77 protein-coding genes, 1 tRNA gene and 5 pseudogenes (2 of these 83 only partly in view) are annotated in these 115,343 nt (G+C 59.9%); 43 read left to right on the forward strand and 40 right to left on the reverse strand.

Annotated elements, in window-relative coordinates; genetic code table 11:
- On the forward strand, positions 1-2,209 hold the 3' portion of the coding sequence (locus ABNG04_RS08325; protein WP_371161679.1) for a TIM-barrel domain-containing protein. 167 nt of this gene lie to the left of the window's left edge; only the last 2,209 of its 2,376 coding nucleotides appear in the window; its start codon lies beyond the left edge, outside the window; its stop codon occupies positions 2,207-2,209.
- A gap of 101 nt (positions 2,210-2,310) precedes the next feature.
- Here the strand turns inward: ABNG04_RS08325 and ABNG04_RS08330 are convergent.
- Positions 2,311-2,727: pseudogene (locus tag ABNG04_RS08330) on the reverse strand (phosphoadenosine phosphosulfate reductase family protein); the annotation flags it as partial.
- A 69-nt stretch (positions 2,728-2,796) separates the two neighbouring features.
- A complete protein-coding gene (locus ABNG04_RS08335) occupies positions 2,797-3,315 on the reverse strand; it encodes a metal-dependent hydrolase (RefSeq protein ID WP_371161681.1) in 519 nt (172 codons plus the stop codon).
- A gap of 550 nt (positions 3,316-3,865) precedes the next feature.
- On the opposite strand from ABNG04_RS08335, the gene tnpA (ABNG04_RS08340) reads away from it, so the two are divergent.
- Positions 3,866-4,255 carry an IS200/IS605 family transposase gene (gene tnpA / locus ABNG04_RS08340; RefSeq protein ID WP_371161683.1) on the forward strand — a complete coding sequence of 130 codons (390 nt, stop codon included), beginning with the start codon at positions 3,866-3,868 and terminating at the stop codon, positions 4,253-4,255.
- The gene (locus ABNG04_RS08345; protein WP_371161685.1) at positions 4,252-5,490 is read left to right on the forward strand and encodes an RNA-guided endonuclease InsQ/TnpB family protein; all 1,239 of its coding nucleotides are present in this window, start codon (positions 4,252-4,254) and stop codon (positions 5,488-5,490) included. The genes tnpA (ABNG04_RS08340) and ABNG04_RS08345 overlap by 4 nt, the downstream gene beginning before the upstream one ends.
- 51 nt (positions 5,491-5,541) lie before the next feature.
- Here the strand turns inward: ABNG04_RS08345 and ABNG04_RS08350 are convergent, their stop codons facing one another.
- The 3 genes from ABNG04_RS08350 to ABNG04_RS08360 form a co-directional block, all read right to left on the reverse strand.
- Positions 5,542-5,697 carry a hypothetical protein gene (locus tag ABNG04_RS08350; protein ID WP_371161687.1) on the reverse strand — a complete coding sequence of 52 codons (156 nt, stop codon included), beginning with the start codon at positions 5,695-5,697 and terminating at the stop codon, positions 5,542-5,544.
- Positions 5,697-5,966, reverse strand: a complete 270-nt coding sequence (locus tag ABNG04_RS08355) for an AbrB/MazE/SpoVT family DNA-binding domain-containing protein (RefSeq protein ID WP_371161689.1) — start codon at positions 5,964-5,966, stop codon at positions 5,697-5,699. The genes ABNG04_RS08350 and ABNG04_RS08355 overlap by 1 nt, the downstream gene beginning before the upstream one ends.
- Positions 5,967-6,212: 246 nt before the next feature.
- On the reverse strand, positions 6,213-7,469 hold the full coding sequence (locus ABNG04_RS08360) for an RNA-guided endonuclease InsQ/TnpB family protein (RefSeq protein ID WP_371161690.1): 1,257 nt from the start codon (positions 7,467-7,469) through the stop codon (positions 6,213-6,215).
- 208 nt (positions 7,470-7,677) lie between these two features.
- Here ABNG04_RS08360 and ABNG04_RS08365 point away from each other — a divergent pair, with 208 nt between their 5' ends.
- Together ABNG04_RS08365 and ABNG04_RS08370 are read left to right on the forward strand one after the other, a co-directional pair.
- Entirely contained in the window at positions 7,678-8,268 is a 591-nt protein-coding gene (locus ABNG04_RS08365; protein WP_371161692.1) for a DUF7342 family protein, read from the forward strand.
- Between the two features lie 3 nt (positions 8,269-8,271).
- Positions 8,272-8,754 carry a toxin-antitoxin system TumE family protein gene (locus tag ABNG04_RS08370; protein ID WP_371161694.1) on the forward strand — a complete coding sequence of 161 codons (483 nt, stop codon included), beginning with the start codon at positions 8,272-8,274 and terminating at the stop codon, positions 8,752-8,754.
- A 147-nt stretch (positions 8,755-8,901) separates the two neighbouring features.
- On the opposite strand, the pseudogene ABNG04_RS08375 reads toward ABNG04_RS08370, so the two are convergent.
- From ABNG04_RS08375 to ABNG04_RS08385, 3 pseudogenes are all read right to left on the reverse strand, one after another.
- Positions 8,902-9,072: pseudogene (locus tag ABNG04_RS08375) on the reverse strand (DUF8137 family protein); the annotation flags it as partial.
- A gap of 57 nt (positions 9,073-9,129) precedes the next feature.
- Positions 9,130-9,681, reverse strand: a pseudogene (locus ABNG04_RS08380) (zinc ribbon domain-containing protein); the annotation flags it as partial.
- Positions 9,682-11,358: 1,677 nt separating this feature from the next.
- A pseudogene (locus ABNG04_RS08385) lies at positions 11,359-11,516 on the reverse strand (phosphoadenosine phosphosulfate reductase family protein); the annotation flags it as partial.
- An 81-nt stretch (positions 11,517-11,597) separates the two neighbouring features.
- On the opposite strand from ABNG04_RS08385, the gene ABNG04_RS08390 reads away from it, so the two are divergent.
- Positions 11,598-11,882 (forward strand): AbrB/MazE/SpoVT family DNA-binding domain-containing protein, encoded by a 285-nt coding sequence (locus ABNG04_RS08390; protein ID WP_371161698.1) that lies wholly within the window; start codon positions 11,598-11,600, stop codon positions 11,880-11,882.
- Between the two features lie 348 nt (positions 11,883-12,230).
- Here ABNG04_RS08390 and ABNG04_RS08395 read toward each other — a convergent pair whose 3' ends face one another.
- Positions 12,231-12,410 carry a DUF8015 family protein gene (locus ABNG04_RS08395; RefSeq protein WP_371161700.1) on the reverse strand — a complete coding sequence of 60 codons (180 nt, stop codon included), beginning with the start codon at positions 12,408-12,410 and terminating at the stop codon, positions 12,231-12,233.
- A 415-nt stretch (positions 12,411-12,825) separates the two neighbouring features.
- Between ABNG04_RS08395 and ABNG04_RS08400 the strand changes: the two genes are divergently transcribed.
- On the forward strand, positions 12,826-14,169 hold the full coding sequence (locus tag ABNG04_RS08400; RefSeq protein ID WP_371161702.1) for an alkaline phosphatase family protein: 1,344 nt from the start codon (positions 12,826-12,828) through the stop codon (positions 14,167-14,169).
- Between the two features lie 241 nt (positions 14,170-14,410).
- Here ABNG04_RS08400 and ABNG04_RS08405 read toward each other — a convergent pair whose 3' ends face one another.
- The 3 genes from ABNG04_RS08405 to ABNG04_RS08415 all read right to left on the reverse strand — a co-directional run bounded on the left by ABNG04_RS08405 (position 14,411) and on the right by ABNG04_RS08415 (position 17,679).
- Positions 14,411-14,665 carry a hypothetical protein gene (locus ABNG04_RS08405; RefSeq protein ID WP_371161704.1) on the reverse strand — a complete coding sequence of 85 codons (255 nt, stop codon included), beginning with the start codon at positions 14,663-14,665 and terminating at the stop codon, positions 14,411-14,413.
- A complete protein-coding gene (locus ABNG04_RS08410; RefSeq protein WP_371161705.1) occupies positions 14,665-16,362 on the reverse strand; it encodes a sugar-transfer associated ATP-grasp domain-containing protein in 1,698 nt (565 codons plus the stop codon). Before ABNG04_RS08410 ends, ABNG04_RS08405 begins: the two co-directional genes overlap by 1 nt.
- A 612-nt stretch (positions 16,363-16,974) precedes the next feature.
- The gene (locus tag ABNG04_RS08415) at positions 16,975-17,679 is read right to left on the reverse strand and encodes a hypothetical protein (RefSeq protein WP_371161965.1); all 705 of its coding nucleotides are present in this window, start codon (positions 17,677-17,679) and stop codon (positions 16,975-16,977) included.
- Between the two features lie 436 nt (positions 17,680-18,115).
- Here ABNG04_RS08415 and ABNG04_RS08420 point away from each other — a divergent pair, with 436 nt between their 5' ends.
- On the forward strand, positions 18,116-19,129 hold the full coding sequence (locus ABNG04_RS08420; RefSeq protein WP_371161707.1) for a CARDB domain-containing protein: 1,014 nt from the start codon (positions 18,116-18,118) through the stop codon (positions 19,127-19,129).
- Positions 19,130-19,267: 138 nt separating this feature from the next.
- Here the strand turns inward: ABNG04_RS08420 and ABNG04_RS08425 are convergent, their stop codons facing one another.
- Entirely contained in the window at positions 19,268-20,284 is a 1,017-nt protein-coding gene (locus tag ABNG04_RS08425) for a glycoside hydrolase family 26 protein (protein ID WP_371161709.1), read from the reverse strand.
- Between the two features lie 677 nt (positions 20,285-20,961).
- Between ABNG04_RS08425 and ABNG04_RS08430 the strand changes: the two genes are divergently transcribed.
- The 3 genes from ABNG04_RS08430 (at position 20,962) to ABNG04_RS08440 (ending at position 23,072) form a co-directional block, all read left to right on the forward strand.
- Positions 20,962-21,459, forward strand: a complete 498-nt coding sequence (locus ABNG04_RS08430) for a hypothetical protein (RefSeq protein WP_371161711.1) — start codon at positions 20,962-20,964, stop codon at positions 21,457-21,459.
- A 75-nt stretch (positions 21,460-21,534) separates the two neighbouring features.
- A complete protein-coding gene (locus ABNG04_RS08435) occupies positions 21,535-22,560 on the forward strand; it encodes a glycosyltransferase family 2 protein (RefSeq protein ID WP_371161713.1) in 1,026 nt (341 codons plus the stop codon).
- A 173-nt stretch (positions 22,561-22,733) separates the two neighbouring features.
- Positions 22,734-23,072: a DUF2334 domain-containing protein gene (locus ABNG04_RS08440; protein WP_371161715.1), complete on the forward strand. Its 339-nt coding sequence runs from the start codon at positions 22,734-22,736 to the stop codon at positions 23,070-23,072.
- Here the strand turns inward: ABNG04_RS08440 and ABNG04_RS08445 are convergent.
- Positions 22,954-23,205: pseudogene (locus ABNG04_RS08445) on the reverse strand (transposase); the annotation flags it as partial. The gene ABNG04_RS08440 and the pseudogene ABNG04_RS08445 sit on opposite strands and share 119 nt — an antisense overlap.
- Positions 23,206-23,799: 594 nt before the next feature.
- Here ABNG04_RS08445 and ABNG04_RS08450 point away from each other — a divergent pair.
- Positions 23,800-27,858: a DUF4350 domain-containing protein gene (locus ABNG04_RS08450; protein ID WP_371161716.1), complete on the forward strand. Its 4,059-nt coding sequence runs from the start codon at positions 23,800-23,802 to the stop codon at positions 27,856-27,858.
- 400 nt (positions 27,859-28,258) lie between these two features.
- Here the strand turns inward: ABNG04_RS08450 and ABNG04_RS08455 are convergent, their stop codons facing one another.
- A complete protein-coding gene (locus ABNG04_RS08455) occupies positions 28,259-29,443 on the reverse strand; it encodes an orc1/cdc6 family replication initiation protein (RefSeq protein WP_371161718.1) in 1,185 nt (394 codons plus the stop codon).
- Between the two features lie 558 nt (positions 29,444-30,001).
- Here ABNG04_RS08455 and ABNG04_RS08460 point away from each other — a divergent pair.
- The gene (locus tag ABNG04_RS08460; protein WP_371161719.1) at positions 30,002-30,937 is read left to right on the forward strand and encodes an NAD-dependent epimerase/dehydratase family protein; all 936 of its coding nucleotides are present in this window, start codon (positions 30,002-30,004) and stop codon (positions 30,935-30,937) included.
- A gap of 208 nt (positions 30,938-31,145) precedes the next feature.
- On the opposite strand, the gene ABNG04_RS08465 is transcribed toward ABNG04_RS08460, so the two are convergent.
- Entirely contained in the window at positions 31,146-31,514 is a 369-nt protein-coding gene (locus tag ABNG04_RS08465) for a response regulator transcription factor (protein ID WP_371161721.1), read from the reverse strand.
- A 430-nt stretch (positions 31,515-31,944) separates the two neighbouring features.
- On the opposite strand from ABNG04_RS08465, the gene ABNG04_RS08470 reads away from it, so the two are divergent.
- From ABNG04_RS08470 to ABNG04_RS08495, 6 genes are all read left to right on the forward strand, one after another.
- Positions 31,945-32,856, forward strand: a complete 912-nt coding sequence (locus tag ABNG04_RS08470) for an NAD-dependent epimerase/dehydratase family protein (RefSeq protein ID WP_371161722.1) — start codon at positions 31,945-31,947, stop codon at positions 32,854-32,856.
- A 53-nt stretch (positions 32,857-32,909) separates the two neighbouring features.
- Positions 32,910-33,461 carry a metal-dependent hydrolase gene (locus ABNG04_RS08475; protein WP_371161724.1) on the forward strand — a complete coding sequence of 184 codons (552 nt, stop codon included), beginning with the start codon at positions 32,910-32,912 and terminating at the stop codon, positions 33,459-33,461.
- 130 nt (positions 33,462-33,591) lie between these two features.
- Positions 33,592-34,848, forward strand: coding sequence for a DUF8073 domain-containing protein (locus ABNG04_RS08480; protein ID WP_371161726.1), 1,257 nt, complete (start codon positions 33,592-33,594; stop codon positions 34,846-34,848).
- A gap of 123 nt (positions 34,849-34,971) precedes the next feature.
- Positions 34,972-36,831 carry a response regulator gene (locus ABNG04_RS08485; RefSeq protein WP_371161728.1) on the forward strand — a complete coding sequence of 620 codons (1,860 nt, stop codon included), beginning with the start codon at positions 34,972-34,974 and terminating at the stop codon, positions 36,829-36,831.
- A gap of 288 nt (positions 36,832-37,119) precedes the next feature.
- A complete protein-coding gene (locus tag ABNG04_RS08490; RefSeq protein ID WP_371161730.1) occupies positions 37,120-37,419 on the forward strand; it encodes a hypothetical protein in 300 nt (99 codons plus the stop codon).
- Positions 37,420-37,957: 538 nt separating this feature from the next.
- Positions 37,958-38,659, forward strand: a complete 702-nt coding sequence (locus ABNG04_RS08495) for a sensor histidine kinase (protein WP_371161731.1) — start codon at positions 37,958-37,960, stop codon at positions 38,657-38,659.
- Positions 38,660-38,784: 125 nt separating this feature from the next.
- Here ABNG04_RS08495 and ABNG04_RS08500 read toward each other — a convergent pair whose 3' ends face one another.
- Positions 38,785-40,026, reverse strand: a complete 1,242-nt coding sequence (locus ABNG04_RS08500; protein WP_371161733.1) for an RNA-guided endonuclease InsQ/TnpB family protein — start codon at positions 40,024-40,026, stop codon at positions 38,785-38,787.
- Entirely contained in the window at positions 40,026-40,433 is a 408-nt protein-coding gene (gene tnpA / locus ABNG04_RS08505) for an IS200/IS605 family transposase (RefSeq protein WP_371161734.1), read from the reverse strand. Before tnpA (ABNG04_RS08505) ends, ABNG04_RS08500 begins: the two co-directional genes overlap by 1 nt.
- 464 nt (positions 40,434-40,897) lie before the next feature.
- Between tnpA (ABNG04_RS08505) and ABNG04_RS08510 the strand changes: the two genes are divergently transcribed.
- Positions 40,898-41,275 carry a CBS domain-containing protein gene (locus tag ABNG04_RS08510; RefSeq protein ID WP_371161736.1) on the forward strand — a complete coding sequence of 126 codons (378 nt, stop codon included), beginning with the start codon at positions 40,898-40,900 and terminating at the stop codon, positions 41,273-41,275.
- A gap of 194 nt (positions 41,276-41,469) precedes the next feature.
- Here the strand turns inward: ABNG04_RS08510 and ABNG04_RS08515 are convergent, their stop codons facing one another.
- Positions 41,470-43,161, reverse strand: a complete 1,692-nt coding sequence (locus ABNG04_RS08515; protein ID WP_371161738.1) for an NAD+ synthase — start codon at positions 43,159-43,161, stop codon at positions 41,470-41,472.
- A gap of 808 nt (positions 43,162-43,969) precedes the next feature.
- Here ABNG04_RS08515 and ABNG04_RS08520 point away from each other — a divergent pair.
- Positions 43,970-45,016, forward strand: coding sequence for an RNA-guided endonuclease TnpB family protein (locus ABNG04_RS08520; RefSeq protein WP_371161739.1), 1,047 nt, complete (start codon positions 43,970-43,972; stop codon positions 45,014-45,016).
- Positions 45,017-45,536: 520 nt separating this feature from the next.
- On the opposite strand, the gene ABNG04_RS08525 is transcribed toward ABNG04_RS08520, so the two are convergent.
- Positions 45,537-45,734 (reverse strand): hypothetical protein, encoded by a 198-nt coding sequence (locus tag ABNG04_RS08525; RefSeq protein WP_371161741.1) that lies wholly within the window; start codon positions 45,732-45,734, stop codon positions 45,537-45,539.
- Positions 45,735-46,456: 722 nt separating this feature from the next.
- Entirely contained in the window at positions 46,457-47,008 is a 552-nt protein-coding gene (locus tag ABNG04_RS08530) for a metal-dependent hydrolase (protein WP_371161742.1), read from the reverse strand.
- 100 nt (positions 47,009-47,108) lie between these two features.
- On the opposite strand from ABNG04_RS08530, the gene ABNG04_RS08535 reads away from it, so the two are divergent.
- Positions 47,109-47,963 carry a hypothetical protein gene (locus tag ABNG04_RS08535; protein WP_371161744.1) on the forward strand — a complete coding sequence of 285 codons (855 nt, stop codon included), beginning with the start codon at positions 47,109-47,111 and terminating at the stop codon, positions 47,961-47,963.
- A 133-nt stretch (positions 47,964-48,096) separates the two neighbouring features.
- On the opposite strand, the gene ABNG04_RS08540 is transcribed toward ABNG04_RS08535, so the two are convergent.
- Positions 48,097-49,068 (reverse strand): phosphoadenosine phosphosulfate reductase family protein, encoded by a 972-nt coding sequence (locus ABNG04_RS08540; RefSeq protein WP_371161746.1) that lies wholly within the window; start codon positions 49,066-49,068, stop codon positions 48,097-48,099.
- A gap of 264 nt (positions 49,069-49,332) precedes the next feature.
- Between ABNG04_RS08540 and ABNG04_RS08545 the strand changes: the two genes are divergently transcribed.
- Complete coding sequence (locus ABNG04_RS08545; protein WP_371161748.1) at positions 49,333-49,770, forward strand: NUDIX domain-containing protein; 438 nt, start codon at positions 49,333-49,335, stop codon at positions 49,768-49,770.
- On the opposite strand, the gene ABNG04_RS08550 is transcribed toward ABNG04_RS08545, so the two are convergent.
- Positions 49,767-50,084 (reverse strand): hypothetical protein, encoded by a 318-nt coding sequence (locus ABNG04_RS08550; protein ID WP_371161750.1) that lies wholly within the window; start codon positions 50,082-50,084, stop codon positions 49,767-49,769. The two genes, ABNG04_RS08545 and ABNG04_RS08550, sit on opposite strands and share 4 nt — an antisense overlap.
- Before the next feature lie 129 nt (positions 50,085-50,213).
- A complete protein-coding gene (locus ABNG04_RS08555; RefSeq protein ID WP_371161752.1) occupies positions 50,214-52,385 on the reverse strand; it encodes an AAA family ATPase in 2,172 nt (723 codons plus the stop codon).
- Positions 52,386-52,488: 103 nt separating this feature from the next.
- On the opposite strand from ABNG04_RS08555, the gene ABNG04_RS08560 reads away from it, so the two are divergent.
- From ABNG04_RS08560 to ABNG04_RS08570, 3 genes are read left to right on the forward strand one after another with little or no spacing between them, the layout of a single operon-like run.
- Positions 52,489-53,916: a DUF58 domain-containing protein gene (locus ABNG04_RS08560; RefSeq protein ID WP_371161754.1), complete on the forward strand. Its 1,428-nt coding sequence runs from the start codon at positions 52,489-52,491 to the stop codon at positions 53,914-53,916.
- Entirely contained in the window at positions 53,913-54,500 is a 588-nt protein-coding gene (locus ABNG04_RS08565) for a DUF8163 family membrane protein (RefSeq protein ID WP_371161756.1), read from the forward strand. The genes ABNG04_RS08560 and ABNG04_RS08565 overlap by 4 nt, the downstream gene beginning before the upstream one ends.
- Positions 54,497-55,495 carry a DUF7982 domain-containing protein gene (locus ABNG04_RS08570; protein WP_371161757.1) on the forward strand — a complete coding sequence of 333 codons (999 nt, stop codon included), beginning with the start codon at positions 54,497-54,499 and terminating at the stop codon, positions 55,493-55,495. The genes ABNG04_RS08565 and ABNG04_RS08570 overlap by 4 nt, the downstream gene beginning before the upstream one ends.
- Before the next feature lie 129 nt (positions 55,496-55,624).
- On the opposite strand, the gene ABNG04_RS08575 is transcribed toward ABNG04_RS08570, so the two are convergent.
- Genes ABNG04_RS08575 through ABNG04_RS08585 form a run of 3 tightly spaced genes read right to left on the reverse strand, consistent with a single transcriptional unit; the run spans position 55,625 to position 58,022 of the window.
- Positions 55,625-56,644, reverse strand: coding sequence for an AAA family ATPase (locus ABNG04_RS08575; RefSeq protein ID WP_371161758.1), 1,020 nt, complete (start codon positions 56,642-56,644; stop codon positions 55,625-55,627).
- Positions 56,637-57,746 carry a DUF4350 domain-containing protein gene (locus ABNG04_RS08580; protein WP_371161760.1) on the reverse strand — a complete coding sequence of 370 codons (1,110 nt, stop codon included), beginning with the start codon at positions 57,744-57,746 and terminating at the stop codon, positions 56,637-56,639. Before ABNG04_RS08580 ends, ABNG04_RS08575 begins: the two co-directional genes overlap by 8 nt.
- The gene (locus ABNG04_RS08585; RefSeq protein WP_371161762.1) at positions 57,747-58,022 is read right to left on the reverse strand and encodes a DUF8044 family membrane protein; all 276 of its coding nucleotides are present in this window, start codon (positions 58,020-58,022) and stop codon (positions 57,747-57,749) included.
- A 113-nt stretch (positions 58,023-58,135) separates the two neighbouring features.
- Between ABNG04_RS08585 and ABNG04_RS08590 the strand changes: the two genes are divergently transcribed.
- The 5 genes from ABNG04_RS08590 to ABNG04_RS08610 all read left to right on the forward strand — a co-directional run bounded on the left by ABNG04_RS08590 (position 58,136) and on the right by ABNG04_RS08610 (position 78,448).
- Positions 58,136-59,260 (forward strand): DUF8471 domain-containing protein, encoded by a 1,125-nt coding sequence (locus ABNG04_RS08590; protein ID WP_371161764.1) that lies wholly within the window; start codon positions 58,136-58,138, stop codon positions 59,258-59,260.
- 390 nt (positions 59,261-59,650) lie between these two features.
- Complete coding sequence (locus tag ABNG04_RS08595) at positions 59,651-68,368, forward strand: outer membrane protein assembly factor BamB family protein (RefSeq protein WP_371161765.1); 8,718 nt, start codon at positions 59,651-59,653, stop codon at positions 68,366-68,368.
- 204 nt (positions 68,369-68,572) lie between these two features.
- On the forward strand, positions 68,573-69,871 hold the full coding sequence (locus ABNG04_RS08600; protein ID WP_371161766.1) for a cohesin domain-containing protein: 1,299 nt from the start codon (positions 68,573-68,575) through the stop codon (positions 69,869-69,871).
- A gap of 132 nt (positions 69,872-70,003) precedes the next feature.
- The gene (locus ABNG04_RS08605; RefSeq protein ID WP_371161768.1) at positions 70,004-70,639 is read left to right on the forward strand and encodes an IS6 family transposase; all 636 of its coding nucleotides are present in this window, start codon (positions 70,004-70,006) and stop codon (positions 70,637-70,639) included.
- A gap of 477 nt (positions 70,640-71,116) precedes the next feature.
- Positions 71,117-78,448: a S8 family serine peptidase gene (locus ABNG04_RS08610; RefSeq protein ID WP_371161770.1), complete on the forward strand. Its 7,332-nt coding sequence runs from the start codon at positions 71,117-71,119 to the stop codon at positions 78,446-78,448.
- A 703-nt stretch (positions 78,449-79,151) separates the two neighbouring features.
- Here the strand turns inward: ABNG04_RS08610 and ABNG04_RS08615 are convergent.
- Both ABNG04_RS08615 and ABNG04_RS08620 read right to left on the reverse strand, forming a co-directional pair.
- On the reverse strand, positions 79,152-80,633 hold the full coding sequence (locus tag ABNG04_RS08615; protein ID WP_371161772.1) for a hypothetical protein: 1,482 nt from the start codon (positions 80,631-80,633) through the stop codon (positions 79,152-79,154).
- A 1,703-nt stretch (positions 80,634-82,336) separates the two neighbouring features.
- A complete protein-coding gene (locus tag ABNG04_RS08620) occupies positions 82,337-82,570 on the reverse strand; it encodes a hypothetical protein (RefSeq protein ID WP_371161774.1) in 234 nt (77 codons plus the stop codon).
- Positions 82,571-82,828: 258 nt separating this feature from the next.
- Here ABNG04_RS08620 and ABNG04_RS08625 point away from each other — a divergent pair, with 258 nt between their 5' ends.
- The gene (locus ABNG04_RS08625) at positions 82,829-94,249 is read left to right on the forward strand and encodes a choice-of-anchor D domain-containing protein (RefSeq protein ID WP_371161776.1); all 11,421 of its coding nucleotides are present in this window, start codon (positions 82,829-82,831) and stop codon (positions 94,247-94,249) included.
- An 11-nt stretch (positions 94,250-94,260) separates the two neighbouring features.
- Here ABNG04_RS08625 and ABNG04_RS08630 read toward each other — a convergent pair whose 3' ends face one another.
- Complete coding sequence (locus ABNG04_RS08630; RefSeq protein WP_371161778.1) at positions 94,261-95,121, reverse strand: hypothetical protein; 861 nt, start codon at positions 95,119-95,121, stop codon at positions 94,261-94,263.
- 174 nt (positions 95,122-95,295) lie between these two features.
- Between ABNG04_RS08630 and ABNG04_RS08635 the strand changes: the two genes are divergently transcribed.
- The 4 genes from ABNG04_RS08635 to ABNG04_RS08650 all read left to right on the forward strand — a co-directional run bounded on the left by ABNG04_RS08635 (position 95,296) and on the right by ABNG04_RS08650 (position 100,103).
- Complete coding sequence (locus ABNG04_RS08635; protein ID WP_371161780.1) at positions 95,296-96,057, forward strand: ABC transporter ATP-binding protein; 762 nt, start codon at positions 95,296-95,298, stop codon at positions 96,055-96,057.
- 41 nt (positions 96,058-96,098) lie between these two features.
- A complete protein-coding gene (locus tag ABNG04_RS08640; protein WP_371161782.1) occupies positions 96,099-97,283 on the forward strand; it encodes an FtsX-like permease family protein in 1,185 nt (394 codons plus the stop codon).
- Positions 97,283-98,518: an ABC transporter permease gene (locus ABNG04_RS08645; protein ID WP_371161784.1), complete on the forward strand. Its 1,236-nt coding sequence runs from the start codon at positions 97,283-97,285 to the stop codon at positions 98,516-98,518. Before ABNG04_RS08640 ends, ABNG04_RS08645 begins: the two co-directional genes overlap by 1 nt.
- A gap of 403 nt (positions 98,519-98,921) precedes the next feature.
- On the forward strand, positions 98,922-100,103 hold the full coding sequence (locus ABNG04_RS08650) for a S24/S26 family peptidase (RefSeq protein ID WP_371161786.1): 1,182 nt from the start codon (positions 98,922-98,924) through the stop codon (positions 100,101-100,103).
- 36 nt (positions 100,104-100,139) lie between these two features.
- Here the strand turns inward: ABNG04_RS08650 and ABNG04_RS08655 are convergent, their stop codons facing one another.
- The 3 genes from ABNG04_RS08655 to ABNG04_RS08665 form a co-directional block, all read right to left on the reverse strand.
- Entirely contained in the window at positions 100,140-101,090 is a 951-nt protein-coding gene (locus tag ABNG04_RS08655; protein WP_371161788.1) for a DUF5658 family protein, read from the reverse strand.
- A 456-nt stretch (positions 101,091-101,546) separates the two neighbouring features.
- Positions 101,547-102,998 carry a translocation/assembly module TamB domain-containing protein gene (locus tag ABNG04_RS08660; protein WP_371161790.1) on the reverse strand — a complete coding sequence of 484 codons (1,452 nt, stop codon included), beginning with the start codon at positions 102,996-102,998 and terminating at the stop codon, positions 101,547-101,549.
- Between the two features lie 307 nt (positions 102,999-103,305).
- Positions 103,306-103,944, reverse strand: a complete 639-nt coding sequence (locus tag ABNG04_RS08665; protein WP_371161791.1) for a hypothetical protein — start codon at positions 103,942-103,944, stop codon at positions 103,306-103,308.
- A gap of 207 nt (positions 103,945-104,151) precedes the next feature.
- On the opposite strand from ABNG04_RS08665, the gene ABNG04_RS08670 reads away from it, so the two are divergent.
- From ABNG04_RS08670 to ABNG04_RS08680, 3 genes are all read left to right on the forward strand, one after another.
- Positions 104,152-104,712 (forward strand): hypothetical protein, encoded by a 561-nt coding sequence (locus ABNG04_RS08670; RefSeq protein ID WP_371161793.1) that lies wholly within the window; start codon positions 104,152-104,154, stop codon positions 104,710-104,712.
- A 157-nt stretch (positions 104,713-104,869) separates the two neighbouring features.
- Positions 104,870-105,673, forward strand: a complete 804-nt coding sequence (locus ABNG04_RS08675) for a hypothetical protein (protein WP_371161795.1) — start codon at positions 104,870-104,872, stop codon at positions 105,671-105,673.
- A 908-nt stretch (positions 105,674-106,581) separates the two neighbouring features.
- Positions 106,582-107,127, forward strand: coding sequence for a DUF7344 domain-containing protein (locus ABNG04_RS08680; protein WP_371161797.1), 546 nt, complete (start codon positions 106,582-106,584; stop codon positions 107,125-107,127).
- 106 nt (positions 107,128-107,233) lie between these two features.
- Here the strand turns inward: ABNG04_RS08680 and ABNG04_RS08685 are convergent, their stop codons facing one another.
- Both ABNG04_RS08685 and ABNG04_RS08690 read right to left on the reverse strand, forming a co-directional pair.
- A complete protein-coding gene (locus tag ABNG04_RS08685) occupies positions 107,234-108,352 on the reverse strand; it encodes a DUF5305 domain-containing protein (RefSeq protein ID WP_371161799.1) in 1,119 nt (372 codons plus the stop codon).
- Positions 108,353-108,405: 53 nt separating this feature from the next.
- Complete coding sequence (locus tag ABNG04_RS08690) at positions 108,406-109,713, reverse strand: DUF7504 family protein (RefSeq protein ID WP_371161801.1); 1,308 nt, start codon at positions 109,711-109,713, stop codon at positions 108,406-108,408.
- A 330-nt stretch (positions 109,714-110,043) separates the two neighbouring features.
- Here ABNG04_RS08690 and ABNG04_RS08695 point away from each other — a divergent pair, with 330 nt between their 5' ends.
- Positions 110,044-111,012, forward strand: a complete 969-nt coding sequence (locus tag ABNG04_RS08695; RefSeq protein WP_371161803.1) for a hypothetical protein — start codon at positions 110,044-110,046, stop codon at positions 111,010-111,012.
- Between the two features lie 40 nt (positions 111,013-111,052).
- Here the strand turns inward: ABNG04_RS08695 and ABNG04_RS08700 are convergent, their stop codons facing one another.
- The 3 genes from ABNG04_RS08700 to ABNG04_RS08710 all read right to left on the reverse strand — a co-directional run bounded on the left by ABNG04_RS08700 (position 111,053) and on the right by ABNG04_RS08710 (position 112,865).
- Positions 111,053-111,571 carry a hypothetical protein gene (locus tag ABNG04_RS08700; protein ID WP_371161805.1) on the reverse strand — a complete coding sequence of 173 codons (519 nt, stop codon included), beginning with the start codon at positions 111,569-111,571 and terminating at the stop codon, positions 111,053-111,055.
- Positions 111,572-111,674: 103 nt separating this feature from the next.
- Positions 111,675-112,580, reverse strand: a complete 906-nt coding sequence (locus ABNG04_RS08705; protein ID WP_371161806.1) for an NAD-dependent epimerase/dehydratase family protein — start codon at positions 112,578-112,580, stop codon at positions 111,675-111,677.
- 90 nt (positions 112,581-112,670) lie between these two features.
- A complete protein-coding gene (locus ABNG04_RS08710; RefSeq protein WP_371161808.1) occupies positions 112,671-112,865 on the reverse strand; it encodes a heavy-metal-associated domain-containing protein in 195 nt (64 codons plus the stop codon).
- Positions 112,866-112,982: 117 nt separating this feature from the next.
- On the opposite strand from ABNG04_RS08710, the gene ABNG04_RS08715 reads away from it, so the two are divergent.
- Together ABNG04_RS08715 and ABNG04_RS08720 are read left to right on the forward strand one after the other, a co-directional pair.
- Positions 112,983-113,573 carry a winged helix-turn-helix transcriptional regulator gene (locus tag ABNG04_RS08715; RefSeq protein ID WP_371161810.1) on the forward strand — a complete coding sequence of 197 codons (591 nt, stop codon included), beginning with the start codon at positions 112,983-112,985 and terminating at the stop codon, positions 113,571-113,573.
- A gap of 69 nt (positions 113,574-113,642) precedes the next feature.
- Positions 113,643-113,792, forward strand: a tRNA-Gln gene (locus tag ABNG04_RS08720).
- Positions 113,793-113,839: 47 nt separating this feature from the next.
- Here the strand turns inward: ABNG04_RS08720 and ABNG04_RS08725 are convergent.
- Entirely contained in the window at positions 113,840-114,262 is a 423-nt protein-coding gene (locus tag ABNG04_RS08725) for a low molecular weight phosphatase family protein (RefSeq protein WP_371161812.1), read from the reverse strand.
- A gap of 82 nt (positions 114,263-114,344) precedes the next feature.
- Positions 114,345-115,028 (reverse strand): hypothetical protein, encoded by a 684-nt coding sequence (locus tag ABNG04_RS08730; RefSeq protein ID WP_371161814.1) that lies wholly within the window; start codon positions 115,026-115,028, stop codon positions 114,345-114,347.
- 98 nt (positions 115,029-115,126) lie between these two features.
- Here ABNG04_RS08730 and ABNG04_RS08735 point away from each other — a divergent pair, with 98 nt between their 5' ends.
- A protein-coding gene (locus tag ABNG04_RS08735; protein WP_371161815.1) for a hypothetical protein crosses the window boundary here: on the forward strand, positions 115,127-115,343 show its 5' end (the start). 272 nt of this gene lie beyond the right edge of the window; only the first 217 of its 489 coding nucleotides appear in the window; the start codon lies at positions 115,127-115,129; the stop codon falls past the right edge of the window.

Below are 115,343 nucleotides of genomic sequence, written 5' to 3' on the forward strand. Positions count from 1 at the left end.
GGACGTGTTCCAATTTGAGCTCACCGCCACCCCTGAAACTCCAACGCTGGGGAACGACCATGTCGACACTGCTGCTGTCACGACCGCGGTGGATCTGACCGTGACACAGGGCGACGACGAGCTCGTGCTCGAAACCAGCGCCCTCACGGTGCGGATCGGCACCACAGCCTGGTCATTCAGCGTCACTGATGCTACTGGCCGTACCATCTTCGCCGAGCACCGGCCACTCGCAGCCACGAAAAACGATCCAGCGGTCTGGCCACTTGGGTTTGAAGAGGCCCAAACAAGTGAGTGGCTGTACGCAGTCGAGAAAACGGGGATCGGGTTTGACATCCGGCCCGATGAACACTACTACGGGCTTGGCGAGCAGTTCACCGCGCTCGATAAGCGGGGCCAAGCAACTGCCGCCTGGGTGTCACAGCCACACAGCACTGACAACGATCGGAGTTACAAGAGCGTCCCGTTCTACCTGTCGTCGTACGGGTACGGCCTCTTCGTCGATACTGACGCGAAGACTGAGTTTAGCTTTGGCGGCGGGAGCAAATCCGCGGTCAGCGGTGAGATTACGACACACAGCGATACCCTCCGGTTTGTGTTCATCAGCGGGCCGGAGTTCGACGACATCCTGACAACCTACACCGCTCTCACAGGGCGCCCCTCGGTGCCCCCCAAATGGAGCTTTGGGCTCTGGGCCTCACGGTACTCGTATAAAACTCAAGGGGACGTTGAACAGGTTACCCGTCGCCTCCGTGAGGAGAACATCCCGTGTGACGGGATCCATCTCGATATCAGCTGGATGCGTGAGGGCTGTCTCAGTGATCTCGAGTGGGATACGGACGCATTCCCCGATCCAGCAGGCCTGATCGAGACGCTCCACGACAACGGGTATCGGCTCATGCTCATTGAAGAGCCGTATCTCACAGCCGGCTCCGAAGCGTTTCAGACGGCTCTTGAAAACGGCTACCTCGTCGCTGATTCGGCTGGCCAGCCGTATCTCCTTGACCGGTTGGTCGTGAGTAAACACCGTGGCGGCATTCTCGACTTTACCAACCCTGCGGCTGTCGAGTGGTGGCAACAGAAACACCAGGAGTTACTCGAGATGGGTGTGGATGGGTTCTGGACGGATTTCGGCGAATACCTTCCCGACGATGCGATTCTTTCAAACGGGCAGTCTGGCGCTCAGATGCGCAACCAATACCCTGATCTCTACCAACAGACTGCGGCTGATGCGATGACAGCGGCCGGACGGACACCGTTACTGTGGAGTCGGGCTGGGTGGATGGGCACACAGCGCATGCCGATCCACTGGGGTGGTGACTCCGATACAACGTTCCGCTCACTCGCTGCCACGGTACGCGGTGGACTGAGTCTCGCTCTGTCTGGGTACGGGTTCTGGAGTCACGATATTGGTGGCTTTAGCGGCACTCCAACACCAGAACTGTATATCCGGTGGGCGCAGTTCGGGTTATTATCAAGCCATGCGCGATTCCATGGCACGACTCCGCGCGAGCCGTGGGAGTTCGGCGACGAGGCGCTTGCCATTTTCCGGAAGTTTGCGCGTCTTCGTTACCGGCTCATTCCATATCTGTACACCAACGCAGTGGTCACCGCCACGACAGGTCTGCCCCTGATGCGGCCGCTGGTGTTACATTACAGTGATGATCCGGCGACACGAACTATTGAGACACAGTACCTGCTGGGTCGTGACCTTCTCGTTGCGCCCGTGTTGACGGCTGATAGCACCGTTGAGGTGTATCTCCCAGCCGGAGAGTGGATTAATTACTGGTCAGACACCCGCTATACGGGACAGCAAACGCTTCAGCTGGATGTGCCACTTGATGAGGTTCCGCTCTTCGTCCGGGCAGGCAGCATCATTCCATCGCGAGAACCCACCCAGACCGTTGAACAGGGCCCCCCAGATGAGCTAGAATTGACGGCGCGACTCGCCGATGGCCAGGCCAGTGGCCAGTACTACAATGACGCGGCTGACACACTAACCGAAATCACGATCTCTGTCGACGCTGCTGTTGAGGTGACTGTTGCTGGCGACCTGCCACAGACATGTCTCACAGTTACAGACGTCCACACAGAGCCCACACAGGTTACGCTGATCAACACCGCAACCAACACCGAAATACAGCTTACTGCCGACTCTTGGTCATATCACGGGGAGACACTCACCGTCGAGATTGGTCCAACCGTGGAGTAGCAGTCTCCCCAAGTCGATAGACTCCCTGGGTCGTCATTCCACAACTCTTCGTCAATTCGTTCGAAGTACCCCACTCGTGGGGTTTTCACCGCGTCAACTGGCATGTAGCCGTGGTCACGCAGTCGCTCTATGAGGTCTTTTTTTGGCGCGCCCCGCCCGCTCAGTTGTATCCTCGAGATTCTGGAGCCACACCGGCTCCTCAGTCGTTTTGTTCGTACTCACTTCGTTACCGAGCGAGCGGACCCGGGCGGAGTACTTCGGCGAAATCGGGACATCCTCTTGGGAAACACCGTCAGGGAGGTCACCATCCGTCTGCGGGATGTACTCTCGTCGGGGAATGTCTCTACCGTCTCGGGCACGACAAAGTTCCAGAAGACATCCCAGATGTCGGCCTCAGCGAACTGAAGGATGGGCTGGATGCGGTCGTGCGGCGGGAACAGATCCGGACCATGACGCGGCAAGAAGAACATCTCATCCACACGCGCCTCCTGTTCGTCCCAGCGCACACCCGAAATCAATGTCAAAACTGTGTCCGGGTAGGTGATTCGCGTTCAGACATCAAGTTCAGTCATATCAAGCAGAGGCGCTCAGCGTGGCGATCTATTGTGGACTTGTTGCCAGATGTCCCGCGCGACGACGCTGAGTGTTACTCCCAGTACGACCACCGAAAACGCGGTCCAGAGTCGCACATTGACCCCGTTGACACCCGCCCAGAACGGCACGGTGGGACGCGGTTGCGCCGCGACGAACGGCCACAGCAGGTCTGCCGGAAACCGGCCTGCGAGCAGAGCCTGGTACGTGTCCCCAACTATGTGTGATAAGTACGCAACCACGAACGCGCCGGCAACGCGTGGCCGCTCGGTGTACCAACCATACGCGAGCACGCCGACAGCAATCGGGACTGCGAACGGGAGCGAGTGAATGAAGACACGGCCACTTGGGAGGACGCCAAGTTGGTGTGCGAGCGGCTTGTCGACCAAGTCCGGAAACTGACTCCCGACCGCGGTCACAAATATCACGGCGCGTGTCGGCAGACGCCGGTCGCAAATGGCGACATACACCAGTATCGGGAGGAGGGCAACGAGCAGGTGCTCGTAGGGGAACACGTCAGTACATTCTCGATCACGTCTAAAGAACGTTCTCGCCTCAATTTCCGTGGTGACCGCCAGAGCAACCATAGAACGCCACATCGAATACGCCGACACGCTTACAACAACATGCTCCAAACTGGTAGCTGCTCTTAGTCTTACTGACTGAGAGGAGATAATAGCGCTTGACGACGAGTTCAATACGATGCGGACGCCCGTCGTTGTCGACGGACGGCGAGCAATCGACCGCCGCGATGGGATCGTGTACGAGGGACTCACGTGGTGACTAAGTCCCGGAATTCTGCGACCGGCGAACGCGATCGATGGACCCCCGACAACGAGTGGCGGACGATCGTCGCAAACGTCCCGCTCGTCTCTGTCGACCTCGTTACGAGAAGGGATTGTCTGACGTCTCTAGCCGGGTGATAAAGATACGAGCGCATACCCCCGTCTTTAGGCGGGGGTCAAGCGGACAATAGCCTACACACCCACCGTCGACGCTACGTCTGGATTTCCCACGGTTCATCGGCAGTATTAACATGACAACGGACGGTAGTGTACAACACGCATGAAGACCACACGGCATGCGAGCTACAACCTCAACTACCACATAGTGTGGTTACCGAAGTACCGTCAATCGGTACTCGTCAACGAGGTCGCTGACCGTGTGCGGACCATCCTCCACGAAATAGCCGACAGCAAAGGCGTCGAAATTCTCGACCTCACCGTACAGTCCGATCACGTTCACCTGTTCGTCAGTAGTCCGCCGAAGAACGAACCGGCACTACTCGCAAACTGGTTCAAGGGTATCTCCTCGCGCAAGTACAACCACCGATACGCCGACCACGACGGCGAGAAAATCGGATGGACGCGAGGGTATTACGCAGGTACCGCTGGACACGTTTCCAGCGAGACTGTCGAGAACTACATCCAGCAACACACGGAGGGCGATTCGTGACCGAACTCACGAAGACGCTCGAACTCAAACTTGTGGACCCGAACGCCCACAAGCGGCGGAAACTCCGGGAGACGAGGGCAGCGTACCAGCACGCCCTCCAAGACGCCTTCAACCAGAACTGTACCACACAGACTGAAGCGAACGACGTGGTGGTCACCTACAATCTGAGCGGGTACGCGAAGAACGCACTCAAAAAGTACGTCCCGAAACTCACGACGACGTACAACGCGGGCGAACTCCACGACGACCACCCTGTGCGCTTCACCAACGAGGGGCTACGACTCGACCACAAGCCCGAAAACGCAATCGAGTGGTGCGTCAAAATCCCGCACCACGAGGACTACCACCTTTGGATACCAGCCCAACCCAATCCCGAACAGCGAGACTGGCTGGAGGCGTTGAACGCGGAAGATGCCAGGATGGGTGAGAGTCGGCTGTTCGAGCGGGACGGGACGTGGTATCTCCACGTTACCGCCACCCGCAACGTGGAGGAACGCTCTGAGGCATCCGCCGAAGAACGGACGCCCATCGGAGTAGACATCGGGGAAGCGTCACTCGTCACGGTGTGTCACCGCGACGACCACGGTTCTCCGACCGCGCCCGAATTGTGGGCCGACGAGGGCAAGACTGTTCGTCGGCTCCGCAAGACCTATTTCACTGCCAAGCGCCGACTCCAGACGCGCGGAAGCGAGCGTATCGCGGAGTCCTTTGGCGACGACGTATGGAACCAGATAGACGACGTGTTCCACCGCGTCACCCGCGAAGTCGTGGAGCACGCCGAATCCGTCGAGAATCCCGTTCTCGTTCTGGAAGACCTGACGTATATCCGGGAGTCGATGGACTACGGCGAGTTCATGAACCGGCGTCTCCACGGCTGGGGGTTCGCAAAACTCCACGCACAGATACGCTACAAGGCCGTCGAGAAGGGGATTCCCGTTGAGACGGTGTACCCGCGCAACACGTCGAAGGAGTGCCACGCCTGCGGTGAAGTGGGATACCGGCCGCGTCAGGCGACGTTCAGGTGTTCGAACGATGCGTGCTGGATGGGTGAGTACCAAGCGGACGTGAACGGCGCGATAAACATCGCAGATCGCTACCTCAGTGGAGAGAGCCATTCAAGAGAACACACGGATGGCGATGACTCGGCTGAGGATGGGGGGCGTTTGACCGCCCCACAAGACACCCAAGCCGATGCTGACACCCAGCAGGAGACGCGTGGAACGTATGCGTCTTGAAACCAGAGGGCCACGACAGGCCTGAAATCCCGTGGTGGGATTCCCGCGTCTTCAGGCGCGGGAGGAGGTCAAGTAATTCGTTACCCGGGCTGTCGGAAGCGTCCCCTGATCGATTCCACGGACGATCTCCATCGCGATGTCGTGGTGTTCGTCGTCAATATCGGCCATCCCAATCAGCACGCCTGTATCGATTACGGCGACTGCCATCAGTTGGACTCTGAGAACGCGGGATCGTCCTCGTAGCCTGCGAGATCGTGAGTGTCAGAGCCACCACCCCCCATCTGGACTGGCTCGAAGTCATCGAACGCGCCATAGTGCTGCTTGACAACCTCTACAGAGAGGTTTTTCTCGCCGTCAGTGGTCCACCGGAGCTTGTCACCGGGTTCGATGTCAAGACGCCGGCGGAGGGCGGCCGGAATGGTTACCATTCCACTATCGCTAACCGTCGTCTCTTCTGGGGGCTCGCCAGTTGCCATACGCGACTGTACGCGCTCCCACACAGTACATGTTGCGCCACATGTGTGTCGGACTGTTGGTCCGCTCAGACGCCGAGATCGCGGAGCGTCCAGCCGTTCGGCAGGCTGGCGTCGAAGCCGGTCTCTTCAACTAACGCTTCGAGCAGATCGACCGCTGCGTACTGATCGGTGTAGACGGACCACAGCTTTCGAGAACATTGACATCCTCCTCCGCCTGAAGGCGGAGGAATCCCGAAATTTGGGATATTAGGGTTTACAGACTCCCTGCTCTCTCGTGTTGAACGACCCGCTCTCGCGGTCGAACAGGAAGACTCCGGGCTGTGCCAAACAGCCGTTACTCATATCCCCAGTCGGGGGACTCTGAGTTATCCTTCTGCGAATGTTCACCGCACCGTTCACGTCTGCGTTCATCACCGTTCCACACGACGAACAGACGTACAGACCGCGCTCCACACGGTTACTATCTCGAATCTGTCCGCAACACGAACACGTCTTGCTCGTGTTCTCCTCGTCTACCCGGTCAACGAGGATTCCGTGTTCCTTGGACTTGTATTCGAGGAGACGGGCGAAACGGTCAAACTCCCACCCGTGGAGTTTCTTGTTCCCCGACGCACCCCAGTTCCGCGAGTCGCCGTTCTCATCCTCGCGTATGTCACTGAGATCGCCAACAGCGATCTGCCCCACGCCTTCTTCGACACACCGCTGAACGATGTGTTTCGAGAGGGTGTGAAGGAAGTGGTCTTTACGCCGGGAGAGTTTCTGTCGAGCCTTCCGTACACGCTTCGACGGCCCGTTCTCACCTTCGGTCTGGTACTCCTCACGGGTGAAGTAGTGCTTGTCTTCTTTCACCACGTTCCCCGGATACAGTTCACTCGCGCCGTCTTCGTAGTCGATAGCGAGATAGTTGCTGATACCGAGGTCGATACCCGCTGTGTTGTCACCCGGTGCGTCTTCGACTGGAATTTCTTTCTTACAGACGAGGTGTAGTTCCCACTCGTCGCCGTTCCAGACGGCACGCACCTGCTGGATGTTCTCGACTTCTACGTCGGGCCGAGTTTCGTACTCTGTGAGTATGAAGTCAGACCGTGACTCTTTCAGGTTGAAGCCTTTCGAGAGGCGAAGTTGGCCGTGCTTGTCGTCGTGTTTGATGGCTCGCTTTTTCCACGTGACGGTGGAGCGTGGGTGGTTGTCGCCACGTTTCCGGTAGCCCGGTGGGTTGTTGCCGTCGTTGGAGTTGTACCAGCCGGTGAACGCTTCAGCAAGTTCTTCGAGAACTCGCTGACTTGACTGAGAATGGAGGTCACTATAGCGTTCGTGGTCTTTCAGCTCCGATTTCAATTCGGCTTCGTCAGGTATCTCACCCGTTTCATCCCACTGGTCTTGGATGTAGTAGCGTCCGACGTTCCACAGTTTGGATGCGGAGAACCCACATTGGTCGAGGTCGTCACGAACCTGTTGGTGGTTCGTGATGCGTGCGACGTAGGTGCGGGTCGTTTCCAGCATCGTACTGTGTTCATAATACATTATAAAACGATAAGTCTTAAAACCAACGACCGGGCGTGGAATATCCAACAAGGGCTTTCTCTGTGGATTATCGGTCAGAGTGTCAGATTCATCCCGCAGCTAAAGGCGCGGGTATTCTCCTTGCTTTCTATAAAAGAATATAGTACTATACCAAAGTACTATGTTCCGCTAGCCTGTCAGTGCCTCCATGAGCGACCGACACCCACCAGCTACGTTTACAGATATCAACGAGGCAGTCGGGACAGACTGGGAGTCTAACACGACGCCATACGAGCGCATTCGGCATGTCATTAGCCACACGTACAGCCCACTGTCGGCTGATACGGTCGCTGACAATGCGCGGACCGCTCCGAAGACCGCTCGAAAGCATCTGAACGCACTCGCTGACGAGGGGTTCGTCGAGACGACACCCGGCGAGCACGGTAGTACGCAGTATCGTCGCTCGCCTGAATCACTAGTCGTGGAACAGGCGTCCGACATCTTGGAGCACGTTTCGACTGACGAACTCGTCGCACGGATTCAGGACATGCGCGAGCAGCTCACAGACTATCAGGCTGAATTCGGTGTCGAGTCCCCTGAAGAGTTAGCCGTCAGCCAAACGAATCAGGCGCTCGCCGAGTCCGGAGATCCACAAGCAGAGATCGATCCCGAGCGGGTTCGTGAGTGGAAGACGCTCCGTCGGAACCTCGCGTTCGCAAATGCGGCCCTCTCGATCGATACCGCCGAGCAGTTTGTCGACGATGACCGTCGCTCGACTGACGAGAACGTCCCGGCCTGAGCGATGGTGAACGCTTCAAACCAACACGAACAGCATACGCTCCGTGGAGCGACAGACCGTCCGGCACTACTCACGATTCGTGACGTTATCGAGGAAATGGAGCCGCTTGCGACAGCTGAACTCGATGACTACCTTCATCCATCTGTCCTCGAAGTTGCGCTCGACGATGGACTGTGTACGGCCGACGCGGCACGGATGGACGTCCAGTGGACCACACAGGCCGACTACAAGTTCCATTATACTGACACAGAAGCGGTGAATCTTCGGTGGGGAAAGCATCCACATGCGGACGGCTATTTCAACGTCAGGGAGCTCGAACACTATCATCCGCCGCCGACTGCGAGCTCAAAACCAGATGAGGTCGAAGAATCCTGTATCAAACAGACTCCCGAAGTATTGGTCACTCGCGCCATCCTCAAACTCTGGCGGGTCGCCTACCACATGGATTCGTACGACCCGCTCAATACTGGCCAAAATCTGCCGTAACTGTCTCGGGGTCAAGTGGTTCGAGACGCAAGCGTCTCGTCATCACGGAAGACGAAGTCTTCCGTACGACCCCGAGAGTCCCTGTAGGTTCCCAACTACGTTGACATCCTTACCGCGCTGAACCCAAGGCTTTCTTCCCGATTCTGCTCAGATACCGAGATCCCGGAACGTCCAATCATTTGGCAGGGTGGCGTCGAAGCCGGCCTCTTTGACGAGGTCACGGATGCGCTGTTCGACCGTGTCGTCTAACTCGAACGTGTCGTCGAACTCCTCGTGCCAGTCGTCGTACTGCGGCATCTCTGGCCAGTAATCGTCCGTCTATGACATCCTCCTCGCCGTGAACGGCGAGGTTTCCTCGCGCTGTGGGGGTATCGCTTACCGACCCACGGAGGCAACTTGCGGGTTCGTATGCTCCTCGTTGGGAACTGAGCGTGGTGACTCTGATCATGAATGGTCGTCACACTTGAGGCATACAGGCCGTGCCATCGACCGTGTTACCGTCGTCTGCCGTCTCAAGAACGTCTCTGACGCGGAGAGGTCTGCGTGTCCCTCAAAGCCACACGAACACGTCAGCGTGTCGCGGTGGCGCGTCGTATTCTCAGTCGAACCGCAGTTCGGACACTCCTGACTTGTCCACGCCTCAGACCGCACTTCCACCGAGATGCCGTATTCTGCGGCGGTACACGCCAGTCGGTTCACGAACGCTCTGAACGCCCAGAAATTGTGTGTCTTCGCGTTTGTCTCTACCGACCAGTGCGTGTCAAGCACGTCCGTCAGCGCCCCGACGTACACCGTCGAAACGCCATCCTCGTACAGGCGTTCGATGAGGTCACGAGCGAGCGCATCTTGAGCGTGGTCACGTCGCTTCGTGCGCCGGTCATACAGGTGTCGGATTCGGTCACTACTGTATCGTCCTTCTTCCAAGAGTAACACCAACAAACGAACTCCGGTGTCTTATTGACGGTACCTGTCTGATACGCGGGCAGTTAACCGATTCACTCGACACGCTTGCGAGCCAGTGTCGTCGCGTCACGGCGACAGACACGGGGGCAACCATCCACCATCCAGATGGGACCACAACAGCAATCAGCCGGGAGACGGCCCGTGCCACGCTCCGCCCACTGGCTGTGCCTGCCCGGCCAGTCCATCTCGCAACCGGGCGTGAAACAGCGACCGTGGTTGTCCAAGACGGCGCCGAGTTTCGCGATGTCCGGTGGCCAGCAGCGACAACTGCTGTGTGCTCGCCTAACCGTGACGCGTTCATGACCGGCTTTCGAGAGACCTACACGATTTCTGACCCGGACGCAACACTACACTACACTACACTACACTACCACGAGGGGCTTCCAGAAATGGTCGCATACGGTAGACAGTACGCCGCACAACCACCTCACCCGCTTGGGTGGGTTGCCTTCGCCAAGCAGTACCGAACCCAACAGGGCCGTACCCCAACCGCTTCAGGCCCACTCAGGGGGCTGCGGCTTCGATATCTACCGCCCGCTCGCGAAGCGGTGTTTGCGGCTCTGTCCGGCGAGTAAGGACGCTCGGGCTCCTGTCGATTTCCGTGGCTGAAGCCGTCGGCATGGTGTGTGTCTCGGTGAGCCTCCCGGTCGAGTCGATGTCAAGAACGAACTCCCACAGTGAGATCTCTTCTCAAAAAAACTAGATAACATACGCTACCGCTGATCAGCGATTGTGTTTGTCCGGGCCGAGATCGACAGCGCTCCTTGGGTGATTCTCGTGACGATTTTAAACACTTTGAGAAGTGACATGCTGACAAACAGGTGTGAGTGCTCCAGACAGTGAGAGAGGCACGCCGATCGAGATGCTACCGGTATGGGTCGTTCTATTGGAGTTGCTCTCGGAGTTAGACGGGGGTGAGAGGGGGGTAACTGTGGGTGAACACCAAAGCGCTCCATGACAGATCGATCAGCGTTCCGTCTGCGAGTTAGTGGGGGTGGACGGCCGACTGATAAGAAGCAGAAGACGGTCCTAACGGAAGGAAGTGCTGTCGCAACTGATTGTGTCACAAGCAGGCGGAGCCAACACGGTAACTCCCCCCGGTGGACCCACCAACGACAGGTGATCGGGTATGACAACAACTGGGTAGATTAGCGACGTGAGGATACTGTTGGATTATCGGTGACTGCGTGTGTTGATCGAATTCGTCTCGCAGTTACGTCAACACCGAGCCGATATATCAGATCACAGTGTATTGCGTGTAGGGCAATTCAGCGAGAAGCGATCAAGCGGTGTTTGAGTTGTCTTGGCCAGTTTGCGTGTCCGGTCGTCCGTGGCGGATCTCATCACAGGGGGTACACAAGACGTCGAGCGAAAAGAGACACCGAATCAAGAGTGGCTGGCCACCCGGTGGATCTACTGGCCTCCGCGCTGGAGGGGCTCACTTCTCACACAGTCGGTAGGGTATCCAGTCTCGTGCTTCTTATTCTTCTTATCAGTCGGCATCTTACTCCCTCTAACCATCCCCGTCTAGCGGTTTTCGATAATACCCTCTACTTGTCTATGGACTCCCTCTAACTACGGGTCTAACTAGAACCGTCGTCGACAATTACTCTCTTAGTGTGCTCAGCAACCCTAGTGACAATCCTCATTGCGTGCGCACACCAGCTCAATATCCCATTCGTCAGACAGTGTTCAACGAAATCTATGATGGAATCAGAATGCTGGAACTGGTCGATGAACATGGAGGTGGGCTTCTCGTAGCCGTACTCCTTGGCGACTTGGTTAATGGAATAACTGGTATGGCTTTTGGATTGTGCTTATCATGTTCTGCGCGCAAACGCGTCCTGAAAACGTATACCGTTGGCACAGCAAGTAGGAATATGACTAAAGTGGACGCAAACGGACGCGTCGCCCTTCCGGAGGGAGTGCGAGAGCGTCTTGGTCTCACCCCTGGCACAGAAGTACATATCCACGAAGAAGACGGGAGAGCTATTATCGAGCCAGAATTAGATCCTGAGCTGATTATCGAACGGATGGAGCAACTCATCGCAGAAACGTCGTCTGAACAAAGACAAACGATGCCATTTGAGAAGGGAAACGATCCTCTTGCCGAACAGCACAGAGAGACGACTCGAAGCGGAGCAATCGAAAGCAACAACAATTGAGAACGAACGCGCAAAACGCGAATAGTTCAATTCACTGGAGTAGAGTGACGTCCAAAAACAGAGCCCGCGCAGAGGCCGTCCACCGTGGGCTAATGAGCGACTTGAAGAATTTGCCGTGATCAACGACTGTCCCAGCACCTACGAACAATTCTACAAGATGGTGGTCTCAACATGGTCGCCTTGAAGCACGACCTCGCGATCAGCTATCGCTGTCACTTCACATGTGACGACCCTGCGATCGCTGGTGACGGTATCACAGTGAGTTCCGATTTTTTCGCCTAGTGTTCGCGGAACTTCACCGGCGCAGTTAATACTATCTTGACGGTCGTGAGCCCGACTACAGACAACTCACTCAACAGGCGCGTGCCAAAAGAGCGTATCGAGCATGAGCAGACAACAGACGACGAGCGCGCCTGCCATCGCGATGGTGTACGCCTCAAACGCTGTGCCAACAATGTGCGCCGTAAGAAGCGTGAGCGGGATCGATGTCAAAACTGCGTCCGGGTAGGCGATGTCGGGTTCCACCATTGGGGTCACCCCGCTGTCCCCTGTCCATGGGAAACCCATGTGCGCTGGTGAACCGATTCCCCGACATCGCCATTCCTCCCCGCCAGCCGACCCCACTGTGTGACCCACACCCCGTGGACGCCACACGGCCTGCGCTCGGCAGAGCCGCCCCGCGCTTTGAGAACCACTTGCCGCCCCGATCTCCTCGCCTCCACAGTCATCAATGCGTTATCATGACGCCACCCACAAATAACTAATTACATGTAATTACATCTCAGCACGGGCCTGCGGAGAGCGTACCCTGATACTCCCGCGTTTGATCAGAATACATCCAAATCTTAAAACAAAGATTTATATAGTAGTTTAGTCGCTTAGAAGTTACCACAAACGAGCCGCGATCCCCGCGTATAAATAAACTGTAGGCGAAACGACTGGTATGGGTTTGTTCGACCGGCTTCGCGGTGACGACGACAACCGTGTTGTGTTTCTCGGCATCGACGGCGTACCACTCAATCTCGTCGAAGACCACCCCGAGGTCTTCGAGAACCTGACCGAGATCAGAGAGACCGGCTCTGGCGGTCGTCTGGAAAGCATTGTCCCGCCCGAATCGAGCGCGTGCTGGCCGAGCCTCACCACGGGCGTCAATCCGGGCGAGACGGGCGTCTATGGCTTTCAGGATCGTGAAGTCGGCTCGTATGAGACGTATGTTCCCCTCGGACAACACGTGAGGGCGACTCGGTTATGGGACCGCGTCACCGACGCGGGCCGGGACGCGACCGTCCTCAACGTTCCAGTCACGTTCCCACCCTCGACGCGGATCCAGCGCATGGCCTCCGGCTTTCTCTCACCAGATCTTGAGTCGGCCACCAGCGATGAGTCACTGCGCGAGACGCTCGATGGCTTTGACTACCAAATTGATGTGAACGCCAAGCTCGGTCACGACGACGACAAGACCGAGTTCATCGAGAACGCACACGCGACGCTCGACGCGCGGTACGAGGCGTTCTCACATTACCTCGCTGAGGACGATTGGGATCTCTTCTTCGGGGTGTTCATGAGCACCGATCGGGTGAACCACTTCCTGTTCGGCGATTACGCGACCGACGGCGAGTACAAACAGGAGTTCCTCGAGTTCTACCGCACGCTCGACGAGTACATCGGCGAGATTCGCGACTCACTCGATGAGAACACCACGCTGGTCGTCGCCTCGGATCACGGCTTCACCCACTTGGAGTGGGAGGTGAACTGTAACCAGTTCCTCGCCGATGAGGGGTGGCTCTCGTACGGCACCGACGACCACGACTCACTGACCGACATCGACGACGACACCCAAGCATACTCGCTCATCCCCGGGCGCTTCTATCTCAATTTGGAGGGACGTGAACCCAAGGGCGTCGTCCCCGAAGACGAGTATGAATCGACACGCGACGAGCTCATCGACGACCTCGAATCGCTCACCGGTCCAGACGGCCGCCAAGTGTGTCGCCGGATCGTGAAAGGGGAAGATGCCTTCGATGGCGCACACGACGACATCGCGCCCGATCTCGTTGTCATTCCTGCCGACGGCTTTGATCTGAAGTCCGGGTTCTCAGGCAAGGAGGCGGTGTTCACTGAGGGGCCGCGCAACGGGATGCACAAGTTCGAGAACTCGCTGTTGTACACCACAGAACCCGACTTCGACCTGCGCGACGCAAACCTCTTTGACGTGACGCCAACGATTCTGGATCTGCTTGACGTCGACGCTGACGCCGAGTTCGACGGCGCGAGCCTGCTCGGGTGACTATCTCTCACGCCTGCCTAGAGACACTGCTCTCACGATAACTCTACGTGAGCGACTGAGCCATGCCGTGGGTCAGTCGCTACTCGCCGCCGATGTGGAACGCGTGGTCGCGTATACCCACGAGAATGCCTCCCATCTCAGCTTGTAGCATCTGTGAACACAAGCTGTTCCACCCCGACGAGACCCGTCTATTTGGAACCCACGACGTGCCCAATCGCCCAGCGCCGCGCGTTTGCGGCCCCTAGGTTGAGTCAGACTCGCCATCCGCATAGAACTGTACAACACGATAAGCGGCAAACGCCGTGAACACGACCGGTGTCAAAATGAAGAATAGCAAAATCACTTCTTCACGGGTGAGCAGCCCTGTGATCGCATTTCTGTTGAGGCCCGGCAATCCCGCAAGGACGATCGGGACCAACAACAGGATACTGAACATTAACGCGGCCGTCAATCGTGTGTACGGCCATGGTTTGTCGTCGGCATCTATCGAGGACATTAGGCCTTCACCTCGTGACGACTGTCGCTCTCTGCGGGCGGCTGGCTAATTGCTTTCCAGTCCTGGCTCGCCCATTGTTGCGCCTGCTGGACACGGTCGGCCGCCGAGTGGAACTGGCCGGGCTCGCTGTGTGTCTCGACGTAGCGAAGCCGCCGGAGCAACCCGTCCATATTCGCATTTTGAATGCCTAGGCCGGGACGTCGATTCACCTCCAGCACCAATGGGCCATTGTGCTCGTCAAACACAATGTCGACACCAGCGAACCCAAGCCCGCTGGCGATCGCCGCGCGCGAGGCCATCGTGAGGACGGCCTCCCAGTCTGGAATAGCGAATTCAAGATCAGCCCCGGTGTCGGGATGTGAGTCGACGAACGCATCGCGCGTCTGGTGGTAGCCACCCGAGGCTTCACCGGTTACAATATCGATCGCGACGGCGATCGCACCGGTATGAATGTTGGCTGTTCCGTTTGACTCTTCGGTGGGAAGCCGAACCATCGACATCACAGGGAACCCCTGAAGCGTGATGACGCGAAGGTCGGGCACCCCACCTGTTGTCCGATCCGCAAGCATTCCATCAGGTGTGATGAACCCCTCGACAAGCGCCTCTCGCCGAGCACCGTAGTCACCGACACCACCAACACAGATATTTCGAGCATGAGCCACAACCTCATCAGCTGTCAGCCGTCCACGGTTCGTGAGAAACGCATCTGTCGCGTCGTCTTGCCCACGAACAAGCAGGATGTCGCGGCCGCCATACCCATCAAGCGGCTTGATAACAAACTTCTCTTTGGTCTTCATCAGCGTCCGCAGCTCATCGAAATCGGATTCATCCTGTGCGATGAGATACGTCGCCGTTGTCGGAATTGAAAGCCCGTGGAGCGTTTTTTTCATGTCTCCCTTGTTGAACTGACTCATAATCGGTGACGGATTGTATTTGTGAATGAACTCTCGGTTCCTGACTCGCATCGTCAGGATATCACCGGTGTTTTCGCTGCCAAGCGACCGTCGTAGCTCTCTGAATCGGAGGTATTCGCCAAGCCGGATGTCTGTGACGGTTCCAAGCGCAATATTGAGCGCAACGAGTGCGACCCACAGCTCCGGTGAGTGAATGACGAGCCTGATGAGCGGTTCAAAGGTGATGATGAGAAACGCAGCAGTGATTCCAACAAGCGTCGCCGCAAGCCGCCGCGTCGCGGGTACCCACCCTGTTTCCGTGAGGCTCCCGACAAACCGCTCAGCGTACCACGTCGTCAACACAACCGGGAACAGGATGACCGCCTGAAGTGACGGGATGTCTTGGAGTTGCCCAGCAGCCTCGATCACGAACAAGCCAATCGCTGCGACGACAAGCAGCGACGCCACACGATGTGGCGTTCCAAGGTTCAGGTCACTAATCGCAATGCGGGCGAGTGTGGTGAGAATAAAAATATACCCGATAACGAGAAAGCCCCAAAACGGGCCGATAAGCACCCACGAAAATGCGAGAATAACGGGGCCGAAGACACCAAACGTACTCATTCCAATTTCATTCCGGAGGATGGCAATGACCGTTCCAGCAACCATCAACCGGAAAGCAAAGTCAAGATCTTCGGCGACTGGAACGAACAACGCTGCGTTGCTCCGTAGAAACACAGCAACAACTGCTAATCCGAACAGTAGCACCAAGCTTGGAAGCTGCTGTTTAAGATTCAGATCCATCTGTTCTCCCCGAATAGATTCGACGGTACGGCTTCGTTAATGCCCCCACCCTCAGATGATAAGCCAGCAAAAGACCAGTTGGGTTGAGTCCATGTACTATACATTATTTGTTGTTATGACGCCATCTAACAGCTTAAAGTAATCCTTCCATACACTCAATATGAGGAGCTTACCGTCTTCACTGAGTTCAGCAAGTACTTGTTCTCAAATTTATGTTCCGCTGACGCAGTTGTTCCATATTCCGCTGACACAGCTGGTTGCTAAGCAGTGTGAACAAATGAGGGTACAGCGTGTCTACGCTTGTTTTCGAACTTTTGGCTCCGAGGCAATTGAGTCAACACAGGCACTACAGAGACACAACGCCATTTCTCTTGGATTTGATTCTTGTTCGAATACGAGTGTCTGCTCTTCACCGCCCGGTTCCCCGCAATGAGTACATGTCTCTTCTGTCGAGGACATCGTTATTGAATCTCAAATATCACTTGGACAAAAGCCCGTTGTATAATCTATATGTCTTAGTGACTGTCATCATATGGTTTCGTCGATTAAACCAACTGCTGTCACCGGTTGACTCACAGATTCCAAAACCCATCCTCTGAGTTCACCACGTCGTCAGAGCCGCTGAGCGACAACCGACCCGACTGCGGACCGCAGCGTCTCTACGTCGATGCCACTCTGGTCAAGACGGACGTACTCCTCTCTGACGATCATCTCGAAGATACGTGTCTGTACTTCGGCAGTCGTGACTGTGTTTCCTGCCGCTTCAACAGCTTCGACAGCTCGGTTGACCCGTGTGTCGGTCACGAGTTCGCTGGCAACCGCTGACGGCTCATCGTGAGCGAGTTGCTCAGTCGGTTGTTCACCAACAGCGAACTCGGTCAAGAGTGCGCTCCCACCACTGCGGTTCTCAATCCGAACCCCTGCGGCCGGGCCGTCATACCACGCCGAATCAGGCATCTCAAACTGCTCGGGAGAGAAATCACGGACGTTCACCTCTTTTTGAAACGTGTTCACTGGCGTGAGATTGAGGCCCTCAAACACTTTGTCGGCCCTGTCACTAGGGATGAATCGCTCGTTGGCTTCGTTCCAGATGGCATGGCCAAGAAACGGCGGCAGTCGCTCCCAGTCGTACGCAACACCGACGTGACACGGTGCCACGCCGAAGAAGACGTACGTTGACGGGTCCTCGACAGCGCTGTGAAACGCGTCGCGGTCGAACTCCGCTCGAATGTGTCGAAGGGTATGCCGGTATTCCGGAGGGACATCGTCGAAGACCTGCTCTCGGTCTCCAAAGATCAACAGCCCAGACGGCTCCATCGTAAATCGCACCTGCGGCCCGACAACGTGCTCACGGAGCCAGAGGTGTCCGCGCGACAGCAACGCTTCAGGGGCGTCGTCGAGCTGCGGCGGTGACGGATACGCTTTCATCAGGGGATGTCAGTACTTCTCACCGCGAGACAAATATAGGCTCTTGCTGTCCCCCAAGACCTCAGCGTCATTCAACCGAAGAGCTCTGATCTCGATAATCTACCTCGCTGAAACAAAGCGTCTCAGGTTCTCTGAGGAACTACGACGGGCCGGCTCCCCAGACAGTCTCTGGCTGCTCACTCGCGTCTGCGGGCGAGTCTACAGACAACTGTAGAGTGTTTCATGCCGCTCTATAGGAGAGCCAACGCGTGTTTAGTTCACAACAGATCAACACAACAAAATACTCATATGACAGCGATACGTAACATATTACCGAGAACTTGTCATGGCTTCTACACGCATTCATGACGCGTCGAAAAAACTTGGTGTACTACTGATCACAACGCTGGTGCTCTGTTCTGGTAGTGTTGGTGCTGGTGTCGTCAGCGCACAGGAGAGCGCGCCCGGAGAGCCCGTCAATTTTTACGGTCAGATCACAGACAACGCAGACACTCCCGCACCGGCAGGTACAGAAGTGTACGCAGTCGTCAACGGGAGCGTCGAAGACAGGATGACGATCAGTGAAGCGGGGCAGTACGGTGGACCTGGCGCCTTCGATGACAAACTCACCGTGAACTCCGCTGCCGGTGATGAGATTCACTTTCGGATAGCGAGCCCGGACGGTCCTGAAGCAGTTGGCAGTCCGTACGAACTGAGCGGTCAGAGCGGGGTCATCGAACTAAACTTGACATTCTCCGACGAGACGTTCGACGGGCCTCCGGGCGATGGGGACGGTGGGACCGACGGCGGTGACGGGGCTGGCGGCAGTGGCTCCGGTGGCGGGTCAGACGGTGGCGGGTCTGATGGCGGCGGGTCAGACGGTGGCGGGTCAGACGGTGGTGACGGCTCCGATGGCGGCGGAGCTGACGGCGGCGACGGCTCTGGTGGTGACAGCGACACCGGCGCGCCGTCGTTCGTCGTCTCCGAGTTAGACCCGCAGGACGTCACGATTTCGGCCGGCGACGCGCTCACAGTCACCGCAACGATCGAGAACGTCGGTGACACTGAGGGCACACAATCTGTCGAGTACCGCATTGGTGGAGCCGTCATGGCCAACCAGAGCGTTCTCCTCGCGCCCGGCGAGACCACAACCGTTGAGTTTGCCGATATTGAGACGCTGAATCTCGAAACGGACGAGTACGAACACGGCGTATTCACCGAGAACGACAGTCAGACCGCCACGTTGACCATTGGTGGCGGTTCAGACGGGACCAACAACTCAACGCCCGGCTTCGGCTACGTTGCGTCACTGCTTGCGTTGCTTCTGTTCGTTCTTGGCGTGAGACGAAAGCGCGACTGACAGCGAGCGATACCTACTTATCACTCGTTTTTTACCCTTGCCTAGATACCGACCGTGGGCGCACCACCATTGGTGGGTGATCTAAGATTACCCAATCCTATACTACGGAAAATACATGTGGGACTCTGGTCGTCGAGATCAAAATGTTCCCTGAAATTCCTCGGTAGTCAGAACTTGTGGATGCGAAGGGTGCGCCCCGAGCAGCCCCGATTCGTTCATAACCTCTCGATACGCTGGGTACACCCGATACTCGGTTCCCTCGACAGTGACAGTCTCGACCCCGTGTTCGCCGCCAAAGATTGCCCAGTCTACATCAGGTTCGTCGTTATACCAGCATGCCATGCGAACGTTCTCCTCCAGAAAATACGCGTATACGTCGTTAATCCACTCTGTCTTTTGTTCGGGGTCGAACCCGTCCTCAACCTGCGCTGAGGTGGAAAATTCGGTGAATGCGATGGGCCGATCCGTGATCGATCGGACAGTCTCGAGCACACCATCATAGCTCTCTGCCGGTGACATCCAACCCCCCCACCCGTACCAATTGTAGCCATGAATGCCGGCCCAATCGACGTAGTCATCTCCCGGGTAACATGCTGAGACGTCAACGCCGCGCGTAGACGTATCCATCGACCACACCCATTGGATGTGTTCGCTGTCAAGCCCGGTGTCGCTGAATATATCGTGGATGCGCCGCCACATCTCCACAAAATCAGTCTCGTCAGTGTCGCCAACGGCTGGACTCCAAGGGCTCCAGTCGCCATTAAATTCGGGAGCTAAGTTGATGTATACCCGCCTCGGGTACTCCTCAGCATAGATCCATGCCGCAAATTTGTCGGCCCAGCTTTCGAGTAACTCGTCGTGTTCGCCATTAGCGATGTGACGATTGATCTCCGAAGAGGTCTCGCCATCTTCCTTGATCACGGGTTGGAACATCACCATCGGAATTCTCCGTCGCTCCCAGATCTGATCAAGTATCTGCTCCATGTAATAGATAATTCCGCTGTGGGTCATCCCTACATCGACGAAGCTCACCTCAACGACGTGATCCATGCCGAGCCATGTATCGAGAGCCTCGCGTCCGGGACGATCGAGTACCCCTGGCGTGATGCCGGTCAATATGTCGCCCTCTCGTGATTCGTACGATTCCTCTGGCACGAGGTCGTCGGTATCTGCTGGTCCGTGATCCGACTGGTTTCGATCGGGCGACGTATTAGCTGGTGATTCAGAGAGCGAAGCAAAAGTTTGGTACCCGCCGATCGTTGCAGCTGTCGCTGCCCCAGTGAGGGCGATCATCCGACGGCGTTGCATAACTCACCGGTGGGACGAATCAGTGTTCGTTATAATCTCTCTAATCGGACAGTATTAGTAGACTAACTGTCTGCGCTTCAAGATTTATAACGTATAGAATATTAAGAAGTTCTTTACTAATATCGATCTGAATGACTCGCCACTATGACTCAACCGTTGGACAATATAGCGCGATACGACGATTCAGGAGGGATTGAGATATCGAGGCAGCTCTCTGGCCGACTGCTCTGGGTACTGCCTGACGGAAAAATATGGGAACTGACAGAATATGTCAATCCAGGGATGCCGGGTACCTGCGAGGAGTGTGACGATTCCGTGGATGTGATGGCTGTCGTCCGTGAGCATCGGCCATGCGGGTACGTGACAGCTGACGGGTTCAACTTGACAATCGAACCGGGCGAGCAATGCCCAAAATGTGACGAACAGATAACATCACTCGAGCCTATGCCACAAGTCGGATCAGTTCGCATTTGCGGTAGCTGTGGTAAACTGTCTGATCGGACGCGGACCGACTCAAATTAGACATGAGCGGTACGCTGGACTTACAGACACTTGCCGCACTCACAACTCTCGTGGCTGGATTCTGGGTTGGAACCCTATTACTACCTTGGCGTTTACTCGCACTCTGTACCTTGTTGAGCCTGATTGTGAACGGTATAATATTGACCATCCGTGCGTGGCCGCGTCGCCTGTTTCGTTTTCTTGCGTGGCGCGTGCCGGTGCCACGGTGGCTCGTGCTCGGAGGGGTTCTGCTTCTGGGAAGTCTTGTACTCCTCGACCAGCCGGTCCGGTTTACCCGAGAGCTGTTTCCGTGGATCGTTCTTCTTGCCTTGGGACTCGGTGGAGTGATCGGATACATTGAGAAAACAGGACGATTTCGAAAACGTGATCGAATTCCTTGCTGGGGATTGATGATATTTGGGGTGGCTGTGGCCGGACCTATCGCGGCCCTCTTTGGCTGGGTCCCCGTTTTATCGGTCGTCTTCGTCACTGCGTTGTTTCTGTTCACGCTACAGACCTAGGTGATCATGCCGCTTGCTGTGTATCAGTATCACCAAGAGCCATCGGTCCCTCCGGCTTCTGAACCATTTCCCTATGTGAGCGTCCTCATCCCGGCCTACAACGAGGAGGATTCGATTGGGCAGTGTATTGATGCCGTACTGGCGTCAACGTATCCGGAGGATTGTCTTGAGGTGATCGTAATTGATGATGGGAGCGAGGACCGGACCTACGAGCGAGCTACCACTCACGGTAGCGAGCGCGTACATGTAATTCAGCGAGAGAATGGTGGGAAGCACGCCGCACTGAATATGGGACTTTGCTTTGCCACAGGCGAGGTCATCGTCTCGATAGACGCCGATAGTCTGGTCGCCCCCGACGCCATCGACACATTAGTCGGACAGTTTCAAGCCGATCCCAACGTCGGCGGTCTGGCCGGATCGGTGTACGTTGAGAATGACAATTCCCACCTGGCGAAAATGCAAGCGCTCGAGTACGCATTCAGTATCCAGGCATTTCGCCGGGTGTACTCCCTCTTCGACGTGGTGCCAGTGTTGCTAGGGTGTCTTGCAGCGTTTCGCCGCGAGGCGATCGATGGGGTCTGGGGATTCGATCCGGACACTCAGACAGAGGATTTCGACATTACTGTGAAGATTCTTCGGGATGGCTGGAAGACCCGCCACAGTCCCGCTAAGGTGAGCACATACGTACCGACTGACTGGAGGTCCTTCTGGCGGCAGCGTCGGCGATGGTTCGGTGGCAACGTGGAGACGCTCCTCAAGCACCGTGATGTCTGTTTGAAGCCCGCGTATGGATTTCTCCACGGATTCGTGATCCCCGTGAGACTGCTCTCAACGGTCTTGATACCGCTCGTGAGTATTATGCTTATCGCGGCGGTCTTTTGGATGCTCGTGTTTGGGCCCACCGGCTACGTGCTCGCGACCTCCCTATTCTTCCTGTTATTGACGGCATTGCTGCTGTGGGTTCCGGTCGCGATGGATGATCTCAATATCAGGTTACTCGGGTACGCTCCACTGTTCTTCGTGGGCTATAAGTATGTCCTCGATACAAACCTCGCTATTTCGGCGTGGAAGGTCCTTCGCGGTCGGGAGGAAGAATGGTAATAACACGACGTGTACTCCTGGCTTCGGCGGTGGCTTCGAGTTCGTGTGGCTGCCTAGGATTATCGGATGGAAGCGACGAGGATACACCCTCCGCCGAACCGTATCGCCTTGAGCCAGGGACGTACGACCTAATCGTCATTATGCGCAACGACGATCCGGCTCCGGGATACGCGATGGACGCGCTCAAGGCTGTAAACGAGATTTTCATCGGTGAGCAGGTGCCAGTGACGCATGGTGTGATCCCGTCGAGGGGGACGCCATTAGACGAAGCCGATGCGTTTTGTGAGTACGTTCGCAACACGTCGACGGCGCATCCAGGCCTCTTCGATGTTAGCCTACACGGCTATACTCACGAGGCGAAAACTGACTTTGGTGGCCAAAGTGAGTTCGGCGGTCTACGATTGCTTTCGAGAGTGCGTGTAAAAAGTGCGTCCAACGACCTCTCCCCGTCCGGTCAAGTCGGGTGGCCACACGAGACGAGGAATCGTCGCACTTGGCTTTCTGTTTCGTGAAATAGTATTCGTCTTCTTTGAGTGAGCCACCGGGATACAACACCGATTCGCCGCCGAACGAGACGGTGGCGAAGTTACAAATCCCGAGGTCAACACCAGCAACTTCATCACCCGGCGGTTCCAGATCAATAGACGCGTTTTCACACGTCGTTGTATCCTCTCAGATATGGACGGGCTTGTCGCCGATGGCGCCAGGTTCAATCCAGCGACAGATTAAGCGGAGCAGTACCGTTGTGTCGGAGGGAACAAAACGTGGAGTTGGATCGACAATATTAGTATGTCGATATTCAAAGGTGCCGGTCACTTCGAACTCCTTAGCGACCGGCTGTTTCAGACAACGATATGTCTGAAGAATAGAATTTCAACAGAGCCAATCCCCCGCAAAAGCTGGTGGCCTTGTTGCCATCGGGCCCTCTCATCGCAACATCTTTTCGGCGTCCTGTCCGGTAGGGACTCATTTGTCGATACTGAATTGGCCGTCCCAGCCATCCCGAGCGTTCATGTTCATATCTCTATATATCGGTGTTGTATCTTTGATCTTGTTGTTTGGGTATGTTCGCCTCCTTATCCCTCGTTTCAAAAGTTATAAATTAAAACAGTTTAACTAAATCTACATGTCGATTATCGACATGCCCGTGTTGCGTTCGTGGCTACAGCCCGCCGACAATGGACTGCTTCCCCACTCCGTTGTGCGTTCCCTCAAAACGCTCACATCGCCCCTACTCGCATGATAGCGGGGAAGCAAACCGGCACGATTCTGCTGGTAGTGGCACTGCTCGCTTCCGTTGTGGCCGTTGGGGGTGTCGCTGCCCAAGACGGATCCAGCAGTGACGAGATCGTCGTCGGTGAAACAACGATTGACGCGCAATTCATCGGGACGGTGAGTGACCCCGGCACGATTACAGTGACAGCAACCAACATCACTGGCCAGCCGGACACGATCACCTTCACCATCGGCGGTGAACCGGTGGCGACGGCGGCGGTTTCAAACGGCAGCGCCGCAACGATGATTGATCCGACAACTCTTGGCGTCGACCCGGGCACAGCCACGGTGAGCGTTCAAGAGTACACGGTAACGGCTCCGGCAACCGTTGAGACTGTCCATGAGGTCCGTGATCTCGATGCGGGGTTTAACCTCGTCTCGGTGCCCCAACCGGCCACCCTTTCAGCCGAGGATATCGGTGCGATCAACCGATGGGACCCGACGACACAGACGTACGGTACAGTCATCGACAATGAGTTCGATGATGTCACCGCCCTCCAGAACGGGTTGTACGTGTCCGGGACAACTGATGCCGCTCGACTCGGCTATACGTTCATCGATACGGTACCACGGCCGGGCACCGCACCAATCGAGCCCGGGTGGAACTTTGTCAGCTCGAACTTCGCGATCGACAGCGCTGAAGCCGGTGACTCTCGGACGCTTGAAGCGGACCTGATTAACGTTGATACGTCGTCGATTGTTGCGTTTCGCGCCGATTTCGGTCAACCGCTGACTGCGAGTGACTCGGTTGGCGCGTTCGACGCGTACTGGGTGTTCAACGGGGGCGACTCCTCGCGTGACCGTGCGATTATCACGCCGTCGTATGACCCGCAAACGCGTGCGACGACACTCGGTGTCGAACCGACAGCGAGTCTCGAGTTCCGTGATCAGGTCACTACCACAAGCCAGGATGTGACCGTCAAAAACGTCTCCGCCAACGTCAACAGCGCAGTCGTTGTCACATACGAGGCAAACGGTGAGCTGGTCGTTGCCGGCGTGACGTCCGTTGCCGCAAGCGACCTCAACGGTGACGATGTCACAGTCAGCGTTGCGGATGGCGGTGGACTCTCCGGTGAACACACCGCCCACGTCATCCCGACAGATCGGCTTTCTAGTCAGTACGCTCCCGGTGAGACGGTCTCAGACGACACCGCCGCTGGCGTCCTCGCGCAGGCGTCAGCGACTATCAGCGCGCCGGCTGAACCAGACGACCCCGACGCAGACGCAGCGCCGGTGATGCTCGATTCGGTGTCGAGTCTGCTCAACGCGAACAGTGAGCCGCTCGCGAATGACTCGATCATCGCCGTCTCGGCAGAGCCGACCGCCACCAATGCGGATGAAGACGGTAACGGCGATGCCGTCTCGTACCCGGCCGAGACGGACATTCCGGTCGTCGCCATTGACGGCTCTGTTGTCGGTGTTACCGGCCCGTTCGTGGCCTCAGACACCGACTTCTCGTACGGGAACGAGGAGGTCATGTTGAACATCTACGACGAACTGCTCGGCGGGTCCGGCACCATCGTTCACGATGAGGGCCACGGGCAGTTCTACTCACTTGCGGCCAATGGCGGTGATGACTTCCAGACGTTTGCCTCATACGCGGAATCGAACGGCTACACCTACAAGGCAACCTCAGATATCACGGCGAACCTCAGCAGTGCCGATGCCGTTGTGATCACCTCTCCGAGCGACGCCTTCTCACGAAGCGAACGCGACGCACTCGCTGAGTTCGCAGCCAACGGCGGCGTCGTGATACTCCATGACCAATCCGACTTCAATAACTTCGACGCAACGGCCAACCACAACGAGATCGCCAGCGCGCTCAACGCCAGCTTCCGGTTCAACGACGATCAGGTAGTCGATCCCGAAAACAACACCGGCGCACAGTTCGTCCCGGTGACCGAGAACTACAACACTGAGGCGTTCCCGACGCTCTTTGCGGATCGCAACGGACTCGGTGTGGACCTCAATGTCAACGAGACCTACACCGTCGACGTCGTTGGCGTGGCGGACGGTGACACCGTCGACGTCGAGTTTGCCAGTGGCACCGTTGAGACGGTCCGCATTGTTGGAATCGACACCCCTGAAACGGGTAGCACCGATGAACGGCTCCAAGAGTACGAGGGTATCGATGACGGGCCGGCGCTGAAAACGGCGGGCGATAACGCGACCGCGTACGCACAGGAGCAGCTTGCGGGTGAAACGGTCACGCTCCGCTTCGACGAGAACGAGGGCCTGCGTGGCAACTTCGGCCGCCTGCTCGGATTTATCGAACTCGCTGATGGCAGCGTCTACAACGAGGAGGTTATCGAAGACGGCTGGGCTCGGGTGTACGACTCCGGCTTCGACCAACACGACAGCTACTGGGAGCTTGAACAGACCGCACGCGCCAACAACGACGGCATCTGGGAGCTCTCTGATCCGGCTGCGACGCCCGAAACCGGAGACAGTGAATTCAGTGACGTGTTTATGCCGGAGCCAGTCGCGGTCAGTGGTGGCGAGGTCGCGGTCTCCGCGGAAAGTGGGGAGCCACTCGTTGCTGTTGATACGGCAGCGAACGTCGCTGTTGTCGGCGCTCCGTTGATCGAAGAGGGCTTCGAGGCAGGCGAAGGCGGGCCCGGTGTTGCTGCATACGGAAACTACCCGTTCCTCACGAACACGATCGCCGCCGTGAGCGACGCTGACAGCGGGCCTGTTGTCATCGACAATGGACACGGCCAGTTCGCGAGTGACGCGGCCGTCTCTGCGGAAGACGCTGCGTACTACCAGCGATATCTCGAAGGCCAATCTCCCGGCAACGAATCGTTCATTGGGTTTGAAGCGAGCACCAACCTCACAACTGAAGCCGGGCCGGACCTGCTCAGTGAAGATGGAACGCCGGCGGCGCGCGCGCTCATCATCTCAGCGCCGACAACTGAGTTGACCGCCGCTGAGCGAGCCACTGTCGCTGCGTTCGCTGATGCTGGTGGTGCGGTTATACTCCTCGGCAGCGCTGCCGACCAAGACGCCGTCTCGAACTTTGAGCCGGTGTTGACCGAGCTGAATGCGAACGTCGGCTTCACTAACGAGACGGTCACCGACGAAGCCAATTCGCTGACTGACGATCCGGCCGTCTTCACCACCGGCAACGTCACTGACGCGTACGCTGACCTGTTCACGCCGTTCACCGCTGAAAACACAACGCCCACACAGCCGAGTGATGTCGGGCCGGTGATGCTCGATTCGGTGTCGAGCCTGCTCAACGCGAACGGTGAGCCGCTCACTGACGACTCCGTTGTCGCTGTCTCGGCGGAATCGACCGCCACCAATTCGGATACAGACGGCAACGGCGATGCCGTCTCGTACCCGGCCGAGACGGACATTCCGGTCGTCGCCGTGGATGGGTCTGTCGTCGGTGTCACCGGCCCGTTCGTGGCTTCTGACACCAACTTCTCGTACGGTAATGAGGAAGTCATGTTGAACATCTACGACGAGCTGCTCGGCGGGTCTGGCACCATCGTTCACGACGAGGGCCACGGACAGTTCTACACGGTCGCTCCCAACGGTGGCGACGACTTCCAGGAGTTTGCGTCGTACGCGGAAGCGAACGGATACACCTATGAAGCGACCACAAACGTCACGGCCAATCTCAGCAGTGCTGATGCCGTTGTGATTACTTCTCCGAGCGAGGGGTACACACAAAGCGAACGCGACGCACTCGCGGAGTTCGCAGCCAACGGCGGCGTCGTGATACTCCATGACCAATCCGACTTCAATAACTTCGACGCAACGGCCAACCACAACGAGATCGCCAGCGCGCTCAACGCCAGCTTCCGGTTCAACGACGATCAAGTGACCGATTCGAAGAGTAACACCGGCCAAGAGTTCGTCCCGGTGACGAGCAACTATAATACTGCGACGTTCCCGGCACTCTTCGACACTCGTGATGGCCTTGGCACAACTCGCAGCGTGAACACGACGGCCGACGTGGATGTCGTCGATCCTCTCGGTGGTGACGCGCTCCTGCCAGCACTCACGTCCTGAGACAACGCAGCGACACGTGGTCTCGTATTGCGAGCGATTCCACGTTTTGGCTCATTGACAGAGTGAGTTCGTAGCGCTGTCAGCGCTTCCGGCTTGGGGACCACCCTTCCCAGGCGTATTTTCAGGTTAACTGATCCGGGTTGATCCACTGTCGTTCCGATCTCTCTACCGCTTTGTCCACCCGAACTCCTGAGTCATACCCACAGGCGAACCGACAAATCGCGCTCGTTAACAATCGCGTTGCGAAGTCCTGACCGGTGTTTCCCAATGGAGGTGCCTGAAGCCTGTCTGCTGACGCTTCTCACGAATTGCTGAACGATACCCCAGAGACACCCACCCCACCGCTTCCGCTGTTAGCACAGCGTGACATCCTCCCCGTCCAGCAATTACGCCGAACAGTTCATGCCGACTCCAACAGTGTCGACAACCCGCTTCGAACCGCTGAAACAGATTGTGCGAGCTCATGCTCATTATATTTGCCACCGCCTTTCCCCCGATTATACTCTGTCACCTCGGTGATCCCCAGCTGTGCCAGTTCGCCAAGATAGTCACGAACGGATCGCTCTGAGACCGGACTCACCCCTTCCGAGCGCGCCACGGTCTGGTATGACTTGACGACTTCCCGTGTCCGAACTGGCGTCTCGCCACGCTCGTGGAGCCGCGTCAGCGCGTATAACACGAGTTGGCCGTGCTGCGAGTAATTTTGAATGCCTTCGACAACCTGATCCGTCTGAACGCGCTCGCGGGCCGTCCGGACGTGTGCCTCAGTTACGACGGCAGACGCGCTCTCCCGAGCGACGTCGCCGGCTTCTAGGAGCAGGTCAAGCGCTTTTCGTGCGTCACCGGAATCTTTCGCCCCGTAGGCCGCACACATTGCGATCACTCCGTCCTCAAGAACACTGTCTTGGAACGCGACTCGTTCGCGTTGTTCAAGCACAAGTCGGAGTTCATCGGCATCGTACGCGCTGAAAGAGACTTCCTTCTCACAGAGTGAGGACTGGACCTTTGAGGACAGCTGCGTCCGGAAGTCTAAATCGTTTGAGATCCCGATGATGCCAAGCTTCGCATCACTAATATCACCGTTCGAGCGAGCGCGTGACAGCTTGTACAACAGCGAATCGTCTCCGATGTGGTCGACTTCGTCAAGCACGATGAGGACTGTCCCCTTGCGCCTGTCGAGTTCGTCGAAGAGGAACTCATAAACGCTCGCCTGCGGGTACCCCGTGTTGGATATCTGCCGTCCCGGCTCGCGAAGTTCATTAACCAGCTTCACAGCAACTTGATAGGAGGTGTTGAGGCCGTCACAGTTGATCTCGATCGTGGTGAGCGCGAGCTCTGGTACCTCAGTCGCATCCCGTTCAAGCGTGCGGAGGAGGTATCTGGTGGCTGCGGTTTTGCCCACGCCACTTTTGCCGTAGAGAAACACGTTCGAAGGAGTCTCGTTGTTGATGACCGGCTGGAGGGCGGCGTGATACCGGGTCAGCTCTCTGTCACGCCCAACAAGGCTGTCCGGGGTCCACTCTTCGAGGAGCGCTTCCCGGTTCTCGAAGATGGAGTCATTTGGCGTGAACGAAAAGTCGCCCATAACAGCGATTTTAGTTGTATAAATATAAAGCCATCAGTTCCGTTGTTTCTTATGCCGTCGCCCGTTTATATAATCTAGACCCCCACCGCTTCCGCTGTTTATACCATAGAGGCTCGCATCTCAGTGGCTCGCAACTGTGCTTTGTGGACTCTGTCGATAGCCCTGTTGTTTCGTGGCAATGATTGACCCGGTTAGGTGAATAGAGGCGTTTGTTCCCCGACGGAATCTCCGCTATCAGCGGAACCAGTGGGGTGGGGGTACTCATATCATGGGAAGCACTGTTTCGGCAAGTGTACGCCCTCTCGCCCTCGTCATGAACTGATCCAGTGTACCCACTCACTAGTTGTGTGTGCTAACAGCGGAACCAGTGGGGCGGGAGCTCTCTTGTGGCTCATTGCCGTGTCGCGGTCGACAGCCGTCTCGCGCACGCTCTCGCGAGTCTCTGTTGTACTTGGATTAGTAGTCCAACCCGCTGATCTGTTGTCTGGCTCTATTGAATCTGTTGCCGAGGTAATTTTGTTTCCAAATCTACATGACGCTTGCCCCTTATGGGCACGTATGGACCTTTCAACGGCCACCGTCCTCGTCACGGGTGGCGCAGGGCTTGTCGGAAGTCACCTTGCAGCCACACTCTCGGAAGCGGGCGCCACCGTCCACGTCGCTGATGATCTCTCGAAAGGCGAGCGCGAGCGAGTACCTGACGCCGTCACGTTCACTAACGCGGATCTAACGGAGCGCGATAACGTCGATGAACTCGTCACGTCTGATCTCGACATGGTGTTCCACCTCGCCGCATACACGGACACGAACTTCGACGACGGCCGGAAGCTGTTTGAGGAAAACACCGAGATGACGTACAATCTCCTCGAAGCGATGCGCGACGCCGGTGTCGACCGCTTCGCGTTCACTTCCTCGTCAACGGTATACGGCGAAGCCCCGCGCCCAACGCCTGAAGACTACGCCCCACTAGAACCCATCTCCATTTACGGCTCCTCAAAACTCGCCGACGAAGCGCTCATCTCCACGTACGCACACTCGTACGGCATCCAGTCGTGGGTGTTCCGGTTCGCCAACATCGTTGGACCCTACCAGCGCGGAAACGTCGTCCCTGATTTCATCGAGAAACTCACCGCCGACTCCAGTGAGCTCGAAATTCTCGGCGATGGTCGCCAAGAGAAATCGTACATGTACGTCTCCGAGTGCGTCTCCGCAATGAAATACGTCGTCGAACACGCGGACGAGCCGCTCAACATCTACAATCTGGGTACAAAAACGACGACATCAGTCACCGATATCGCAGACATCGTCAGCGACGAGCTCGGAGTGGCACCCGAATACACCTACACCGGTGGGGACCGCGGCTGGACCGGTGATGTGCCAAAGATGCGGCTGTCGATTGACAAACTCGCCGCACTTGGCTGGGAACCGTCCCTCTCCAGCGATGAAGCTGTCCGGCAGGGGGCCCAAGATCTGATCGCCGAGATTGTCGACTAACACGGCTCACGATATGATAAACGCCGATCCGCACATCGGCACGTGACTGACGACGCGTGGTGAGGCGACCCGGATCGGCTGTCACGTTTCAGGGCGCACGGATCACAACGGAGGATAATCCGTCTAACCCGCGGTAGCATAGCAGTCCAAGCCGGCAACTACATGGCTAAATTCGGTAGATTTTGCCCCGCCATCGGTGTACAGGTGGTCAGCAGCTGAGGTTCTTCTCAGGCAGTACTTCTCTAACTGCCTCTTCTAAATCTTCCTTGAACAGCGGCTTATTCAGCCACATAGCAGAATCCGTACGATCAGGGAGTAACGCCGCATCGGTGCCGGAGATCATCACGATTGGAGTCATCGTGCCATTGGCACGGAGTTGATCGTGAACATCGGTGCCGGGCAGGTCCGGCAACTTGTAATCAAGGATTATAAGATCGATAGCAGGTGTCGCCTTTCGAATCGCCTCTCGTCCAGTCTGGGCCAAGCGCACCCGATAATTATCAATGAGATAGTGCTGGTAGAGGGCTGCAAGATCATCGTTGTCCTCAACAAGAAGGATCGTCTTCTCACCAGTCATATGCCAAACTAATTAGTCCAATTTGAAATACTTTTGCCCGTTTGACATTTTTGGAGCTCAAGCTGTCATGAATCCAACTGCTGAGAAAGAATTATACAGGGGTGAATCCATCAATATCGTATGGGAGAGACCTCTGATGGACCTCGGTGTGAGTGTGGGCGGCGGATTCCACGTGGACTCTCCGCGGCATCCAAATGCGATCGCTGCCGCAAACAGCAACACGAGCATCGACGGTAACGTCCTGATTGACGCCGCTTCAATCGGGCTTCGAAGAGGTCGCTAGCGACAGTGGACGCAAAACGACGAAGCGGCGTCGCAGTGCTACTTTACGACACAGGCTACCTTGGGTTTTGTAGGCAGGCGAAACCCTGTGGAAGTCACTCGTTTCAGTACCGTAACGTTTTCACGGGAACATCGTACAGGACGGAGTATGGAGAATCAGCGCGTGCTCGTCACGGGCGGAGCTGGATTCATTGGCTCGAACCTCGCAAACCACCTTGCCGCGGACAACGAGGTAACGGCTGTCGACGATTGCTATCTCGGCACGCCGGACAACCTCGCTGCCGATGTCGAGTTCGTCAACACTTCGGTCGTCGACGACGACCTTCCCACCGACGTGGATGTAGTGTTTCACCTCGCAGCGCTCTCGTCGTACAAGATGCACGAAGAGAATCCCGCTGAGGGCGCCCGCGTCAACGTCGAGGGATTCGTAAACACGATCGAGCAAGCGCGTCAGGATGGGTGTGACACCGTGGTGTATGCGACTACCTCTTCGATCTACGGCAACCGGACCGAACCCTCCCCCGAGACAATGGACGTCGAAGCCCGCACCGGCTATGAGGCCTCCAAACTCGCCAGAGAACGCTACGCGGAATACTTCCACAACTTCCACGACATGACGCTAGCTGGGATGCGGTTTTTTTCGGTGTACCAGGGCTTCGGCGGCGCAGAAGAACACAAAGGCGAGTTTGCGAACACAGTCGCGCAGTTCACTGATAAAATCGCTAACGGCGACCAACCCGAACTATTCGGCGACGGGACCCAAACCCGCGATTTCACTCATGTCGACGATGTCGTTCGCGCCTGCGAACTCGCCGCTGATCACCAACTTCAGGGGATCTACAACGTCGGCACCGAGGAGAGCTACTCGTTTAATCGGATGATCGAACTCATCAACGACGAACTCGGGACCGATGTCGAGCCCAAATACATCGAGAACCCCCTCGACGAGTACGTCCACGACACGATGGCGGACTACTCGAAGCTTCACAATGCTACTGGGTGGGAGCCAACAATCAGCTTCGAAAAGGGCGTTTCACGAGTCTGTGAACCGTATCAATAGCCAACCGCGTTCCGCCTAAAGATACTAACCGACTCCACACCCCATCTCTTTTTGTGTTACCGCTTGGACACCTCGCCGTTGCGTATCTCTGGTACGCCTTTGTTGCGGCGGTTCGCACGCATCAGCTTCCCGCCCGCCTCGCACTCGTGCCGCTTGCGTTCGGCAGCCAGTTTCCAGATCTCATCGACAAGCCACTGGCGTACTTTGGCGTACTCACCTACGGCCGCTCACTTGCGCACTCGGTGTTTACGTTCGTGTTCTGTTCGTTCGCAGTCTGGTGGCTCGCTCTCCGTCTCCGAGGGCGCTGGGAACCTGTAACGCTCGCTGAACGGTTCCGGACCGTCACGCCGGTGGCATTCGTGATTGGCTATGCGAGTCACCTGTTCGGCGACTCCTACCAGTTCCTGCTTGTGGGCGACCTGTGGGCTGCGCGCTTTCTCGTCTATCCGGTGTTTCCCGTCCCTGAATCGCCAAGTGACGACATCGCGCCGTGGATTCGACTCCTCGAGATCTATCAGAGCATGGGATCACATCCCCAGTTGAATCTCATCCTCTTGGCTATCGCAGTCTTTGCCGGGGTTCGAGTACGAGAGCACCTCTCCTAGGCGTAAACGACTTTGTTTCCTCCCTCTGGCACGGGTTGGTCTGCTCCACTATGCGTCAGCGAGATCACTGACTGTCATGAAAAATATTGCTACAAAAGATACTTGTGTGAGTTAATACTTCCATGCTACCATGGGACAGACACCCAGCGACAGACTGGATACGGTCGCGACTGTCGCTGCTGCGATCGAGGCTGCCGGCAACGAGATCACCGATCTACGTGCCGCCGCCGACAACGACACAGGACGCGGCACAGTCCACATCTCGCTCCCGATTGTCTCCACCGGTGTCGAGTCGCCGTGTGAGTTCGACCTCGTCGCCGCAACGCTCGTCGACGGCACGCTCCAGCTCGAACTCGATGTTGTCACCGATCCCTCAAAGACGACGAGCGACGAAACGACGAGTCTGGCGGCTACGAGGTCTGACTCCACCGACAGAAATAATTCCGCACAGACGGTTGCCGCCGATCAGTCGCCAGCCAGTGAACACTCGCCAAATAAGGATGACTCGACATCTCCGGTAGACGAGACTGTCGAATCAACGAACGATGCGGCCGCCACTGGCAGCGACGTGTCTGCGGACGATGATCTCCCGCCGTATCGCGATCCCGACCGCCTTGCGGCGGTGTACGATCCGGATGCGACGTTCGCCGAAATGACGGACGCGCTCGGGGTGGATGTCACGCCACAGACGGTCCGGCGATACATGATCGAACACGATGTCCACGAGCCGACATCACAGGCCAGCGATACGCTCGCAGCGACGGACGCCCCAGAGGTGACGAACGAAGGGACCGACGACGAGCCCGACGCGGAGACGACAGCGCACGAAGAGACAGTGTCGCAACCAACCTCAACAACGCCGGCGTCATCCGAAACAGCGTCCACTGGAGGAGCACCTGTTGACATCGAGGCGGAAGACACCGGTGAGACCACGACGAGTGACGGTCCCGAGACGCAGACACTCAAACAGCCCGACACGGCCGACGAGTCAACAGAACCGGCCACCGGTGACACCACGGCGTCTATGCCCACAGAGGACAAGACGGACGATACTGTCACCGGCCCATCGGATGAGTCTGCTCGCGACAGCCCAACGTCCACGTCGACGGCGACTGATGGCGGAACCCAGCCGACGCTCTCTGCGGTTGAGCCGATTGAGCTCCCGGACGGCGTGTCGGCATCCGAGCTCGTCGCTGTGCTCACCGACTCGCGGACGGTGTATGAGGTGCGGCGTGGACTGGGCGTGACTGATGATCAAGCCCGCACAATCTTACGACAGTACGGCCTGATTGACCTCGTGACCGGCCGGATTACACAGGGTTCAGACCCACCTAGCGAGCAGGAAGTACTCTCGCGGCTAGCCGAGGTCAGCGACCGAGCGGCCTGACGACCCCCGGCACTGTCGGCTTCGGCGAGCTCGACAGGGTATCTCTCGCACTCCGCTGATAGGCCACCTGAATTTGTTAGTTCATTCACAAATACTATAGCTCTAGATGGAACACAAGCCGATATGCTAACAGATACGTCAGTCGTGCACGTTGACGACGATCCCGAAATCGTAGAGTTGGCGGCGACGTATCTTGAACGGCAGGATGACCGGCTTACAGTGACGACAGCAACGACAATCTCGGACGCACTAGACCAGATAACAGCGACCACCGACTGCGTGGTGTCTGACTATGAGATGCCCGAGATGAACGGCATTGAACTTCTCAACACGGTGCGTGCGGAGTACCCGAACCTCCCGTTTATCCTGTTTACTGGCAAGGGCAGCGAGGAGATCGCGAGTGAAGCCATCTCTGCTGGCGTCACCGACTACCTACAGAAAGAGACGAACGTCGAACAGTACACGCTCCTAGCGAACCGGATCCTGAACGTCGTGACACAACATGAAGCAGAACAGCGGGTCAACACAGAGCGACAGCGGTTCCAGTCTCTATTTAATGAACTGTCTCAGCCGGCAGTCGAGATCGACTACGATGCCGGAGAGCCGATCGTTCAGAGTGTCAACGTTGCGTTTGAAGAAGTGTTTGGCTACGCCGCCACAGAGATTGGTGGCGAGTCACTTGACGCGGCAATCGTTCCCGAGCATGACGAAGAGACTGCCTCACAGATCAACTCCCAGTTCTGTAATAGCCGACAACCTGAGGCACGCGAAGTCACCCGACAGACAGACACCGGCCCGCGAGAGTTCCTTCTTCAGGCGGCTCCGTTTGACGATCGCTCAGGCGGGTTCATCATCTACACTGATATCACCGATCGCAAACGGCGTGAAGAGAAACTCAGTGCGCTCCATGACGTCGCCGAGGAGTTGGCACAGAGCGAAACCGTCAGTGAGGTGTGTGACCGCACGATTACTGCTAGCAAAGAGATCCTTTCGTTCGATCTGAGCGTCGTCGGGCTCACAGACGGTGACGTGATTAAACCACAAGCGGTCTCCGAGGAAGTCCCTCCGGACGGGTTAGTAGCAATGTCGGTCTCTGAAGGTATCCTTGGAAAAACCTACCGCACAGGCGAATCGTACGTGTTCGATGATCTTGAGACAGTCCCGGAGGCCAACCCACAGGGGCCGTATAAATCGGCAATAAGTGTACCCATCGGCGACCACGGTGTGTTTCAAGCGGTGGCGACGACGCGTAACAGTTTCAATAAGACCGACCACGAGCTCACGGAGTTACTCATTCGGCACACAGACAGCGCACTCAGTCGGTTACAACGGGAACGGCAGCTCGAACAACAGACGGTGCGGTTTGACCGATTCACGAGTATGCTCAGCCATGACCTCCGGAATCCACTTACTGTGGCAGCGGGACATGTTGAGCTCCTCAGCGACGAGTGTAATAGCGAGCATCTCGACAAGATCGCTCACGCACACCACCGCATGGAAGAGCTAATCGATAACGTCCTCATGCTTGCCCGAAACGATGATGCGGAGGTTACAATGGAGCCTGTTTCGGTCAATCGCGCCGCTAAGCAGGGATGGCAGAGCGTGAATACACCGAACGCAACGCTGTCGGCTACCTGCGAGATGACTGTCTCTGCAGCCCCGAGTCAGCTCAAACGATTGTTTGAGAACGTGTTTCGAAACGCGATTGAACACAGCAACGGGTCGGTCTCAGTGACTGTCGGGGCGATGGATGCTGGATTCTACATCGCGGATACGGGCCCGGGAATTCCGGAGGACGAACGCGATGTAATTTTCACAACCGGGTATTCGACGGCTGCCAGTGGAACTGGGCTCGGGCTGGCAATCGTTTCGCAGATTGTACAGACGCACGACTGGAACATTGCGGTGTGTGACAGCGAGGCCGGTGGGACACGGCTTGAGATCACTGGCGTTGAGACGGTCATTCTGAGTAACTCCTCGTGAATCTGCCTGTGGGGGCGTCTCGGAAGGCGAATCCTGTGTAAGAGAACTCTCCGCAGCGGGACACGAACTGATGTCTCGTCTGCTCTCCTATTAGTTTCGACAAACCGAAATTATATATTGGTTAATCACTATGACTTGTGTTGAATGAGTGACCCTTGGGGTCCAACGGAGCCACAAGGTGATTCAGCTAGTCTGTATGACCTCCACCTCCGTACGCTAGGGGCCTGTCTCTGGGGCCTCGTGTTCGTGATGTGCGGCTGTTTTGTATTCCTCTGGACTCGCGGTTTGTTGACGCTCCCGGATGCTGCGATGACCTCGACGCTCATCACCTACGCTGTCGTGATGACCGCGATCGCTGTCTCGTTCCCGGTGTTTTTCCGAGTGATGCGTAGATCCCGCTTGGCCGCGGGGGCGGTGTGGGTAGTTGGTGGGTTCGTGCTTTTTCAATTCGTACTGTGGCGCGAGGGTGACGGCGGAGTCGGTGCGTTCGACATTGGAGCCCTCGGGACTGACGAGCTGGTCCAGCTGATCGGGGCTGTCGTTGGTGTCGCGGATATCGGTAGTGTGTGCGCCGTGTTTGTCTTGTGAGACACGGTCAACTCCGGCCTACCGAGTGACCATTTTACCGCCATTCAATACGAGACTCAGGTCTCAGAGAGCGAGCGGAGCGAGCAGAGCGGGGACTATTTACAACTAATCTATTCGCTTATGACCCTACCTGTGGAGTGCCGATACTGGTGAGTGGCTCCCAGTTGCCGGTTGAACTGAGTTACTGACTGTCTCCCCGATACGACCCTCGCCGGCGATGTCAGGCACAGCAGAGAGCGCCAAACGGAACGCACCACCTGGGCGTGTAGGCTCTCTCAGGCGGCGATCGATGCGCGCTCACCGTCTCATACTCACTACCCTCGCACGAAACGGTGTGAGACCTTCGTCCGATACGACACCGTGGTTCGCGGCGCCACTCGACGGGCGCGAGCACCTGCTGTCGGACAGACTCGACACCGTGATCTGCCGTTTTATCAGGAAATTATTATCCCAACGCTCGGGATTCCTCCGGCTTTAGCCGGAGGAGAATGTCAAGGATGCGGAGACTGCCACAGAAATCGCCCGGCAGAAGCAGCGCGTGCTCGAAACCCAGCAGCCGGTCGAATACAGCGTCGAGCCGACGTTCAAGTACACCAATAAAGAACCGGTCTTTTACACGACCCGCTTCCCTTACTACGAAGATGACGAGTTCGTGGGGACACTAGCGATCTGCCGGGACGTAACGGATCTCGAGGATCGGAATCGGCAACTTCGGGTATTCGATAACAGTCTGCGACACAACATCCGAAACGACGTGAACGTGCTCCGTGGCCAGGGAAAACAACTCAAATCCGAACTCGACGGCGAGTTCCGGACGGCTGCCGATGTCATCGTCGAGCGAGCTAACGTGCTCCTAACAACGAGCGAGAAGTCCCGAAAAATCACCACCGGTCTCAGCGATCCACACGAACCGGCCCCGGAAGATATCGGACAGTTAGTCCAGACTCTTGCGGAAGAGACCGCTGCCCAGTGGCCTAACGCAACTATCGACGTGACGGGTCCGAGACACCTCGTCGTCTCGACGACTGAATCGATCGATTCTACCGTTGAAGAACTGCTGACCAATGCTGTGGTCCACAACGACGATGACACCCCAGAGGTGGATGTTGAACTCACTGTTGACGAGCCATGGGGAAGGATCACTGTCCGAGACACCGGCCCCGGTATTCCGGAGTTCGACAAGAACGTACTTGAATCAGGTGGTGCTATTGAGACGCTCTCGCACGGGAGCGGACTGTGACTGTGGCTCGTCTACTGGACGATCACCAGTTCTGGCGGGACGACTCGCGTCGATGACCGCGAGCCGGTCGGCACCGAGATTACGATTCAGCTCCCACTGGCAACTGCGGAGTGAACTACCCTACCCTACTCGCTCACGGCTGACGCCGTTCGCTCCTTGAGGGTAGGGCTTCCTGATTCAACGACGCGCTTTGCAGACACCGAGGTGTCCACAGGGAGCGCAGTCTCCACAGGCGTTCGTTCGGAGTGTCCCACTCCTACATCTTCGAGGCCGCGAGAAAGGATGTTCCACGCCGCGTTTGCGTCCCTGTCCGCCTCAAACCCGCAGGCGGGACAGGAGTGTTCACGGACCCACAGCGGCTTGTCGGTCGAAACGCCGCACGACGCGCACTCTTTGGTCGTCCCTCTCGGGTTCACCGCGACGAAGTGGGTCCCTTCGCGCTCGCACTTGTATTCGAGCAACGAGAGGAACGTTCGCCACGCCGCCGACGCCGTGTTGCGGCTGTTCGACGGTGATTCAAGCATCCCCGTCACGTTCAGGTCTTCGACCGCCACAAGATCGTACTCCCGAGCGTAGTAGTTCGAGAGCTTGTGTAGGAAGTCGCGGCGCTTCCGTTTCAGGTCGGCGTGACACTCCGCGACCCGTTGCCGTTGCTTCTCGTAGTTGTTCGACCCGTGTTCCTTCCGTGAGAGCGACCGTTGTTCGCGTTCAAGTCGCTCCCGTTCGTCCGAGAGGTCGAGAGACCCGACTGCCGTCCCGTCGGTGTCGTGGGCGTACTTGAGAATTCCCACGTCGATGCCGACGCACTGTTCGGGATTCTCAGGCGGCTCGGGCGGTTCTCGGTCCATTTCGACGCCGAACGTGGCGAACCACTCGCCCGTCGGTTCCTTCTTAACCGTGACCTGTTTAATCGTCGCGTCGTCGGGGATGGCGCGGTGGAGCCGAATCGGTATGTCTCCGAGTTTCGAGAGTGACAGCACAGTCTGACCGCCCTTCTTGTCGAGCTTGAAGCCAGACTGACTGTACGTGAAACTGCGGAACCCCCGTGGCGGCTTCCACTTGAATTGACCGACACGGTAGCCGTTCTCCTTGAGTTTAGAGAGGCCTTTAAGATTGTCGAACAGCCGTTCCACAACGGTTTGGAGCACCTTCGAGTACACGTCCGAGAGGTCGTCCCACCACTTCTTGAGGTCGGGTAGCTCCGACCGCAGGGTGGTCATAGACGGCAGTTCACCGTGTTCGTCTTGGTACTTGTTGAGGCGGTAGAGCGTATGGTTGTAGAGTTGCCGACAAATGTCTCGGTGCCGGTCCAACTCCTCGCGGTGGGCGTTGGACGGCTTGAGTCGGTACTTGTAGGCGTAGTACATCAGCTCTCCCGCTGGTCTTCGACGTACTGTTTCAGCACATCCAGCGACACCTGCCCCGTTGAGATGAGGCAGTACGAGTCGTTCCAGAACGAGTCGCCCCACAGGTCGGTCTTCAGTTCGTCCGCGTACTCGTTACGGATACGGCGGGCGGTAGCGCCCTTGACCGTATTGATGAACTTCACGAGGTCTGTGGTAGGTTTCGCTCGGAACAGGATGTGAACGTGGTCGTCCTCTCCGTCGAGGTTCGTTAATTCAACCCCGTAATTGTCCGTGAACCCGCTGATGACCCCGCGAATGAATTGGGTTCGCTCCTCGGTTAGCACTCCGCGCCGATACTTCGTGGTGAGTATCAGGTGGTAGTGTAGGGAGAACGTCGAATGCGCTCCCGAGTCGAGGTCATACTCCATTAGGTTCACCTATTGTACGACACCCCAATGCAAAAACGTTGCGACTACGTTGGCCTGTGGGCCTGTAACCGTATCGCTGTATGAACAGATGATGACGGCGCTGTATCCCCACCCTACTCCGCTCCCTTCGGTCGCTCCGTTGAGGGTGCGGGCTTAGCGCCTATATCCAGCTAACCTCAACTCTTGTCGCCTGAAACGAGCGCCGATACGGTGGCACGACTCGCCCTGTGTCCTTCCACCTCGTCGATCTGTCCGAGTAGGCCGTCAGACTGGGGGTGATGGAACATTCGACGCACTCGGTTGGCTTGATCCACGAAGTTCTAATAAAACCCCTCTCGAGAACTCATGACTGCGGCTATATTGCGTACAGCTTGTGGTTCGGAATAGAACGAGCGTAATTATAATACATATGCGTCGCTTCCTGATTCAGTATGAGTGTAGCAAACACACCGGTTGAGAATTTAATGAGCACAGACTTGCTGACGGTCACCCCTGACACCGGTATGGAAACGGCTGCGAACATCCTACTACAGGAGGATGTCGGGTCTCTGATCGTCCTCACGGATGAAGACAAAATCGCGGGAGTGTTGACAAGCACTGATTTTGTCGAAGGTGTCACAGCAGACCACCCGCTCCACACTGCCGCTGTTAGCGAGTATATGACGACGGAGGTTTTGACGGTCTCCGCAGCAGCGACGCTCCATGACGCGGCGGTCACCATGATGCGAGACGACATCCAACACCTCCCCGTCGAAAATAGCGATGGTGAGATCATCGGTATGCTCTCGGCTACCGATCTCACGGCGCAGTTGACCTATATGCAGAGTAGTGGCACCGACTGACTGCGAGAAGGTATGTTCTCACCCCTTTTTTAACTGCGAGCCGGGACAGTGTCTGCCGGTCAACCTTCGTCATGTATCTCGACGACGCAGAGGAATCCTTGCGCTTCGCTTCGCTGTCTAGGCGATTGTATTCAGATATTGTCGAACGCGACTGCGCCTGTTTGGGTGAGTGAACCTGCGACTGCTTCTGCCGGTCACGCCCACTCAAGATTGAATATGTGTTCGTACACCGCAGCGACGGGGTAGTTCCACCCCCGACCGAGTGACTTTTGTGTGACCCGAAGCGGTGGCGGCGTCTGTCGCCGTTTGAACTCGGCAGACGCGACTCGCCTGAGCACGTCATCAATGACGTGGTCCGGATGGGCCTCGCGAATCGAACTTAGATCTCCATCCTGCTCGACATACTGTTCTAGGATCGCGTCGAGGACGTCATAGGCGGGTAGCTCTTGTTCGTCAGTCTGTCCGGCACGTAGTTCGGCTGTTGGCTCCTTCTCTATCACCGACACCGGAATCACTGGTGACGATGCCGATGAAGCGCTGAGTGACTCGTTGTACACCCCAGCCAGTTCATACACCAGTCGCTTATAACAGTCTCCGAGTGGAGCAAGCGCACCCACCGCGTCACCGTATAACGTACAGTAACCGACCGCGGCTTCGCTTTTGTTATCGGGCGTGAGGACGAGCGCGTTTCGCTGGTTTGCGATCCCCATGAGGACGTCTCCACGGATCCGCGCTTGGACGTTCTCCGCTGCGACACCAGTGAGCGATGTCGTGTTTTCCGCAAGTGTCTCCGAGAGGGCCTCCACTGTCGGTCCAATCGGCACCACGTCAAACTCGATTCCCAAATTTGTCGCGACTGCTTCCGCGTCAGTGACGCTCTGTTGGCTCGTCACTTCGCTTGGAAGTGAAACCCCGTAGACGTTGTCCGCTCCGAGTGCGTCCACAGCGAGCGCAGCGGCCACCGACGAGTCAATCCCCCCCGATAGGCCAATAACCGCCTCTTCGAACCCGGTTTTATCGAAGTAGTCCCGCAGGCCAAGAGCGAGTGCCTCACTGGCTTGAGAGGCATTCGGCTCCCTGTTCGACGGTTGATCGCCTGGCTGGTGGCTGAGCGACACGTCTACAATATCGGTCGCGGACTCGAACCCAGCACACTGGGTCTGTAACCCCTGCTTTGTCGCAACGAGAGAGTGTCCATCGAAGATCAGTTCGTCGTTGCCGCCAACTTGATTCACGAATACGACCGGGCAGGTCGTTTGCGCCGCATGAGCCAGAAAACGACTTTCACGTCGAGCGGGCTTATTTAAGCTGAACGGACTCGCCGAGAGCGTCAAAATGAGATCAGCCCCAGCCGCGGCTGTGTCCATTAGGGGTCTCTCCTCATGCCGTTGTGTGCCAGTCACTATGACATCCTGCCACGCATCTTCACAGATTGTCACGCCTACATCCGTCCCAGCAACATCGACAACGAGCGGCTCACTGCCAGGTCGGAAGTACCGATGTTCGTCGAACACGTCGTAAGTCGGCAGCAGTCGCTTGTGGTACGCCTCACTCTGTGTTCCATCGCGCAGCACCACTGCGGCGTTGTAGAGTGGTGGACCAGTGTCGCGTTCGGTTCTCGTTGCCGCGCCCACGATCAGCGGGGGCCCGTCGCTCGTCTGTGACGCTAATCTATCCAGCGCTGACTCCTGTGCGTCCAGAACTGCTGGTCGGTGGAGCAAATCACGGGGAGGATACCCGATCAGCGAGAGTTCTGGTGTAACGACAAGATCAGCTCCCGCCTCTCGAAGGACAGCATATTCATCGGCGATGCGCGCAGCGTTAGAGGCCACCCCTCCGACGACTGGGTTATGTTGGATAACACCGGTAGTAAGTTCAGCATTCATTTTTTTGAGGCAATGTTGTTACCACTCAACGCTATGTGCTGAACATACTTCAAAACATGATCGAAACACTCGGACTGTCTTTTTACGGAGGAACCATCTCAGGTCACCGGGCGTTTGTGACCGCAGTTCACTCTCTGACACCCTGTGTGAGGGAACCAGAACTGCCGCGTTTCTTACCGTCGTGAAGCCAAGTCACATTACGGCAGTGTATCGAGACGAATGTTGCGGCATCGACGGTCGTACACGCATTCACAGTGATTTCGAGGGCGGAAGCCCACGACTTCAGTCGGGGGAGGAAGGCCGGCGACATAATTAAGTAGCTACTTTCGATATGGATTATCACTTCTATGAGGGCAAAAAAGCGCCAACACCGTTGCTCCTCAATTGGCCACGGGGGGGTTCTCTCATAGAAGAGGCCGTCTGTCAGTCGGCCCGCGACGCTCGGGACTGACGACCCCAAAGCGAGACAGGAACTCCCTCTCTCGATCTGCGGGCGAAGAACACGAGCAATTAAATTGCTGCTTCCGTTTGGCCCTGCGGAACGCAAGCCCACGATTTTAATCGTGGGTAACTGACTAGCTTGTAATCCGATTAGAAACATTCGGAATCTCGAGATTATCGAAACAGGGACCAGAACGCTCAGTCTGTGTGACCGGGCACTGAATTCACATTACAGCGGTAGCGACGCGAAAGCCCACGGCTTTAGCCGTGGGATACAGCCGACAAATTCGAAGCAAACCACCGGGTATTGGCCCGCCCGATATTCCCACGTTTTAATACGCTCTGAACATTCATTACAATTGTAATCGTGGTCACGACGACCGTCACCACGACGTTCCACAACCCATCCCGCGACCGCCGCAGAGAGTGGCAACGCGCCACCCAGTTGTACCGCGACACCAAGCAATTCTGTATCGACGGGTGGGAAACCGGCGAGTTCGGGATGAGTGTGACCACGGCCAGCATTGACAACGCCCTCTACTCGGCTATCCAGAATCAGGCCATCCGCGAAGCTAAATCCGACTATAAGAAAGACGGCATCGTAGCGTATCACGCCAGCCAGCCGTTCGCGGTCAATAACCAGAACTGGGAGATCGACCGCACCGACAACGGCACACTCGTCGTTGGCTTCCCCTGTATCTCGGGGTGGTGGTACACGCCGATCGACGTGTACGACGACATCGCCGACGACGTTGCCCGGCTCGTGGACGGTGGGGTGGACAGATCCCGTCTACAGGTGTACCGCCGGGGTGACGACTGGTACTGTACGTTCACCGTCGAGTACGATGCCGAGATGGGCGACGAGACAGTGATTGGTGTGGATATAGGCCACAACCAGCTGCTCGCTGCGGACGCCGAAACTGGCAAGTCGATGCTGATGTCCGGTCGTGAGGCGAAATACGTCCGACGCAAATATCGTTCCCTACGTGAATCGCTTCAACAGGCGGGTGCGCTTCGCGCACGCAACCACGTGGGTAACAAAGAGGAGCGTCGGATTCGTGATCTCAATCACACTGCCTCCCGTCGCCTCATCGACTGGGCCACACAATTCGAGAATCCTGTTCTGAAGATCGAGGATTTGGAGGGGATCAGACAGGGAAGCGACTGGCGTGGCGTTCATTCGTGGCACTTCCATCAGTTACAGGAGTTCGTCACCTACAAAGCCGAGCAAGTAGGGATTCGCGTCGAAAAAGTAGATCCGTTTGAGACGAGTCAACGCTGTTCGACCTGTGGTGGCGAGGGGACACGGGATGGCGACTACTTCTCGTGTTCTGAGTGCGACCGTGGCCGTCACGCCGACCTGAACGCCGCCGAGAACATCCGTCAACGGGAGGGAGAACCATACACGGCCTAACGCTTCGGGCGAGGCGAACCGTGCGACCTCGTAGACTGAACACTCCACCGTCTGCTTCGCAGACGCCCGGCGTGACCGGGGAGGAAGGCCGGTTTGACCCGGCTGTATGCGCTGGAAAGCACGTCCGGGGTCGTAACCGGACAGCGACCGCTGACGTTCCACGCGAAAGTGTTCCTGAGAACCGAGGAAACGCGCAACCTGAATATCCCCGTCGGGGAATCCCACCCCTTTAGACGTGGGAGGAGGTCAATACGGCAGGCGGCATCGGTGTAGTCTCTGGAAATCTGCCCTCCTGCTGTCGCCGCTATAGTTTTATTTATATATCACGTAAGGCGAGTGTCAGCATGGCCGTGCCGTTCTTGGCTATACTCGGCAGCACCTCACCGGCAACACTACTCGTCGTGGCGGGCGCTTTCGGTCTTGGTGCGGCGATCGCATGGCTTGTCGCACTCACTGACCAATGACTATCGCCGTTGGTCATCGAAGCGAGTCTTCAACGAAGACACACTGACTCCCTCCATCACTTTTGTACTATCCAGTACGCCAATCCGAGCGCCTCGCGGAGAATGACACCGGCAGCAAACACATAGACTGCCTCCAACGGAAGCGGGAGAACATCGATTGTCGCGACGGCCATCGACATGATGATCCCCATTCCCACCCACGCGAACGCGAACTGTCGGTCAGCGCTTGTTGATTGTGTCCCCAGCCAAGCCATACCTGCGCTTCTAACGACACTAACATAAAATTTCACTCAAACGGTATGCTTGCGACGATCGTCTCGGATTCGGGTCCAGAGGCCCAACAATTCCGCGTCGAGATTCAGACGAAAGTCGACGAGACAGTGCCGTGTTACGGTCCCGTATGCGACTGGTGGGACGCAAGCCGTCGATGAACTTCGAGTTGTCCACGAACCGTCTGAGTCAGTTGTCGCCACCACCGCACTCGCAACCCCTGTTCGTGAGTTTGATGGCTGGGAGTAGGGCCGCAAACAGGCGTCGGCGACCTCTCGTGGTGGTCCGGTGAGTTGCGCTTGGCGGTCGAACTGACGTGCTGTTTAGGACACGTGCCTCCCGGGTGCTTCTCGGGTGACCACTCAACGGGAGTCGTTAGTTAAGTGATTGAAAACATGTGATTTCATCGGCTTTGCCATACGGGTTGGCAGGTCAAGTTCGTAGCGTGGCTCAGCATTCATCCCCTTCCGAATGTTGTGCCAGCTTCTGGTCTCGTAGCTTGCTACTCAGTTTGACGGAGTTCAGACCAAACGCGCGAACTGTCTTTCACCACATCCGACGGCACGTATCCACAAGCGATCTGTCATCACACTGCGTCTCTCCAACGTGTGATTTAATAGAGATTAAACAACATTTTCCTGTAGGGAGCAACCGTCACACGCTCCCCCCCCCCCGAACAACGACGAGTCACTGATGGACGCTATCCTCACGTTGGTTTGCGGATCTGCTGGCCGATATCACGTACCACTACGACCAGAGTCATCCCAAGTACAACCACAGAAAACCCGGTCCAGAGTCGCACGTTAATTCTGTCGACGCCCGCCCAGAACGGCACCACGGGACGTGGCTGCGCCGCGACGAACGGCCACAGCAGGTCCGCTGGAATCTGCCCTGCGAGCAGGCTCTGGTACGTGTCGCCGATCACGTGCGATACGTACGCCACCGCAAACGCACCGCCGATCCGTGGCCGCTCGGTGTACCAGCCGTACGCAAGTGCGCCGGCGATGATCGGCACTGCGAACGGTAATGAGTGTATGAAGACGCGACCGCTCGGAAGGACACTGAACTGATGTGCGAGCGGCTTGTCCACGAGATCCGGAAACTGACTACCGACCGCAGCCACGAACGTCACGGCACGCGTCGGGAGACGTCGGTCGCGAACGGCGACGTACGCCACCACCGGCAAGAGGGCAACGAGCAGGTGCCCGTGGGGAAACACGTCGGTGTCTTCCCGGCCGAGATTGAAGAACGTTCTCACCCCTTATCCTGTAGTAACCGGAGAATCGTCGCCAGCCTGCTCCCTGGCTCTGTTGGATGTTACCGAGCGTTTTATTTAATTAGCTGACAGGTTTTGTAGTATGTGGTCGTGGCTGCCGACACAGGCGTCGCCGGACGTTTCCTTGCGAGTGACGCTGGACCGGGACCGACTCGCGGATCTTCTCGCACCGACAGCGATGGTTGACGGCGAAGCCGTACTTGACGTCACCTCTGACAATCTTGTGATCCGTGCGGCTGACGCGGCACACACTCGATCGGTGACGGCGACGCTCGCTGCCGACGCCTGCTCGCAGTACGCGGTCACACCCGGGCGGCTCGTGTTCGACCCTACGACTCTCCGTGCGGCGATCGCTGCCGACCAGACGGTCTCAACCGAGACAGAGTCGGTCACACTCACGTACGCGGCGGGCGAGTCGACGCTGTCGGTGGCCCTCTCGACCCTCACACAGGAACAATCCGTCGACCCAACGCCAGAAGACGATGTTCCACTGTTGAATCAGTGGCCAGGTGGAGCTACCGTCCATCACCGTGCCAAAGCGCTGACTGAGCTCTGTAGCTACTTTGCGGCGAGGACGAATGTGGTTACCGTTGAGTACGACGGTTCTCAGAACCTGTTTCGGATCGAAAGCGTCACCGCACAGTCGGCGGACGATGCGTCGGCGATGACGAGTACTTACGAACGGGCCGGCTCGGAACTCCCCGGTGAGACGGCCGCTGTAACGGTCAAATCGACGTTTGACAGCGCACTGTTGCGCGATCTCACTGCCGCGGTACCAGGAGATGCGCGCGTCCGGCTTGACATCGCCGACGCACATCCGCTCCGACTCGCATGGACCGGGTCCCACACCGATAATGAAGTCGACACACCGGTCGAGATCACCGCGCTTCTTGCGCCGCGCGAGACATCCGTACAAGACGATGACGAGACCGGGTAAAATGCCAGTGCTGTAGCGACGACTGGTAGCCTGAACAACTAGGGAGCGTTGATCACATAACCGTTCGACACCAGCACCCACGAGGCGAGGTGGTTCAGCTGGCGACGGGGGAAGGTGGTGTGCTGGCCAAGCGTTACATGTAGCCGAGGTCGCGCAGACGCTCCATCAGGTCCTCTTTGTCCTGGGCGCGGCCGGCGCGCTCGGTCGTGCCCTCGAGGTTCTGGAGCCAGGCGGGCTCCTCGGTCGTCTTCTCGGTCGAGACCTCGCTGCCGAGCGAGCGGAACCCGGCGAAGTACTTCGGCGAGATTGGGACGTCTTCTTGGGTGACGCCCTCCGGGAGGTCGTCGTCGGCCTGCGGGATGTACCCCTCGTCGGGGAACGCCTCGACGGTGTCCGGGACGACGAAGTTCCAGAAGGCCTCCCACACGTCCGCCTCGGCGAACTGGAGGATGGGCTGGATGCGGTCGTGCGGCGGGAAGAGGTCGGGGTCGTGGCGCGGCGAGAAGAACGTCTCGTCGGCGCGCGCCTCCTGCTCGTCCCAGCGGACGCCAGAGATGACGCCGTCGATGTCGTACTCTTCGAGGGCGTCGTTGAGCGCGACCGTCTTCAGCAGGTGGTTGCCGACGTAGGTGTCGAGCAGGAACGGGAACGAGTCCTCCTCGAACTCGAGGATCTCGCGGATGTGGTGCTGGTTGTGCTCCGAGAGCGCGTCGACGGGGATGTCGTCGCCGGGTTCGAGGCCGTGTTCCGCGACGTAGTCGCCGACGTCCTCGTTGCGGGCGTACACAAGGTCGATCGCCCACTCGTCGGCCCAGTGCTCGACGAAGTCGGTGATCGAGTCGAAGTGCTGGAAGTGGTCGATGAAGACAGCGGTCGGCTTCTCGTAGCCGTACTCCTCGGCGACCTGGTTGATGAAGTACAGCGTCAGCGTGGAGTCTTTCCCGCCGGTCCACATCACCGCGGGGTTATCGTACTGTTCGAGACCGCGGCGCGTGACCTCGACCGCCTTCTCGATCTTGTGCTGGATCGACGGGTAGTCGTCGGGGGTCTCTCCTTCGCCATCAGTGTAGTCGACGTCGACGCTTGCCGAGAACTCGTTGGACATATAACCTGATAGGCTGCTGTCGTTTAATGGATATTTCGGTTCTAACTTGGTATACCAAGACTGACCATCTCTCACGAGTAAGCTGGCGGTGTTCACCGTGTAGTCGGCTCCTAACTAGCTGTCACACTCAGCATCGTATCATCGAGACGCACTCCGATTTGGCGATTTCAATCTGCCTACAGAAGAGGTGGGGGTTGTGTTCACTCTCTCGGGGCGTTCACATTGCCCCACAGATTTATTATTACTTGAATTTCACTTTTGACAATGACTAACGAACTGCTCCACGCAACGGTGAGTGTTCGCGGCGTCATTATCGACCCGCGAGGTCGGAACCTCGTCCTCCAATGCGCGACGAACGGGCAGTGGGAGTTGCCCGGAGGGCGGCTTGCTGTCGAGGAGCCAGTCCGTCAGGGCCTCCGTCGCGAGATCAGCGAAGAGACAGGGATCTCAGTCGAGATCCACACGCCTGTGGCGACGAACGCATGGGTCAACGATGACGAGGAGGGCCGTTTTGCCGCTCATTACAAGTGTTACACCTCCGAGCGGAACGTCAGCCTCAGTGATGAGCACGTCGACTGGGCCTGGATGCTCCCTGATGAGGCGCAGCGCGTCCTGAATGACCCGCAAACTGCCGCCGTCCAGGCGGTCTCGAACCTCCCACTGACCACTCAGGCCGCAGACCGGTCAGTCTCGCAAGATTAACTCCTACTCGAAGTTTCCGCGGGCGCAGCGGTTCTGACACCATCGCACAGCCACTCGCGACAAGACGCGGGATCGTCAGAATGCTCGCTGCGCTGGGCCAACAGCGTTGTAATGATCCGTACGAGTTCTAGTACTCCTCCATCGATCTCGGCGGAGTTGTCGGTCGCTTCCTTACACAGTGTCTCGAGTTCTAGAGCAGTGATCTCACCCCGTGAAACCGCGTCGACGAGCGTGTCTGTGTCGCTCTCGACAATTGCTTTGACCTCGGCAGCAAGCTCTTTGCGCTCGGCCGGCGGGTCTCTGCTTTGCTCCATGGTAACTCACGTCGTTCCGGGACTAGTTGGATAGTTCATATAAATATTCCTCCGAGAAATTCTCCTGTTCCGCTTGACTTCGGACAGCCTTCCCTGCCTATAATAAGTCGATGTGAGCCGTAGCACTCACTAATCGTCCGCTTGTCTGTCTCGTCCGGCCAGTTCGTCCGAAGCGGTGACCGCATCTATGGCGGTGTCAGGTGCGACCGAATCAGGCGCGAACGCGGCTGTCTCGTAGGCCTCTGTGACGGTACGCAGCTGCGTCTGATCGACGGTAGTGTCGTCTTTTTGTTGGCGGTAGAACTCCCAGTGAGTCGCTGTCGCATCGCTTTCGGATAGCCCTAGCCGCGAGCGCATCGCCGCGTACGCAATCCGGACGGCGTCGTCCGGTTCGCCGGCTGAAAGCGCCGTCCGCGCACGGTCGAACGCGGTGTCCTCGGGGGTTGTGTCTCCGCTCGCGTCGGTGCCCGTCTCCGCTCCCTCCGCCGCGGCACTGCTCGGCGTCGTCGAGTCCGGTGAGACGTTATCCGCCGATTCGGCGACCAGTCCCAACTGCGATCCGAACCGTCGCCCCCAGGCTCGGCCGGATCGGCTACCAATCACGAGCAGTACACCCACGACGATGAGCCCCCCGACGAGAAACAGCCTGACCCCAACGTTTTCTGCGACCCCAACGTCCTCCGTGACCCCGTCGACTTCACTGGTGTCGCTCGCACCGTTTGACTGCGGTCGCGTCACTTGCCGCGTGACAGCAGCCCCTTCGAGATTGCTCCCGGCGCCGTCGAAACTCGCAGTGACAGCCGCCGACTCGCCACGTTCGATATCGTTCGGCACGGATAGCGTCTCGCGATATCTGCCGTCGCCGTCAGTAACAATCCGTCCTGCTTCTGCTCCGGCAACCGTGATCACTACCTCCTGAGCCGCGAGTACCCTCCCATCGTCGGTGGTTAGCCTCCCGGTCACGGCCACGGCGCCTTCATCAGCTGCCGTGGCGTTTAGTGACAGTCTCGTCGGCGTAGAGCGGACTGCGAGAGAGTCCGTGGCTGCTGATCGCTCGACTGCCGCGTCGCGACGGTCGATCGCGACCTCGAGGTCGACCTCACCGGTCATCACGTTTGCGGGCAGGGCGCTCCCGACCTCGACTTGGCCATCTGGGCCGGTTTTAGCTGTGGCGAGTCGTCGACCAGCGACTGAGAGTTCGACCGGAATCCCCCCGATCGCACCCGCTGGCGCACCGGTCACCCGTACCGTTGCGTTGGCGCGGACGGGTTGACTGAAGGCCGTTGTCTCGGTTGCCTCGGTAATCGTCACTGAGGTATTCGCTTGTCCTGCGATCGCAATCGGAACCGTGCGAATCGCCGGCAGATATCGGTCGCTTCCCGCCGGCTCGTACGTCACAGTCAGGTTCGATGCCGAGGTCGCGGCCAACAGCGGCCGATACGTCGTGGCGAACGTCCCGTTCCGATCGGTACGTGTGATGAGGGTGTCCGCGCCGACCCGCACTCGTATTGGTCCGTTCGCGATCGGCGTGCCGTTCGCCGTTGTCAGTCGGCCGGAAACCATCGCCGGATCGCTTACCGAGACGGCCGTCCGGTTCGTCTCGGCGACGAGGCGTGTCGCCGTGAACTCCCGCTGCTCAATCAGGGCCGCCGCTTCGCCAACCTGTAGTTGTGCGTCTTCAATCGCCTGTTGAGCCGTCTCGAAATCAATCTCAGTTTCGTTCCCCAGTGCCTCATACTGCTGGTTGAGTTCGGTCGCAGTCTGATTGAGTTCTGCGGCTCCCGCTAACAGCTCGCGGGCCAACTCGCGGCGTCGCTCCTCGTTGCCTGCCTCGACCGCCTGTTCGTACTCGGCGCGTGTCGCATCTAGCTCTTCGATGGTCTCTATCACCGACCGCTGCTGCTCGCGCGTGAGATTGAACCGCTCTGCGAGCGCCTCTTCATCGAGGTCACTGGCGACCTCGGCGTACTGGTCGAGGAGGTCGCCGTACTCCTCGTCTAAGGGTGCGCGACCCCGCTCGTACTCACCCGCGCTGATCGCGAGCGCGCTCTCGGTCAGCCGGTCGCCGAGACGCGACGTGAGATATGTCGCGACGCGCCGGTCATTCCCATCCTCGCGAATCTTGTCCGGATTCTCGTGTGGGACAGTCGCGTTCCCCGTCGCCGAGCCGTTCGCGGTAACGTTCGATCCGGGGATCGTTCCGTCGGCACTGCCAGCTGTCGCGCCCACGCCGCCAGAGACCGCGGCGACGAGCACGACGGCAGCGATCAACGCGCCGAGGTAACCTGTCCGTGCGGACACAGGTCTACTCTACGGGCGGTAGTTAAATCGTTTGTTGGTGTCGGCGGCCGCCGTGCCGTCGCCGAAGCCAAGTTTCAATGCGGTCGGGGAGTATCTTCGCCCGATGAACGTCACTGGGCGCTGGTGGGCGACTGCCGGGATCGGTGTCGTCCTCGTCGCGCTCGGCATCGCGGCCGGTCGACCGGTCGCCCTGCTCGGTGCGGCGGGCATCGGCGCGTGGCTTCTCGGTGCCGGCGTCGCGTCCAGTCGCCTGACACGGCGTCTCGTCGATGACCTGACTGTTGAGTACGACCTCACGACTAACGCGCTGGTCGTCGACGCGACTGCGACCGCAACCGTGACGATCGAGCGGCCACCTGCGGCGACCGTTACTTCGGTAACGGCCCGTGTGGCGACCCCTCCGGGCGTCGACGGTGCGGAGACAATGCGCCCGCTTACATTGAAGCCGGAAGCCACTCGCGCCGAGACGACCGGCTCGCTTACATTTCCGACTGTGGGTCGCTTCGAGTTTCCATCGCCGACCGTTGATGTCGACGGCCCGTTTGGGCTGTACCGGACTCGACTGGCGTTCGGCGGCGCACCGACGGTGACGGTGACGCCGCGAACGCCGGACATCCATGTCGGGCAGGGCGGCGAGAAGCTCCGCAGCGCGTACGGGGAACACCAGTCCGACCGCCCCGGGCCGGGCGTGACAACCCGCGAGCTCAGGCAGTACGTCCCCGGAGACGATATTCAACGAATTGACTGGCACGCGACAGCACGGTTGGCCGAGACGTATGTCCGGGAGACGGAAGGTGAAACGGACCGACAGACGCTCCTCGTCGTCGATCGCCGGCGCTCGATGGCGGTCGGGCGAGACGGTGAGCGGCCGCTGGACTATGCCCGCGAGGTCGGCATCGGGATCACGCGTGCGGCGATTGCCCGAGACGACCCGATTGGTCTCTGGACGGTCGGAGCGGGTGGCCCGACCACGTCGGTCGCCCCCGGCGCTACCACCCGGGTGTACGCCCGTGTACAAACGCTCCTCTACGGACTGACTCCTGCCGAGAGCGACGGCTCCCGAGACGCGTATCCCGCAGATCGCGCACAGACGCTCGCCGATCGTCTCAACAGCGACTCGAGCCGATTCGCTCGTACGCTTTCGCCGTACGTGAACACTCCCGGTTCGTACGCGTCACTGCTCCGAGAGGAGCCACTCGTCGGTGCAGTCGAGCGGATCCGCAACCGCAGCGGTCGGGAGGGACTCATCGTGCTTGTCACCACCGACGCGCAGCCGACCGAACTCCGAGAGGCGGTGAAGACCGCGATCCGGGGGGGTGGCCGGGTGCTGGTGTTTCTCCTGCCGGAGTCGCTCTTCGAACCGGCCGGGATGAGTGACCTCGACGCCGCATACGAGCGGTACCGCAGCTTCGAACGGCTACGTCGCGAGCTGGACCGGCATCCGCGCGTGACTGCGTTCGAGCTCGCTCCGGACAGTCGACTGAACGCGGTACTCGAACACCGCCGCACGGCTCAGGAGGTCTCACAGTGACGCGTCAGACGGTCGACGACCGGCAGCCGAGATCGTGGGACGACCCGCTGTCGTTCGTCGCTCGCGACCTCGGCGGCCTCGCCGCGCTGGTCCTCGTTGCCGCAACGCTGCTGGCGACAGGCTCCACTCGCGAGGCGCTCGTCGCGCTTCCGTTCCTCTTGGCGGCGGTCCTCACACCGTCGACGGTCGCGTTCGCCGCCGGACAGCTTGCCGTGCTTCCGGTGCTGTCCGTCGAGAACGTCGTCGCGCAGGCAGTCGCACAGGTTGCGCTGCTCGTCGTGCTCACCGAACCCGCACGGACGCGCGACATCCTCTACGCCGCCGGTGTCACGCTCGTCGCTACCGTCGGACTCGTGGCTCTGCTCGCCGCCAGCCTCCGCTACGGCCTCGTCGTTACGGGCGGGTTGTTGTGCCTTACCGTCGCCTGCGGGACGTACCTCACTCGCCGGCTAACGCTAGTCCGGCTCGGGCTTATTTCGGACGACGAGAGCCCCGACGCGTCGACGCGTGTCGCCGACAGGACAGACACGTCACTCACCACTGACCGCTCCGCAGACCGGTCTCTCACCGAGGCGAAAGAATGAATTCCGGGTCCCGAGAAGCCGACACCACCGCGATGGATGAGACGGGAGACGCGAAAGCGACCGACGGCACGCGCACCGCCGAAACGGGTGCGCCGGTCGGCGCGGCGTCGACGGCCGGATCGGCATCGTCGGCCGACCTTCGGACGAGAGTGGCCGTACTCGAGGCCGAGAACCAACAGCTCCGCGACGAGTACACGCGTGCGAAGCAGGCCGCGTATCGGCGAACGGCGCTCGGACTGTTCGGTGTCGGCGCCGTTGCCCTGATCGGCGGCGGCCTCTTTCCCGACGCTCGATCGGTGCTGTTCGCCCTTGGCGGGACAGGCATGTTCGCCGGCCTGTTGACGTACGTTCTCACGCCCGAACGCTTCGTCACGGCTCGGGTCGGCGCACGCGTCTACCAAGCACTCCGCGCCGACCGCGATGCGATGCTGAGCGAGCTTGGCATCGGGGGCGATCTCGTGTACGTGCCCGCGGACGGTGTCCGCGCGTTCGTCCCCAGACACGACGGAGCACCGCTTCCAGACAGCGCGGAGCTGATCGATCCGTTCGTTGTGCCCGAGGAGCCGGAGCGCGGCGGCGTGACGTTTCACCCTACCGGAGAGCCGCTGTTCGAAGAGTTCGAGGCGAGCCGGCCGCAGTCGGTCGACGCGACGCCGCACGCGATCGCTCCCGTCCTCGCTGACGCTCTCGTCGAACTGTTCGAGCTTGCCGATGGCGTCGATCACGACGTTGACACGGAGACGGATCGTGTCACGTTCGAGGTCGTTGGCGTTGGGCTCGGTGACCCGACAGGGATTGACCACCCAATCCCGTCATTCCTCGCCGTGGGGCTCGCCCGGACGCTCGATGCGGCGGTCCGCGTTGAGGTACGTGCGGACCCACTGACGATCACCTGTCGGTATAACCGCGACTGGTCTCGTGCTTCCGGCGAGACGGCTGTAGACGAAAGCACGGATCCCGATAGGGTCCCGACGGACACCACCGACGCGACATGAGTTTGCGCGCTTCAAGAGAGGCGTGGGCGTCACGGAACTCGAGAAACGCCGTGGTTCAGTAACCAAGGACGCGCTCACAACCATCGTAATCCAAGCCCGAGCGGAGCAGGCCTCGTGAGAGCGCGACGACTACTCTTGATTGTCTTTGACCGACCCGCCGTCGGCGGCCTGTGGGTGGCCGTCACTCACTTCTCCGAATGATGCGTCCGCGCTCGGCGGCTCGACGCTGTCGACCACCGCTCGGACGATCTCGGTCACGGAGCGGTCCGAGAGTTCCGCGTCTGTGGTCCGGATAACGCGGTGAACGAGGACCGGCTCCGCGAGCGCTTTCACGTCGTCGGGGATCACGTACGAACGGCCGTGAATCGCTGCGCGTGCCTTGCTTCCGGCAAGGAACGCGAGCGAGGCACGCGGGGAGCCGCCGTAGCGGAGCGCCGACGTGGTTCGCGTCTCATGAACGATATCGAGGACGTACTCTTTGACTGAGTCTGACACAAAGACGGCTGTGACGGCCTCTTTCGCGGTCTGGATATCGCTCGCGTCGATAGCTTGAGTCACATCATCGGCGGTGAGTGCCGGCGCTTCGTCGAACCGGTCGATCACTGTCCGCTCGTCGGCGCGGTCGGGGGTATCAATCGTATATTTAACCTGGAAGCGGTCGCGTTGGGCCTCGGGGAGTTCGAACACGCCCTCCATCTCGATCGGGTTCTGGGTGGCGACGACCATGAACGGCTGCGGGAGCGCCAGCGTTTCCCCCTCGATCGTCACTGTCGACTCTTCCATTGCCTCCAACAGCGCGCTCTGCGTTTTCGGCGTCGCCCGGTTGATCTCGTCGGCCACGACGAGGTTCGCGAACACCGGTCCCTTCCGAAGGGTGAACTCGCCAGTCGCCTGCTGGTAGACGTTTGTGCCGGAGATATCCGCCGGCACCATGTCCGGTGTCATCTGAATCCGGCTGTACGACAGCCCGGTCGCGCGACTGAAGGCGTTCGCGATCGTCGTCTTCGCGACTCCGGGAACGCCTTCAAGCAGGACATGCCCGTCGGTGAGCAGCGCGATTGTGAGTCCCTCGAGGACCACTTCGTTACCGACGACCACGTCGCTCGTCGCCTCACGAATCGCCTCGTACACCGCCGCCGGACTACTCATCTACATCATCTCGATTCTGATCAAACAAAACATCTGTCATTATACTCCGCAGGCGTGCCTCGCTCCACTCCGGATACCGCTCTCGGAGCGTGTCAAGAATCGCCGCTTCATCGACGGGGCGGGAGTCGTTCACTCCGCTACGGAGCCACGTCGGGAGTCGGCGTCGCTGTTCCGGCGAAAGCACCCATGAGAGGGGCCACTGAAGCGCGACCGCGAGTCTCGTGAAGAGCCACGCGCGTCCCCAGACGATGCCAATACCGAGCGCCCCACCCCCAAGCTGGAGTGCCGTCGATGAGTTGAATCGGAGCGCGGCGACAGCGAGCGGTGGCTGTTCGCCGGCGTGTGAGTAGTCCAACAGCGCGCGGTCGTGGGCGTCGAAGACCGCCGTTGCGAACGCCGTGTTGTCCGGCTGTGATAGCATCGCGTTGATGAACAGACTCGGATCGCCGATGGCGATGACCCGTCCCTCGCCGACGGATTCGGTAGTCACGACCGCGTACGCGCCCAACTCGTCGCCGGTCGACAGACTGCCGGTCCCGTTTCGATCGAGGTACGCGAACGGTGACGTGGTGGCGACGACCGTCGCGTTCCCCGCGTCGATCGCGGTGCCCCTGTTCAGCGTCAATCGGTCGACGCCTCTGGTGTAGCGCGTCTCGCTGACGTTCGTTGCCACCGGAAGCGACGGCGCTCGGTAATAGTGTCGCTCGTCTCGAAGCGCCGTCCGATTAAACCGTGCGCTTGCGCCCACACCGTCGAGGAGTGCGTTTCCGGCCGGTCCGAAGTCGTCCGCAATCACGAGCGTTCCGCCGGCTGTAACGAACTCCCGGACGCGCCGCGCGTCTTCCTCGCTGTACGGAGCCGTCGGTGCGAGGACGACGGCAACCGTCTCGTTGGCGCCGCCTCGCTCGTATGGGTCCGCGTCAAGCACGACCCGACTGTCCGTTTGCTGATCCGCGAGATCCCGGAAGTCGCTCGTCCCGTCCCACGCAACGTTGTACGCGCCGAACGCCGCGCCACTCGTGCTTGCTGCGACGATGAGCGCGAGACCGACGGCCGCCGCCAGCGCGTACAACACGATCCGTGGCGTCGACGGGAGCCGCATTTACAGGACCCCCTCCGGGAGGATCTCGAGGATCCGTCTGACGACGATGTAGCCGAATCCCGCGAGGCCGGCGAGAACGACGGGTATCAGCCGCCGTCGCCAGCGCGGCGTCACGTTGAACGGCGCGGTTAGCTCGACGACGACCAGCAGCCCGATGAGCGAGAGCACGAAGAAGAGCTCGAGTTCCAGCGAGTCGAGCAGCGTCAGGATCACCGTCGCCCCGAGCATCCACGCGACGACGCCGTAAATGAACCGCCGCCGTCTCCCGACAGACATTGTGGAACAGTTTGTGTAACTAAATATCAATGCTGTGGTGCGTCCGCCCGTGGCGACCGATCAGTGTTCCGGCGATCGAGTTGTTTTTGTCCGTCGTCTCTTTTGAGTGACGTATGGCAGATCGGCGGGAGTTTTGGCTGGTCATCCCCGGTCCGGTTCGCCGGCTTCCTGCCGATCTCGCAGCGACGACGCTCGTCACGCTCGCAACGTTAATTACGATTTTTGTCCCAGTAATCAACGAGACGCCGCTGCGAGTGCTTTTCGGGCTGGGGTTCGTGCTGTTTCTTCCCGGCTACGCGTTCATTGCGGCGCTGTTTCCGGAAGCTGGTGGCTCCCCCACGGCGACCGAGACTGCCGACCCCGAGCGATCCGGGCCCGAGTCGGAAGACAGACCGGCTCCCGTTCCGGGGACCGAGGCGGCGGACGCCCAACCGGCCACCGACTCGGGCGGGGGTGACCCCGGAGCGACCGCGGCCGACCGCTCGGGGATCGACGGGATCGAGCGCGTCGCGCTCTCGTTCGGCCTCTCGATCGCGGTCGTGCCGCTCATCGGGCTCATATTGAACTTCACGCCGTGGGGGATCCGGCTGGTGCCGGTGGTGACCGCGGTCGCCGGGTTCACCCTCAGCTGCGTCGCGGTCGCCGCGCGTCGGCGGTGGGCGCTTCCGCCCGACGAGCGGTTCGCCGTCCCGTACCGCGAGTGGCTCGCCGCCGCCGAGAGCGAGCTGTTCGAGCCGGACGATCGGACCGACGCCGCGCTCAACGTCGTCCTCGCCGTCTCCGTGCTGCTCGCCGTGGCGAGCGTCGGCTACGCGGTCGCCGTCCCGCCCCAAGGCGAGCAGTTCTCGGAGTTCTACCTGCTCACTGAGACGCCCGATGGCGAGCTGGTCGCCGACGACTATCCGGAGACGCTGGCCGTCAACGACACCGCCGAGCTGATCGTCGGTATCGGGAACAACGAGTACGAGCCGACGGAGTACCACGTCGTGGTCCAGCTACAGGAGGTCGAGACGGTCAACAACTCCACGACGGTACTCGAACGGACCGAACTCGATCGGTTCGACGCGACCGTCGAACACAACGAGACCCACCGCGAGCGGCACACGCTTCGGCCGACGCGCGCGGGTGAGAACCTCCGGGTACAGTACCTCCTCTATCGCGATTCCGTTCCGGAAGATCCGACGACCGAGAACGCGTACCGCGAACTTCACCTCTGGATCGACGTCGAGAGCAACTGAGGCGATCTCTCCGCGGCGACTCCAGCAGGCGGCTTGGTTCGCCGGACGATGCCGGAGGTGACGAACTGGAGCAGTCGACCCGAGGAAACCCCCACGGGCGGTTCCACCGACTGGCTCCGCGTTCTATTCGATGTGTGAACAGTTCTCTCGCCACGAAGTTTTATTATACTGTAATTACCATGCCGATAGAAACATGCTGCAGGCAGGGGAGCGGGACGTTCTGTGTGGAGACCGCCGCACAGGCGTTGATTTGGGTGGTGCGGCTGGAAGCCAGCATAGTGCGGAGAAGAGTACGCTTGAGGGGTGCGGACTGTTTCACATCCCGACCACGGGAGGGACCCTTCGACCGTGGATGACGCGGGGCGGCGCGCTTCGAGCGGGGGTGCGTCGATGACGAATCGGCGCGAGCAGGCGTGGGCGATCTTTTTTGCGGTGGTGATGGTGCTCTCGATGGTCGCCGGCAGCGTCGCCTTCGGTGGACTTGCTGCGGCGACGGAGGGGGCAACTGAGAGCACTACTGCCGATAGTCTGAACGCCAACACTGCCCACAGTAACCCCACGACCAGCACCGATACCACTTCAGAGGCGACTCGGGATCTCGCGTCGAATGCCGACAGCGAACCTCGAAAAAACGACACCGAACGGAGCCTCGGGTTCTCCGCCACGTCGGACGGATCCGATGGCGGGAGTCTTTCGACCGCTGACAGCGACGACTCGTACACTGGGGACACGCGTGTCTCGGTGACCGCCATCCCAACGGGCGCCTCCTTCGAGGCCAACGGGACGATGGAAATCTTCGTCGGCGCGTTCAACGACACTGATCCGCCGAGTGTCATCGCGGGCGAGTCGCTGAACGTGACGGTCGAGGCACCGGACGGAACCGCCGAGGAGTTCACCGCGACGACCGGCGAGGACGGTCGCGCGAGCGTCGAGTACGACCTCGAGGACGCGCCCTCCGGCACCTACGAAGTAACCGTCGACCGAGCGAACGGAGAGGCATCGGCCACGATCAACCCCGTCGTCGGTCCGCGGATCCAGCCGGCGGAACGGGAGTTCGAGAACGTTCCGACCGGCGAGGAGAGCGACCTCGATTTCCTCGTTCGAAACGGTGAGTTCGGCCAGGCGAACGAGTCGGTGACCGTTACGATCACCGCACCGAACGGGACAGTTATCGATGAACGACTGGCCGAGACGGACGCTGACGGCTTCCTTACCGTCCCGGTGACCCCCCGAGAGCCAGGCCGGTATGAGGCCACGGCGGAACTCGACCGAACGGGAGCAACCACAACACATGGCGTGCGAGCGAGGGAACTGGTCTTCCGGTCGAGCTTGTTCGATCTACAAAACGCTCTCGCCGACGAACGCTCCTCCTACGGCGGCTACCTGATCGACGGGAACGGCCCAGTGGCGAACACCGAGGTCATCGTGGAGTTCACGCCCGACGGCAACGACACCGTGATCGCGAACGAAACGGCGGTGACTGGTGAAAACGGATTCTTCTCCGTCGATTACGTGCCGGAGGACGTGGACTCGCTCGATGTCGACATCCGAACGACGGACGGGACACAAATCCTCGAAAACGACTATCTCAATGTCGAAGACCCGACACCGGGAGACGACGAGACTGACGATGGCGACGCTCCGAGCGACGGCTCGGTCGAGCTGTCAGTGGAGCCGCGAAGCTACACCGTTGAGCCGGGATCGAATCTCACCTTCGACGTTGAGGCGACCCAGAACGGGTCCGCGATCGCGAACGAGGCGGTCACCGTCTTCGCTCGGGTAGATTACAACGGGGTCCCGCTGGCGGATCGGACCGTCACAACGAACGAGACCGGGAACGCGGTCGTGTCGATTCCGACAACCAACGCTATCGACGGCGCGAATATCGACGGCAGCGCGACGATGACACACGACGGCACGACAGTCTCAGAGTCGCTGTTCGCCGATATCCAGAAGTACGAGATCGACCTCGAAGGTGGATATGGCTCGGTAGCCGGGGAAACGACCGAGTTCCGCGGTGAAGCCGAACGGACCGGGGACGGTAGCGGCGCTGGAGACGTTCCGATCCAGTACAACGCGCTGGAGAACGGTGACGACGTGGACTCGTACGCGACCGGGGAGATCGTGACAAACGAGACCGGTACCGGCGCAGAGACGGTCTCCGTTCCGCGCGATATCGCGCCGTACAACGCCTACACGTCCGCGAACCGGTACGACGATCCGGGCGGATATATAGTGAACGTGTTTGACCTGCCCGGCTCGGTAGAAGTCGTGGGTGACTCCGTCGTCGCCCCGGGCGAGAACGTGACGCTGAATTTCACCACGCCCGACGGCACTGAGGCCTCCGGACTCGCGTTCGCTGGCTTCGAACACGAGAACCCCGACACGTTCGCCGAAGGGAACGGTATCGGTCGGATCTCGACAAACGCCGATGGAGAGATTCCCGTCCCGGAGTACGCCGCGAACGATAGCTTCGTGAGTGCCACCGTATGGGCGGCCGACGATGACGGGAATTTCTACACCGCTGACGCCGATTTCGAGGTCGTCGGTAACGGCACGGAAGGGCCCGACGACGGTCCCGATGGTGGCGGTGGAGCCGGGGGCGGTCCGTTCGTGAACGCGACCGCCTCGTCCGTCTCACCGACCTCGGTCGAAAGCGGTGCGACGGAGTCGTACGAGGTGGAGGTCGTCGTTGAGAACACGACCCTCGCCAACGACTCCGGCGAGGTCGACGTTCGATTCGACGGGTTTTCTCTCGGAGGTACTTCGGACGGGGACACGAACGAGACCGAAGACGACCTGACGATCGACTACAGCGCCGACGACGTGACGAACGGGACGCTCGCCGTCTCCGGAACCGTCTCGGCCACCGCGCCGAACACGTCGGGTGAGCGGACCGTCGCGGTCACCGACCTGCGCCTGGACACGGACACCGACGAGGAGTATCTGATCGCAGACGCGAACGCTACCATCGGCGGGATCGAGGTCCTCGCGGACGACGCCGGCCCGGTCGACGTAGCCCTGAGCGAGCTGGCTGGCAACGGAACCGAGGACGCTCCGTACGTCGTCACGAACGCCTCCGAGCTACGGACGATTGAGGACGATCTCGACGCGAACTACACGCTTGGTAACGATATTGACGCGTCATCCACTAGCGAGTGGCACAACGGCAGTGGATTCCGCCCGATCGGGACTAGTGGCTCCTTCGACGGGACGCTGGAGGGCGCGGGCCACGCGATCACCGGTCTCCACGTCGATCGTCCCGAGACGGACTTCATGGGGCTCTTCCGGTTTGTCAGTGGTTCGGTTCACGACCTGACCCTCGACTCGGTCTCGATCCGCGGCGATATCCGGACCGGTGGTCTCGCCGGGCGGAATACTGGGACAATCGAGAACGCCTCTGTGTCCGGTTCAGTGAACGGTCGGACCGATATCGGTGGCCTCGTCGGCTTCAACGCGGGCACGATCGATGGGTCGTCGACGAGCGTTCAAGTGGAGGGGAGCGAAGGGACGATCGGTGGCCTCGTCGGATTGAACTACCCGGGCGGCCGAATTTCCGATTCGTCGGCCAGTGGCACGGTCCGTGGAACCGCGAACGTCGGTGGGCTCGTCGGCTTCAACGACGCCGAGATCACACGTACGGTGGCAACGGTCGACGTCAACGGCACTGATCGAGTTGGCGGGCTCGTCGGACTGACCCAAGGCACCGTTCGATACGCAACTGCTGACAGTAGCGTGAACGGATCCGCTGGGGTCGGTGGACTCGCTGGAACCGTCGGTGGCCAGGGGACGATTGAGTACGCGTCGGCGAGCAGCACCGTCACCGGATCGACGCGTGTCGGTGGACTCGTCGGTGAGAACGGCAACGTTGTCCGACAGACGTTCGCGACCGGAACCGTAGCCGACTCTTCCGACTCAGGTGGGCTCGTCGGCAACAACACGAAATATCGCGACACCGGAACGGTCACCAGTTCCTACTGGGACGAGGAATCGACCGGTCAGGCCACCTCCGCCGGGAACGGGACCGGCCTGACGACGGCACAGATGACTGGCACGGCTGCGGCCGACAACATGACCGGGCTCGACTTCGAGACCGTTTGGCAAGTCGACCTCGAGGGATACCCGACGTTGGTCTGGCAGGGCGAGTCGGAACGCATCTCCATCCCGTTCGAGGCGACGTTCGACGAGGGCCTTGAGGGGTGGACGGTCAACCACCGGTTCCGCACCGGCGACGAGCGTGATGGCTCCCCAACCCCCGGCGACGGCGGCTTCTCGACCGAGTACGGTGGGAGCGTCCGGCTACACGTCGACGGTGGGCCGAGCACGATCGGCGTGGCCCGCAACGCAACCGGGCTCTCGAACGGGACTCGGATCACGGCCCGGTACGAGTCGAGTACGTTCGCGAGTGAGCCGGGCAACATCCGGCTGCTGCTATATCCGCCGGGCAACTACAATCAGAACGAGATACAGCTCGCAAACGAGGGCGACCCGGACGGGGTCCTCTCGGGGACCGTCCCGCGTGATCTTCCTGCTGGCACGCAGGTCCGGGTCGGAGCCGCTGTCTGGCCCGGCGAGTACACGATCTACGTGACGAACATCACGGCGACCGAACCGCCGGAATCGATCGATCTCTCGCTCGCCGACGACGCGATCGACAACGAGTCTGAAACGTCGCTGACGGTGAACGCGACGCTGTCGAACGGCACGGTCACCGACGTCACCGACGCGGCAGAGCTGCGCTCTGGGGACGAGACCGTCGCGAGCGTGGCCGACGACGGGACCGTCACGGCGGAAGGTGTCGGTACTACAACGCTGAACGCGACGTATCGAGGCGAAAGCGCCAACGGAACCATCGTTGTGGAACAGAACGCCACGGATCCGGTTCCCGACTCCGCCGATTTCAACGTCGATATCGATGAAAACGCTACTGACGACAGCGTTGGGCCGGATGGGGATCTACAGGCGGTTGCGACCGTCACGAACGACGGTGACACGGCTGCCACTCAGTCGATCGCGGCTATCGTCGAGAACGAGACCGCGAGCATAAGCGCGGCACCCACGAGCGTCTCTCTCAATCGCGATGAGACCGCGACTATCGAATTCGGCTTTAATGCCGTCGACCTTGCCCCCGGAAATTACACCCTCTTCGTCAGCTCTGAAAACGACAGCGACGCGCTTCCAGTGGAGGTCGTTGATTCTCCCGCGCGCTTCGGAATTGTGGACGCCGAGTATCCGGATGTCGTTGAAGAAAACGAGTCACTCGAAGTGAATGGATCGATTACCAACACCGGCGGTGTCGAGGAGGCCCAGACTGTCGGTCTCTACGTCGAGGGTGAACTCGTCGACGAGACGACGCTCACGCTCGGCCCGGACGAGACGGAGTCAGTGACGCTCACGTCCGATCACAACGGAACGCACTCGACGCAGCTCGACGTCTATCTTGCCACCGAAGACGAGGAAGATTACCGTTGGGTCGTCGAGGTCTACGACGCCGACGAACTGACCAAACCAGATCCGGAGAACGTGCGTTGGACTGTCGGTGACAACCGTTCGACCAGCGGTCAGGAGGGGGAGCAGATACTCGAACAGAACGGGACGCTGTTCACAACGTACCCAACCGACGACTACGAGAACTCTACGCTCGTCGCGCTCGATCCGACGACCGGTGAGGTCATCTGGGAACAGCGCCGCGAGGGCTATCTCACCGTCGCCGGGGTTGATGACGGCATCCTGATCGCTGAAGGCGAAGACACGTTGATCGGCTACGATCCGGCCACCGGTGATACCCGTTGGACTGTCGAGTCAGAATACATTTACACTGCGGCGAGCGACGCGGTCGATCGACAGCTCGCGTACGGCACCATCTACGCCGATGCTGACGATCGGTTGCTCGGAATCGACGTCGACACCGGTGACGTGACGATGAACGTCTCCAACCTGAGCGTGCGTGATCTCCATCGGACGCACGACACGGTGTACGCGACCGAAAGCGATGATCGGCTGTACGCGCTCTCGCTCGACGGCGACGTGCGGTGGAGTGTACCGCTCGACGACTACGGCGGGGAGATATCCCACGCGAACGACGGAACGATCGCCGTTGAAGTCGGTCAGGAAGTCGTCATCTACCAGACTGGGTCCCCCGGAACGAGCGCGCGTCGGATCCATGAAGACGACTTGGGTGGATATCTGAGCGATGTTACGGCGCTTGATGACGGCTACTTGATCTCCGTGGATTACGGTAACGGTGTGGGAGGGTTAACCCGCGTCAACGCGACCGGAGAGCCGACGCACGTCGGAAACGTTTCCGGCGGCTGGGTGAACTTCCACGACATGGATACCGGGCTGTATGCCGTCGGGACTGAGTTCGTTCGTCTCGACGCGTCGACCGGCGAGCAGCGCTGGAGCGTCGACGACGCTATCGAGGGCTACCAGCTCAACGACGATCGTGGATACCTCGCAACCGTTCGATCCGATGAGGACCCGGTTCGCACGGCGGTCGTGTACGACGCGGTCGGGGGGACATCGACCGACGTGTACGGGACCCCCCACTGGATCGCCGGTAACACGCTTGTTGATGATGTCGCGTACGTGACGGAGGAGGGAACGACGAGGGCGATTCAGGTACCCGCACTCGACGCGACGGACATCGCATTCGCCGTTAGCGATATCTCTGTTACCAACGAGTCGACCTCCGGTAGCGAAGCTGTCACAGTCACTGCGACGGTCACCAACACCGGTAACCGGCCGACAGTCCGGAACGTAGGACTCGACGTCCGGACAGGGTCTGAAGAGTCCTACTTTGTCGACTCGAGGCCGGTCACCCTCGACGCGAACGCCTCGACGGAGGTGACTTTCGAGGGAGTGCCGATCGACGCCGACGCGACGACGAATTCGGTTACCATTTCGACCGACCGTCGCAGTGAGACGGTGCCCGTTGATGACACAGCGACCGACCGCGCCGAATTCGCGGTAACCAGCGTGAACGCCCCGGCCAGTGCGAGCGTCGACGCGGCGCTCACGTACACGGCCGATATCACGAACACTGGTGAGGCGAATGGAACGCAAACGGTCTCTGCGAGCTTTGCTGACGAGGTTGTCACGTCACGCTCGGTCACGCTCGCGCCCGGTGAGAGTCGATCCGTCGCGTTCACCGCGACGCCAGACAGTCCGGGCGTCATCACCGCCGCGGTGTCTACGGCGGACGACGACGCTGCGGCGACCGTCGACGTGGTCAACCAAGAGTTCGTTACCGGGTACAGCACCGGCGACCCGCACATCACGACCTTCGACGGGGTGTCGTACGACTTCATGGCGGCCGGTGACTTCGTGCTGGCTCAGGAGCCGCGCGGCGACCTCCTCGTCGCGGCGCGTCAGTCCCCCGTCAGCGATTCGGTGTCGAACAACAACGCTACCGGAACCGTCGTCGGGAATTCCAGCGTCGTGATCGACGCTGAGGCGAACGTGCCGGTCTCGATCGACGGAGAGCCGATCTCCATCACGGACGGCGAAACGGTTTCGGTGGACAACGGTACGGGTGAGATCCGTCGACAGGCGAACACCTACACAGTCTATTACGCTGGCGACGACGACGAAGTCACCGCGACCGACGAACACCTCACGGCGACTGTCGCGGGTGACCGACTCGACCTCGCGCTCTCGCTACACCCCGACCGCGAAAATAACGTCGAGGGGCTGTTGGGCAACGTCGATGGTAACCAGTCGAACGACGTCGCCTTCGAGAACGGGACCGCGCTCGACCGGCCGCTGAATCCCGACCGGCTGTACGACGGGTTCCGCGACGACTGGCGAGTAACCGGCGACGAGAGTCCCTTCGAGTCGACGTACTTCGTCGAGACGTTCCCGGAAAGCGTCGTGACCGTCGCCGACCTCTCCGAAACGGAGCGCGATCGTGCTGAGGACGCCCTTGCGGACACGTGTCTCGGGCCGGGAACCCCCCAGTACGAGGACGCGCTCATCGACGTGGCGCTGACCGGCGACTCGTCGTACATCAGTTCGGCCTGCCGGGTCTCCGACGAGAACGTGACGGACGGCGATGACGCCTCGCCGACCACGGTCAGCGTCGTCCCGGACCGCGAGACTGTCGCCGCCAACGAGACGATGACGGTCGACATCCGTGTCGACACGTCCGTGAATATTACTGGGTCCGAGTTCGTCTTCGAGTACGACTCGGCGGTGTTCGCGGTCGAGTCGGTCGAGTACGGGTCCTTCCTGGAACGCGACGGAGGTGAGACGACATCCATCCAGCCGATCGTCGACGAGGGGTCCGGCTCCGTCGAACTCGGCGAGGCGAGACAAAGTTCCGACGGCGTCTCCGGGGAGGGAACACTCGCTACGGTGACGTTGCGGGCGAGCGCCGACGTCGACGAGCCAGTTTCGACCGACCTCGCGGTGGCCGACGCGACACTCACCGACGAACGCAACGAGGCGGTGTCCGTGCGGACCGACTCCACGACAGTCGATGTCACCGACACGCTTGCGCCGGACGTGAACGCGACGGTGCTGACGGAGACCGTCTACGCCAACTCGACCGTCGACGTTCGGGTCAACACGTCGCAACCGATCTCCGACGCGCAACTATCGAATGCGACGATCGACGCAGACGCGCCGGTCGTCGACCGCGAGGTCGTCGGCAACGACAGTGCGATCTACACGCTCGAGTTTAACGAATCGACGTGGAACGGAGGATCGGACGGCGACTACGCCCGGACGAACATCACCGCGACCGTGGTCACCGAGAGCGGTGGTTCGAGTACCGGAAACGCCGCTACGACTGTTCGTGAACCTGGCGACGTGACTGGAGACGGACGCGTCGACCTATTTGACCTCCGGTTCCTGGCGCTCGCGTACGACTCTACCCGCGGCGACGCCGAGTACGCCGCCGACGCTGACCTGACCAACGACGGAGAGGTGGGCATCGCCGATCTCACGGTACTCGGCCAGAACTGGCGGACCGAGGCGTGGACTGATGACGGCACGACTCGCTCGACGGCTGATCTCGCCGAGAGCGTATCATCGCTTCGCGACGAGCCCGGCTCAGATGGTGTCTCCACCACGGAAACCGACGAAGTGAGGGCAATCGATGTGTAGCGACCGACCGACTAATCCGCGGGGCACAAACCTCCGACCCACTGACAGCGGAGCGCCCACCTCCGGCGGTCCGCCTCACACATGAGACGCCGACGCCGCCCGCCGACATCTGCCCGACGGTGGCTCGTCTTTGGGGGGCTTCTGTGTATCGTGATCGCGGCGATAGGGATCGGTGCGGCTGGAGCAGCCGGCGATACGCATGCTGTGTCACTCGCGATCGAGGCACCGGAAGAGGCCGAACCGAACGAGACGATCACGTTGTCGGTGAGGGCGAACGCCACCGAGGCAGTGTACGGAATCGACTTCGCGGCCGCCTATGATCCCGACCGCGTCGAGGTCGATGACGTCTCATCGGGAGCCTACCTCGGCGACGGTGCGGGTACCATCGTCGGCACGGCCGGTGCCAATCCCGACGAGCAGATGATCTCGTACGCCGAATCGCGCACGGTGGTCGAGTCGGGCATCACCGGTGAGGGCGTACTCGCCACGGTAACCGTCACCGTCGATGGGAACGCCACCGGTAACCTCACCTTCGAGTTCACGGAGGCTTCCGCGGTCGATCCGGCCGTCGAAGACCTCCCAGTAGAGACGAGTGGAACGACGGTTCGCCTCCCGGAAAACGAGTCTACCCCGTCTGGCTCCGGGGACAGCGCCGATCCCGGTTCCACCGAAAACGGGTCGTCATCGAACATCACTGGCGAGGACCCCGAAAACGCTCCCGACGAGAAGTCCCCGCCGAATTCCGGGAACGGTAACACCGACTCGACTGATGATGAGTCGTCAACGGATGGATCCACCAGCGCATCCGACGAATCGGATGATTCAGCGTCCTCGGATGACGACTGGCCAGAGACGGTCGGCGACGAGGTGAGAGCTAACCTCGACTCACGTGAACGCGTCGGCGTCATCGTTCACGTGAACGGCGACACCGACTCCGTTGCGACGGCGCTTCGTGACGCGAACGCGACCGAAGTCCAGCAGTTTGCGTCTCGAAGCGTAGTGGCTGCTTTCGCCGACCGTACCACTGTTCGTGCGGTAGCGGCCCGCGAGAATGTGACGCAGATTGAATCAGACGAAACCGCTGTGACGGCGAATCCCAGTCCGATCAACATCGCCGAGAGTAGGCTTCCATCACAAGCGTCTCTAGGATCGAACGAAACCGTGACCGTCGTTCTCACGAACATGGGGGAGACCGCTGTCAACGACGATCTAACACTTCGGCGAAACGGACTCGCCGTCGCCGAACGTACCGTCTCCGTCGCACCGGGCGAGGAGGTCGATCTCTCCTTCAGCGTTGCGTTCGATACGCCCGAAAACACGACACTCTCGCTTACCGGGAACCGGCTCAACGAGGCGCGTCTCGGCGTAGTCAGCGTGGACGGCGACACCGCCGCACAGAACACTACTGATGGTGTGACGACTGATGACACGCCGGGATTCAGCGTTCTCTCGGGCCTGTTCGCGCTCGCGCTGTTTGGGAGAGTTCTCTCTCGGTCTCGGTAGGTGACCATCCGCTCTCGATCGCCTGTCGTCTGCGGATTAATCTCTTCCCAATTCGTTTATAGGTAGGGACAGGTCACTTGGCGGTGTTGAGATAAGGTCGAAGGATGAGGCGGTCAAAAGGTCGAGTGGTTCATGCTCAGTTTCGACCGCCTCAGCGGCGATAGCGGTTGTATCGAATTAGATTTTCTGGAACGAGAGGCGACACCCGAGCCGGCGATGAAGCTCGGTATCCGACTCCATTTGGCTGGATTATCACTCTCGGATACCGTCTCGGTTCTTGAGAGGTTGGGTGTCGATCGCCATCGGACCACCGTCCATCGGTGGATACAGAAAGCCGATCTACAGCCGACAGGCGGTGTCGACCCGAATCACGTTGCGGTCGATGAGACCGTGATTCAGCTCAATTCTGAGCAGTATTGGCTGTATGCTGCCGTCGATCCCGACACGAATCGCATGCTCCATGTTCGACTCTATTCGACGAGGAATAGCGCTGTGTCCTCGATGTTTCTCTCAGAACTGCGTGAGAAACATCAGGTCGACGACGCAGTCTTTCTCGTCGATGGTGCGCCGTGGTTACACGCTGCCTGCCATCGCCACGGGCTCCGATGCCAACACGTCGCACATGGGAACCGGAATGCCGTCGAACGTTTTTTCCGTGAAGTAAAACGTCGAACAAACCAGTTCTCAAACACGTTTAGCCACGCCGAACCAAGCACCGCCGAAAATTGGTTACAAGCGTTCGCCTTCGCATGGAATCAGCTTACCTAAACACTACCTCAACTGCTCAGAACATTTATTAGACAAGAATCATATGGCTGTGACATCGTTTCCAAATGGTAACATTAGTTGGATTCTCACCGGTGGGGCGGGGAGCAAATGGCGACTGACTCATCGACACGCGATACGAAGCGAACAGCGATCGGATCTTCTGAAGCAGCTACCTCATTTTTTGCCGTTGTGATGGCGGTCGTCATGGTACTCAGCATGGCGGCACCGGCGCTGGCTGCCGGACCGTCGTCACCAAACGTGGAGGGAACGCAAAACCTTTCGGTTGAATCTACGGCTGCTGCGGGCGGCGGAATTGGCGGCCCATCTGTCTCCGGCGACAGAAGTGTGGCGACAGGACTTCGCCAGACAGACGGAACCGAATATAATTCGAACAATGAGACCGATGCTACGGGTCACACTATCACGCTGGTTACCGGTGAAACGGTCCACCTCACCGAGACACCGGACGGGTGGTCCGTGACCAGTCAGACGACAGCGAATATTCGGGTCGTTGAGGCCGGTGGTTCGACGTACGTCTATCCGAGCGACGTCGACTTCTCGGTGTACGATCCGAAACTGTTCAATGTCGAACTTCTCATCGAACAGGGCCTGACCGATGCCAAAGCCGACGTGATTCCTGTTATCGTTGACACGGGTGAGGCGAGCTCATCATCGGTCGGGACCATGGACGCCATCTCTGGACTCTCCGACACGCGCTCGCTCGATTCGGTCGGCGCGAGCGCCACCACGATCGACAAAAGCGCCGGTAGAACGGCGATTGAACGACTGGACAACGAGTTCGGACTCGACTCTGTCTATCTCGATTACACAGTCGACGTGTCGCTCAACGAGTCTGTCGAAGCGATCGCAGGTGACCGGGCTCAACGGCAGTACGGTGTGAATGGGTCTGGCGTGACGGTGGCCGTGTTGGACACGGGCGTCGACGCCACCCACCCGGATCTTAACGACACGGTTATCAACCAAACCGATTTCACCGGCGATGGAATTGGCGATCGTAACGGTCACGGAACCCACGTCGCCGGGACGGTCGCCGGTGACGGCTCCGTAGACGAGAACTTCACTGGTGTCGCGCCTGGCGCCGATATCATGGACGTGAAAGTGCTCGGTGACGACGGTGCCGGGGCGATCTCGCAGGTCATTGAGGGCATCGAGTATGCTGATACGAACGGTGCCGACATCATCTCGATGAGTCTCGGCGGACCAGGAGACATCGACGACCCGATCGTTGAAGCCGTTGAACAAGCCGAGGCGAATGGGTCAATCGTCGTGGCCGCCGCCGGAAACAACGGTCCCGACCGCCAGACAATCGGCTCACCCGCGCTTGCGCCATCCAGTATTACGGTCGGCGCTACGGACGGTTCGACGGGCACGCTCGCGAGCTTCTCCTCGCGAGGCCCCACAACGGCGGGGATAGTCAAGCCGGATCTCGTCGCACCCGGCGTCAGTATTGCCGCGCCGAACGCCGGCGGGGCTGCCGGTAGCGACACGCCTGACCCGTACGTCGAATACAGCGGAACGAGCATGGCGACGCCCCACGTGAGCGGCGTCGTGGCCATGATGCTGGACGCCGATCCGGACGCCACGCCCGATCGCGTCCGAAACACGCTGTTGTCGACGACAGACGCACCCGTCGGCGACGCGGACTCCCCGACCGATGCGTTCGCGCAGGGGACCGGGCAGGTGAACGCAAGCGACGCCGTATCGCCCGGTCTCATTCTCACCAACGCGAGCGAAAGTCTCGGTGTCGTCGGTGACGAGCCGCATATCAACCGAACGCTAACCCTCGAGAACCCGACTGACGATTCGGTCGAGCTGCTCGTCGAGCCGTCGATGACCGACGTCACGGACGGGACCGCGAGCGAGACGCCGTGGGTCGAACGCGACCGAGTCGAGCTTAATGCGAACGAATCGGCCACGCTGAACTACTCCGTCGCCACCGACGTGGACGGCGGGTCGTACGCCGGCGAAATAGTGTTCGTCGAGAACCGAACCGACGACCAGCATCGCGCGGTCTTCGGATTCGTCTCCGGGGAGCGCGTCACCGTCGAGAAAACGGCCTTCAGTGACCGCGGATCGGTCGAAGGGGATCCGGTTTGGATCGCATCCGGCGACGAGACGACGGTGACGAACATCGGTGAGGACGGTAAGGCGACGTTCCTCGCGACTGGAGACAAGTACGTCGTTCACTCCGCCGGCTTCGACGAGGAAGCCAACCAGCCGATCTCTACCGCGGAGTGGGTGAACGTCTCGCAGACGCAGAGCGTGACACTCAATGAGTCGGAGACGGTGCCCGTCACGCTGAACGGCTCCGCATTTGAGGATGGCGTCAGATCGGTCCAGGTAACGCCGAGCGCCCAATTCCGGGTCGAGAATTCATTTACAACGTGGAGCGGTCCGTATGCCAGCACGAACGCAAAAACGGTCCGGTTCACGCCAGATAGCCGGGTGAACGCTAGCGTGGCACACACCTTTGCACCGGGCAGTCAACACGAAAGTGGTGCCGATCTTGACGTGGATGATGTCTACTACGATGTCTACCACGTTCTCGACGTGACAGGCCCGGTCGAGTACGTGGTCCAGCCAGATGAGTTCGCAACAGTGAACAGCAGCTACCTTCGGAGTACTAGGGGAGAAGACTACGGAATCTTCTTGTACTCCTCATCAAATCGCTATGACGACGCCATCTCACCGGGTTACGTCTGGGATGTCGGTGACCGTGGTTCACAGCAAGTACATCTTTCTGGGACTGCTGATATCGCGGTAAACGCACGGACAAATTCCGGCGATCTCTGGCAAATCGACAGATATGAGAACCCTTCCGGCGGCGAGGAGTTCGAAGCGGCATTCCAGCGTCTCCCGGCCACCGGTGACGTGTCTCTAACTCTCGGCCCGAATAGTCTCGACGTTCACGGGGTATTTGCGGCCGATCAGCCGCCACACCGCCTCGATTACAGGGCACTCAAGGAGGATAACGAGGCCTACTTGGATAACCCGTACGCGGTGACGGTTAACGGTGATGTGGTCGCAAATGGAACCAGTCAGGGCTCGTTCTCCAGGTTCCTTGATATGGACCTCACCGACGGCGACGAGGTTGGCGTCGGCATGCTCGGTCGGAACCCGAGCGGCGTCCTCTCGACGGAAACGCGAACGACAACGCTCGTCACCTACGACGACGATGAGACCGCCGACAACACCCCACCGGCGCTCGAAAGCGTCGAGATCGGCGACGCCGACCAGTACAACCGGGTCGACGCCGGCAACGTCACGATCCGAGTCGACGTCGACAGCAGCGACGGCGTCAACGACAGCGCCGCTCGGATACTCACCGCACCCGGCGACGTGGACGATCCGGCGTTCGCAAACGAGACGGTCAACCCCAACGGCACTTGGAACGAGCACGACGTGACCGTCACGACCGAAGGGAACGTCCAAGAGCTCGAAGCGACGGTCAACGCCAGCGACTACGACGGAACGCTCCACTTCGCCACGTTGGTCGCTGACACCGGTGGCGACGCGTACTACACCGAAACGCGAAACGCCTTCCACGTCGAGACCGTGCCGTCGCTGGAGGACGGGGGCAGCGGTGACGACGGTGACGACGGTTCGACCGCGACGGAGATGATCACCGGCGAACTCACCACGGCCGACGGCGACCCGGTGGCCGAGCGGTCCGTCATCGTCAACCGCCGCGACACAGGCGAGTTCCTCTACGAATGGGCCGAGACCGAAGCAGACGGTTCCTTCGCGGTCGAAGTCGAGAGCGGCGGCGTGTACGATCTCACGTACCTCGAAGCCGACCGAAGCCAAGAGGGCTTCGAGCGGAACGGAAACGTCGACATACAGAACATCGGCACCGTCGACCTCTCCGGCAGCGACACCACTACCACCGCTCCCGACTCTGTCGCGTCGTCCGACGCGTCAGAAGGTGTTACCCCTTCGGTCGGTACGAGCGACACGGCCGACGCTGCGCTAATCAACACGACGAACTCGAGTCTCGGTACGGTCGAAGTGGAACGGGGGCACCCGCTCGTGGTCGACGTTGTCAACGAAAGCGGATCGGCGGTTCAGGCGGCGAGTGTGGAGTACAGAGACGCCGCTCCGGACGAATTCTTCGGCACCGGATACCGTATACAGACCAATGCCAGCGGGGTCCCGATATCGCCGGACGACGTCTTCGGGCTGGAGATGAACGGTTCCACTGACGTCTCCGTGTCGCCGCCGCCGCTCCCGCGGCTGAACCAGACGGCGGCCGAGACGAGCGTCACCGTCAACGGCGAGACGCGCACCACTGTCACGCTCGACGAGCGGTCACCGAGCGCCTACGTCGGATCGTCGTACGGCGATGACGACGGCAACTACACGTCGATTCAGGCCGCGGTTGACGGCGAGTCCGAGGACGCGCTGATCGTCGTCGAGAACGGGACGTACAACGAGACGGTCAACGTCACGAAGTCGGTCGCGCTCGTCAGCGAAGCGGCTTACGAGACGAGTTCGTCGTCAGTCGCCTCGCCCGCCGAGACGATCCTCGATGGCGGCGACGAGCGGACGGCCGCCTTCGTGGTTTCGGGGGGTGTCGACGACGTTTCAATCGCTGGGTTCCACGTCCGGAACTACGATGTCGGCATCGGTACTCTCGCCGGCAACACCACGAACGTCGGAGTCATCGATAACACGGTCCGAAACGTCTCGACGGGAATCGCGGCCGAAACCTCTGACGGCGCCGACCCGAACGTCGGCTGGTACGTCCGACAGAATGTCATCGACGATCCGACGCAAGAAGGGATCGTACTGGGTGACACCACCGGCAGTGCGGTCCTCGAGAATGCCGTCTACGGCGACGGGGATGTTACGTCCGATTCCGACGCTGTCGAGGGCGCTACCATGACCGTGCCAAGCCGGTCGACGACTGCGACCAACGACACCGGCACGGTCGTCGGGATCGGTGTCTCCCCGACCGCGATCGTTGACGGTGTACTCATCGCCGGCAACACGCTTCGCGGGAGCTACAACGACACCGGCATCGGTGCCGTCGCACAGGATGCGGACCTCACCGGCGTCGAAGTTCGCGACAATGACCTCGGGAATGCGCGGTTCCAGAGTGCCGGCGTTCTTCTCGACGCCGCGGACAGCGGTTACCTCTCCGACGCTGTCGTTACCAACAACACGGTGAACGGAACGGAGTCGTTCGGCGCTGTCTCCGTGTCGGCATCTGGCACAGAAAGCGACACGTTCGACATCGAAGTCACCCGGAACGAACTCGCTGACTCCGCAGTCGGTGTCGCAATCACCTCAGCACGATACGCCGGGTTTGCCGGCGATGTCCGCGTCGAAAATAACGATATCTCGAATACCGATGTCGGCGTCGGTGTCGGCTCTGCGCAGGACTTCAGAGAGATTGACATAGAGCGGAACGACATTACGACCGCCGAGTTCGGTATCGGCGTCGAGACGCCGCTCGACCCGACCACGGATTACAGCGTCACGATCGAAACGTTCGAGAATCGTATCGAGAACACGTCGGTCGCTCTCGGCGTCGGCGGAGAGAACGCACGCGCCTTCGCCGACGCCGACGTGTTCGTCGACAACGATCAGGGCGTCGTCTCGGTCAGTGGCGCAGACGCGTACCTACAGGACGTGGACGTCCGCGACAACCGCGTCGGCCTCAACGCCAGTAACGGAGGCTACATCGACGCCCGCCAGAACGAGATCGCCGGCAACGCGGAGTTCGGTGCGATAGTGCCCGACGGTAACGCGACGATCGAAGCGACCGGTAACTGGTGGGGCGCCGTCAGCGGACCTGGCGGTGGCGTTGCTGATCCGAATACCGGCACGGCAGCCGATGGAACCGGAGATAACGTCACCCAGAATGTCACGTTCGATCCGTGGCTCGAGGGAGAGATCGTAACAGCGTCCGGAACTGTCCTCAAACCCGACAATCAGCCGGCGGCGGGCGTCGTCACCGTCCTGACAGAGAACGCCGGAGCGGACCGCGCTGAGATCGACCCGGAGGGTAGCTTCGTCGTCAGCGTCGAAAACGGGTCTCGTCCAGCAGTCGGTTATCAGGGACAGGTAGAGGGTAACGCCATCTCGACGCGTGACGGAATAGCCGACCTGTACACGTTTGGCCCCGATTCGATCGTCGAGGGCGACACCGACCTCGGAAACTACACGCTCCCCGAGGCGAACGTTCTCAACGTCACGGTCGTCGACGAGACCGACACGCCGGTCGAAGACGCGCGGGTTCGAATCGTTCAATGGGAAGACACTCACGGAGACGGATACGCGATCGGTACCGGGGACCAGACGACGAACGCCGACGGCGACCTGCTCTTTCCGGGCGCCGACCGTCCCGGCGTCGAGGTGGCTGGGAACGTGACGGTGGATGTGTCCCCACCCGAGGGGTCCGATGCGTTCGCCGATACGACGCGCACGTATGATCTCACCGTGACGGAGGACGAACAGCTTCCGGTCGAGTTACCGCCGGCGGATGCGACCGAAATCGCCGTCGAACCCGAAAGTGACACAGTCGTGGCCGGAGACACACTCTCGACGAACGTGACGGTCGACACGCCGGAGAACGTCACTTCGGCCGACTTCGTCGTCTCGTTCGCCCCAGATATCCTGAACGTCACGTCGGTCGAAGCGGGGTCGTTCCTCGGTGCCGACGCGATATCGGTCGAGGACGTCGACAACGAGAACGGAACCCTCGATGTCGGTATTTCCACGGACAATATCGAGGGCACGGCCGGCAACGGGACGCTCGTGACAGCCGAGTTCACCGCCGCGGAGTCGATCGACCAGTCAGCCGAGACCGAGCTCGCATTTAGCAAGGCGACCGCACTCAACGAGAGTAACGAGTCGATTCCGGTCGTCACCCGAGACGCGACGGTCTTTGTGGACAGTGATAACGACGGCGATGATGGTCCTGGCGGCGGCGAGCCGTCCGACCCGACCGTCACGGCCGCGATCACCGCGAACCAAACTGAGGTGTTCCCCGGCGACGTGATATCGTTCGACGCCTCCGGGAGCAAAGGAACGGATCTCACGTACGAGTGGACGCTCGGCGACGGCACGAGTGCGACCGGAGAGACCGTCACCCACGCCTACGACGCCACCGGGACGTACAACGTGACGCTCACTGTGGTGAACGCGAGCGCGTCCGACACGGAGGAGATCACCGTTAGCGTCGTCAACCCGGTCACCGCGGAGATCTCCGCGAACCAGACCGGGGTGTACCCCGCCGAGGCCATCTCGTTCAATGCGTCCGCCAGCGAGGGGACGAACCTCGCGTACAACTGGACGCTTGGTGACGGGACCAACGCAACGGGCGAAACCGTCACTCACGCGTACAACGCCACAGGGACATACAACGTGACGCTCACCGCGGCGAACCAGAGCGTCTCCGATACAGATCGGATCGCGGTGCGGGTGGTGGAACCGGTCACAGCAACGCTCACGGCCGAGCGAACGAGTGCGTCAGTCGGCGACATCATCGAATTCGACGCGCTGGGAAGCACGAGTGACAACCGGACCGCGAACGTCACCTACGAGTGGGAGTTCGGTGACGGCACGACAGTGAGCGACGCGGTCGTCGCCCACGAGTACAACGCCACCGGCACGTACACGGTCACGCTCATTGCGACAGACACGGTCACCGGCGAGACGACCACCGACACCGTCGATGTTACCATTGAGGAGGGTACCGACAACGAGGTGCCCGGCTTCGGACCGCTCGCTGCGGTCGTCGCGTTGCTCGTCTCGGTCATCATCGCACGCGCTCGTGACTGACCGGTGAGGCGCTGTCGGCCGGCGACGGGAACCGTCGCTCGTCGACACTATTGCTCGCTGATCTTTTTGAGCTCACAAACCCTGAGAAACGTCCCGTGTGCGGCAGCGCTGGGATCAGCAAGACGTCGACTGAGAGCAACATTCTCTGTCCCTCACAACTATATTTAAACGGGAAACCGCCTCTTTGCCGGCAACAGCAACCTGACACGACGACTACCTTCCACAATCGCGAGAGTGAGACCCTTGCGGTCTGCTGATAGTACAGCGGCTCAAAACGAATTCCACCACTCTGATCGGGGCGAGTACAACACTAGCTCGTAACCTACTGCTGGACGGCACACCCGCATGCTCCACGCTAACTGCGCCACTCACACAACGGCGATTGTATCTCGTCACGAAAGCAACTCCCTGTCGTCTCCACGCGCGGCGAGCGCGTCTCTAACTCATCTAGTCTTGATTATCCGTTGGGCCCAACAAGTGAGGAGAAATCAGTATTGACCGCGATGTCCATACTGCTACTGTCGTATCGTCTGATGACAAATCGGTGTTGTACTTCAGCGACGCACACAGCCAAGACCACGGCTACTTCACGAAGGTACAAGTGAATTCTCACCACTCTCCATCTCATGTAGTGACTGGGCCCTCGGACGCGACCTGCGGACTGTATCCGAACCGCTCACGCAGCGAAAACGACTACTGATTGCTACCGGCTTCGCGAACGCGCGAGCACCCCGATCGTGAGTACTGCTGCGAGGAACTGCGGAACCCCAGTGAGCGGGACTGAATCAGAAGAAGCGACTTGATCGTTCGGCTCGATGGCACCATCATCGGTGTCGTTTGACGAGTCTGAGGTCTGTCCATCCCCACTCGTTGAATCGCCGTCTGTCGTCTCAGTACCACCGGAAGCGCTTTCGCTGCTGTCGATATCGGTGCCGTTCTCCGGTCCATCTCCGTCGTCAGTACCGTTTCCGGCCGCTCCCGTGTCAGTATTCCCAGTGCTGGTCCCGTTGTCTACTTTCTCCGTGTCGGTACCCGCACCGTCGGAACTACCGTTCGTCGCCTCACCCTCAGGAGTCTCGTCGTCACCCCCGGCGCCGTTCTCCGGAGACTCAGACGCGTCTTCCCCACCTGTTCCGTCTGTCGACTCGGTGATCGTCACGTTTAGCGTGTCCGTACTATCGGCCGACGAAACCGTGTACTCCAACTCGCCCGGATCGATGTTGTCAGCGTCGTCGGTCAACGTCGCGACAGCGCTTTCGCTGCCGTTGAGAGACACGGTAACGTCATCAACGGGATCGCCATCGTGCGACAATTCAACGGTCGCATCTCCGGTAAAGTCGCCGGTGTTCTCGACGTTAGCGACGATCTCAACCGTCTCGTTTTCGGAGACCTCTGCTGTCGAAGCTCCCTCGTCGATCGCCACCTCGAACGCTGACTCGGTGAGGGTCGTGTTCGTGAGCGCGAGTATCTCCTGCTCGGAGGTGTACGCGATCGACTCCTCGCCGAACACGCTCGTCAACAGCCGAACGTCCCCCTCCTCGTCGGGCGCGGTGAGTTCGGCCTCGTAGTTGTCACTCCCCTCGACCGGGGTCGCTTCGACCTCTTCGACCGCTTCGCCGTCCTCGGTCCGAACGACCGTGATCGAATCCATGTCGGGCGCATCCTCGTACTTTTCGGCGTCGGGATCGATTTCAACGGTGAACGACTCGCTGGGCGTCACCGCTCCGGGGGTGTCGACGGTCGGCTCATAGCCGGCAACCACAACCGGATGGATGGTCTTGAATTCCCGGTCCGCCCGGACGACGAGAACATACGTCCCTGGCTCAAGTCCGTCGGTTGGGAACGACGCCGAGTCATTCCCAGTCATTCGGCTAAAATCGACTCGAGTTACCTGATTGTCGTACAGGTACAGAATATACTCCTTTTCTTCTGGTGCCTCCGTCGTCGCTTCGACGGTTTCGCCAGGCGTCACATGACCGACGGACTCGATATTGAACTCCTGACCGCCTAGAGTAACCGTTCGATCGGGAACGTCGACACTGCCCGCAGAGGTCACGCTGTAGTGTTCTGACGCGGTGGCCACCGCCGCCGCACCGAAGGCGACCGCGGAGAGAACAGCTAGCGCAAAGAGGAGGGCCTGCGTTGAACCAGATTTCATCATCTTGATTCGACAGTCACCGTACATAGTTTTTGTGACCACCCAAATCCTGCCGTGCTGGCGTCAGAAAGACCGTGTATTTGAAACGTTCACCTGCGGCGGCTCCGTCACCGAGTAGCTAATCGACCTTCGCCTTCGTCGTGCTTTTTTGGAAATATCACCGCCGAAAGACGGAAACTGGCAGCAGTCAATCGTTAGAAATATTCAGCTGATGGAAACTATTATACTAGTTGACTATAGTATCAGTCTGTATGCTACTTCCGAGCCGTGAGCAGGTCTTTGCCATCATGTTCGCATTCATGATGGTTACATCTATGATGCCATCCGGAGCTGTTGCCTCCGGAGGCGACGGCGTTGAGGAGCTCGACGGCGGTAACGAGCAACTCGACGCTCAGTTTGACGCAGGGGGGAACGAATCAACGACCAATTCTTCGGGAACCGATGACGGGAATACGACGTCGGGAACCGATGACGGGAATACGACGTCGGGAACCGATGACGGGAATACGACGTCGGAGTCTAACACTGGAGCACAATCGACTACGTTACAGAGTGAAAATACCTCCTCCGGTATCAACGTCACTACACTTGCCGCAAGCGACGGTAGTTTAGACGGTAATCAACTGGCTTACTCGAAAGTTCTCCGTGGCGAAGTCGAAAATACAGGTGGCCTCGACAATGTAACGGTCCGCTTCGAGTTCCGTGAGAACGGTGAGACAACATTCACTGAGACTGAATCCCAGACTGCTCAGAACGGCTCTTCGTTCAGTACTACGGCTCGATTCCTTCAACCTGAGACGATTTATGAATTCCGCGCTGTTGTTGAGAGAGACGGCGCGTCCGACATCTATGGAGATACCTCGACGTTTGAAACTCTCGCAGACCCAATCGGTAGCGGTGTTGAATTCATAAACGTTGAATCCAACCTTGGCCTCTGGCCCGGAGCTATCGCAGCGACGCGGTCCATTCCCGGAACAGACTCTGGAATGACGACCAACGTTCCGGGAACGAGTGTTGTAGTGTCTGAATTCGGAGATGCGTCAATTCCGATCGCCCAAACCGTGGCTACTTCGGCCAACGCCGACGAAGCGGGCGTATCTGTATACGGATCGAACGATAATATCTCGATCAGGTTCGGCGGTATTGCTGCGAACACCAATATCAACGCAGATCCCCGGTTTAATCAGTCCCAAGCGAAGCTCGTCGCGGTAAACACCGACATCCAGCAGGAGGGGCTCGGGCAAGTCACCCAGTTTGATGAACTCGTTGAGGGCAAAAGCGCCACGGTCGTTCGGAACTTCACCATCGGCGAGACAGGGAGTATTCAGTTTAATCCGTCTGAAGACGGCGACGGTGCCGGTGACTACGTGTTCCTCATAGTCAACGAAGACGGGATGCCCATCACTAACGGCACGGTTGCGGACTTCGATGACTTCACCAGAACGCGAGCGGTCGGCATCGCGATGGCAACCGTTCAGGACACGGCATCAACGCTTGAAGGGTCGGACCGTCCGGAATTCCGGCTCGGTGAAACCCTTGAGTTTGAAGCGGACGCAAACTTCCAAGACGAGAATATCCAGCAGGTCGCTTTACTCTACGAAGAAAGTGATCTGAACGGTCAGACTATCGATGCGGTAGTCAACAACGTTTCAGAACTCAGTACCGACAATATCTCGACGGAAACATCGTTTGTAGCGGTAGAGGGGCCGAGACAGATCGATGATAACGTCTCAATACTCGGGCGAGACCTCAACGAACGAGATGACGGTCCCGGGACGGTCATGACACCGGGTGATGTCTTGGACTTCATCGCCGGTGAAGTGGGTGGTGACCTGAACAACACTGCCACAGGAACTGATGTACTTAATGTCTCGGTGGTCGCCAAGTCTGATACGGGCCCCGAAACGACCTTCGAACTCGAGACGCAGGCGAACTTCAGCGAAGGTGACTACAACATCATCCATATCGCGCAGGGGAACGAAACTGGTCAACTGAGTACGACGAAAGTAGACGGTATCACGCTACAAGAGGAGATTGATCCGTACGTCACCACTGAAATAAATAGAACAAATACGGATACAACTGTTCCGCCTAATGGATCGTTCAGTGTTGAGGCAGAAGTCCGGAATCTTGGCTCCTCGGGAACAACCGAAACATTCGAACTACAAGGAAATAATGTCCAGATCGGTGAGTTCAGTGAACCTGTAGAAGGTTTCTTCCGAGTGGAAAGTAGAAAAGAGATTAGCGTTGAACTTAACGCAACAGAGTCAAAGACGCTGAATTTCACAGTCAATACAGAGAATGAGGGAATACTCACAAGCGATGAGCAGGGTAATCTGGATCCGACCCTGATAAATCGTGTAAATGACACTGATACGGAGTATAATATTGAGGTTGTCCCGAATAAATTCTCAGAAAACAGAGACGGTATTTCACTGACGGTCACTGACAAAGATCCCGCCAACTTCTCCGTCGACATCGACGAGAGCGCCTCGGATACGGAGGTCGCCCCGAACGGCGACCTGACCGTCGTAGCGGATATCAACAACACCGGCAACCTCAGCGGTACGAAACAGATTACCGCTGAGCTCAACGGAGACACCATCTCCGAGGAACTCTCACTTAACAGCAGTCAATCCGAACCCGTCTCGTTCACGTTCGAGGGTGTCACTCTCGACGCCGGAAACTACACTGTTACCGTTTCCACCGAGGACGACGCGGACACGCTCGAGATCGAGGCACTCCCCGGACCGCAGTTCCAAGTCAGTATCACGTCCGTTACTGACCCAGTCGTCGCCGGTGACCCAGTCAACGTCACCGCGAACGTCTCGAATATCGGGGGTGCGGCGGGCACGGAAGACGTCGAGTTCCTGTTCGACGGGACGCTCGTTGAAACCAGAGGGAACGTCACGCTCAACGCGTCCGAATCTCAGACATTCGAGTTCGGTAACGGGACCGACGCGAACGACGCCGGCGAGGAAATCGACGTCGCGGTTCGGGCCGGTGCCAGCAATGCGACGCGCACGGTGACCGTACAGCAACCCGCGGCGTTCGTGATTGAGAGCGTCGCCAACGACACCGTCGCGCCCGGTGCGAACGGTACGATCGAAGCCGTCATCCAGAACATCGGTGACGTCTCGGGCACGCCCGACGTGACCCTCCGGAACGGCACGGGCGCGATAGTTGGCACGCAGTCTGACGTGGAAATTGGTGCCGGCAACACGACTACGATCGAATTCACCGTTGCGACCGACGAAACAGACGAAGATCAAGTTCTCCCGTTCGAAGTCGAGACTGACGGGGACTCTGCGCCCGCGCAGATTGAAGTGCTAGGGGACGCAGAATTTAATGTCTCGATCGATCCGGACGTCTCCGATACAGAGGTGGCCGAGGGAGAGAACCTATCCGTCGTCGTCAACGTCTCGAACGTCGGAGGCGTTTCCGGCAGCCAAGATATCGAGGTTAGCCTACAGAATCAGAGTGGGAATGTCACGTTCGCACCGGAGGTGCCGACCGTCTCACTCGACGCCGGAAACAGTACGAACGTCGAGTTCACGCTAACCACCGAAGACATTGCTTCCGGCCAGTACGACGTGGCGGCCTTCTCCGCAGACGATACGGCTACCCTTCCGGTCCGAGTGCTTGAGGCGGCCGAGTTCACCGTTACAGACCTCGATCCGCTGAGCACGGCGGTCAACGAGAGTGAGCCGTTCAACGTGTCGGCGAGTGTAACGAACATCGGCGGGGTGAATGCGACGCAGACCGTCGAACTCAGGCTCGAACCCGATGGTGAGCCGGTCGAGTCCACGTCCGTCGAACTGAACGACAGCGAGACCGAACGGGTGGTCTTCGAGGATGTCGTCGTGGACCAAGCGGGCGAGTACAATCACACGGTCGCCAGCGAGGACGACTCCGTAACTGGCAATCTGACCGTTCTCGCACCGGCAGCCATCACCTACTCGAATCTGGAGGCTCCCTCGACTGTTGAGGCGAACTCAACCGTTGAGATAACTGCGACCGTCTCGAACGAGGGGGACCTACCGGGCGAGTACAACGCCTCGCTGCTCGTCAACGGAACACAGGTTGGTGAGCCACGGAGCGGGTCGCTTGACGCGACCGACGAGGAACTGATTACCTTCACGACGTCGTTCGAAGAACTCGGAACGCGGAACGTCACTGTCAGCGATCAGTTCCTCGCCGGCACACAGCTTCAGACCGAGATTGACGTTGAGACGAGGGTCGTCGATCTCAGCATCACGGCGAACGAGACGCGGCCGTTCAACGGTAGCGACGTGCTGTTCACGGTGCGTAACGGAACCGTAGACGGTGAGCCGGTCGATAACGCGACTGTTACCGTCGGTAACGCGACCGCCGAGACGGACGATTCCGGTCAGGCGGTCCTCACAGTGACTGGCGCGGGGACGGTCATCGCCACCGCGACGAAAGAACGGGACGCCACCAAGGCGTTCAACGAGGACACGGTCGAACTTGACGTGCTACTAGCGTCGGACATCGTCTACGGTGACCTCTCGGTCGACCCAGTCCAAGTGACCACGGGTGAGACGGTCACGATCAACGCGACGGTCAGCAATGAAGACGATATCTCCAGAGCGTTCAATGCTACAGTCTTCGTTGACAGCGAGCCGGTAGCGGTGGAGCCGGTAACAGGGAGTCTTGCTGCCGGTGAAAGTCGTTCGCTGAACTTCACGACCTCGTTCGACACTAATGGAGACCGGCAGATCACCGTTGGTGATGTCATACTTGACGGTGCGGTGCGGTCTGAGGGCCAACTCGTGCGCGTCGATCGCACCGCTCGGCAGTTGAACGTTACTGCGAACGCGACGGAGGTCACCGAGAACGGCACCGTCGAGTTCACCGTCACGCGGGAGAACGACAGTCAACCGGTGAACGCGACGCTTCTGGTTGATGGCGAAGCGCAGGCGACGACTGGTGACAGCGGCACAGAGACGATCACATTCGAGGAAGCGGGCAGCGTCACCGTGACAGCGGTCAAGGAACCGAACGCAGGCGTTGCCTTCCTGTCTGATTCGGTCGGTATCCGCGTCAACGCGCCTGCGGACATCCAGGTCGTGGACGTGTCACCGCTGCGAACGCAACTCTTCGCAGGTCAGAACCTGACGGTTGAGGTGACAGTCGAAAATGCCGGAGATATCCAGGGCACGGAGCAGGTGAACTTCAGCTTCCAGGATACCAACACGAGTCAAACGGTCACGCTTAATGGAAGCGAAAGCTCCAGCCTCGTGTTCACCGTGGTCGGTGTGAATCCGAACCAGGGTGAAGACAACATCGAAGTCGAAGGGCAGACCTTCCAGGCGGTTACTGTCGCTCCCGCACTCGCCGCGACATCGTTCTCCGTGGCGCCGACGGTGACGATCGGTAACAATGTCACCGTGACGGCGACGATCGAGAACCGCGGGGCGACACAGAGCACGGACACGTTCAACCTGACTGTCAACGGGAGTACGGTAGCCACTCAGGACATCACCGTTAACGGCAGCAGCTCGCAGACGACGGAGTTCGTCTGGAATACGAGCGAGACGGGACTGGGCGACCTGCCCGTGGCCGTCGGCGATCGTGATAGCAAGACTGTGACGGTTGAACGCGAGAGCGTCGGACTCCGGATCACCTCGAACGCGACCGCGTCGACAACGACTGGGGATACGATCCAGTTCAATGTCACCGCCGACGGATCGCCAGTTGATGCGACGGTCAGAGTTGACGGAGCGACCCTCCGGACCGGAGACGACGGTGTGGTGAACCGCACCTTCGACGACGCCGATCGGTTCACCGCTCGGGCCACCAAGGCGGATACGGCGACACAGACCTTCGAGCGGGCGTCCACCAGCTTTAGAGTGAGGGCGCCAGCGAACCTCACGGTCACCGAGGCATTCCTCCCGAGCGACGAGACGTTCGCCGGTGACTCTGTCGAGGTCTTCGCGGCAGTCGAGAACGACGGCGGCGCCGAGGGGACCCTCGAACTGAACGTCACGAACAGTTCGGACGAGTCGGTCACAACTCGGAACGTGACGCTCGGCGCCGGCGAGTCGCGCACGATCACGCTGACGCCGACGCTCAATGCGACGGCCGAATCGGAGACCTTCGCTGTCAACGATGTCGAGGCCGGCGATGTCACGATCTTGCCGCAGTCGGTCGTGACGGACGCCTCAATCAACGCTACCGCGGTGACGACTAATGAGTCCGTGCGCGTGACGGCAATAGTGACCAACCGCGGCAGCACTACCGACAGCGATGGAATCACAGTCAACTTCACGGTTGGCAGCGAGGAGAAACAGGCGAGTACAGGTTCGATTGAGGGGGATAACACCACCACAGTCAATCGGACGTTCTCCTTCAACGCCGGAGACACCGGCGAGACGTTCGATGTGTCTGCTAGTGGACCGACAGAGAACATCCCCGTGGGCACAGTGAGGGTTGAGGATAATGTTGTCGATCTCAACCTGACGGTCGATAATCCGACGGTAACGACGGACACGGAGCTGAACTTCACCGTCAGGCGCGCTGACGACCAATCGCTCGTCGATCAGGCTCAGATCCGGCTCAACGGCGAGACGTTCGACGTTGACGATGGCATAGCGAACATCACGCCCGCGGCTGCCGGAATCGAGGAGGGCGGCATCTTTACTGCGGTCGCAGAGGAGGACAACGCTGCCGGAACAACGTTCAATAGCGACTCGGTCACGGTGACGGTCGAAGAACAGGCCGACATCGTGGTCGACGACGCGTTCAGGGTGGAAACCCAGGCGTTCACCGGGGATAATGTGACGATCGAGGCAGTAATCGTTAACAACGGCGACCGGTCCGGTAGTGAGACAATCAACCTCACAGACAGTACTGACGCGATCCTAGACAACAAGACGGTCACCCTCAGCGGTGGCGAAACGAAGTCCGTCCAACTGAACGCGACGTTCGACTCGCCCGGCACGCGGACACTCTCAGTAGCCGACGAGGTGGCCGGCCAAGTCGAGATCGATCCGCAGACGGTCGTGACAGACGTCACGCTCTCGAACACGTCAGTAACCGTCGGAGAGCAGCAGACGACGATCAACGTGACAGTCCGCAACCGCGGCTCGACAACGGACGATAGCTTCGCGGTGAACCTGAGCGTGGGCGACGCGGCGGACATCGACAACACAACGGTCAGCAACCTCGGAGCGGAAAGCGAGACTACCGATGAATTCACCCGAACGTTCGACACCGTCGGTCAAACGGAGATCACGATCAACGAGGGCGAGGACGACGAACAGTCCACGAACGTCCTCGTGACCGAACGCACCGTTGACCTCTCGATAGAAGTCGAGACTGGGAACCCGACGACCGACGACCGTGTCGTCTTCAACGTCACCAACAGCTCCGGTGGCGCAGTCGGGAACGCGACGATCACCGCGAGCGGGCAGGTTCTCGAGACCAACGCAAGCGGGCTCGTGAACACCACGTTCGCCTCAGGCACGATCTCCGCGAGCGTCACCAAGGACGAGCAGGGGACCACGTTCGACTCCGGCACCACGACGTTTACCGTGAACAGGCCGGCAAACGTGGTGCTCCTCGACGCTGACGTCACGACCCAGGAACCGGTGTTCGCCGGTAAGTCGGTCGATGTCGAGGTTGACCTGTTGAACGTCGGCGGCGTGGCTGGCGACCGGAACGTAACGCTCCAGAACACCACCACGACCGTGGACTTCAGCGAGACCTCAGTCCCGGCAGGTGAGTCGGACACCGTGACGCTCACCGCGCAACTCAACGAGACCGGTGTGACGACGCTCGCTACGTCGCACAACGAGACGACTGAGACCGAAGAGGCGGATGTCGACGTAGAGCCCGCGGCCACGGTGACTAACTTCAGCGTGAACCGGACCGCCATCTCAGTCGGTGAGTCGATCCGGGTGCAAGCGAACGTCACCAACCGTGGTGGGATCAACGACTCCGTCGACGTGGGGCTGCTGATCAATGGTGCGGAGGACGCCAGTCGGACTGTCACAGTCGCAGCCGGCGAGACTAACTCGACAAACTTCACGCGAACCTTCGACGACAACGAGGCCCGGACGATCGGCATCAACGACCTCGAGACGGTTGACGTCTCGATCGCGCGACAGCAGGTCGAACTCAACCTGACGACGACGACCTCAACGGTCGCCTCCGGTGAGCGGATCGAATTCACCGTGGCGAATGAGAGCGACCCCACCGATCGGATCGAAGGCGCAACGATCGAGATCGGCGATCAGGTGGTGACGACTGACAGCGTTGGAACGGCCGAGACGACGATCCGCGTGAACGACACGTACACTGCGGTCGTGACGAAGAGCAGCTCTGGTGAGACTGCATTCGAGCGCGACACGGTCGAGATTACCGTCACTGACCCGCTCACGGTTCCGGACTCCGGCGAGTTCGGTAACGTGAGCGCCGCACCCGGCGGTGGCACTGAAGAGACCATCACCGTCGAGGTCGCGAACGATGGCGGCCGCCCGATCTCGCTCGGTTCGGCCAGCGTCTCCGGCACCGACGCCAGCCAGTTCGAGGTCCAGAGCGCACCCAGTTCGATCGGCGCCGGCGAGAACGGAACAATTACCGTGGCGTACACGCCCACGACGCGCGGTGACGCCTCGGCAGCGCTCCAGTTCCGCGCCGACACGCCGCGGAACCCGGTCCGGGAGGTCAGCCTCTCGGGCACCGGCGTGGCGCCTGGCATCAGCGTGAACGAGACCAGTCTCCAGTTCGGTAACACCGATCTTGATCAAAGTCCGACTGAGACGGTCGAAATCGAGAACACGGGCAACAGCGATCTCCGGATCACCACGGAGTCGCTGGGCGACGGCTTCACCCGGTCGCCCACCGGGACGATCACGATCGCACCCGGTGAGACTGACACGATCACTGTGACATTCTCGCCGGACAACCCCGGCACGTTCGGGAGCCTCCTGAGCCTCTCGTCGAACGATCCGTTCAACGGAACCGTCGACGTACGGGCAACCGGAACCGGAAACGCCGGCGAACTGCTGGCCTCGCCGAGCGGGGAACTCGCATTTGGGGACGTCACGCAGGGTGAGACCGAGGACGCGAGCATCCTCATCGAGAACGTCGGGACACAGGAAGTGACGGTCACGCCGGTCGAAGGAAACGACGGGTCTGACGAGTTCGGCGTCGAGAGCGACGGTAGCGAACTCACAACCCTTGGCCCCGGCGAGTCGGAGTTCGTCTCGGTGAACGTGACGCCGACGAACCCCTCGCCAGCGGCGAACGTCACGTTCCAGACGCCCGACTCCACGGTGGAGAACGTGACGGTCAACCTCACCGCGACGACGCTGACGGCGACGGCACAGGTGACGACGCCGTCCGGTGACGCCAACCTGACGTTCGACAACGTCGCGGTCGGCGGCGCTTCGACGAACGCCACCGTGATCGAGAACACCGGCGACGCGGAACTGGAGATCGACACGGCCGACGCGCTGTCCGACTCGGCCTACGAACTCGTTGGATCGCCGGGTACGATCACCATCCAACCTGACGAGACACGGGAACTCCCGGTCCGGTTCGCACCGTCGAGCCCGGGGACCCGGACGACGAACCTGACGCTCGAGACGAACGATCCGAGCAACGCGACGATCAACGTCACGCTCCAGGGTACCGGCGTGGCGACCGATCTGACCGGCGACAACTCCAGCATCGACTACGGGACGATCGGTGAAGAGAACGAGATCACGCGGACAGTCACACTGAGGAACGGAGGTAACGAGGAACTGACCGGACTCCGGGTGACGTCGAAGAGTGGCAGCGGCGCCGGCCAGTTCCAGGTCGATACGTTCGACAACTCGCTCAGCGCGGGCGACACCGAGACGGTCGACATCACGTTCGCGCCCACCGAGGACGGCAGCCACTCCGCGACCGTAGCCTTCGAAGCGACCGGTGACGTGGCCGGGAGTAGCCAGTTCGCGGTCTCGCTGTCCGGCGAGGCCACGCCCCCGGACGTCGCAGTCGACGAGACCGAGCGTGACCTCGGCTTCGTCAACACCGTCAGTGAGGAGGAGGCGAACGAGACGGTCACGATCAGCAACGACGGCCTCCCCGGCACGAACCTCACCGTTGAGGACGTCTCGATCGCTGGCGACTCGACCAACGCGTTCAGCATCACGGACGACTCGGCTAACGGGACCGACATCGCCGGTAACGAGTCGGGAACGCTGACCGTCGGATTCGATCCCGACACCAGCGGTGAACAGACCGCGACGCTCGAAATCGAGACTAACGATCCCGACGAGGATCTGATTGAAGTCTCGCTGATCGGGACCGGTTCCGCGCCGGTTGCGACGGTTGATCCGGACTCGATCGGGTTCGGCCAGGTCCAGACCAACACGACGAGCTCGGCAACGACGGTTGAACTCACGAACGACGGCGGTGAGACGCTCAACGTCACCGACGTCTCGACGACCGGTCCGTTCGCCGTGGCTGACGGTATCGACGACACTACCGTCGTTCCCGGCGCGAGCCGGACCATCTCCGTCACGGCCGGGCCAACGGCGACGGGCGACCAGACCGGGAACCTCACCATCGCCACGGAATCGGTCGGTGAAACGAACGTGACACTCACCACGGAAGGCGTCGCGCCCAACCTCAGCGTCACCAGCGATCTGAACGCGACGTTCGGCGAGGTCCGCACCGGAAGCTCTGAGCGGCGGTCGCTCACCGTCACCAACGACGGGAACGCGACGCTCCGGATCGACGCCACGACCACAACCGGTGACGAAGAGTTCACCGTCGTGAGCGGCGGATCGACGGCGCTCGTGTCCGGCGAAAGCGCCACATTCACCGTGGCGTTCGGACCCGAAGCCGAGGGCGAATTCAATGGCACCTTCGAGCTAACGTCCAACGAGCGTGACCTCTCGATCGACCTCAACGGAACGGGCGAGCCCGGCAACGCTTCGCTCACTCCGTCGACGATCGACTTCGGCGAGATCCAGATCGAAAACAGTACGGAACAAGCGCTCACCTTCACGAACGACGCTGAGGTCGAGATCACGAGTATCTCGGTGACCGGCGACGACGCCAGCGCGTTCTCGGTGAGCGGTCTCTCGACCGGCACTGTCGCCGCGGATAGTTCGGAGGACTTCACCGTTGAAGCCTCGCCGACGGTCACCGGAAGTGCGACCGGGGCGGTCGAGATCCAGACGGCCGAGTCCGGAACGACCACCGCCAGCCTCGGTGTGACCGGCGTCGAGCAGGAGATCGATCTCGGCGCTGAGGGCATCACGTTCAACCGCACCCGGCTCGGGACGACCACGACGACGACGCTAACGGTCTCGAACGATGGCAACGCGAACCTGACGGTCTCCGATCTCAGGATCGCGGGTGCCGACTCCGATCAGTTCAATGTGACCGAGTCGTCGCTGACGAGTCCGATCGAGCCAGGTGAGAGTCAAGAGGTCGAGCTCGTCTTCACCCCGTCAACGGACGACGGAGCGGTGCAGGACGCGCGGAACGACACCGCACAGACCGCGCGGTTGGTCGTCCAGAGCGATGATCCCGACGAGGGAACGCTCAATGTCGACCTCAGCGGAACGGGCAAGACGACCGCTCTCCAGGTGAGCAGTGACTCGATCCAGTTCGGGTCGACGGCGATCGGTGACTCGTCCACGCGGACGCTGACGATCTCGAACGGCGTCGAGGCGAACGCCGACGTAAACATCCGGACAGTAGTCGCCACCGGTGGCCTGGGTAATGAGTTCACTGTAACTGACGCGGGCGACGGCGTTCTCGAACCGGGCGAATCCACCACGGTCACGGTGGAACTGACGCCGCAGGTGCCCGGCGCGAAGTTCGGATCGCTGAACGTCATCACGGATGACCCGCGGCAGCCCGGTCGGTCGGTGTTCCTCTCGAACTCCCAGACGATCATTACCGTGACGTACGGCAGCGCGGACGTCGACTACGACAACGTCCAGTCCGGACTTCAGCCGGAACGGTCGTTCAGCCCGGCACCGGACGCCGACGCTGAAGTGACTGGCACGCAGCCGTTCGCCCGGACCAGCGGGGACTTCGAGCTGTTCATCGACGGCTCGGATGACCCGATCGGCGCGAGCGTGTCTGACGATGTCGGTGCCATCCGGTACGTGGAAGCGACGAAGTCGAATATCACTGACAGCGAATTCGAGAACAACACATTCAGCTTCCGCGTGAGCAAGGCTGCACTCGCTGACTTCCCGAACGCTGACGAGTCCGATGTCGAACTCGTCCAGTACAACGGGACCGGCTACGAACCGGTAGACGACGGAACGACTCTCGTGAGTGAGGGCCAGACCGACTTCAACTACGAAGCGACGACTGACAGCCTCTCCCAGTTCGCCATCGTCGTTGACGAACCGCAGCCGACACTCAACGTCGTGGGTGGTAGCGGGAGTCTGAGTTCAGCGAATGTCACTACGGGTACCCAAGTGACAGCGACCGTGGACGTCGAAAATACGGGCGGTGCGGCCGGTGAGCGTGACTTCACGCTCACGCTTGGCGGAACGACAGTAGACACCCAGACCGTCTCGGTCGGATCGGGTGATACGACTCAACTTACGTTCACGTTCACGCCGGACCAGACCGGTGACTTTGCTGTCGCGGTCGACGGAGAGACCATCAACACGCTGACCGTCACCTCTGACGATGATGGCGGCGACACGCCGCCTAGCGACGATGGAGACGACACGCCATCCGGCGGCGGTGGTGGTGCTCCGGACGCAGGACAGCCGGATCTCACGCCGCCCGAACCGCCGGCTGATGTCGAAGTCGTGACCGAGGAGACAGTCAGCCTCGTCGACGATCCCGAGACAAGCGGCTCGACCGCGTCGTTCGGTGAGACGTCGGCCGTTGACTCCGTCTCCTTCGATTTCAGTGTCTCAGGTGGCGTGAACGCTCGTACCATCAACGCAGAGCCTGATTCGACCGGTCCCACGCCTGGCGCGTCTGCTGTGGTTACACGGATTACTGTCCCGACTGTTGTCGAGGACTCCGCTGCCACCGTCCGCCTGCGTGTTTCCAACGAGCGGCTCAGCGAGATCGACGCGGACGCCGAGGATCTCCGGATCTACCGCTTCGCGAACGGTGAGTGGCAGGGGCTTGAGACGGAGATTGCTGACGAAACTAACACCTCCGTCCTGCTTGAGGCCGAGACGCCCGGGTTCTCCTACTTCGCGGCGTCTGCCGTGAGCGAACCCGAGGCGGTTGCCGACGTGACGCCTGGGGCAGTCGAATCCGGCGAGGAGGTCGAGCTGTCTGGCGCCGAATCCACGGACCGCTACGGTGACATCGTGGCGTACGACTGGACCATCGGCGGCGAGACGTTCACCGGTGAGACGGTCACAACGACCGTCGACGAGACCGGAACGATCGAGGCCGAATTGACCGTGACGAACGACGCTGGCGAGACGGACACCACGACCGTCTCGTTCGAGGTCGAACAAGCCGCTGGGGACGGAACGGATGACGGCACCGGCGACGGGACAGGCGATGGTACCGGTGACGGACCAACCGAGGAACCGGGCGGATTCCCCACGATCACCATCATTTTGGTGGTCTTGGTGCTCGCCGCAGCGGCGACCATCGCGCTGTACGCGCGCCGGCAAGAGTAGGCCACCGCGTCTTAGCTGGCCGTTTTACCCCGCTTTTTGACGCGGTTCCCGAAGAACTCCCACTCGTGTGATAGGTACGCGGTCATAAATCCGAGCGCGTACCCTACGAAGTGGATGTACACGTTCGTGACGGTCTCTCCTGAGGCGACGGTCTGTGGAAACGCCGTCGCGAGCAGGAGAAGCCACGCCCCGGCTCCGATGATGATCGCCGGGTCGAGTACCACCTCTCGCCAGCGGTCGCGGGCATACGCTAAGCGTCGCTCGCGACGGACGAACGGTCCGCCGAACAGGACGGTCAGCGATACTCCGGCCATTCCCACGGTGAGCGTAAGGGGTGACCGTGGTGTAGCGGCCATCGCGATGCCGCTTATCGAGAGGAAAAAAGCTGCGAGCAGCAACAGCGTGTCGATCGCTCGCCCCTGTTTCGCTTCGATATACCTCGCAATTGCGATTGGGAGAAAGCACACGAGCGCCATATTGACTCTCGAGAACCCGTACGTGACCGCATCCCGCGGAATGGCGAGATTGAGGAGCGACAATGTCACAGGAAAGATCGACAGCGCAGCCACGAGGGCACTGAGGAACAACCATGGAATTCGGGCGTGCCGAGAAAGCGCATACAACGCACCCGACACGAGCAGAAACACGGCGAGGTTCCCGGCGAGATGGCCCGCAGAGAGATGAACGAATGGGGCGGTGTATGCGGTCTGGAGTGACGGATCGCCGTACGCGAACAACAGTGCGTGGCGAGTCGACTTTGCCAGCGTGAATAATCCTATGATAACTGTCATGATAACGCCTATCAGAACGAGAGCGAGCCCGTTCCCAAAGTTCATCAAATTATCAAGTCGGGTTGACAGGTCTGCCGTCATGTAGAACGTACTTTCTGAGCGTCATAAACACCATCCGCGATATTATCTATTCTAATATCTACATAAATCGTTAGATGTGATATTAGAAGCAACCCGCAGAATATATATATAGAGTATTTTACTAAAAACTCGCTGATATTCGGGAGTGCCGGGTAACTGGCTGACCTAGCAGTGATGTCTGCGTCGAGACGGCTGGTTTTTTGCTTATTCAAAATAGTATTTCGATCAGTGACAGCCGCCTCCTCATCGCAACCGCTCGTTGCTTGTACGGAGGTAACGCGGCGGTACGACTCCGATAGTAGCGCCTTTAGCTCCGGCGGACGGAGTGTGACGGCCCTAGAGTCTGTTTCGCTCAGCGTTGCCGGTGGTGAAGTGGTTGGCGTTGCCGGCCCGAGCGGAAGCGGAAAGTCGACTCTGCTTCACCTGCTTGCCGGTCTTGATTCGCCGACAGCCGGTGCGATTGAGGTGTGTGGAACGACCGTTGGGTCGCTGCCCAGCCGTCGCCGAACGGCTTTCCGGCGTGAGAATGTCGGAATGGTGTTTCAACGGTTTCACCTCCTCCCTGCCCTCACCGCCCGCGAGAACGTCGCGCTCCCGCTGATACAGGCCGGTGCTGCTCGTTCCGAGAGGCAATCTCGGGCGAGTGAGCTTCTCGACGCTGTCGGGCTTGCTGATCGGGAATCACATTACCCGAACGGCCTCAGTGGCGGGGAACAGCAGCGCGTCGCCATTGCTCGGGCGCTCGCTGCTGACCCAGCCGTCGTGATTGCTGACGAACCGACGGGTGAGCTCGACAGGGAAACCGGTGAACAGGTGCTTGACTCGTTGACCGATATCGCGACAGATCGCGCTATCGTGATTGCGTCACACGACGAGTACACACTCTCTCGAACAGACCGCGTAATCAAACTGCGTGATGGACGACGCGAAACGTGAGTAGTCGGTCACGCCAATTAGTGGGGATCTGTGGCTTGGGCGTGCGACGCGTCGTTGGCCGCCTCCACACCGGCGCACGAGGTCGCACTGTCGTCGCCGTCACCGGCGTCGCCCTTGCGGTCGCACTGTTGGTCGTTGTCACGAGCCTGTCAGCGGGGCTCGCCGGCGGCGCAACCGTCCAAAGCGAGGATATCGACTACTGGATCGTTCCCGACGAGTCAGGTGCCGGGAGCGTCCCACTCAACGCGGAAGGGGCACAATTGAGCGAAGTACACCAGATTTCCGCCCAGCTACGCGCGGACCCACGGATCGACTACGCAACCCCTGTTGCGATCGCTCCGATCCAGCTCCGCCACCCGACAACCAACGATCGCATGTATGTCCTCGCGCTGGGTGCGATCCCCGAATCGGAGCGACATGTTGCCGGATTCAACACTACCCCCCTGGTGGGCACATACTCTGATCAAGCAAACGGGACGTACGCCGGATCATGGACAGGACAGGTGGTCATTTCACCAGCCGTTGCGGCTGAACTCAACGTTACACCAACAGACGATATCGAACTCAGCGGGAGCACACGACGTGGTACTGTTACTCACGTGAGCGACACTAACCTCAACACTGGGGTCGGTGAAGTGCCCGCAGTCGTCATGCCGCTTGCCGAACTACAAAGTATCACCGGACAGACTGAGAGTGACACCGCCGACCAGATACTGGTGAGTACGACGGATCCCACCGTTCGACCGCTTCTCACCGACATCTATCCAGGAACAAGCGTGGTCTCACGCACAGGGCTCACCGGCGCAGCAACCTCGACCACAAGCCTGCCGCTCGCGATGGCGCTGGCCGCCACGCTCGTTGCCGGCGGGATCGGAGTCGCATTTGTCGCGACGATGATGGGGTTAGAGCTGACCGCAAGCCGGCAAGAGCTAGCCATTCTCGGTGCCATCGGCTTTTCGGCGCGAGTTCGGATCCTGCTTGTTAGCATCGAAACGGTTACTATCGCCGTGCTTGGCGGGCTGCTCGGCATTGGCATCGGGAGCGGAGGAGTTGCGGGCCTGAATCTTGTTATTGCCGAGTTTGTCGGCGTCACGACGCTAGCCACGCTCACACCGGGTATTATTCTGTACGCACTGGCCGCGGCTGTTGCGGTCGGCGTTCTCGCCGTTCCGTATCCACTGTACTTAGCCACGCAGACAAACGTGCTGGCAGCGCTCTCACGATGATGAGATCACGGCTCAGACAAGTCCGCGGACAGGTGTGGATTGCCTTTCGGCAGCTGCGCTGGGACAAAACTCGAACTGTCCTTGCGGTCATCGGGATCGCACTTGCTGTCTTGTCTGTCACACTGCTCGCCGGGGTCGGGACTGGCGTGACGGAAACAGGGAATGAGCTGTTCAACGAGGCAGATCGTGACCTCTGGGTCACCGGTGGTCCGATCGCCTTGTCGCCCGGCTCGGTCGGCGGCTTCCAAAATCCGGTTCCGAACGCTCATTCTGTCGCCACGCAAATCGAGCAACACGAAGACGTCCAAACTGCGGTACCATTGGCGTTTCAAGTCGTCTATGTCAGCACTGACGGCGAGGAGTTCGAGACGATAGTCGGCAGTGGGACGCCGGCCGCGGGCGGTTCCGTGCGTGTTACAGCTGGTGAGGGGTTTCGCGGCCCAGACACTCACTATGCTGATGGCACCTACAGCGGAAACTTCACCCATCAAGCGCTTGTCTCACCTGAGCTCGCCGATCAGCTGAATCTGACGGTGGGCGACACCGTTCACGCAGGCGGAACCATCTCTGATGCACGCGCTAACGAGTTCGAGGTTGTCGGAATCTCTCCGACTTTCTCGAACTTTCTAGGGACAGCTACGGTCACGCTACGATTGAGTGAGCTCCAGACGCTCACGGGCAATGCGTACGACGATAGCGCAACGATGATAACAATTAGTACAGTCGACGGGGTCGACCGCGAGGCCGTACGATCGGATCTTGCCGCTACGTATCCGGAGTATACGTTCCGCACCAATCAAGAGCAGTTCGTCGCGCTGCTCCAACAACAGGCGGTCGTGCTCGCTGCCGGCACGAGCCTCGTGGTGTTAGGAGTCGTCGCTGGTGGGATGCTTTCGTTAAACCTCCTCCTGTCGCTCGTGTACATCCAGCGCGCACCCTTCTCCGTACTTCGCGCAACCGGCGCCACGCGCCGCAGTGTTGCTGGCATTGCTATTGTCCAGGCAATTAGTATTGCCTTCGGTGGATATCTCCTCGGCGCAGCGTTAACTCCGCCACTCGCGGCCGCGCTCGACTGGCTCGCGTTTACCGTGACCGGCTTCGACGGACTTGTACAGGTTCCCCCTCTTGCCTACCTTGCTGGCGGGGCCATCGCTGGTGGCTTTGCGCTCCTCGGTGGACTTCTGGGTGTCTGGCGCGTCACTCGAGTGACATCTGCTCGTGGTTTGGTTAGCTGATGCTCGCTCTAAAGCGATCTACGACGACACTCAGCGACTGAACCTCCACTCACGACGCGGCGTGCTCAAGCAAATATCTTAACTGACACACGTGTTAAATTGTCTTCACAAGCAATGCTTCAGCGGGCGAAACAGTGGCTTCGTGACGTATACGTTGGTGAGATCCGGCAGTCTCTTGATCTGACACCAGATCACTGACTTCTGTCGGCTCATGACAAGCCACCCCTGCTTGAGAACACAAGGCCGTCTCATCCTGGTGGACACCTCCTTGGATTGAAACTATCCATCCACTGGTGTGGTCTGGGTTGGTTGCCGCACGCCGACAGGGGTCTCCGTGTAACATGGCGAACAAGCTATACGTTCGGCCCATCTACTAACTGAAACGATTGGGTGCGACTCACGAATGAACCTCCGATCACTGGCCAGTTCTGGTGCGACCGCGATTCTGGTCATTCTCGTTGTGGCCATGCTTGTGGGCCAACAACTCGGCCAGCCAATTGTCCTCGGCTTCGTACTGACTGGGAGCATGAACGCGCAGCCGGCTGAGATGGCGCCCGGTGACGGGTTCATTGCGGTCCCGCCTGCGATCGCCGGCGATGTCACCGAAGGCGATGTCGTGACCTTCGAAGCGCAGCAGCTTCAGGGCGGCGGGCTGACAACTCACCGAATCGTCGGTGAAACTGATCAGGGGTATATCACGCGTGGTGACGCAAACCCGTTCACCGATCAGGACGGTCCAGAGCCACCGGTCCAGGAGTCACAGATCAAGGCAGTCGCGCTCCAGGTTGGCGGCGATACAGTGGTAATCCCCCAAATCGGTCTCGCTGTCCTCGCGATACAGGACGTGTTCTCGGCCGCCACCGCGTTCCTCTCAGGAATACCAGGATTTGGCGGACTCGCCGATGGCAACACCGGCTCGTCGATGGTCTTAGTCGGGCTGTTAGTCTTAGGATACAGCCTCGCCACCGAGCTCCTTGCCGGCACGAATCGCCGTTCAGGTGGCGACCGCTCCAGAGACAGTCGCGGAGGGACGAGCGCGGTCCTTGTGCTCCTCGTGATACTACTGCTTATTACAGTGCCGGCGACAGCGAGCATGGTGATCCCCTCAGGGACCGACGACATCACCATCGTGAGCTCGGAGTCGCCGAGCTCGAGCCCGACCGTCATCGAGCGCGGTGGGTCGGTGGAGTACGCGTATAATTTCACCAACAACGGGTTTATCCCCCGGATGGCGACTGTGAACGCGGCCAGCACAGGCGTCGACGTTGCTCAAAGCTCCCTCATCGCGGCCCGCGGCGAGACGGCGTCGACGACCGTAACGATCCACGCTCCCGAAGAGACGGGCGCGTACGTCAGGTCCGTCTCCGAGTGGCAGTACGTACGCTTTCTCCCGGTACCGGTGATTCTCTCGCTACACGCGGTCCACCCGTTCGCTGCCGTCGCAGTAATCAACGCTGTGATAGTCGTCACCGTCACGGCAGTGTACGTGTTTGCCGTCGGGCTCGAACCGTTTCGGTTCCGCGACCGCGACCGCAACCTGTCGCTCTCCCAGCGGGTCCGACGGACAATCCGGCGGTGGCGCTAGCTGCGACCCACGCATCGCCGCCTGCCGGCCCCATCGTCACGCCCCCGCAATAAGTCGGACGTTCCACCCGGTGAGCAGCAGGCCGATTCCGGTTGCGACGACCGGTGGCCAGTAGTACGAGAACGGCTCCCGCCGTCTGGCTCCCTGAACGCTCACCGAGAGCAACACGAACAGCACGATCAGTTTTAAAAAGAGAAACCCGGGTAGACCTGCGGACGAAAGCAGTGTCCCGATGACCGGGTTCCCCTCGATGAGCCCGGGGACTGCGGTCGTCGCGTACAGCGTCGAGACCACGTCGCCGACCCCGTACGTGAGGGCGGCCCCGAGCCAGAGCGCGTAGAACTGCGTCGAGCGGCTTCGGTACAGCGGCGGTCCAGCGGGGGCACCCGCCGCCGAGGCCTCGTCGACGCCGGGCGCGGCGTCCCCCTCAATTGTGCCACCTCCCGCCCCCACGACCGGGTCGTCGATCTCCGTAAGCAGCGTGTCGATCTGTCGGCGCCGGGCGGCGATCTCGCCCGTCAGCTCCCGGTAGCGCTCGTCGTCGCCCAAGTCTGCCTCGTCCCGCCGGGCCTCGATCCGTCGGCGGCGGGCCACGAGCGCGAGGTACGTCTTGACGGCGCCCTCCACGGCGCCGTGGTCGACGAGCCGGGCGACCGCCTCGCGGAGCTCGTCGCGGTCGAGCGGCCGCGGGACGTACTCGTCCATGTCGAGCCGCAGAATCTCGTCACCGACGCTCGTTCCGGAGAGAAGACCGACCTGACAGTCCGGCCGGCGAGCACGGAGCTGGCCGAGCAACTTCCCGGCCGGCGGGTCCGCGAGGTCGCCATCGAGGAGAACCACGTCGACGTCGCTGTCGAGCGCGTCAAGCGCGCCCTCGCCGTCGGCTGCGATCCGCACCGCGTATCCCTCCAGCCAGCCGGCGTACTCCGTAGCCTGCTCGTGGTCGTCCTCGACTATCAGAACCGTCGCGTCGGTGTCGCGGGGCATCGAGAGCCGTGTCCCACCTTTTGCGTCGTCGGGGTCAAAAAGACGGGGTAACCGGCTACTGAGCCCGACTCGAAGCCGACCCTCTGAGGTGACGCCCGCATTGTTCGTTCGGTTTTGCCGCGCGAACACAGCAGAACATGAGTTCTACTCGAACCGACATACCCCTGGCATCTCCGTGGGAACCTCTTTGTACGGAGGTGATACAGACGACATGAAAATTGAAGATTGCGTCTTCGTATCCGAGAATTCGTTACACTTTGTACACCCTCAACCGCGAAACGCCATCCCGCGATCGGCGTGCCGCTCTCTGAACGCTCTCCGGCGCCCACCGATCGCCTCGAGTTCCAGAACACGCCGTCGACCGTCCGCTCTGCTCACACGGCACTCACTTGACGGGAGGACAAAGCCAGTCGCGCTTTGAACGGCTCCGAGGGGGCGCAGTTCCGGCTCTGGGTTCTACTGACACGCCCGCTGTGGGCTGACGTCTCCGTCGACAGCAGCACAATCGGAAACGTCAATTTGGCTTGGCGTCGAGATAGTGAGATCACCGGTGATTGACGAGCTTTTGAGTACAACGTCGACTTGACTCTCCGAGCCGATTGTCACCGTCCCGTCTATCTGGCTGTCTTTCAGGTTGAGTTTCACTTGACTGTCAGTCTCGATGTCCACATCGCCCTCAATTGAAGCGTCAGTCAGGTTGATATTCACTTGACCCTCTGTCTCAACGTTCAGGTCGTCTTCGATCGAAGAACCGGACAGATCGACCGTCGCCTGACTGTCGGTGTCTATGTCGATGGCCGATCCGATAGTCGACCCATTCGTCAGTGATAGTTTTATTTGGCTCTCGTTGGCCAAGGTAACGCCTCCAGTGATCTCAGTTGCCGCGAAATCAAGCCCGATCTGCCCGCCGGCACCCGTGATCGTAATCGGCCCATCGACGGTCGAGTCACCCTCACTGACGATATCCACTTGCCCGTCGCCGTCGATCGTCACCGGTCCGGTCGAGACGCCGACCAGCTTGTCAAGTTTGACTTGTCCCGCCGCGGTTACTGACACCGGCCCACTCACGGTCGAATTCTCTGCGCCGTTGAACTTCACCTGACCCGCGGCGTCGATCGTAATCCCTCCAGTCGTCGAGTTATCGAATTTGTCGACGGTCACCTGATCCGTGGAGGTCAGTGAAACCTCGCCGCCGATCGTGGCGTCACCGGGTGAGAGTTTCACCTCTCCGGCGTCCTCGACGCACACCCCTCCATCGACACGCGTCGAGATGTCGAAATCGAGTTGCGATTCAGTCAGTACTTTGACCACGCCCTGAACGCGGCTGTTACCGCCGATACTCAGATCGATCTGGCTCGGCGTGTCGACTTTGAGGTACTCTCGAATATCCGAGTTCCCCCTGAGATTCAGGTCGATCTGGCTCTCTGAACGGAATTCGGCCGCACCGCCGATGGTTATATCGCCCGAAATCTGCTCTTTGATCTGGTTCGACGTGTCGATGACGACGCTACAATCGGTGGACTTGTTCGGGACCTTGTTTACAGTACAGCCGGAGGGAAGCCCTCGAGGCGCACACACGTTGATGCTCTCACACGTGACCTGGGCCGTCCGCGTGAACTCAACGCGTTGGTTCTCGTTGGAAGCGACGAACTGTATCTTGACCGCGCCATTAGTGTCGCAATCGACCGTCGCTCGCACGTCGCCAGATCCGCCCGGAGCGAGGTCGGTAGGCGTCTGTACCGTCTGCGGGTCGATCGGGGTTCCCGAGCTCACGACCGTCGCCGAAATCGTCGTCAGCGGCTGATCGAACTGATTCGTCAGCTGGAACAGCGTGACGGTATCCCCGTTGGATCCGCTCGCCTGTCCGCCGGCGATGCGCATGAACGCCTCATTGTCGTCCGTCGACACGACACTGAGGTCCCGTTGCGAGTCGACCACACTGAAGGCGTCAGTGCCCTCGAGAGCGGCGGCTCCGATACCGCCAGCCGCGAGTGCGGCGATGACTCCGCGGCGGCTAACGATACCGCTTGACCCGCCGCGCGAGCGGTCTCGGCTCCGTTTTCGACTCATGGAGTTTGGATGTTAATGCTGATCGGCTACCTCTGCTTTCGTTATAACCATACATAGCAGTGACGGCGAGTCGGCGTCGCCGGCTGTCGACCATGGCGTCTAAAACAAAAAAGTCCGTTGAGACGCTCTGGTGGCTTGGGGATTATTAGTTACTTTGGTTAGTCTCTGCAGTGATCGTGAGCGTATAGTTCGCACTATCAGGGATGCTATTACCAATCAGGTTGATAATCATCCCGAAATCGATCGATTCACCCGGCGTGAGATCGCTTGTGATAGAAGGAGATCCCGCACCGAGAATATTATTACCATTAGAAACGGTAGTTTCATTACTGTTATCGTCTACGGTGAAACTAAACGGACTCCCGGTGATGGTTCCACTATTTTCTGAAATACTGAGCGTTAGGCTAGTCACAGTCTGTGTTCCATTGTTAGTTATCGTGACCAAATTGCGGAACGTCGTCTTCGCGTTCTGATTTAGCCCTGTCCCGTTGTCATCAGCGTCTCCGTCACTGCCAGCATCGAGGTTTATCTGAATCGTTCCGTCTGTCTCTTGAACGTATTCGTTTTGATTCGCTCCGGTAGTGCCATTTGCCGGCTGGTTTGTGCCACTGTCATCGACTCGATCTGCCGCCTCCAGTCCGAGGAAACCGCTCGCGTCACCCGTCGTCTCAATGCTGACTGTCCGCTCCGCCGTCACTGTCGTGAACGCTCCCGTACCGAGGAGCGCACCGCCGCCTGCAACTAAACTGCCCAGTCCGATCAGGACGCTTCGTCTACTTGCCATATCTATACCATGTACCCATACCCACTTTGTATTGCCCCGCTTGGACGAAGTTCAAGGGGTAGCAGAATCGGTATCGGCCCGCTTGAACTCTCCGACGGCGGCGGATCCGGGCGTCAGCACCGACGTCGTCGGGGGAAAGCCCGCCAATACAAAAGGTTCGAGTCTCGAAAGATGGACACGAACCGCGACCGGACGCGGCGCCACCTAATGCCGACACGACGACAGACGACGATCGGACTCCTCTCCGCGGCGCTGGGCAGCGCCGCCGTTACCTCGGGGTCGTTCCTCTCACAGACGGCTTCGGCTGCCGACCTCCGGGTAGTTGTCGTCTCGGAACTGTCACTGCTCCCCGCGCGTCCGGAGGCGGAGTACGTGACTACGGACGCGGACGGCGAGGTGGAGTCGATTGAGATCGACCAGCTGAACCAGCGGTCAGTCTCGCGGTTCGAGGAGCTCGTCGAGGTCGCGAACAACGGGGACGTGGCGTACGACCGTCTCGCCTTCGAGTTTGTACCGACGGACGGGAACGGCGGGTCGGACGAGGCGGTCGCCGAGACGCTTCGGGTGATTTCCGGCGACGAGCCGACCGGAACCGACAGCGAGGGGCGGACGACGCTGCTCGCGGACGACGCGAAAACGCTCGAACCCGGCGACGCGGTGACGTTCGGCGTGACGGTGAACCTGATCGCGTCGTCGTTGCCGGGCGACCTCGACGACCTCCCCGACGCGTCGGACGTCGCCCTCGAAATCACGGCGATCCGCGAGTAAACGGCGGTCGTTAGACGGATTTTGGTCAGATCTGATAAACCATTTCGAGATCACGGAAGTCTGTCAATCCGGGCTTTCCACTCTCAAGCGAGGCTTTCTACCGCTGAAGGGTACCGATGTTTAAGTTCATCCCGCTTCATCATGTAGGTACGCGAGAATGAAGCCAACCAGAAGAAAAGCGGTACTTGGACTCGGCGCATTGGCAACAGGGAGCGGGGCAGTGTTCTCGTCGGGGGCGTTCGCGAGCGCTACCGCGAGTTCCACGGCGGACATCGGTGTCGTTGTCGAAGGTAACCTGATTGTGGAAGCTGGAGCGTCTTTCCGAAATAATAACGGATATAATCCGAATACTGCAAATAACGGGTTTTATGGCGACAATACGAGCAGCTTATTCACCAATCTTGACAATAATAGTGGGAACGAGGAACAGTTCGATAATAACACCGTTAGTGTCGATAACCTCCCGGCGGCACGGGTAAACAGTGGTAGCACTGCATCCAACAACCTGAATATTCAGGTAGCCATGCCGAGTGAGGAGGATAACGGCGATCCATTCAAACACACGTTTGAAGATGTACTTCAAGTAAGAAATGAAGGAACGGAGCCGGCGGAAGTCGGGATCAAATATTCGGGTTATGGCGAGGACGTTGGGTCACAAGATCCTGTTTCAATTGGTAAGGTACGCGAGGGGTATAAATTCAAATCCGCGGGCGATAATATATCACCAACAAAGGGCTCATCCGACAATGAGAACGCCGTTGAAGTCGGCGTTGGGGAGACTAAACAGATCTGGCTAGAGATCGACTTGTCAGTGAACGGTAATGGAGGCAATAACCTTGCCACGGAAATCGCGGAGGCGGCAGAACCGACCGAGGATGAGATATTCAACGGTGGCGCCTACGACACAGTCGATATTCTTGACGAGGTCACATTCGGAGACGAACTTGACGAGGGCAACTAAAAAATTATAAAAAATTATAAATTAACCCGCTAACACGACATCTCCATGTAGTCTCAGTTTAATCACGTTTTCTTATTTATTTTGATAACATAACCCAGTTTTCGCCCGCTTATCAGATGTTAGGCTATTCTCTGATTACTATCAAAAACAATATAGGTATGACACGAAGTTAGATCGTTGATCCAATGTAGGACATTCATCGCCGTTAGTTTACTCATGACCATCGCCCCCGCGGGCTGTGGAGCCAGCGGTGAATTGAGCAGCCTCGGTCTGGGCAGTGACGACCCACGGCGTTCAGCCGTCGGGACGTACGACGCGGCGCTTGTTGAGCCCAACGATGCGACCAAGACCCCGCGACACTGGTGTAAATCCGTTCAACGCTGAGGTGTACGGTGAGATCATCAATCGGTTTGAACCGGCCTGAACAGGCTACGAAGACCTAAGTGAGCGCTTCGCCGAAGCGGTCGAGCTAGCGGTCGACCTCGCCAAGTGGGAGGCGGCGTCGATCTGCGAGGTCGCTCGGGACGAGACCTGAGTTCAGATTGAAGCGACCAAGTCCGTGCTGCCGGCCGCGTCCGCCGCTGGGGAGGGAGGTGATGTGTAGACGATCAACGGCCACATACAGGAGGAGTTCCAAGACGGTAAGCCCCTAGCCAAGGCGTTGACCGTTCAAAACACCGAGGTTCTCAATGTTTAGCAGGCGCTGTACGCCCGACTGCCAGTCTGGACCGCTTCTCGCGGGTGGCACCCACATAATATATACGCTTTGAAATTAATAGTTCGGACAATAATATGTTCATGGTCCGCCATGTTCGGTTGAACGCGGGGCACTCTTCGCGAGCCGGCGGTCGGCCGACGACGAGGCGTGACTGCCGGCCGGCTACGGCTCGACACATTACTGTCTGACAATGTCTCTTACGGACCAGAAGAAATACACGCCGCCCGAGAAGGACGAGCTGTATGACCTACTGAGCAACCACCGCCGTCGGTACGTGATCCACTTCTGTAAGCAGGCGGACGGAGCCCTCACGCTCTCAGACCTCGCCGAGATGGTGGCCGCCCGTGAGCAGGACAAGTCGGTCGCAGAGCTCACTTCGGCCGAGCGCAAGCGCGTGTACACCTCGCTCCAGCAGACACACCTCAACCGACTGGCCGACGCCGGCATGATCGAGTACGACGGCGATGAGATTGAACTTACCGACGATGCTGCCGCGCTTGATGTCTACCTCGACGTCGTTCCTGAGGGCTCGATCCCATGGGGGGTTTACTATCTCGGGCTCTCTGCTCTATCTTTCGTCGTGCTCAGCGGCATTTGGATTGGGTTCGTGCCGACAGAAACAGTTCCCGCACTTGGGTGGGCAGCGATTATCGTCGCGGTGTTTCTCGCCTCTTCCGTCGCACAGGTCATCCAAAGTCGACGGTACCGGCTCGGCGACATGGATGAGCCGCCTTGACGACGGTGCCCTGCCCGAAGCCTATCAGTGGCAGATCTCTGACATCACGTGGGAGTTGGCTCCAAGCATCGCCTTGATCAACCGCTTCTCCCCTTATTATGCTTGATCAGAAATCGAACTCTTGGAATTCGTCTATCGTCATGTCTGCATAGTTGACAAGCCAGTCGCTTGCGGGCGAGTCCGGTCGAACGTACAGATACGCGAATTCGTCGTCAAGGACCGTGCTCACACCGAGTTGCTCGTCTTTGATCACGCGCTTGTTAGTATCGATCGCGACATCAACCAGTCCCTCCAAGTCATCGACGAGGATTGTCGCCTCGTAGTCACGTTCTGAGGGGAACGTGCCGCGGGTGATCCACTCGGAGAACTCCTGTTCCTGCTGTTGGATTTCGAGGATCTCGCGCTCCTCGGGCGAGATGGTGGCGTACCCGCTTCGGCTGGCGAACAGCAACCCAGCGGCACCACCGGCCCCAAGCAGGAGGAGTGCAATCGACCCGATCCCCTCGACTACACTGGGCTCGACCGCCCGCTCGACTGTTTCCGTTCGCTGCCCTGACTCGTCGACGGTGTTGCCCTCCAGTACGCGGAACGTCTGCGGATTGACCGTCATCGGCATCGTACTCTCATAAGTCTCGTTCACTGGGCTTCCCCCCAGTGTTCCCTCGACAGACGACGCTGCGACGACTTGGATCTCTATCGTTCCAGCAGCGCCGAGTTGCTGTTCGATCGTTCGGATCCTCTCGAAGACGGAGTCGATCTCCACGGTCGCATCGACGGTGTGATTCTCCTCGTTCGATATCCCTCTATCTTGACCACGCGCCAGCGGCTCGGTGTACTGCCAGAGTATGGTGTCACCTTCGACACCACGATATTGTAGCCGGACGTCAGTCGTAATGTTTACCGAGCCCGTCTCGGCCGTGTGTTCGTACACGTACGTCACCTCAAGCGCCCTGGAGAGGTTGACATAATACACCGGCCGGTTTCGGACCCGCTCACTTTCATTGAATACAAGCGAGTCTTCCGTGATCACCGCGCTGTGTTCGTACGCCGTCGACTCGCTCCACTCTTCGACGACGACTTGTTCGCGCTCGACCTCCTCTGTCGCGTGGACTTGGTAGGTCCACCATCCGCCGGCAGCGGCGAGGATGAGAAGCACGGCAAGGAAAACGCCGGACCACCGTTCGAGGAACGCTCGAACCCGTAGTGATCGATCGAGGTCGCTCACGACAGCGTCACAACCGGACGGTTTTGCGGCAGCTCTGATGTTCTCACGATCATCTATTCTACGTACGTTCCGGTCGAGTCCATCGAAATAACCTCGTCGAACAGCGGTTTGAGCGTGTTGATCGCCTGCGGATCGCCTTCGAGCGGGTCGGCGTGAAAGTGTGCGACTGCGTCCGCCTTGGTGAACGTGCTGAGAAAGACGTGGAGGAACCGAAACACGTTTTTGACGTCTCTGTAGTTCAGCAGGACGTTCAGCGAGCCGTAGCAGACGCGGATCTCGCGACCGTCGTCCGACCACCCTTGTGTGATCCTCGAAACGACGATGCCCAGCCGAGTGATGTCGTTTGGGTTGTTGATCTGCGTAACGGTCACCGTTCTCTCGGCGGCAGGGGGAACGGACTGCGCGTACCCGACAGCGATCACGTGGATCTGGTGCCCCTCCGATGCGATCCGCTCTAACTGCTCGCCGTCGACCTGCTGGTAGCGGATGAGCAACAGGTGCGGGTCAGGGTTCTCCTCTCGACCGAAGAGCAGCTCGTGACAGCCGTTTTGAGTCCGGTCCGACCGTGACTCCGACTGGATCAACACGTTCGTCCCGGGATCAAATTGTTTCCTGTCAAGAACTGATGTCTCCTCGGTCGACCCAGACGCGTCGGTCCCGGCTGTGGGGCCGGCTGGTGGAGACTCGGCTGACATGCCCCCCTCCGAGGGAGAAGGATCCGTCTCTGTTGCCGCAGCAGACTCTGTCGCCGCAGTATCCGTCCAGATTCGTCCACCGGTCTCCTCCGCTCGGTCCCCTGCCCCAGTGTCCGACGAAATTTCACTCGTGTTGGCCGTATCGGCCGTGTCGGCGGCAGTCCGATCCACATCGGCCGTGTCGGCGGCAGTCCGATCCACATCGGCCGTGTCGGCGGCAGTCCGATCCACATCGGCCGTGTCGGCGGCAGTCCGATCCACATCGGCCACGTCGGTGGCAGTCCGGTTCGTGTCGTTTGCCGTCCTATCACCGTCAGCCCGCGAGTCTTCTGTTGACACGTCACTCTTCGACTCATTGTTCCACAGCCGACCCCCCCTGCTTCGTTGGTCTGAGGTGTCGTTCGCATCCGGAGCGGACGGACCCGGATTGACCGAGTCTTCTGATTCGCCACCGCCGAACCACTCCCAGTCGTTGACGCCGGCGTCCAGATCGCTCGCCTTCTCCCGCGCGTCGTCATCAGTGTCAGGCGGCTCGTCCTTGTCAGTCGTGTCGCCGCTGTCCTCCGACCGCGAACCGAACTCGTCGGCAATTCTGGAGGCGATATTGCTAAACCTCGTTTCGCGATCGGTCCGGCCTTCGGACTCCTCCTCGTCGGGTCCGCTCATCGTCGGGCGAGCGCTCGGAGGCGTAGCCGGCGGCTCATGGCCGATGTGCGGTAGCCGCCCTCAGACACGGACTCACGCCCGAGTTGACGGGGCAGCCCTGTCCCCCGGCTTCCACCGGTCCGTACGGCGGAATCGTCGTGGCGCTCTAACATCTCGGTACTACTTATCAGACAAGTCGTTTCATATTATAAAACCATCGCAACCGTGGGGATCCGCAACTGAGTTCCTCGAAAACGGACGGTTCAAACCCATTTCGACAGCATTCGCCTCGTCAGTGAAAACCGGCAACCCCCAAGTTTAACACGATAAATATCGTAATGCGTAGTTGTAATGGGGACTCGGGACAACGAAAGCGACAGGTCGGTCGACGGCGACACCTTCCAGCAGTGGGTGAGACACACCGCCAAGTCCCGAGAGATGACGGAACAGGAGCTATTAAATCAACTTGTCTCCGCGTTTTGGGCCCTTGACGAGATGAGCGACATCGGTCTCAACTCCTCGTCTGACTCGGGTCCCGCTGAGTCGGACAACGACTCGAGACAGGGGTCAGCTCGGGACAGATCGGACAGAGATCAAGCGACGTTTGAGACGGGGACAGCGGAGAGAGCCGAGCAACCGGCACCAGACCCGGCAGATCTGGAAGCGCCAGAACAACTCGATCTGGATGACCTCGATCCACGAGACGATCTCACCCCGGCGGAGGTCGAACTCACTAGACGAGTCGCTTCTCTGCGGCGGCAAATCGCCGACCTCTCGCTTGATGTCGAACAGCAGCGGTCCAGACAAGAGGAGTTCACCGACAGGCTCTCAGACGACGTGACTCGACTCCACAGCAAACTCCAGTCGCTTGACTCGCGTGTGGATCAAGAGAACGATGTGGTGTCCGACCGGATTGATGCTATCGAAACGGACCTCGAAGAGGTCTCGAAAGCGCAAGCGGAATCTGAAACGTGGATAAACGAAGAGTTCGATCAGATAGAAAAGCTCTTTGAGCAACTCCTTGACACTGTCCGCAGCGCCGACGACCGTGTCGAGAAGCTTTCGACCACTGTCTCCGATGTCGAGCAGGAACGTGAAGCCCTCGACACCCTGCGAAACCAAGCGATCCGAAAAGGAATCAACGTTGGACAGTGCGAAAACTGCGGTATGACGGTTGACCTCTCAATGCTGTCAGCGCCGTCGTGTCCCTCATGTGAAAAACAGTTTTGGGACGTTGAAGACGCGACAGGATGGAATCCGTTTTCGAAACCGACACTTCGGACCGATGGGCGACCCTCTCGGCCGCCTAATCTCGAGTGATTCCGCGGCTAAGTTCGACTGTGTAATGCCTCTGGTGAGGTCAAATTAGGGCAGCTGTCTCGACACCGGTTACCAGTTTAGTGACGTTGTACACCGATACAGCGGCAAATAGAACAGACGGGATTCCGTATCCGACCAATCGGACAACCGTTGCGAGGTGAGCGTCTGTTCGGCGCGCACACACTGTGATCGAGGCTATTTCAGTGATCAGCGCGATCACAACAATAACCGCAAAAGACGAAACGAGGAGGCCGGTGGCGACCCCCACCCGGTGGAGCAAAAAGGCTATCAGCGTGTTCGCCTCGTAGATCCCCGGAACGTAGACGAGCCCAACTGCTGTCGTAGCCGCGTCAGCCGCTTTCGTCGCGGTCAGTAGCGCGATTCCCGATACAGACAGCAGGCTCCGTCTCGCACCCCCAAACTGTCGGGAACTGACGGAGCGCCGCGGCCGTCTGGACGGACTTACTCTTCCGTTCTCGGTGTGATGCCCTCTGGGTCCCCTCTCTTCCCGCTCATGTAACGATCTGCGTTCGTTTTGCGGCCCTTCCGGTCGGTCCACACGTCCCGCCATAGTGACGTTCGATAAATAGTTTCAAAATATATAAACATACGTGTCAGTGCGACCCATACCGATTGAGTGGCTTAGCTCAAAACGGCCGGTCTCAGTGTCCGGACGACGGCGGTGTGTCACCGTCAGTTGTGCTACTGTCTCGCCACGAGTGGGCCGGCTCCCACCCCAGTAGACGCTTCGCCTTCGAGCAGTCGAACACCGACTCGTCGCCGTCGAGGTCGCACTCGGCGGGAAGTTCGCCGCGGACCGCCGCTATCGTCGCCGCGGTGTCCCGACCGAGGAAGTTCTCCGCGGCGACGATCAACACCGCTTCGTGGCCCTCGATCGCGGTCTCGGGGTCGATCGCGGCCTCGACCGCGGCGACCGCGTCACGCACGTCGACGTACGACCAGCAGTTGCCGCTCGGGGCGGCCGTCGCGGGGTCGAAGGTCTCGCGCGCCTCGCGGCGTCGCTCGTCGCCCGGGTAAGTGACCCACGAGAGGCGCAGCGAGACGGCGGCGACGCCGTGCCGACGGGCGGCCGCGGCGGCGACCTCCTCGCCGACGACCTTCGAGAGAGCGTACGGGTCCTCGGGCTCTGTCGCCGTCGCCTCGTCGATCGGGAGCCGCTCGGGGAGCCAGTCCTCGTCTGCGAAGACCGTGCCGTAGAGGCTCTCGCTCGACGCCCAGACGACGCGCGCGCCCGCGGCCCCGGCGGCGTCGAAGACGTTGTACGCGCTCTCGACGTTGTTCGCGAACACCCGCGAGCCGGCGTGGTCCTCCGGGTGCGGGATCGCGGCGAGGTGGACGACCGCGTCGGGGGCGGCCGCGTTGACGACTTGGTGCGTCTCGCTGTAGTCGGTGAGGTCCGCACCTTTGTAGTCGACGTCGGCGCGACGCTCGTCGCTCGGCGGCGCTTCGCGGTCGACTGCGACCACCTCGTGACCCGCGTCGGCGAGCGCGTCGACGGTCCACGCCCCGACGCCGCCGGCGCTCCCGGTGACGAGTACGGTGTCCATGTCCCGCCGAGCGCGCTCGGGCGAAAAAAGTCGGCGATTCGGGGTCTGCGGGGGCGACTCGCCCCGCGCATCGGGTCTCCGGTCGGCCTCCTACGCAGACGCCTCGTAGCCGGCGTCCTCGATGGCGGCCACGACCGCGTCCACGTCCACGTCGCCCTCGACGGTCGCGGTGCCCGCCTTGTGGTCCGCGCTCGCGGACTCGACGCCCGGCAGCTCGCCGAGCGCGTCGGTCACGTTGTCCTCACAGCCCGTACACGACATGCCGTCAACGTCTATCGTCGTCATGCGCGTTCGTTGACGCCGCCGACACAACTGCCTTTCCGTCCCCCGCGCGGACGACCGCTTTCCGCGATCGCCAGACCTCCCGGACGGCTTTTGCCCGCGTCGGTCGAACGCCCGGCCATGCGCACCCTTGACGAGACGGACCGAGAGATCATCAGGCTGCTGCTGGCCGACGCCAGACGGCCGTACAGCGACATCGCCGAGCGCGTGGACCTGTCCGCGCCCGCCGTGTCGGACCGGGTCGACCGCCTCCGCGAGCTCGGCGTCATTCAGGGCTTCACGCTCCGGATCGACGGCGACGCCCTCTCCGACGGACTGCGGGTCCTCGTGACGCTCGCCGTCGCGCCCGCGGAGGCCGAGCGCGTCCACGGGGCGGTCGCGGGCCACGAGCGCGTCGAGCACGCGTTCCTCACCGCCGACGGCGAGGTGACGGTCGTCGCGCGCGTCGAGGCGGGGACCGCCCGCGACCTCGTCGCCGACGCGGTCGGGTTGGACGCCGTGCGCGACCTGTCGGTGCGGCCGCTCGACGCCCACGAGTGGTCGCCCGCGGTCGGCGACGCGGACCTCGCGGTCGAGTGCGTCGAGTGCGGCAACACCGTCACCGCCGAGGGGGAGTCGGCCCGGATCGACGGGACGCTGTACCACTTCTGTTGCGACTCCTGTCGGGAGAACTTCGAGGAGCGGTTCGACCGGATCGAGGAGGGCGCGTAGCCGGGGGACGGGGCCGCCCTCGTCGCGGAGAGTAACCTACTTGAGTGCCCGTCGGTTAACCGAATATGTAGTCCCGTGGTGTAGTGGCCAATCATAATGGCCTTTGGAGGGAATTCGACCGCAACACGCCTTCGAAGCGGCAGATTGTCGCTCTCGCCAAGAGCTCGGTCGGATGCCCGAAGTCAGCCATTGACGGCGGTTCGAATCCGCCCGGGACTATTCTTGCCGTAAACGACCCAGCCAGCGGCGTCTCCCTCTCGGGTCGACTACCCTTCCGCGAAGAACTCGTCGAAGAGGTCGATCACGCGACCCTCGATCTCGTCGCGGATATCGCGGACGCGTTCGACGTCTTGCCCGTTGGGGTCGTCGAGCGCCCAGTCGCACCCCTCGACGCCGCCCGCGAGCGTGAGCGTCGAACACCCCATCGTGGCAACGACGTCGCAGACGTCGAGTTCGGCGGTCGAGACCTCCCGGGGAACGCGGTCGGCGATGTCGATGTCGACCTCTCGCATGACCTCGACGACCTCGGGGTGGACCTCGTTGGCCGGCTGCGTCCCGCCGGTGACGATCTCCACTCGGTCGTCGAGGCCGCGCTCGCGGCGCTCGCGCTCGGCGAACGCCGCCGACATCTGGCTGCGACCGGCGTTCTGGACGCAGACGAACCCGAACCTCACGACATCGTCGCTCATACGTGGAGGCCTCGCCGCGTCTCATTAACGGTTCCTAAGAGGGCTATATAGCCGTCCGTACCCGCCACCGGGTGATTCGGCGTCACTCCAGCACGACGGCGAAGCCCCACTCCGTCGACGACTCCGGTTCGGCGTCGGCGGACACGAGCGATATCGTCGTCTCGAATCGGTGCTCGCCAACCGGGAGGCAGGCGTCCCCGCCAACGGTCGCGTACAGGTCCACGAGGCGCTCGCTCGACGCGCCGGGGTCGAGCGCGAACGTCCGGTACTCCTCCGTGACGACGACGGCGTCGGTGAGCCGCCAGCAGTCCGGCTCCGCCGGGTACTCGCCGTCGCCCGGCAGGAGCCGGAGCGCCCCGCTCTCGTCGGCGACGTGCTTGAAGTGGGCCGCGCGGCCCTCGCCGATCCGGACCCGCTCGTCGCCCTCGTTCGTCAGCGTCGTGCGGAGCCGCGGCGGGTAGTCGCTCGTCGCGGCCTCCCGCACGATCTCGACCGCCGGTTGGACCGGGAACTCCGTCGTGTCGTCGGTGGCGACGATCGAGACTCCCGGGCCGCCGGTCCCTTCGGGCCGCGTTCCGCCCGCGTCGGTGTCGCCGTCGTCGTCGGATCCCGGGAGTCCGTCGTCCCCGTAACTATCGTCGCTCTCGTCGTCCCCGTCGGAACCGTCGCCGCTCTCGTCGGGATCGGTCGACGTACAGCCGGCGAGCGCGAGCAGCCCGCCCACACCGCCCATCCCTCGGAGATAGCCTCGCCGCGTCGCGATCATAGGTCCGACAGTACCGGCGACGACATAGCCTTGTTGCCGGGGTGCGCCACGCCCCGATCATGTATGTCATTTTTTACCATGCGCGTCGTGGACGGGGTATGGACATCAGCCAGTACCGCGAGGCGGTCGCCGCGAACCGGCGCGCACACGGCTTCGAGGCGGTCGACGAGCGGACAGACGAGTTCGAGCACCTGTGGGTAGCCCGGCAGACGGACGAGTCGATCGGCGCGGTCGTGGCGCTGGCGACGCTCGTCGACGCCGAGGGGTACGACGCGGCGGCGCTCCGCGACACCGCGGCGGCGTTCCGCGACGTCC

Origin of the sequence: Halorubrum miltondacostae (genome assembly GCF_041379815.1) — an archaeon.
Taxonomy (GTDB): Archaea; Halobacteriota; Halobacteria; order Halobacteriales; family Haloferacaceae; genus Halorubrum; species Halorubrum miltondacostae.

Excerpts from the sequence above, each read along its gene's own strand:
- tnpA (WP_371161683.1), top strand. The coding sequence starts at position 3,866 with ATGAAGACCACACGGCATGCGAGCTACAACCTCAACTACCACATAGTG.
- ABNG04_RS08350 (WP_371161687.1), bottom strand. The coding sequence starts at position 5,697 with ATGGCAGTCGCCGTAATCGATACAGGCGTGCTGATTGGGATGGCCGAT.
- ABNG04_RS08355 (WP_371161689.1), bottom strand. The coding sequence starts at position 5,966 with ATGGCAACTGGCGAGCCCCCAGAAGAGACGACGGTTAGCGATAGTGGA.
- ABNG04_RS08360 (WP_371161690.1), bottom strand. The coding sequence starts at position 7,469 with ATGCTGGAAACGACCCGCACCTACGTCGCACGCATCACGAACCACCAA.
- ABNG04_RS08365 (WP_371161692.1), top strand. The coding sequence starts at position 7,678 with ATGAGCGACCGACACCCACCAGCTACGTTTACAGATATCAACGAGGCA.
- ABNG04_RS08370 (WP_371161694.1), top strand. The coding sequence starts at position 8,272 with ATGGTGAACGCTTCAAACCAACACGAACAGCATACGCTCCGTGGAGCG.
- ABNG04_RS08390 (WP_371161698.1), top strand. The coding sequence starts at position 11,598 with ATGACTAAAGTGGACGCAAACGGACGCGTCGCCCTTCCGGAGGGAGTG.
- ABNG04_RS08395 (WP_371161700.1), bottom strand. The coding sequence starts at position 12,410 with ATGGTGGAACCCGACATCGCCTACCCGGACGCAGTTTTGACATCGATC.
- ABNG04_RS08400 (WP_371161702.1), top strand. The coding sequence starts at position 12,826 with ATGGGTTTGTTCGACCGGCTTCGCGGTGACGACGACAACCGTGTTGTG.
- ABNG04_RS08405 (WP_371161704.1), bottom strand. The coding sequence starts at position 14,665 with ATGTCCTCGATAGATGCCGACGACAAACCATGGCCGTACACACGATTG.
- ABNG04_RS08410 (WP_371161705.1), bottom strand. The coding sequence starts at position 16,362 with ATGGATCTGAATCTTAAACAGCAGCTTCCAAGCTTGGTGCTACTGTTC.
- ABNG04_RS08415 (WP_371161965.1), bottom strand. The coding sequence starts at position 17,679 with ATGGAGCCGTCTGGGCTGTTGATCTTTGGAGACCGAGAGCAGGTCTTC.
- ABNG04_RS08420 (WP_371161707.1), top strand. The coding sequence starts at position 18,116 with ATGGCTTCTACACGCATTCATGACGCGTCGAAAAAACTTGGTGTACTA.
- ABNG04_RS08430 (WP_371161711.1), top strand. The coding sequence starts at position 20,962 with ATGAGCGGTACGCTGGACTTACAGACACTTGCCGCACTCACAACTCTC.
- ABNG04_RS08440 (WP_371161715.1), top strand. The coding sequence starts at position 22,734 with ATGGACGCGCTCAAGGCTGTAAACGAGATTTTCATCGGTGAGCAGGTG.
- ABNG04_RS08450 (WP_371161716.1), top strand. The coding sequence starts at position 23,800 with ATGATAGCGGGGAAGCAAACCGGCACGATTCTGCTGGTAGTGGCACTG.
- ABNG04_RS08455 (WP_371161718.1), bottom strand. The coding sequence starts at position 29,443 with ATGGGCGACTTTTCGTTCACGCCAAATGACTCCATCTTCGAGAACCGG.
- ABNG04_RS08460 (WP_371161719.1), top strand. The coding sequence starts at position 30,002 with ATGGACCTTTCAACGGCCACCGTCCTCGTCACGGGTGGCGCAGGGCTT.
- ABNG04_RS08465 (WP_371161721.1), bottom strand. The coding sequence starts at position 31,514 with ATGACTGGTGAGAAGACGATCCTTCTTGTTGAGGACAACGATGATCTT.
- ABNG04_RS08470 (WP_371161722.1), top strand. The coding sequence starts at position 31,945 with ATGGAGAATCAGCGCGTGCTCGTCACGGGCGGAGCTGGATTCATTGGC.
- ABNG04_RS08480 (WP_371161726.1), top strand. The coding sequence starts at position 33,592 with ATGGGACAGACACCCAGCGACAGACTGGATACGGTCGCGACTGTCGCT.
- ABNG04_RS08485 (WP_371161728.1), top strand. The coding sequence starts at position 34,972 with ATGCTAACAGATACGTCAGTCGTGCACGTTGACGACGATCCCGAAATC.
- ABNG04_RS08500 (WP_371161733.1), bottom strand. The coding sequence starts at position 40,026 with ATGTACTACGCCTACAAGTACCGACTCAAGCCGTCCAACGCCCACCGC.
- tnpA (WP_371161734.1), bottom strand. The coding sequence starts at position 40,433 with ATGGAGTATGACCTCGACTCGGGAGCGCATTCGACGTTCTCCCTACAC.
- ABNG04_RS08510 (WP_371161736.1), top strand. The coding sequence starts at position 40,898 with ATGAGCACAGACTTGCTGACGGTCACCCCTGACACCGGTATGGAAACG.
- ABNG04_RS08515 (WP_371161738.1), bottom strand. The coding sequence starts at position 43,161 with ATGAATGCTGAACTTACTACCGGTGTTATCCAACATAACCCAGTCGTC.
- ABNG04_RS08525 (WP_371161741.1), bottom strand. The coding sequence starts at position 45,734 with ATGGCTTGGCTGGGGACACAATCAACAAGCGCTGACCGACAGTTCGCG.
- ABNG04_RS08535 (WP_371161744.1), top strand. The coding sequence starts at position 47,109 with ATGTGGTCGTGGCTGCCGACACAGGCGTCGCCGGACGTTTCCTTGCGA.
- ABNG04_RS08540 (WP_371161746.1), bottom strand. The coding sequence starts at position 49,068 with ATGTCCAACGAGTTCTCGGCAAGCGTCGACGTCGACTACACTGATGGC.
- ABNG04_RS08545 (WP_371161748.1), top strand. The coding sequence starts at position 49,333 with ATGACTAACGAACTGCTCCACGCAACGGTGAGTGTTCGCGGCGTCATT.
- ABNG04_RS08550 (WP_371161750.1), bottom strand. The coding sequence starts at position 50,084 with ATGGAGCAAAGCAGAGACCCGCCGGCCGAGCGCAAAGAGCTTGCTGCC.
- ABNG04_RS08560 (WP_371161754.1), top strand. The coding sequence starts at position 52,489 with ATGAACGTCACTGGGCGCTGGTGGGCGACTGCCGGGATCGGTGTCGTC.
- ABNG04_RS08570 (WP_371161757.1), top strand. The coding sequence starts at position 54,497 with ATGAATTCCGGGTCCCGAGAAGCCGACACCACCGCGATGGATGAGACG.
- ABNG04_RS08575 (WP_371161758.1), bottom strand. The coding sequence starts at position 56,644 with ATGAGTAGTCCGGCGGCGGTGTACGAGGCGATTCGTGAGGCGACGAGC.
- ABNG04_RS08580 (WP_371161760.1), bottom strand. The coding sequence starts at position 57,746 with ATGCGGCTCCCGTCGACGCCACGGATCGTGTTGTACGCGCTGGCGGCG.
- ABNG04_RS08585 (WP_371161762.1), bottom strand. The coding sequence starts at position 58,022 with ATGTCTGTCGGGAGACGGCGGCGGTTCATTTACGGCGTCGTCGCGTGG.
- ABNG04_RS08590 (WP_371161764.1), top strand. The coding sequence starts at position 58,136 with ATGGCAGATCGGCGGGAGTTTTGGCTGGTCATCCCCGGTCCGGTTCGC.
- ABNG04_RS08595 (WP_371161765.1), top strand. The coding sequence starts at position 59,651 with ATGACGAATCGGCGCGAGCAGGCGTGGGCGATCTTTTTTGCGGTGGTG.
- ABNG04_RS08605 (WP_371161768.1), top strand. The coding sequence starts at position 70,004 with ATGCTCAGTTTCGACCGCCTCAGCGGCGATAGCGGTTGTATCGAATTA.
- ABNG04_RS08615 (WP_371161772.1), bottom strand. The coding sequence starts at position 80,633 with ATGTACGGTGACTGTCGAATCAAGATGATGAAATCTGGTTCAACGCAG.
- ABNG04_RS08620 (WP_371161774.1), bottom strand. The coding sequence starts at position 82,570 with ATGGATGATGTTGTAGTCACCTTCGCTGAAGTTCGCCTGCGTCTCGAG.
- ABNG04_RS08630 (WP_371161778.1), bottom strand. The coding sequence starts at position 95,121 with ATGACGGCAGACCTGTCAACCCGACTTGATAATTTGATGAACTTTGGG.
- ABNG04_RS08635 (WP_371161780.1), top strand. The coding sequence starts at position 95,296 with ATGTCTGCGTCGAGACGGCTGGTTTTTTGCTTATTCAAAATAGTATTT.
- ABNG04_RS08645 (WP_371161784.1), top strand. The coding sequence starts at position 97,283 with ATGAGATCACGGCTCAGACAAGTCCGCGGACAGGTGTGGATTGCCTTT.
- ABNG04_RS08650 (WP_371161786.1), top strand. The coding sequence starts at position 98,922 with ATGAACCTCCGATCACTGGCCAGTTCTGGTGCGACCGCGATTCTGGTC.
- ABNG04_RS08655 (WP_371161788.1), bottom strand. The coding sequence starts at position 101,090 with ATGCCCCGCGACACCGACGCGACGGTTCTGATAGTCGAGGACGACCAC.
- ABNG04_RS08665 (WP_371161791.1), bottom strand. The coding sequence starts at position 103,944 with ATGGCAAGTAGACGAAGCGTCCTGATCGGACTGGGCAGTTTAGTTGCA.
- ABNG04_RS08670 (WP_371161793.1), top strand. The coding sequence starts at position 104,152 with ATGCCGACACGACGACAGACGACGATCGGACTCCTCTCCGCGGCGCTG.
- ABNG04_RS08675 (WP_371161795.1), top strand. The coding sequence starts at position 104,870 with ATGAAGCCAACCAGAAGAAAAGCGGTACTTGGACTCGGCGCATTGGCA.
- ABNG04_RS08680 (WP_371161797.1), top strand. The coding sequence starts at position 106,582 with ATGTCTCTTACGGACCAGAAGAAATACACGCCGCCCGAGAAGGACGAG.
- ABNG04_RS08690 (WP_371161801.1), bottom strand. The coding sequence starts at position 109,713 with ATGAGCGGACCCGACGAGGAGGAGTCCGAAGGCCGGACCGATCGCGAA.
- ABNG04_RS08695 (WP_371161803.1), top strand. The coding sequence starts at position 110,044 with ATGGGGACTCGGGACAACGAAAGCGACAGGTCGGTCGACGGCGACACC.
- ABNG04_RS08705 (WP_371161806.1), bottom strand. The coding sequence starts at position 112,580 with ATGGACACCGTACTCGTCACCGGGAGCGCCGGCGGCGTCGGGGCGTGG.
- ABNG04_RS08710 (WP_371161808.1), bottom strand. The coding sequence starts at position 112,865 with ATGACGACGATAGACGTTGACGGCATGTCGTGTACGGGCTGTGAGGAC.
- ABNG04_RS08715 (WP_371161810.1), top strand. The coding sequence starts at position 112,983 with ATGCGCACCCTTGACGAGACGGACCGAGAGATCATCAGGCTGCTGCTG.
- ABNG04_RS08725 (WP_371161812.1), bottom strand. The coding sequence starts at position 114,262 with ATGAGCGACGATGTCGTGAGGTTCGGGTTCGTCTGCGTCCAGAACGCC.
- ABNG04_RS08730 (WP_371161814.1), bottom strand. The coding sequence starts at position 115,028 with ATGATCGCGACGCGGCGAGGCTATCTCCGAGGGATGGGCGGTGTGGGC.